Source organism: Rhodococcus sp. MPR-R1B (genome assembly GCF_058793255.1).
In genome coordinates, this window is sequence record NZ_JBXAFO010000002.1 from 395,994 (window position 1) to 509,608 (window position 113,615).

Sequence of the window (113,615 nt, forward strand, 5' to 3'; positions counted from 1 at the left end):
GACTTCCGTATTGCAGCGCTACTGGCCGGGGTCGTTCCTCTCGTGCTGTCGCTGGCGGTGGTGTCGGTCGACCTCTCGAGAACCGTCGGTTTGGTGTTCGCAGTCGCTGCGTCGACGCTCTGCCCACTGCTCGTATTGGGTATCTGGTGGCGCGGTCTGACTGCCGTCGGCGCGGGGGCGGGGATGGTTGTCGGTGGATGTGTTGCGGGCACTGCCGCTACTGTCGCCGTCCTGGGTGGTTTGTCGGAGGACGTCCTCGGTGGCTGGCCGGCAGCCATTTTCGCGTTCCCGGCCGCGGTGAGCGTGCCGCTGGCGTTCCTCACGATGATCGTCGTGAGCAAGGTGTCGTCGAAGCAGATACCGGCAGATATTGCGCGAATCTTCACGCGGATGCACGCCCCGGAACGGCTCGGAATGGGCTCCGATCGCGAAGACGATCTCCGCCAACCCTGACTTTCACCGCCCGAACCCTCTGCCGTTGGTCGCGCCTGCCTGACCGTTCGGCGCAGCGCGCGACTGCTCACCGTGTGACTGACGCCACAGCGTCTTCATGTGACTCCGATCTCACTAACGTCTGTGCGTAGTTCACTTCACACGCGAGGCGAGGAGCCGGCAGTGTCCACAGCAGAAATCAGTGAGGGGTCGCCGCAAGAGCGACGCACCCCGGATGCCCAGGCATTCATAGACATGCAAGCGAGTCCCGAATTCCAGGAACTCCGAACGCGTCTGCGCAAGTTCGTTTTCCCCATCACTGCATTCTTCCTGCTCTGGTATGCGGTGTACGTCGTCCTGGCTACCTATGCCCACGACTTCATGGCCACCAAGGTCCTCGGCAACATCAATCTCGGCATCATCCTCGGCCTCGGGCAATTCGTCACGACCTTCGCCATCACCGCGTGGTACGTGAAGTTCGCCGGTCGTGAGCTCGATCCCCGCTCCGCCGCCATCCGTGAAGAACTGGAAGGTCCCGCACAGTGATCACCACACTCGCCGCGTCCGGAACGGACGTAGGAAACCCAGCCTTCAACATCGCGATCTTCCTCGCTTTCGTCGTCGTGACCATGACGCTGGTGATCCGCGCCAGCCGGACCACCAAGAAGGCGTCCGACTTCTACACCGGCGGTGGGCAGTTCACCGGCCCGCAGAACGGGTTCGCCATCGCCGGTGACTACCTCTCGGCGGCATCGTTCCTCGGTATCGCAGGTGCGATCGCCGTGTACGGCTACGACGGATTCCTGTACTCCATCGGATTCCTTGTCGCCTGGTTGGTTGCACTGCTCCTGGTCGCCGAATTGCTCAGGAACACGGGCAGATTCACGATGGCCGACGTCCTGAGCTTCCGGCTCAAGCAGCGTCCGGTGCGCATGGCGGCGGCCCTGTCCACTCTGGCGGTTTCCCTCTTCTACCTTCTTGCCCAGATGGCCGGCGCCGGTGGACTTGTCGCCCTGTTGCTCAACATCGACGGCAAGGTGGGACAGTCGATCGTCGTCGCGATCGTGGGTGTGCTGATGATCGTGTACGTCTTGGTCGGCGGCATGAAGGGCACCACCTACGTACAGATGGTCAAGGCAGTTCTGCTGGTTGCCGGAGCCGGAATCATGTTCGTACTCGTTCTGTGGGCAGTGCGCGGCAACTTCTCTCAGTTGCTCGCCAATGCGCAGGACATGGTCAACAGTTCCACCACCAAGGGTGTGCAGGGACGCGACATCCTCGGCCCCGGTGCCAAGTACGGTCTTTCCGGAATGACGAAGCTCGACTTCATCTCTCTCGGAATCGCTTTGGTGCTCGGCACGGCGGGCCTGCCGCACGTGCTGATGCGCTTCTACACGGTGCCCACTGCCAAGGAAGCTCGCCGCTCGGTGACCTGGGCGATCGCGCTGATCGGTGCCTTCTACCTGTTCACACTGGTTCTCGGCTACGGCGCGGCCAGCATGGTCGGACCGGACAAGATCTTGGCAGCGCCTGGTAAGGAGAACGCGGCCGCTCCGCTTCTCGCCTTCGAGCTCGGTGGCACCATCTTCCTCGGCATCATCTCCGCGGTGGCGTTCGCGACCATCCTCGCCGTCGTTGCCGGTCTCGCGATCACTGCTTCGGCGTCGTTCGCTCACGACATCTACGCCAGTGTCATCAAGCGCGGCAACGCAACCGAGGAGCAGCAGGTTCGAGTTTCTCGAATCACCGTCGTGGTCATCGGACTCGTCTCCATCGTTCTCGGCATCATGGCGATGGGGCAGAACATCGCCTTCCTGGTGGCTCTCGCCTTCGCGGTGGCGGCCTCGGCGAACCTGCCCACCCTGCTCTACTCGTTGTTCTGGAAGAAGTTCAACACCACCGGTGCGCTCTTCAGCATCTACGGCGGTTTGATCAGCTGCTTGACGCTGATCGTGTTCTCCCCGGCGGTGTCGGGTAAGCCGTCGTCGATGTTCCCGAACTCCGACTTCGCCTGGTTCCCGCTCTCGAACCCCGGCATCGTCTCGATTCCGCTGGCATTCGTCCTCGGCATCGTCGGTACGTACATCGGACGTAACAAGATCGAAGATCCGGCAAAGCAGGCGGAGATGGAAGTTCGCTCCCTCACCGGCGTCGGCGTCGAAAAGGCTGTCAGCCACTAAGAGGGGCAAAGCCCCGTGCGTCTTTCTGGTACCTCTGGTTACGGAAAAGGCGCACGGGGCTTATTGTTCTGCCATGGCAAAGCTCACAGTGAAAATCGACGTTCCGCTTCCTCCTCAGGAAGTGTGGGACAAGGCGTCCGATCTCAGTGGATACGAAAACTGGCTCGTGGTTCACGACGGATGGCGCAGTGAACTTCCCGAACAACTGGGTGTCGGCACCGAGATCAGCTCGGTCGTGACCGTGAAGGGCCTGCGCAACCGCGTTCGGTGGACCATCAAGAAGTACGACGTCCCGAAGGCGATCTCGCTCAAGGGAGACGGCAAGGGCGGGGTCAAGCTCGGTCTCGAACTCGACGTCAAGGCAAAGGGCGACGGGTCGGAACTCGCGCTGACAGTCGAGTTGGGCGGCGCGCCGTTGTTCGGCCCGATCGGTTCGAGTGTGGCGCGGGCGCTCAAAGGCGATGTGGAGAAGTCGCTGGCCCAGTTTGTCCAGATCTACACCTAAGTTGTGGAGATTTCCACATCGAGCTACTTCACCGCTAACATGAGTTAGGATTCTTTTCGGCGGGATAAACCGGGCATCGGTTGGTTATTGATGCGGGTCCCGCCGGAAAGGATTCGATCAATGTCGTCTCGTCATGGGTACGGCGCACCACCTGCGTCCATGCCTCGATCCGTGCAGGTTCTGATCGGACTCTTGGCAGTAGTCGCAGTCGGTGGAACCGCAGCATTCGCCGTGACGTTCAAAAGCGTCAGCGACAAGGGAGAACTCGGTGCGAGTGCTGTCACAGCTGCGACGGCAACCAGCTGTGAGAACCCGGAAACCGTGACCGTGGCCGCCGATCCGTCGATCGCCACGGGACTCGAAGCTGTCGCCGCTGCCATCCCCGCTACGGAACTCGGGTGCAGCTCGCTCAGTGTGACGCCGCAAGATCCCGTGCTCACCGTCGCGGCGATCGCCGACGGTTCGGCACCCGCACTGTGGATCCCTGATTCGAGCGAATGGTTGGACAAGGTTTCGGCTAGCGGGCAGGAGATTCGCCGGATCAGCAACTCGGTCGCGTCCACCCCTGTTGTCACTGTCTCGGCGCCGGGTAGCGAGGCACCCGCCGCTTGGACGGATGTCCTCGGCGCTCCAGCACTGCACATCGGCGATCCCCTCACCAGTGCCGTCTCCAGCGCACCGATCGTGGCAGCCTTTGCCGAGGCCCAGTCGCGGGGCGGGGACCTCACGTCCATTTCGGCAGCCCTGGTCCCGGTGGCGCAAGCGCAGTACGGAAATCTGAAGGAAACCGGTTCGACCGGACGCATCCAAACCGTGGACGCGGACGGCGGGACCGCGGTGACGACCGAGCAGACCTTCGAGGCTTATCTCGCCGCACATGCGGACAGTCGACTCACCGCGTCGGTACCGTCTTCCGGTTCGGTCTTCATGGACTACCCGATGGCAGGTGTGGGTGCAGACTCGGCGGCGGCGGTCGACGCCGGCAAACTGCTGGCGGCAGCGCTGACATCGGACACCGGGCGCTCCGTACTTGCCGGCCTCGGGTTCCGCGGCGCGGATCAGGCCCCACCGGTAGCCGGTGGAGTGGGAAAGGTTGGCTCGCTGGTGCCGTCCGATCCGACTGTGGTCACCAAAGCGCTTGCGCGGTACGAGATTCTGTCCAGGCCTTCCCGTGCACTGGCAGTTGTCGACGTCTCGGGGTCCATGGACTACATGCAGGACGGGGTCACTCGAATGGCCGCGACTGCACAGGCCGGTGACATTGCGATCCGAATGTTTCCCGCCAACGCACAATTGGGTCTCTGGGCATTCTCCATAGACCTCGGCGAGGGCACGGACTACCGCGAACTCGAACCTGTCGCCCGTATGGATGCAACTGAAGGCGACACGGATCATCGGAGCAAACTGCTGTCTCGGATCGACAGCCTCTCTTCGATCGTCGGCGGCGGAACAGGTTTGTACGACAGCGTTCTCGCCGCGTATCGGTCCATGCAACAGACCTACGATCCGGCCTCGATCAATTCGGTGATTCTACTGACCGACGGTGCGAACGATGATCCGTCGAGTATCTCGCTGCAGGAACTTCTCGACACCCTGACTCGCGAGCAGGACCCGACGCGGCCGGTACCGATCATCACCATCGGTGTCACCGATGACGCCGATACCGATGTGCTCGAGCAGATTTCGGCTCTCACCGGCGGCAACAGCCACTTCGCTCCGACACCGGCAGACATCCCGAAGGTCTTCGTCGGCGCGATCAGTGGGCGCGCCGGCTGAACTACTCGAGGACTGGCGCGTCGGCGCTGTCCGTGATCCATTCGGTTGCGAGTCTCTCGAGGGTGCCGTCGGCGTAGAGCGCATCCACGGCGGCAGAGACGCACGCCGTCAGAGGACTGTTCTTCTCGAGCACGAACCCGAAGAATTCGGTGACCGCGTTGGGCCGCGGAAACTGACCCACGATGACCGACCCGGGCAGTTCGTTCTCGGTGATGTGAAATCCGGTCGGGATGTCGACGACCAGTGCGTCGATCTCGCCTGCGGCCAGCGCAGCTTTCGCATCGTCCGTGGTCGCGAACTCGCGTGGCGCAGTGGTCGGAACAATCGTGTCCGTGATCGCCGCGAGGCTGGTGGAACCGGTCTGAGCGCCCAGTCGGTAGCCGGCAAGATCCGCAAGATTCTTTGCCTCAGCGGCTTTGCTCCCGCGCGAGGCGATCACCGACTGCGCCACTGCGTAATACGGCGAGCTGAAGTCGACGTTCTCGCGGCGATCCCCGGAAACCGTGAACTGATTGACGTCGAAGTCGAAATCCTTGGGGCCTGGTTTCAGTGCGTCGTTGAAGGCGGCCGTGGTGAAGCGAACCTGATCGGCGTTGTACCCGAGTTTGCCGACGACGGCCCGGGCCACCGCCCCCTCGAAGCCCTTGCCGTTGGACGGAGTGTTGTCGACGAACCACGGCGCGTACGCCGGCGAATCGGTGGCGATGGTCAAGACACCGTCTTCGAGGGTGGTCCCGCTCTGTGGTCCGCACTTGTCCACGGCGGTGGTCGAGGGCAGTTTGGTGAATGCCTCGGGAACCGTGGTCGTGGTGTCCGCTGCCGCAGGTGCCTCCGGCTGCGACGAACACGAGCCCAACAAGATCGAGGAAGCGAAGATCGCGGTCACGGCAACAGCGCGTCGTGTCATAGGCACAAGGCCATCTTGCCTGTTTGTCCGGTACGAACGTGACGGGGGTCTCGTGTGAGCGGAGTTCACGCAGCTGAGCGTCGTAGTGCAAGGCGCTCCGACGGTGTCGTCCCACCCCATACTCCGTGTGGTTCAGCGGTGTCGAGTGCAAAGGTCAGGCAGTCCCGAATGACCGGGCAGCGGAAGCACACCTGCTTCGCGGAATTTTCCCGTGCAGCCCGATTGCGTCCGCGTTCTTCACCCGGCGAATAGAACACGGCGGGGTCCACCGTCTTACAGGTGGCGAACATCCGCCAGTTGTTGTCGACCAACGGCTCCACGGAACTGCGAACTGTCATCGTGGTCTCCTCTCCCATCGAGAATCCAGTCTTGCCCGTGGCCTGGCGCAGCGGCAGGTTTCCGATCCACCAGATTTCTACTGCCAGATGCAGCACTATCCAGCACAATGAGGAAATGGCAACGACGGATCGGGGTCAGATCACGCTCGACGGCACAACGGTGTCCGTGACCAATCTGGGCAAGATCCTCTACCCCGAGAGCGGCACCACGAAGGCCGAAGTCATCGACTACTACACCCGTATCGCCGCAGTCATGCTTCCGCATGTCGTCGGTAGACCGGGCACTCGTAAGCGTTGGCCCAATGGCGTGGACGGTCAGTCCTTCTTCGAGAAGAACCTTGCGTCGTCTGCCCCGCAGTGGCTCACGCGTGCGTCGCTGCAACATTCTGATCGTGTCGTCACTTACCCGGTCTTCGATTCCGTTGCATCCCTGGCGTGGCTGGGGCAGCAGGCCGCACTCGAATTGCACGTTCCCCAATGGCGATTCGACGGTTCCGAGCGTGGTCCGGCGACACGACTGGTATTCGATCTCGACCCGGGCGAAGGCGTCGGATTGACCGAGTGCGCCGAGGTGGCGAGGTCGATTCGAGATCTGGTCGCAACTCTGGGGTGGACTGCCTATCCGGTAACCAGTGGTAGCAAGGGAATTCACCTCTACGTTCCACTGGATCGAGCCTTGGACGGCAGCGGTGCGTCGACTGTCGCCAAGCAGATCGCCACCGGACTCGAGAAGCTTCACCCGGATCTCGTCACCGCGACGATGGCTCGAAATGTGCGGGCAGGCAAGATTTTCGTGGACTGGAGTCAGAACAACGCAGCCAAGACAACCATTGCGCCGTACTCGATGCGCGGTCGCGATCAACCCTATGTTGCCGCGCCGCGCAGTTGGGACGAACTCGACGATCCGAAACTACGACATCTGTTGTTCGACGAGGTTCTGGAGCGCGTCGAATCCGATGGTGATCTGCTGGGCGATCTGGATCCGCCGGTCTCGGCGGCTGTAGCCGACACGTTGACGCACTATCGCAACAAGCGGTCGGCCGACCGGACGCCGGAGCCGATCCCTGCTGCGGTGACCAAGGAGACAGCGGGCAATACCTTTGTGATTCAGGAACATCACGCCAGACGATTGCATTACGACGTTCGGCTGGAGCGGGATGGTGTGCTCGTGTCCTGGGCTGTTCCGAAGGGCGTGCCGACCAGTGCCGGAGAGAATCGGTTGGCCGTGCACACCGAGGATCACCCGCTCGAGTACGCCACGTTCTCGGGCACGATTCCGAAGGGGGAGTACGGCGGCGGTTCGATGACGATTTGGGATTCCGGGACGTACGAGACCGAGAAGTGGCGTGAAGACGAGGTGATCGTGCGCCTCAGTGGGAAACGGGTGCAGGGACGCTTCGCGCTGATCCGGACGAAGGGTGACCAGTGGTTGATGCATCTGATGAAGGATCAGAACGCGAGTTTCGGAACGGAGTTTCCCAAGAATCTCGAGCCGATGCTTGCCACCGCTGGAACGCTCGAAGGTCTCGACTCGCAGGAGTGGGCTTTCGAAGGTAAGTGGGACGGGATCCGAGTGATTCTCGAATATCATTCGGGCACAATGTCACTTCGCAGTCGCGCGGGTAACGACAAGACCGGGGACTATCCCGCCCTTGCCGGGTTGGCCGAGGTGCTGGACGGTCATGACGTGGTTCTCGACGGTGAAGTGGTGGCGTACAACGACGCGGGGGTCACCGATTTCGGTCTTCTCCAGCGAGGTGGGGAGCCGGTGTTCCTGGCCTTCGATCTTCTGTACCTCGACGGAGTGTCTTTGCTGCGGAAATCCTACTCGGACCGGCGCACCGTGTTGAATGCGTTGGCGGGCAAGGTCGGTGAGCTCGAGGTACCTCCACAGATCGAGGGCACGGCGGAGAACGCGTTGGAGGTGAGTACCGATGCCGGATGGGAAGGGATTGTCGCCAAACGTCGTGCATCGGTCTACCTTCCGGGGCGGCGTGGGTCGAGTTGGATCAAGGTGAAGAACTGGCGCACTCAAGAGGTGGTGATCGGAGGGTGGCGCACTGGGCAGGGCAATCGAGCACAGGGGATCGGGGCGCTGCTCATGGGAATTCCGGGTGAGGATGGATTGACCTACGTGGGGCGCGTCGGTACCGGCTTCAGTGATCGCGACTTGGAGTCTTTACTTGCGACACTGGAACCGCTGCGTCAGAAGGAAAGTCCGTTCGGGGAGGAACTTCCAGCAGATGACCGCAAGGGTGCGGTGTGGGTGAGGCCGGAACTCGTCGGTGAGGCGCGGTTCATGGATTGGACGGGGACCGGACGCCTTCGCCATCCGAGTTGGCGGGGTCTGCGGGAGGACAAGAAGCCGGGCGACGTGGTGCGGGAAACAAGGCAATAACGGCCAACGCGCCGAGGAACGCTGCTGCGGCACAGATCTGGATTCCCATGCACATCGCCGAAGTGTAAGCCTGATTCGCTGCTTCCGCCACAATGCTCACCGGGGGAGCGTCGGCGTGGATCTGCGCCAGATCGACTGTGGAAGTGCCGACTCCGGGTTCGAAGCGGGACCGGAAAACCGTTGCTACGACTGTCCCGACGACGGCGACGCCCAGAACTCCACCCAATTCCCTTACGACACTGTTGATCGAACTTGCCATCGCAGCCTGCTGGGGCGCAACCGACGACATCGACGCAGTTGTTGCCGGAGCCATGACCAGCCCCATCCCGGCGCCAACCAGTGCCATGATCGCAGCCAGGACCCCGAACGGTGCGTACCTACCCGCGGCGATCGACAAGACCAACAGTCCCACGGACATGACCGCGAGGCCGCCCGCGATCGAGCTGCGCACCCCGAGTCGGCCAACCACACGATCGCTGCTGGAGGCGACAGCCGCCATCACCAGTGCAAACGGAACTGCACCGACGCCGGCAACCAATGGACCGTAACCGCGAACGAATTGGAGGTATTGCGTGTACGTGAAGAGAACACCGAACAAGGCGAAGAACGTTGCGGCCAAGATGGCATTGGAGATGCTGAACACTCGGCTGGTGAAGATGCGCACGTCTGTCATCGGCGCCGGGGCCCGCAGCTCCCACCAGACGAACCCGGCGAGAAGTGCTGTTGCGCTGACGATCTCCAGCACCGTGATGGGCGACGACCATCCGCGAAGGCTTGCTTGGGTGAGGGCATCCACGATCAAAGCCAGTCCGCCGGCGGACAGCAGGAGTCCGGGGATGTCGAACGAACCCTTCGTGATCCCTCTTGCCGGGGGCACAAGAAAAACCGTCGCGGCGATCACACCGGCGACCAGTGGGACGTTTATCCAGAAGACGCTTCCCCAACTGAAATGTTCGAGAAGTACGCCACCGGCCACGGGGCCGATCGCGATTCCCAGTCCGGCGGTTGCAGACCAGATTCCTATCGCCCGGCCTCTCTCGTGCGGGGCGAACATCGAGACGACAAGTGACAGCGTCGCCGGCATGACCAGTGCGGCGGCTGCCCCCATCACTGTTCTCCATCCGATCAGCTGCATTGACGTGTGAGAGAGGGCAGCGAAGGCTGACCCGAGGGCGAACAAGGTGAGGCCGGTCAGAAGTATCCGACGGTGACCGAATCTCGCGCCGAGTCCACCTGCCGTGATGAGCAAGGCGGCGAACGCCAATGTGTATGCGTTGGTGATCCATTGCAGGTCGACGGTGGTCGCCCGCAGTTCGCGGGCAAGGGTCGGGATAGCGGTGTTGAGGATGGTGTTGTCGATCGTGACTACGACGAGGGATGTGCAGAGGGCGCCCAGTGCTGCCCATCGTCGCCGGTCAGTGGGTTCGAGGGAATTCATCATGTCCTTACGAATGTAACCTTACGAATGTTTAGTGATGAGAACGTACCCCCTCGCCTTACATGTGTAAAGTTTGTCGGGTGAGTGATGTTTCCGAAGATGCCGATGAAACTGGGACGAGTGGTTCTCGGAGTACTCGCGCCCGAAATCCGAGAGGAAGCGGCGCACGGCTCCGCGGAGAGATCGTCGCCGCAGCGGCGACGCTCATCGCCCGCACCGGATCGGATCAGGCGGTGACGCTCCGATCAGTCGCTCGCGAAGTCGGGATATCCGCACCATCTATCTACGGACACTTTTCCGATCGCGATGCCATTGTCGAAGCGGTGGTCTCCGAATCGCTGGAGCAGTTGCATCTCGCCGTGGCCGACGCCGTTTCCGCACACCCCGACCCGGTCGAGGGTCTGTATGCCGGGTGCTCGGCATACGTCGAGTTCGGCATTTCCGAGCCCGCTCGGTATCGGGTCTTGTTCGGGTGGTCCAGGCCGAAAGGTCAGTCACCACAATCGGATACGCGAGGACTGGCCGCCTTCAACACACTGGTGACCAACCTCGACGCGTGCGTCGCCGCTGGGAGGTCGGCCAGCACAGACACTTTTGTCGATGCGGTATCGATCTGGACTTCGCTGCACGGACAGGTGATGTTGCGGGCCGATCTCCCGGAATTCCCGTGGCCGTCGACCGACACCGTCGGTGAGATGGTGAGGAGCCTTGCGCGGCTTGTGAACTGACGCCTCAACCGTTTGCTGATCGGCAACCAGGCGAGGTCTGATCCAGCATCGTGAGATAGGCATCGAGCTGAGCTGCGCCGGCGAGAAGGTTGCGACTGCGTGTGGTCAGCCGGTCTTGCCAGGATTCGAGGAACGCTGACAATGCGTCTGCTCCGCCGGCCTCGCGCAGCGAATCGAGAAACTGAGCGACTTGCGACAGCCGATAGCCACCGCGCCGCAGCTGCCGTGCGATCTCGGCGTCGCGCACACACTCCGGACCGTATTCGCGATAACCCGTTGCTCGTTCGCGCTCGGGGCGCAGGATGCCGTGCTCTTCCCATGTGCGCAGTGTCGCCGGGTGAACGCCGAGACGGCGCGCCAGCTCACCCACCGTCAGCGCTGGACCGTGCACCAGTGCCGGTGCCATGGTGGACAGAGTCCCCAGCGCTGTGGCTACCTCGGTGCGAGTTCCTCGCTCGGCGAGCAGCGTCATGTGCGCACTGTCGATCAGGCGATAGGCGGACTCGGTGTCGCCCTGGTTGGTCGCCCGCATGATTTCCGTGGCCCGCTGGTGCCCGTGACCGCCGCGCAATGCGAGGAAAGTGCGCAGGGCTTGCGCGTGCACTGGGGTGTATCGCCGGTAGCCGTAAGTGCTGCGCTCGGTCGGAGGGAGGATGCCGGCATCGTCGTAGTTGCGGATCGCCTGTGCGGACAACCCGTGTTCACGGGCAAGGTCTATGGGCCGCACTGATCACCTCCGATTGAGGCTTTTCACGGTATACCCCAGGTAATTGCCGGTGAAAGTTTCACTCGAATCTTCAACGATACTGTCGAAGGCAGTCCACCTTCGAAAGGGATGATCATGTCCACTGCCCCAGCGCTGAGTGAGTTCGGCCGCCAACTCGAAGACGCGGCAAGTCTTGGTCGTGCGGTCGACGAACTGCTCGCCACGCTAACCGAGGTGCCGACTCTGCTCGCCCTCGGCGAGCCGACTCATGGGATCAAGGCTTTTCCGTTGCTGCGCAACGAACTTCTCGGCCAACTGGTCGAACGAGGATATCGGTCGATCGTGCTCGAAACAGATGTCTTTGCGGCTTTGCTCGTGAACGACTACGTGAACGGGGGAGAGGCGGACATCGAGAAGGTGCTCGACACAGGCTTCAGCCACGGATTCGGTGCGGTACCGGGTAACCGCGAACTCGTCGAATGGCTACGCGAGTACAACCACGGCCGCGCTCCGGCCGACCGAGTTCGCTTCTACGGCTTCGACGCTCCGGTGGAGTATTCCGGCGCACCGAGCCCACGTGGCGCGCTGTCTGCAGCAGGTGACTTCCTGCCCGCTGCGATGCGGCCGCACTCGTTCGACGACATCGACCTTCTGCTCGGGCAGGACACCGACTGGACCAACCCGGCGGCGATGTTCGAACCGGCTGCGTCCGTCGGCAACTCCGATCAGGCTCGTGCCCTGCGCATCATTGCGGACGACCTCGCCAGCGTCCTGCGGCGCGCCGCACCTGTGCTGCGGCCCGCCGACCCGGCCGGGTACGACCTGGCCCTTGCACATTCACGCACCGCTCTGGGGCTCTTGCGCTATCACTCCGCGATGGCGAGTTCCGCTCCTGATCGCATCGGCACTCTGCTCAGTCTGCGTGCCGAGATGATGGCCGAGAACCTGTTGGCGGTCGTCGTCCAGGAGCAGCGACGCGGGCCGATCCTGCTCTTCGCACACAATGCCCATCTCCTGCGAGTGCCGTCCGACATGCCCGTCAACGGCGACGTGGTCAGCTGGGGGAGCGCCGGCTCACTTGTCGGACTTGTCCTCGGGGAGCGCTACGTATTCGTGGCAACCGACGCCAACCCCGACAGTGATCCGGGCACTCTGCAGGGAGCGTTGGCCGATGCGACCAGTCGGCGTGCCCTGTTTCTGGCGCCCGCACTTCGCGCAGCACTTGACCCGTCCGTCACCGCGGGAGAGGCGATCCTGCCCGGCCACCTGCCGCTGAAACCTTCGGAGTTGGACGGCGCCGACGCGGTCATTTTCGTCGCGGACACTGATGGAAAACGTTATCAATACTGGTAACAGCGTCAGGGGCAGAGTGCGTGCGAGAGTATCGCGACGGTGTCCGGCTGGTCCTTCGGCGTCGACGTCAGCGTCACAGTGAACGCGCGGTCCGGCGTCGCGCCGGACAGTGTGTAGTACCCGTAGATCCCGCCACTGTGGCCGGTATAGGTGACGCCGCAGGGAAGTTCGGTGGCGCCGACGCCCATCCCGTACCCGAGTCCCTCGGCTTCGGTGGCGGCGACCTGAGGGGTGGTCATCTCGGCAAGCTGCTCGGCCGGCACCACCTGCCCGTCGAGTAGTGCACGCCAGAAGGTGTTCAGGTCTGTGCCCGTCGAGACCATCGCTCCGGCAGCCCAGGGGATCGACGGTTCCGTGCGGGAAACGTCGGTCAGGCCACCGTCGAGATCCTGATAGCCCGTCAGGTGATCGCCCCTGATGTCGAGCTCACCGGCCGGCGGGAGGTACGTGTCTTCCAAGTCCAGCGGATCGAGTATCCGAGACCGGAGTTCATCGGCGTAGCTGCGGCCGCTCACGGATTCGACGAGCATTCCGAGAACGATGTAGTTGGTGTTGGTGTAGACGAACGACGTTCCGGGGACGAATTGCGCCGGTTTGCCGAGGGCGATGGCGACCGCGGCGGACGGCGTCAGCGTTCGGTTCTCGTTAGCTGCAATCCATTCGTCGGCGCCGGGTTCTCCGGCGAACTCGGGAAGGCCGCTGCGATGTTGCAGCAGTTGCCGCACGGTGATCGCGCTACCGTCGATGCCACTGCCGTCCATGTCACTGCTGTGCAGTAGGCCCGGGAGATACCGCTCGATCGGTGCGTCGAGGTCGACCTTGCCCTCGGCGACCAACTGCAGAACGAGTGAAGCTGTGAATGTCTTTGTCACACTTCCGATCCGGACGCGATCATTCTTGCCGATCGAATCGCCGTTGGTCCGGTTGGGCACGCCGCTGGTCATGACAGCCGTCGTGGTGCCGTCGTCGAGTGTTGCGATCGACCCGACGACACCCGACCTGGTGAGTCCGTCGAGATCCGATTGAATCTCCACTGCGCGCTGGAGCGTCGAGCAACCGACGAGTGCCGTGGTGGCTCCGATGATGACCGCGGCGACGAGCAGGTATGGGCGCATGAGTCGAATCTATGGACCTTGTCGTGCCGCGGGATCCAGGAAATCCCCCATCATTCCCTGATCTTCTGCCAGCCCGGGACGTAAGGCCCGTTTGTTCAAAACCGACAAATCGGATCAATCATTCCTGTCCGAACACCACGTCCACGCCGTTAACATCCGAACGAAGTGTTTGTTTTCACGTGTCTTACCAGTTCACGGCTATCGAGGTGCGCTGCCGCGCGCCGAAACGACTCCCACGAAGGACGGATGCATGAAGAAGTCGACACTCCGCACGGGAACGGTCGCGGCTTTGCTGACCGGAAGTGTCCTGTTGCTTTCCGCTGCCCCTGCCTCAGCCGACCCGGGAAGCCTCGGTAGCGGTGGCAGTAGCGGGAGTTCCGGAAGCTTGGGAAGCACGGGCAGTATCAGCAGCGGATCAGCCGCCCTTCCGATTCCGAGCCCGGCAGGGCTGATCGCGCTGGCAGCGGCGAGCACTCAGACCGGAAAGCCCTACCAGTGGGGCGGCGTCGGGCCGAACTCGTGGGACTGCTCCGGGCTGGTGCAATGGGCGTTTCGGCAGGCCGGCGTGAATCTGCCACGGACCAGCCAACAGCAGGCCAACGTCGGACAGTCGGTTCCCCGGTGGGCCCTCGCCCCCGGCGACGTCATCACCTTCTACCCCGGTGCGACGCACGTCGGCATCTACGCTGGGTTCGGAATGGTGTTCAACGCCTACGGAGTTGGTGTTCCGACCGGACTGACGCCCCTGGCGGATCTGCCGATCAACAACATCCGCAGGTTCTAGAACCTGCACAGAACCTTCACAAGTCCTCCCAGGTTCATCCACGAGGGCCGAATACAGTCAGTTCCATGAGTCAGCGAAGAGTGCTCGTGGTCGACGACGAGGTCAGCATCTGCGAGTCCATCGCGGCGAGGCTGCGTGCCGAGGGCTACGACGTCGAGCTGGCATTCGACGGTCCCAGCGCGGTGGCCCGCTGCGAGCAGATGGACGCCGACCTGGTGGTACTCGACGTGATGATGCCGGGATTCGACGGACTCGAAGTCTGCCGCCGCATCCAGGCCGTGCGCCCGGTGCCTGTGCTGATGCTGACCGCTCGCGCCGATGAAACGGACATGCTGATCGGTCTCGGCGTCGGGGCCGACGATTATCTGAGCAAGCCGTTCAGCATGCGTGTGCTCGTCGCCCGGGTGCAGGCTCTGCTTCGGCGTGCGGATCGCGCGGAGCACGCTGCTCGCCCGGTGGCCGACCTCCTCGAGTTCGGTGACGTCGTGATCGACCTGACCGAACGTCGAGTGCGCCGTGATGCGCAAGAAGTTCACCTGACTCGCACCGAATTCGATCTCATCGCCTATCTGGCGGAGCGGCCGCGAGCCGCGATCCCGCGGGAGTCGCTGCTCGAGGAGATCTGGGGCTGGGGTGAGGGAGCGGGCAGTCGGACCGTCGACAGCCACGTCAAGGCGCTGCGACGCAAGCTCGGACCTTCCGTGATCCGGACCGTTCACGGGGTCGGGTACGCCTGGGACGTGCCGCGATGAGCGTCGTCGACCGTCTTTTTGCACGGTGGCCGCGGCCGCTGGACCCGATGCGGTCCTTCAAGGTGAAGGTCGGCCTCCTGGTTGTCGCAGCACTGGTGTTCGCCGCGGGTGGTTTCTGGCTGACGTCGCAACAACCGTTTCGTTTTGCTCTACTGACGGCGTTGGTTGTCGCTCTCGGCGTTACGCAGGTGCTCGCACACGGGATGACGTCACCGCTTCGCGAGATGACGGCCGCGGCGAAGGCGATGGCGCGCGGCGACTATTCGCGGCGAGTACGAGCGACTTCCAGAGACGAAGTAGGCGAACTCGCCCATGCGTTCAATCGGATGGCCGAGGACCTCGGGGCCGACGACCGGTACCGCCGCGAGTTGATCGGCAACGTCTCCCACGAACTGCGCACGCCCATCACCGCTTTGCAAGCCATGCTCGAGAACGTCGTCGACGGTGTCGAAGAACCGGATCCGGCGATGATGAAATCGGCGCTGCGGCAAACGGAACGACTGGGCGCGCTGGTAGCCGACCTTCTCGATCTCTCGAAACTCGAGGGTGGCGCTATGCCGTTGAAACGCCGCCGTTTCGAGGTCGAGCCGTTCCTACGCGAGCTGTCGAGTGTGAGTGCGGGCGACATCGAGATAGACGTCAAGCCTCCGCAATTGTCCGTGGTCGCCGATCCGGATCGCCTCCATCAGGTGGTGACCAACCTGGTGGACAACGCGGTTCAGCACGGGAACGTCGACACCAAAGTTGTGATCCGAGTACGTACCGGCAGCGCGGGGGAGTTGGTGCTCGACGTCCACGACGACGGCCCCGGCATCGAACCACAGGCCCGTGAGCGAGTGTTCGACCGCTTCATCCGCGGCGGCTCGACCGACGGGGGCACCGGACTCGGCCTCGCGATCGCGAAGTGGGCGGTCGAATTACATGACGGCAGGATTGCCGTCGTCGATGCCCCGTCGGGTTGTTGCATTCGAGTAGTGCTGCCGCAGAACTGAATCAAAGTCCCTGACGAGATCGAGAGATCTCGCGATGGCGCGTGTCTTCATCGGCATTCGTCTGTACTTCCGACCCTGAAAATTGAACCAGACACATAGGAGATCACATGAGCGCTCCGATAGTAATTCCACCGAAACCGCCGATGCCGGCCGTAAAACCCAAGCGTCCCAGCCGGTTCTGGCGTCCCGATCGCACGTCGATGGCCACCCGCTCGATGCTCCTCGGCGCGGCCGGAGTAGGGGTGCTTGCGGCGCTGATCCTCGACCCAGGGTTCGCGAGTATCGCGTACGTGATCGTGGGTGCCGGTGTGGTGATCGTCTTCGGGATTCTGACGCCGCCGCGGATGACCGTGACGCAGTGGGTCGCCGCCATCGGGATGCTCGCACTGCTGGGTGTTGCCGCCGTTCGCGGTGCGGAGTGGTTGGTGTTCCTCTGCGTCGTGGTTGCGTGGGTTCTGTTCACGTGGACTCTGATCGGCGGGCGGACGTGGACCGGGATACTTCTGGGAACGTTCGCTCCCTGGCGGGCACCGCACCGGACGGTCAACTTCGTTCGTCGTCGAAAGCTCGCTACCCGCTCTGCTCCGCGGGTGCCGGCGGCGCGAGTTGTCGTCGTGAGCGCAGTATCGATTCTTCTCCTGTTGATTTTCGGATCTTTGTTCGTGAGTGCGGATCCGGAGTTCGCGAAGATCTTCGACGGCTTCGCTCCTGCCATCTCGGTGTCGAACCCGGGAGCACGGATCTTTGCCGGCGTCGTGATGGCGTTCGGCACGCTGGTTGCGGTGTATCTGCGCCGCAGAACGCCGACGGTGGACGCGTTTGCACCTGCGCAGGCGACGCCGTTGCCGATGTGGGAGTGGGCGGTCCCGCTCGGAGTACTCAACGTGCTGTTCCTCGGTTTTGTTGCAGTACAGACGAAGACGCTGTTCGGGGGAGACGAGCACGTACAGGTGACCGATGGACTGACCTATGCGGACTATGCGCGTGAGGGTTTCTGGCAGCTCATGGCGGTTACCGTGCTGACGCTGCTCGTCATCGCCGTCGCAGTGCGGTACATCGACCGCCGCGACGCTGGATCGAGGCGTCTTGCCCGCGGACTGCTGGGTGCCCTGTGTGTTTTCAGCCTGGTGATCGTGGCGTCCGCTGTGCACCGGATGTGGTTGTACGAGAATCAGTACGGTTTCACGGTGCTCCGGGTCAGCGTCTTCGCGACCGAGCTGCTTCTTGGCTTCGTGTTCGTGTTGTTGCTCGTCGCAGGTATTCGGATGTCCGCGAAGTGGCTGCCCACAGCTGTTCTCGCCACTTCGGCCGTCGCGCTGCTGGCCTTCGCGGTGTTCAACCCCGACGCGTACATCGCGCAAAAGAACGTGGAACGGTTCGAGGGCGGCAAGAGCATCGACGTTTCCTACTTACGCGGGCTCTCCGTCGACGCGGTACCTGCCTTGGATCGTCTACCGGAACCGCAGCGTTCATGTGCCTTGAGCAGATATCGATTCGGAGTGCCGGGCACCACTGCGCCCTGGGAGTTCAACGCAGCGCGTGAGAAGGCCCGCGACATCCTGGAAGCTCGCCCGGTGGGGCCGTGCCTGCAGATGTACACGGTCGGATAGACGCAGGGCGATTGTGCAGCCGCACGGCAGATATCGCGCGCGGCTGCACAATCGGCGAGCGTCGCCTGGTCGATCAGTGCACGGCGAGTGAGATTTTCTCCCGTTCCTCTGCGGACACCACATCTCGGGTGGATCGTAAGTCGACGATCACGCTGTGGAGTTTGCCGCCGTAGCGGAACGTGCCCTTGTCCGCGAACTCTTCCGCGACCGGGCTTCCCCGGTTGATGCCGACGTCGAGCTGTTCGTTCATGCTGAAGATCGCCCGAGTGGTCTTCTCGATCCGGCCTTCGGAGACCACCTCGTCGTCGACGCTCAGGGTTGCGGTTCCACCCTTGCCGATTCCGCCGCCGTCGTACTCGAAGTGGACGGACACCTCGCGTGCATTGGGTGCCAGCGGGTTGCGCCCACGCAGGAAGGTCCGACCACCGCCGCTGAAGTTGTAGCAGTAGACGGGGACGGAATCGAGTATGTACAAAGCGAATCCGCCGAACCGGCCACCGAGGCTGACCAGCATGCCGTCGGCGACGCTACCCAGACTTGCGGTCAGCGTGTACGAGCGGTTGAAGAACGTCGGCGCGGCTTTCTCGACCAGACCGTTCATGTGTGGGTACAGCGTGAGGGTCTTGCGGCCCATCATCGGATGCGGGGGTCGTGATTCCGCGGTGGCGTGGCGACCGACCGTTCTGTCGTCCAGCGGCAGCACCTGATATTTGGCCGCCTCGACGAGGAACTTTTCCTTGAGCCGGGCGAGGATCTCGGGATGCTCGTCCGCGAGATCGCGGGCCTGCGACCAGTCGACCGAGGTGTCGTACAGCTCCCAACGGTCCTCGCTCATCGGTGTGAGCTCGAGGCCGTGAGTGGCCATCAGCCAGGGTGCGCGGTGGGCCGTGACTGCGGTCCAACCGTGATCGTAAATTCCGCGGTTGCCGAAGATCTCGAAATACTGTGTGGTGTGGCGCTCTTCGGCATCGGGCTCGGCGAAGGTGTAGTTCATCGCCACGCCTTCCATCGGTTTCTGGGTGACCCCGTCGACGCTGGTCGGTGCCTGAATACCGGCAGCTTCCAGGATTGTCGGCGTGATGTCGACGCAGTGATGCCACTGCTCCCTGATTCCTGGCTTGTCGATCCCCTTGGGCCAGTGGGTGATCAGACCGTTTCGGGTACCGCCGTAATGGGACGCAACCTGCTTGGCCCACTGGTAAGGGGTGTCGAGAGCCAGAGCCCACGACGCCGGATAGTGCGGGTAGCTGGTTTCGGTCCCCAATTCGTCGTAGCGCGCCAGTACGTCGGATGTCGCACTCTTGTAACCGTTGAGGCCGGCGAGGTAGTTGAACGAGCCCTCCATTCCGCCTTCCGCGGAAGCGCCGTTGTCACCCATCATGTAGAGCACCAGAGTGTTGTCGAGTACATCCATGTCCTGCAACCGGTCGACGAGCCTGCCTACCTCGTCGTCGGTGTGCTCGAGAAACGCCGCGTACAACTCCATCAAACGGGCCGAGACCTTCTTCTGGTCGTCGTCGAGTTCGTCCCAGTGTGGGAGCCCTGGAGCCCACGGGGCCAATTCGGTATCAGGAGCGACGACGCCCAGTTCCTTCTGCTTTTGGAGGGTGATCTCGCGTTGGCGATCCCACCCGTGATCGAATTCGCCGACGTACTTGTTCAGGTATCGGTCCGGAACCTGGAGTGGAGCGTGGCACGCGCCGAAGGGGAGATAGCAGAACCACGGCTTGTCGGGGTCCATCGTGTTGACGCCCTCGATCCATTCGATCGCGTGGTCGACGAGATCCTCTGACAGGTGGTAACCCTCCTGTGGTGTCTTGGGTAAGTCGACCATCGTGAAGTCCTCGTAGAGAACCGGGGTGAACTGGTCGGACTCGGCACCGAGGAAACCGTAGAACTTGTCGAAACCCTCACGGACCGGCCACCGATCGAACGGCCCGGCAGCGGTGGTCTCCCACGTCGGGGTCTGGTGCATCTTGCCGAAAGCACCTGTCGCATAGCCGTTTCCCTGTAGGACGCGTGCGACCGTGGCGGCAGAGGCGGGGCGGGTCCCGTTGTATCCCGGTGCCGCGTTGGCCATTTCGGAGATGACACCCATACCGACACTGTGGTGGTTGCGCCCGGTCAGTGTGGCGGCACGCGTCGGCGAGCACAGAGCCGTGGTGTGGAATCGGCTGTATTTCACGCCGGTTTCGGCCAAACGCTCGGCGGTGGGGGTGCGGCACGGGCCACCGAACGCGGAGGGTGCGCCGAATCCGACGTCGTCGATCATGATCAGCAGCACGTTCGGGGCCCCGGCCGGCGGGCGAAGCGGTTCCGGGCGGGTGTACGGGGGATTCTGATCGGGGTAGTACACGGCGGCCGCGACGTTCGGCGTCTCGGGAATGATCGGAATGGAATGGCGATTCACCAGCAGGCTCCTTGGCGTGTGCAAAACCGGGCGGATTAAGCAGTCGTCTTAATCTGGAGCGTATCGATCGGAATTCAGTTGGCGGCGTATGTCTCGTTGACTGGGACATCTACCCCCGTGAGTGGTTAAGGAGTCCCTGCACTCCCTAACCGCGCACAGGGGATGGGGCTTGCGGAATTAAGACAGTGACTTATATGGTCGGTGTATGCCCGCCTCGTTGGATGCCAAGAACGCCATGATCGCCGTCGCCGAGCGGATGTTCGCCGAGCAAGGTATTCACGAAGTGTCCATGCGGGACGTGGCGACTGCGGCCGGGCAGCGCAACAACTCTGCAGTTCAGTATCACTTCGGTGGGCGAGACGGTCTGGTGCTGGCCGTATTCCGGCATCGGATGGATCAGATCAACGCAGCGCGACTGACGTATCTCGACGACATCGACGCCAGTGGGCGGACCGACTTGGTCCGTGCTTTGGTCGAAGCCTTTCTGTACCCGCTGGCAGATTTTCTGGCGACGGTCGACGGTTCCAACTATGCGAGGTTCATTGCCCGAATCTCACCGTCGGTGGATACGCAGAGTGCTGAGTTCCGCGAGGTCAGCGAGGGGATCAACGAAGTTGTCGTCAGGTTGACGCGGGCGTTGCCGCATCTATCTCGCCGCGTCGCGGTCGAACGGATCGATCTGACGTTCAACATGAGCGTCTCCGCTCTGGCAATCTTCGAGCAGCGCCGCGAAGACGAAAACCCGGTTGTGCAGGCAGATTTCGATACGACAGTGGATCATCTGGTCGATCTCGCGGTAGGAGCACTGACCGCGCCCCAAAGCGCACACAAACGCACACGAGCAAAGCGGGTGCACGCGTCGACTGACGTGTGACCCCGCGACACGACACGACAGGACGGAGTCATTCGATGGCTACCCTTACATCCTCACGAACAGTCCAAATCGGCAATCACACAATCGAATTCGGACCACGCGGAATGAGGCGAAACCCGGAAGGCGTTGAATCGAGGCCGTACGAGCGGTTCACTCTGACACCCGTCACACCGTTCATCGGTGCCGAGATCAGCGACATCGACCTGCATGATCCGTCGGAGGAGCAGATCGAGGACGTGCGTCGGGCCCTCCTCGAATGGAAGGTCGTGTTCTTTCGGGACCAGCCGATTTCGAGCGTGAATCATCGTGACTTCGCGGCCCATTGGGGTGAACTCGAGGTTCATCCACTTCTCCCGCAGGGAGAGGTCCCGGCAGTCGTCAGATTCGAACGCGGAGAGGACAGTCCAGGAACGGAGAACATCTGGCACGTCGACGTCACCTGGACGAAGACGCCGCCGCTCGGTTCAGTACTTCGGGCGATCGACGTACCGCCTGCCGGTGGTGACACGCTCTGGGCTGATATGGGTAACGCCTTCGACTGCCTCCCCGACGAGATCAAGGAATTGATCGACGGCAAGGACGCCATCCACGATTTTGTGCCGTCCTTCGGACGCGGCATGAGCCCGGAGAAGTTGGAACAGATGAAGGAGCAGTACCCGCCGGTCCTGCACCCGATGGTGCGTAAGCATCCGGAGACCGGGCGTAAGACTCTGTTCGTCAACAGCCTTTTCACCACCCACATTCCGGACATGGATCCTGTCGAAGGCAACGATCTGCTCAACCTGCTGTTCGCGCAGGTCAAGGTCCCGGACTTTCAGTGCCGCTTCAAGTGGGCGCCGAATTCCATTGCCTTCTGGGACAACCGGGCTACCCAGCACTACGCAGCGAGTGATTACTTCCCTCATCGCCGCGTGATGGAGCGGGTGGCAATCCTCGGAGACGTGCCCTTCTGATTTACGTCTGCGGAATGCGGATGATGCACCGGAAGCCGACGTGGCAGGTCGAGGACTCCTCGGATTCGCCCTGCCGCGCGGCAGGGCGGTAGCGCAGGCAGTAGTTCGGTGCACACAGATGTGAGCCGCCCTTGATCACCCGTCGTGCGTAGGGTTCGCCCGCCAACGCCTCCGTGGCGAACTCCGCTCGGGGATTACGAGGAATGCAGCACGACGAGGCCGGCGCGACGTTCTTGGAACTGTGGGCGTGGTCGGACGTGTAGTGATCGGCCGTCCATTCCCACACGTTCCCGGCCATGTCGAACAGTCCGTAGCCGTTGGGCCGGAACTTTCTGACCGGAGCGGTGCGCTCGTAACCGTCCTCGAGCAGATTCTCCCAGGGGAACTGGCCCTGCCACACGTTGCCACCGGGCCGCCCGCCCGGAGAGTCGTGATCGCCCCACACGTACGCCTGGCGATCGAGTCCACCGCGGGCGGCAAACTCCCACTCGGCCTCGGTCGGGAGTTCCTTGCCGGCCCACGCGGCGTAGGCCTGGGCGTCGAAGTACGACACGTGGGTGACGGGGTGCCGTTCACGTCCCCCGATGTTGCTGTCGGCGCCCTCGGGATGGCGCCAATCGGCGCCGGGAGTGAACGACCACCACTGGGTGTAGTCGTCAAGTGAAACCGGGCCGGGTGGCGAATTGAAGACCAACGATCCCGGGACGAGGAGGGCTGGATCGGCGTCGGGATAGTCGGCGGCGTCCGGGGCGATTTCCGCAGTGGTGACGTGGCCGGTTGCCTTCACGAAGCGTCGGAACTCGGCGACCGTCACCGCCGTCGTGTCCATCCAGAATCCGTCGACTGTGACCTGGTGAACTGGGCGTTCTTCCGGATAGAAATCTTCGGAGCCCATCCAGTACGTCCCACCCGGGATCAAAGACATGTTCTTCGGGGGAGTAGCCGTGGAGTGAGGCATCGTCATGAAGTCAAGAATGGCACGTTGGTGGCGCCGATGTGGGGAGAGTCCCACCTGGTGCCCTCGGCAGGATTCGAACCTGCGACCCTTCCTTTAGGAGAGGAATGCTCTATCCCCTGAGCTACGAGGGCGGGGAGCGTACCGACAAGCGCTGAAAACCCTGTGCTGCCGGGGTTTTCGCTTCTCGATACTGCTGTTGCGTCCGCTCGACCTGTCGGCACGAAGCCTCGGGCGTCACAGCTGCGCTAGTCAGTGTAGCGGCCCGCCGACGAGGTCGCGAAGTCGACGGTATCGCCGGGTGCAAGCAGGAGCCGTACCGATCGCACTGATCGCAATGGTGTTCACCGCGGAGCAGGCACGGCATCGTGCGGGAAGGACCCGCAGAATCCGCTTCAACGCCTTTGCCATGAACTGCGTCGCCCACCAATCGCCAGGTCTGTGGCGCCACCCGGAGGACCAGTCGTCCAGGTACACGGATCTGAGGTACTGGACGGAGTTGGCGAAGCTCCTCGAGCGTGGACGATTCGACGGGCTGTTCCTGGCTGACGTGTTGGGAACGTACGACGTGTACGGCGGCAATCACGACGCAGCGCTGCGGCAGGGCGCGCAGGTACCGGTCTCGGACCCGCTACTGCTGGCGTCGGCGATGGCTGCCGTGACCGAGCACTTGGGCTTCGGGATCACCGCAGGTACAGCTTTCGAGCATCCCTACCCGTTCGCTCGGCGCTTGAGCACCCTCGACCACCTGACGAACGGGCGAATCGGGTGGAACGTGGTCACCGGATACCTCCCCTCGGCCGCGCGGAACATGGGCGAGGACGACCAACTCCAGCACGACGATCGCTACGACCACGCGGACGAGTACCTCGAAGTTCTCTACAAGTTGTGGGAAACGTCGTGGGAAGACGACGCGGTGGTGCGTGACAGAACCACCGGGGTCTACACGGACCCCGCCAAGGTTCATCCGATCGAGCACGAAGGCAAGCACTTCACGGTTCCGGGCATCCACATCTCCGAACCTTCTCCGCAGCGGACGCCGGTCATCTTCCAGGCCGGCGCGTCGCCTCGTGGGGTGCGGTTCGCCGCCGAGAATGCCGAGGCGATCTTTGTGGGTGCACCGACAAAGGCGATTCTCAAAGACACCGTTGCTCGAATCCGAAACGAACTGACGAAGGTCGGGCGAGATCCGTACTCGGCCCGCATCTACACACTGTTGACGATCATCACCGACCGAACCCCTGAGTTGGCCCAGGCGAAGCTCGAGGACTACCGCAGCTACGCGAGTAGTGAAGGCGCGCTCGTTTTCACCTCGGGGTGGATGGGAATCGACCTCTCCGGATACCGAGCGGACGAGCCGATCGGGAACGTCGAGAGCAATGCCATTCAATCCGCGGTCGCATCGTTTCGTCAGGCCGACGAGAAAGGCGGCGAATGGACGGTGGGGGACATCGCGGAGTGGGCGGGCATCGGCGGGCTCGGCCCGATCGTTGTCGGTTCCGGCGCGGAGGTCGCCGACGAGTTGCAGGAGTGGGTGTCCGAGACCGACGTCGACGGTTTCAATCTCGCGTACGCGGTGACTCCCGGAACCTTCGAAGACATTGTGGAGCATGTGATTCCGGAGCTGACCAAACGAGGTGCCTACCAGGACGACTACGATGAGGGAACGCTGCGCAACAAACTGTTCGGGCGAGGGGACAGGCTGCCGCTCGAACACCGAGGCCGGAGCTTCGACCGGATCCGCACTGCCGGCTGAGCGGGGACCTCAGGACCAACCGGACCCGGGTACGTGAACCGAGGTGGTGAGGTCGACGGCCTCGATGTCCGAAGACCTCAACTCTTCACCACACACACTGCAACCCAAGCGCGCTTCGAACCGTTTACCGCAGGCCTTGTGATGGAGAACGATGTCCGGGCCGTCCGCGGATCTGAACCAACGCTGACCCCAGGAGATCATGCACATCACCACGGGGAAATACGCCGTGCCCTTGGCGGTGAGTCGATACTCCGACCACTGTGGGCGACCCGGAAGCGGACGCGTTTCCATTACACCGATCTCGGTGAGGTGCTTCAAGCGATCCGCGACTATTGCCGGTGGTGCACCGGTGATCTCGGCGAACTCCCCGTAGCGGCGAGCGCCTCGGAAAGCTGCACCGATGATCGCCGCTGACCAGCGATTGCCGACAAGTTCCATCGTGTGAGCCAGAATTTCCGGACGGCGTTCGGACTTGGTGGAGCGTCGCCGCGATGTTGCTTCCGGGACACTGCGTGAGAAGTCCCCACTCGGACCCATTTGGGAGTCCAGGGATCGTACGTCCACGTCCTCGCCGCACTCCTTGCAGCGCAGGATCGGGGTGAAGTCGTTTCCGCAGGTGCTGTGCCGCAGTGGTGGAAGCGGCTGGGTTTCATTGGGCGCCCACTGCTTCTCCCACGACCACATGGTGATGAGGACGGGCCAGATCGACTGCCCTTTGCGGGTGACCGAGTATTCGTGCCTGGGCGGGTTCTGCTGATACTCACGACGCTCGAGCATTCCGCCGGCCGTCAGGACCGCCAACCGTGAGGACAATACGGAGTTGGAGATTCCCCCGAGGGCGAGCCAGTCGTTGTATCGCCGCGACCCCAACAGGGCGAATCGCAGAATCCAGAGGTTCCACTCGTCCCCCAACAACCCGAGCGTGACGGCCAGTGCGTTCGGACCGCCGGCAGGCAACTCGGTGACGCCCGCCGACGCGGTGGGTGTCGAAGATCCGGCTGCATTCACTCGTACCACCCCGAAATCATAGGCCGCGAACCCTGCGGCACCGCGAGACCGTACCGAATGGTCTGCAGAAAGAGTCGGGAATCACTCGGTGCGGGCAATGAGTAACGCTTCCTGAGTGATCTGGCAGATCTGGAGTCCGGATCGATCGAAGGCCGCCGCATTCACGACTGCTCTGCCGGCGTGAGCTGTGGGGGTCGCGTGCTCGAAGAGCAGCCACTCGTCCGCTCGCACAGGGCGTTGAAACCACATCGTGTGATCGAGGGACACACCAGTCCAGTCCGTGTCGAGCGAGTGCTCCTGCCCGATGTCGTAGCCGTGCGGAGTCAGTGCGGTTGCCATCAGCATCAGATCACTGGCATAAGCGAGAGCAGCCACGTGAATCAGTGGATCGTCGCTCAGCCGCTGAGCCGAACGCATCCAGATGTTGCGCGGAGGCGCCGCCGAATGCGCGGTGGGGGAGTGCGAATCAAGGGGGGAAACACGAATCTCGATGGCGGAGAACTCCTCCCACACCTCACCCAACCCACCGTCTGCCTCGGCCAACTCTTGCAACGTCACGCACTCAGTGGGCGGGAGTGCGGTAGGTACTGCGCGACTGTGAGTGATGCCCTCGTCGATCGAGGAGGCAGAGACCGTGGAACGGCAGACGAGTCGTCCGTCCTGGTGGACGTCGACGCCTCTGGTGGACAGGCGTTTTCCATCCCGAAGTCGATCTACCGAGAACTCGGTTGCATGCTCCGTCGATCCCGGGCGAAGGAAGTGGGTGTGGACGGAACTGATCGCTTTGCCGTCGGTAACCGTGTGCCCGGCTGCGAGAATCGACTGGGCTACCAGTTGGCCGCCGAACAATTGAGGTAGACGAACGCCGTCGTTCGACCCCTGCCACCGGTCCGGGCCGGTCGATTCCAGATCGAAGACGTCGGCGAGACCACTCGTGGGGGCGCTCACGACGCGTGGTTTCGTGTCGGACGGGGTGGACGAGGTAAGAATCCGCTGGTCCGGGCGACGTAGTCGTCGTAGGCCTGCCCCTTGCTCTTGCGCATGCCGCGTTCGAGAAGGGCCTTACCGCTGTAGCTCACCAGCAGTTTGATCATGACGATCGGAGAGACGATCGTGATCAGCGCCAATGGATCACCAAGCGCGAGGATGAACAGTCCGACCCAGACGCATGCATCACCGAAATAGTTGGGATGGCGGGTCCAGGCCCAGAGCCCACGGTCCATCACCTTCCCGGCATTGGCCGGATCAGCTTTGAAGCGGGAAAGTTGGTAGTCTCCAACCGATTCGAAGACGAAGCCGACGGTCCAGACCGCGATGCCGATCGCGCCGAGGACTCCGAGGGCGCGAAACTCGTACATCGCGAACTGGACGGGCAGCGACACCACGAGAATGAGGACGCCCTGGAGGCCGTAAATTTTGCGAATCAGGAACGGAACCAGCGGTCCCTGTTGATGTTTGAGCAGGGCAGTGTAGCGCTTGTCCTGCCCGTGCCCACGGTTTCGGAAGCCGATGTAGAGGCCGAGTCGCATTCCCCACACCACGGTCAGTGCCAGCACGACGAGGCGACGCAGATCGTTGCCGTCCGATCCGATGGACGTCAGGTACGAGACGGCGGCGACGACGGCAAAGCCAGGCCCCCAACAGATGTCGATGATCGAGTGATTGTTCATGCGGATGGCTACGGCCATCACGACTGCGATGAAGACGAGCACGGCGAGTGCGCTCACACCGAAGTTCAGTGCAAGATCGCCCAGTGGGATGTCGGTCATGCGCGCGCTTTCTGATTGTGGTGGTCGAGCAGTTCGGAAGCGAAGTCCGCGAAGGCTTCCTGTGCGCTCGGATAGGTGTGAGGAGTGCCGAGCCGGCTGGTCACGAGCAGTGCGTCGAGCGCTTTGGCATCGAGTTCTGTGGTGGTGGGCAAGAATTCGGTCGAGCCCTCGACGGCGTCGGCCGAACGCACTCCGTTACCTGCGGTGACGATCACCTGCCCGTTGGTCGTGGACTCGGGATCGACGAGGGCGGTGACCACCGGGGCTACCAGGTCGGCCCCCATGATGTCGATGAATCGTGGGTCCATTCCGGACTCGGTCATCTGCGTAGTGGCATAGGGCAGTACGACATTGGTGAACACATTGCGACTCGCGCCTTCGCCGGCCGCGGTGCGGCCCAGTGCGATGACGGCACCCTTACTGGCGGCGTAGGCGGACACGGTGGGTTCTCCGTGCAGTCCTGCGGTCGAGGCAATCATCACGATGCGCCCGAATCCGGCTTCGCGCATCACTCGGGAGGCTTCGGCGGCGACCAGTGCGGTTCCGACGACGTTTGTCGTGATGACGGTGCTGAGGTTCTCGGCGGTGGTGCGATGAAGCATCTGTGGACCGCTGACCGCGGCGCTGGTGATGCAGAAGTCGAGTCGTCCGAACCGAGTGAGAGCGTCGTCCACCAACTTTCGGCCGACCTCGGGGTCGGTGACGTCGTCGTGGTTGGCGACGGCCTGTCCACCGGTTTCGAGGATTTCGTCGACGACCTGATCTGCAGGGCCTCGGCCGCTCGAATCGAGTGTGCGATTCCGATTGTTGACGATCACCGTGACCCCTCGGCTCGCGAGATGCAGTGCGACGGCACGGCCGAGGCCCTTACCCCCTCCCGTGACGACGGCAACGCGGCCGGAGAGTGAACTGACGGTCATGAGGCGATCCGTTCGACGAGCACCGCGACTCCGACACCGGCGGCGCCGCTGACCGCGGCCACACCGTAGCGACCGTCGCTCCGTACCAGTTCGTCGACACATGCGCCGACGAGAATTGCTCCGGTGGCGCCGAATGCATGGCCCATCGCCATCGTGCCTCCGTTGGGGTTCATGCGGTCCGGCCCGGCGTCCAGGTCGCGGCGGAACCGTAGGCATAGCGCGGAGAAGGCCTCTGCGAACTCGAACACGTCGATGTCCTGTGGACGAAGCCCGGCTCGCGCGATGACTGCCTCCACGGCGCTCTGACCCGCAGTGAGCATGAGGACCGGATTCACCGAAGTCGAGGCGGATCCGATGATCCGTGCGCGAGGGGTCAGGCCGGCTCTCGCCGCGGCTTTCTCGGATCCGAGGAGTAGGAGCGCTGCGCCGTCGGCCATGGCGGGAGAGGATCCGACGGTGTGCAGGTGTTCGATCTTTCCTACCTCGGGATAGGCAGCGAGCGCGAGTGCATCCTGACCGGCGGCGCCGAGCCCTTCGAAGGCGGCAGGCAGCGCTGCGAGTCCCTCTGCCGTCGTGTCGGCCCTGACCAGTTCGTCGTGCGCGATTCCGGCTTCACCATTTCTGCCGGGAACTGGCACAACGGACCGCTCGAATGCGCCGTTGCGCCAGGCCTCGGCAGCCTTGTGTTGGGTTTCGACGCCGTATGCATCCAACTCGTCGCGGGAGTACCCCTCGATCGTGGCATTCAAGTCGGCGGCAACACCCATATGGATGGAGCCGATCTGCGCGATGGTTGCCGGGTCGGTCCACAGCGGTCCGCGATCACTGAACATCGGAGTCCGGGAGACGCTTTCGACGCCACCGGCCACGACGAGGGACACGTCGTCGCCGCGAATGCGGGCCGCGCTCTGGCCGACTGCGTCGACGCCGGATGCGCAGAATCGGTTGAGGGTTGCGCCGGGGACGGAGTCGCCCCAACCGGCAAGGAGTGCGGCAGTTCTAGCGATGTTCGCGCCCTGCTCGTCCACTTGCGATGCGCAACCGAGAACGACGTCGTCGATCTGTTCTGCGGCGAGGTTCGTTCGACCCTGCAAAGCCTTGGCCAGGTGGACGACAAGATCGACTGGGCTGTGTTCGTGGAGGGCACCTCGCGTCGATGCTCGGCCGCGCGGTGTGCGCACGTAGTCGAGGACAAAAGCATCAGTCATTTTCAACCCTTCAATTAGTAGAGTTACTCTGCTAGTTGTAGTACGGTTGCGGTGAAATTACAACCGCCGTTGCGCGGGTATCTCGGTGACGTCACCGAGGCCGGATCGGCAAGGGGAGAGGTCATGACTGTTTCGAACATTTGGATTCTCGGCGGGTACCAATCCGACTTCGCACGGAACTTCACCCGTGAGGAACTCGATTTCGCGAACCTTGCCGAAGAGGTGGTGAACCACACCCTGGACGCGGCGAAGGTTCCTGCCACCGACATCGAGGTGATCCACGTCGGTAATGCCTTCGGTCAATTGTTTGCCGGCCAAGGTCAGCTGGGCGCGATGCCCGCCACCGTGCATCCAGACCTGTGGGGTGTGCCCTCGTCTCGGCACGAGGCGGCGTGCGCATCGGGCAGTATCGCTGTACTTGCAGCGATGGCAGACCTGCGCGCCGGCAACTACGACGTGGCTCTGGTGATGGGTATCGAACTGGAGAAGACGGTTCCGGGTGATGACGCGGCCGGCCATCTGGGCGCTGCAGCCTGGGTCGGACACGAAGGTCAGGAAGCAAAATTCATGTGGCCGTACATGTTCGACCGTGTGTCGAAGGAGTACGGGCGGCGTTACGGGATCGACGAATCTCACCTTCGCGCGATCTCGCAGATCAACTTCGCAAACGCGAAAAACAACCCCAACGCGCAGACACGCGGTTGGGCGGTGCCCGATCTACTCGGGAATGCAGGCGGCGACGACGCCACCAATCCTGTTGTGGAAGGTGGTGTTCGACGATTCGATTGCAGTCAGGTGACCGACGGTGGCGCCGGGGTTGTGCTGGTGACGGACAAGTACCTCCGAGAGCATCCTGATGCCGCGGCGACTCCGCTGGCCCAGATCGCGGGCTGGGGTCACCGGACAGTTGGTTTAGGTCTCGAGCAGAAGCTGGCCCGCGACGCCGATAATCCCTACGTGATGCCACACGTTCGGGATGCGGTGATGGGTGCCTTCTCCCGGGCCGGAGTCGACCTGGCCGGGATAGACGGGATCGAAACACATGATTGTTTCACGGCGAGTGAGTATCTCGCGATCGACCACATCGGTCTGACCGCGCCCGGCGAGTCGTGGAAAGCCATCGAGAGTGGTGACATCGCCATGGGCGGCAAGCTACCGATCAACCCCAGCGGCGGTCTGATCGGCGGTGGTCATCCGGTGGGTGCCAGTGGTGTTCGAATGCTTCTCGACGCGGCCCATCAGGTGACGGGAACGGCCGGCGGTTTCCAAGTCGAGGGTGCGAGCCGCTTTGCGACGCTCAACTTCGGTGGAAGTACGGCCACCACCGTCAGTTTTGTCGTCGACGCAGTTTCCTGAAAGTGCAGCCCAACCCAGCCTTTCCCAATCAGTCGAAAAGAGAATTCCATGGACGTCGAAATCGTAGGCAAGTTGTTGTCCACCCTTCCCGCCGATGACGATCACCCGTATCGCACCGGCCCGTGGCAACCCCAGACCACCGAGTTCAAAGCGGACAACCTCGAAGTCGTATTCGGTGAGGTTCCGAAAGACCTCGACGGTGTCTACCTGCGTAACACCGAGAATCCGCTCCATCCCTCGATGAAGGCGTATCACCCCTTCGACGGTGACGGCATGATTCACATCGTGGGCTTTCGCGACGGAGAGTCGTTCTACCGCAACCGATTCGTACGTACCGACGGCTTGGCGGCCGAGCAGGATGCCGGCGCTGCGTTGTGGGCCGGGCTTGCCGAGTCTCCCAAACTCAGTCGCCCCGAGGGCGGCAAGGGTGCGCGCACCCGGATGAAGGACGCGTCCAGCACCGACGTCGTCGTTCACCGGGGGACTGCTCTCACCAGCTTCTACCAGTGCGGAGATCTGTATCGTCTCGATCCGATGTCGGCGGAGACACTCGGCAAGGAAAGCTGGAACGGCAAGTTCCCCTTCGAATGGGGTGTGTCCGCGCATCCGAAGGTGGACGACAAGACCGGAGAAATGCTGTTCTTCAACTACAGCAAGGAAGCGCCGTACATGCACTACGGCGTCGTGGACTCGGCCAACGAGTTGGTCCACTACGTCGACGTCCCACTTCCCGGTCCGCGCTTGCCGCACGACATGGCCTTCACGGAGAACTACGCGATCCTCAACGACTGCCCCTTGTTCTGGGATCCGGTTCTGCTGGAGAAGGGCGCGCACGTCGCGAATTTCCATCCCGATATCCCGCTGCGTCTCGGAGTCATCCCACGCCGCGGAAGTACCTCTGACATCAAGTGGTTCGAAGCCGATCCGACCTATGTCCTGCACTTCGTGAACGCCTACGAAGAGGGCGACGAGATTGTTCTGGACGGTTTCTACCAGGGCGATCCGGAACCGTCGGACAACGGTATGGGCAATCAGTGGGAGCGCGCCTTCCGTTTCCTCGCTCTCGATCGTATGCAGACCCGGCTTCACCGCTGGCGTTTGAACCTGGTCACCGGAGCCACGCGTGAGGAGCAACTCAGTGACTCGATCACCGAATTCGGCATGATGAACGGCAATTTCGCGGGTGAGAAGTACCGATACGCCTATGCGGCTTCTGGTAAACCGTCGTGGTTCCTGTTCGACGGCTTGGTCAAACACGACCTGCTGACGGGCAACGAGGAACGATTCTCCTTCGGTGACGGTGTGTACGGCAGCGAGACTTCGATGGCGCCGCGCGTGGGTGGTACCGCCGAAGACGACGGCTATCTCATCACGTTGACCACTGACATGAACGAGGATGCGTCCTTCTGCTTGATCTTCGACGCTGCCCGCGTCGGAGACGGACCGTTGTGTAAACTTCGCCTTCCCGAACGAATTTCGAGTGGTACGCACTCGACGTGGGCTCCGGGCGCCGAGCTCCGACGCTGGCAGAGTGCCGACACCGCCGCCGAAGCGGTCGGACTGTGACGGGCACGCACGACGCGGGCACGTGGGAGATCCTGCGACAGGTGGTGATCGGTGCACGAGACGTGGACAAGACCGGTCACCAATTGCGCGAAGCATTGAATCTGGCACCAGGATTCGCGGATCCACTGCTCGAAGACATCGGTTTGGCCGACGAGACCTTGGCCGTCGGGCCGCAGGCATTTCTCGAGATCGTCGCGCCGCTCGACGAGAAGGTCTCGCTGGCGAGATGGATCCGCAAGGGCGGAGGGGAGGGCGGCTATGCACTCTCGATCCAGGTTTCGAACATCGAGCCCTATCTGGAACGTGCAGCTGCGGCGGATGTTCGGACGGTGGCAGATCTCGAGGCCTACGGTCACCGGATCGTCCAACTTCATCCCGGTGATCTCGGACTGCTCGTAGAACTCGACGAGATTCCCGACGCCGACGAGTGGTTCTGGGATGAGACGGAGAAGGAGGTTTCCCTCGATCCCTGGGTCGACGACATCCTCGGCGTCGACGTGTCCTCGCCCGATCCGGCCAGGACGGCGACGCTGTGGGCCGAAGTGTTCGGAAAGAAACCGGTCTCGGCGCAACCACTCTCGATCAGGCTGGGATCACGCGTCGTGTCGTTCGTTCCGGGGGAGCGGTCGATGCTCACTGCAATCGATCTGGCGGCGTCGAGCGGCGCGTCTGCCGTCGAGCCCGGGCTGAGTGTCGGCGGCGTGGAGTTCCGGATTCACCCACGCTGAGCGTGCTTCACATCGAACGACAGAATTCGGGGCCGATCGCTCGAAGCGACCGGCCCCGAATTCGTGTCATGGACTCAAGCGAAGTCCTGTCGCAAACGAGTCTTGAGCAGCTTCCCGCTAGCGTTGCGTGGCAGCTCCTCGATGAACCGAACTGCACTGGGGCACTTGAAGTGAGCCAGTCGCTCGCGTGACCACTCGATGATCTCCGCTTCGGTTGCATCCGAATCAGCAGCTCGAACGACCACGGCAAGGGGAGTCTCACCCCACCGATCGGAGTGAACGCCGACTACCGCGACCTCGCGGATGCCGGGGTGCCCGGAGAGAACACTCTCCACCTCGGCCGGATAGACGTTCTCACCGCCGGAGACGATCATGTCCTTGAGGCGGTCGTGGAGGTAGAGATAGCCGTCCTCGTCGAACGATCCGCCGTCTCCGGTGCGAAGCCAGTCACCGTCCAACATGGTGGCCGCAGTGGCTGCCTCATTACGCCAGTAACGCTTCATGACGTGAGCGCCGCCGATGACGACCTCGCCGCGGGTACCGACCGGGACGTCTTCGAGCGTCACGGGATCGACGATGCGGATGGGCACTCCGAACATCGGCTGCCCGACGGACTTCAACCGATGCGCGGTCGACTCGTCGGTCGCCCGATGATCTTCCGGGGTCAGCATGGTGACGCCGCCGGTCGACTCGGTGAGTCCGTATGCCTGCAGGAAACTACACCCGAAGACCTCGGTCGCGTCTTGCAACAGGGGCAGTGGCATCGGCGCGGCTCCGTAGACCAGGAACTGCAGGGCACTCCAATCTGCCTCGCGCACAGCCGGAAGGGAGGTCAGGACGCTGATCACCGCGGGAACGGCGACCGCATGCGTGACTTTGTACTCCTGCATCAGCGCGACGAGTTCGAGAGGTCCGGCGATGGTCTCGAGCAGTAGAGCGCCACCGCCGAGCGTCGTGACCAGGGCGAGACCCAGTCCGGCCACATGGAAGAACGGAACCGGGCACATAGCCACGGAGTCGGTGTCGAGATCGAGCAGGTGATACATGGTGGCGAGGGCGCGGCCGAGGTTGGCGCCGGTGAGTTCGATTCCCTTGGGGTGACCGGTGGTTCCCGACGAGTAGAAGATCAGCGCTGTGCCGTCGGGGCGGCGCGACGACCCCGGATCGTCGTCGCCGACACCGGAAAGCCAGTCGTTCCACGAGATCGAGTTTCCGGAACCGTCCACCGTGACGACGGTACGGACGCTACCGACCGCCGCGGCGACGTCGGAGAGGCCCTCATCGCCTGCTCCGAGTACGACGACGGTCGGCTCGCTGTTGCTCAGGATGTAGTCGACCTCGCCCGGTGCCAGCCGATTGTTGACGGCCGTCAGAATCGAGCCCATCTTCGAAGATCCGTACAGGACGGAGAGGAAAGACGGTGCATTGGCCCCGATGTACGCCACCCGGTCGCCGGGTCGAACACCATCGCGCAGAAGTGCATTCGCGACACGATTTGTTTCGATGTCGAGTTCACGGAAACTGGTACGCCCGTCATCGGAGATGACGGCGGTGCTCTCCGGACTGGCAATCGCCCGGCTGCGCAGCAAGTCTTCCAGATTCTGCACGGGGCGACCGTCGGGCAGGAGCGCGTTCACGGAAGGTTCACGGACGGCAGGTTCACGGGTGGCAGGTTCACGGGCGGCAGTCGAACCTACGGCCGTCGGCTGAGTTGTCATGCTGAATGCTCCAATCTGAAGGGGGCAAAGACAGGGGGTTCGAAAATGCCGGCGGGAGCAGCGAGTACATGCTCGACGGCGCGTAGTGCCGGGCCTGCAGTGATGAACTGACCGGCTGTCGTGCGACTGTTCGGATCTTGTGGTTCGACCAGGTTGACGGTCATCACGATCTCGGGTTTGCCGAAGAGGTGGACTTCCCATTGGTCCCGTCCCGCGTATTCGTCGCGATCAGGTTCCATGGTCCAGATGATGGCGAGGGTGAGGAACTGCTTTCCGTCGACCATTGCGTGCCAGCGCCATTCGGTGGTTCCGACGGTTCCCGCGGCGATGCGTCCGGCGGCGACGTCGAGATCCGTACGTGCCGGAACGACCCTGTGATCGGACACGACCTCGTCGTAGGTGACGCCCAGGCGCTCGCACATGAACGCGATGGTCTCGAGGTACAGCGACGCGTACAGCGAGGGCAACGGCCCGGTTCCGTCCAGTTCCTCCGGGGGCGAACCCATTCCCATGACGGTGAACGCGAAGTCGGGGTCAGGCATGCCGCGAGCGTCGAGCACCTCGTCGATCGTAATTCGGTCGAGTTCGATCGATGTTCCCGTCAGCGCCAACGCCAATCGCTCGCCGATGACACCTGGGCTCACGCCGACCCCGAAGAGCGTCGAATCGCCTTCCTTGCATGCTTGGGCGAACATGTGCTCGCGTTCGGTGCCGTGTGCGCGGGGGAAGTGCTGCCCGGCCGTCGTGATCACGTTGATCCCGGCGCGAAGCAGACGGCACAGATCGTCGTCGTGGCGTTCGTACGGAATCTGCAACCGCGGACTGTGGATGAGAACCTGTGGGCGCGAGCGGATGATCTCGTCCACGTCGCGTGTAGCGATCACCCCCGTCGGTGCTCGTCTGGCGATGTCACCGGCGTCTCGACCCGCCTTGGCGTCGCTGTACACGTACAGGCCGACCAACTCCAGGTCGGGACGATCGATGATTCCGCGTAGCGCTGTCTTGCCGATGGCACCGGTCGCCCACTGGGCAACACGAATCGGATCGCTCATGATCGAGTGGTCAGTTCGCCGGCGAAGAGGAGCTTGCCCAGACCGCGTTCGTACCGAATCGGGTCGCGTGCCAGACGCGCACGGGCATCGATTGCCATGAAATCTGTGTCGCACGTCCACTCACCGCGTTGCGTGGCGGCGAGTCCGGTTGCCGCGATGTCGAGAGGGTTTTCCTTGTGGCCCTGCACATGTGACGCCATGCGGGTGTCGACGCTGCCGACGATCAACGACGTGACGGTGATGCCGTGCGGTTCGAGTTCGGCGCGAGCGATGCCGCCGAGCGACAGAGCAGCCGCCTTGGCCGGTGAATAGCCACCCATGAAGGCGGTCGGAGCGATTGCGGCCACCGACAGGACGTTGACTATCGATCCTCCGCCGCGGGCGGCGAGTACCGGCGCGAAGGCGCGGATCATCGTCAGAGGCCCGAAGTAGTTGACCTCCATCTCGGCTCGCGCAGCCGCTTGGTCGTAGGCCTCGATCAACCGATTCCCGGTGAACAGTCCGGCATTGTTGACGACCACTGTGGTGTCACCGCACTCCCTGACCGCTGCATCGACGAGTCCTGGATCGGTCACGTCGAGTTCGACGATGTGTGCTCCGGTGGAACGCAGCTCGGCGGGCGCCTCGTCGGGATTTCTCACCCCTGCATAAATTTTGGCGGCACCCATCGACTTCGCCTGTTGGACGAAGGCCAAGCCGAGCCCTCGATTGGCGCCGGTGACGAGGACAGTCGCGCCCTCTATCGGCGTTCCGCGAAACCTTGTCATGAGTGCTCCTGTGTCTGCCGGGTGTAGATGAGGTCGTCGGGAAATTTCTTGCTCTTCTTCAAGGACGTTTCAGGCGCGAGCATCCCGAAGATCCAGCCTTCGGCTGTGGCCATGTCGTGGTTCCAGTCCCACCGCAGGGCGCGGTGGCGGATTCCCCACCTGCCGTCCTCGTAGCCGAAGCGGTCGATCAGGCGCGCCGAGGTGAGTGTGTCGGCTATGCCGTCCGAGTGCTTGATTCGTGCGAAGGCAAGCACGTAGGACTCGACGTGTGCTGTGTCCCCGTCGAGTTCGATCAGGACGTTGGTCATTGCGTGGGTGGTCAGTGACCGTGGGTGAGTGATGGCCCCGGCGATGTGGTCGATGTAGTCGTCGGCGGTGCCGGTGAAGACACCCCCGTGGTCTTCGGTTGCGCCGGGTAGATAACACCGCCTGGCGTCCTCGACGTCTCCGCGATCGGCAGCTCGGAGGAAACGAGCCAGAACCTCGTAGATTTCCTGCTTGGCGACGAGAGCGTCGACCGGGCTGTAGTCCCTGACGTCTGGGCCCCCGCCGCTGTCGACTGCGTGAATGTTGTTGGACCTCACGATGATGTCCCTTCTCGGCTCCGGATCGGGGGCCGCACGTTGACGGAGTGCCTCTGTTTACTGTAGTAATCTCTATCACACTGTTAATTGAAGTGTCACGAGGAGGTGAAACCAATGCTTGGAAACACACCACCCGCACAACCCGCGAATGACCCGGTCGTACTCACGCTCTCCGATGTATCGATCGAATTCGGCGGAGTCACGGCTCTCGACGACGTCGGCTTCGACGTCCACGCCGGCCAGATCTGCGGACTCATCGGGCCGAACGGCGCTGGTAAGACCACGCTGTTCAACTGCATCACAAGGATTTACGAACCGAGTCGCGGTGTCATCACCTGGCAAGGAACCGACCTCTTGGGATTGCGGCCCTATGCATTGGCATCTGCAGGGATCGCTCGGACCTTCCAGAATCTCGCACTGTTCAGCGGCATGAGCGTCTTCGACAACACCATGGTCGGCGGATCGTCTCGGGGCCGCTTCGGACTGGCGAGCGGGGTTCTCGGCTGGCCTCCAGCGCGCGCCCGAGTCCGAGAACTGCGAGAGAAGGCCTGGTACCTGCTCGAACGCCTCGAACTCGTCGACGTCGCGAACGCGCCGGCAGCAGGCCTTCCGTTCGGAACACTCAAGCGCGTCGAACTGGCACGAGCATTGATGTCCGAGCCTTCGCTGCTTCTGCTCGACGAGCCCGCCGGCGGGCTCACACACAGCGAAGTCAAGGAGCTGGGAGAACTGATCGTCTCGCTCCGCGACGACTTCGGCTTCGGAGCGCTTCTGGTCGAACACCACATGGGATTGGTGCTGGGTATCTCCGATCACGTTGTCGCACTGAACTTCGGCCACAAGATCGCTGAAGGTACTCCGGCGGAGATCCAGCAGAACGACGCCGTGATCAATGCTTATCTGGGGCGAGCGGCATGAGCCTGCTGAGCGTCGATGATCTGCATGCCGGTTACGGGCGAGGCAATGTACTGCACGGGGTTTCGCTCGACGTGGAACCCGGCGGGGTCGCTGTCGTTCTCGGCGCGAACGGTGCCGGCAAGACCACCATGATGCGTGCGCTTGCCGGATTGATTCCGCACCAGGGAACGATCACCTTCAACGGTTCGCCGCACGGATCCAAACCTGAACGCGCCGTGGCCGCCGGCGTCAGCCTTGTCCCACAGGGCCGTGGAACTCTCGGTCAACTGTCGGTACGTGACAACCTGCTCGTCGGCGCTGCGCTTCGCAACGACAAGGCGGAGATCGAGGCCGACATCGAGCGGTGGTGTGAGACATTTCCGGTGCTCGCGAGGAGGTCCACACAGTTGGCAGGTTCGCTGTCAGGCGGTGAACAGCAGATGCTCGCGGTCGCGCGGGCATTGATGAGCCGTCCCACCCTGCTTTTGTGCGACGAACCGAGCCTGGGTCTGGCGCCCATCGTCATCGCCGAATTGTTCGACACGCTCGGTGCGATCAACCGGAGCGACGGAACTGCACTGCTGATCGTGGAACAGAATGCCGATCTCGCGATGAAACTCGCGTCGAGTGTCTTCCTGCTCGACGTAGGCACCATCGTCGCTGCCGGCACGCCCGAGGAATTTCGTTCGGACGACGTCGTGCGCAGCGCCTATCTCGGGTACCAGGAGTAAACGGTGACACTCTTTCTCGAACGACTCATCTCCGGATTGACCAACGGCTCGATCTACGCAATTCTCGCGCTGGCACTCGTGGTGGTGTTCCGTGCCACCGGCACGATCAACTTCGCTCAGGGCGAGTTGGCCCTGTTCACAACCTTCGTGGCGTGGTGGCTCACAACGATGTCCTGGCCGATCTGGGCCGCGATCGGAGCGGCTCTCGCTCTCGGCTTCCTGCTCGGGGCGTTGATGGAGCGTCTGCTCATCCGGCCGGTTCAACGTAGAAGTGACATGGCAGTGCTGATAGTGGCACTGGGATTGTTCACCGGGCTCAACTCGTTGGCCGGAATGCTGTGGGGGAGCGAAACGAAGATCATGCCGAGCCCGTTTCCCAACGGTCCCACCGACTACATCTCAGTGGGCGGCGCGCGCGTGTACGGCGACGCACTGGGCGTACTGGTTGCGCTCGTTGTCCTACTTGTGTTGATGTCCTTGCTCTTTCGCAAGACGAGAGTCGGTCTGCACATGCGTGCCGTCGCGGACAATGCCGAATCTGCCACTCTCGCCGGAGTTCCGACCAGCCGGATACTCGCAATCGGCTGGGGTGTTGCGGCAGCGATCGGCGCACTGGCCGGTGTCCTGGTCACTCCGCTCTCGCCGCAACAACTCGGCCTCACGACCATGTTCCCGATCTTCATCGCAGCATCTGCGGCAGCGCTGTTCGGCGGTCTGGACAGTCTTGTCGGCGCAGTTGTGGGTGGGTTGACGATCGGTGTTCTGGAATCGATGCTCAGCGGCTACATTTCGGTCATCGGCGGTTCGCTGCAGCAGACATCCGCGCTACTGATCATCGTGGTGATCCTCTTCGTCAGACCCAATGGACTGTTCGGTACCAAGAAACTGGAGCGGGTATGACGACGCTTGCCGAGAGAAATGAACCCGCGGTCGCCGAAAAGGCAGTCAGGCAGCCGCGCGTGGTGGTTGCCGGATCGACGTCGTACCGGATACTCCAACTGGTTCTGCTGGTGGCTGCCGTCTGTGCCCTGCTCCTCGTGTCGCAGAGCGCGCCGTTTCGCGTAGGGCAGTTCACGAGTGTCTTCATCATCGCGATTGCCATCGCCGGACTGAATATCGTCAGCGGGTACACCGGACTTCTGTCGATCGGCCATTCTGCCTTCTTCGGCCTCGGCGCGTACACGACCGGCGTTCTGATCGTCGATCGCGGATACTCGCCGTTGACCACAATCCCGATGGCAGTCGTATTGTGTTTCGTACTAGGACTTCTCGTCGGGCTTCCCTCCTTGCGGATCAAAGGGCTGTATCTGGCTCTCGTTACCCTCGCCGTCGCTGTGGCGTTTCCCGAAGTGATCCGCAAGACCGGGGATCTCACCGGTGGCGCGGCCGGCATGGTCGTTCGTGCGAATCTTCTGGTCCCGCCGAAATGGACGGGTTTGACCCGCGCGGACACCTATCTCTGGATCTTCTGGGTTTCGGTAGTGACGCTGGCAGTGGTCATGCTCCTGATCCGCAATCTCGTCAAGAGTCGATTCGGTTTGGCAATGGTTGCGGTGCGCGACAACGAGATTGCGGCGAGTGCAAACGGCATCAACGTCGCGCGGGTCAAGATTCTCGCTTTCGGACTTTCCGGCGCGATCACCGGTCTGGCAGGTTCGCTGTTCACGATGTACATCGGCGCGCTCTCACCCGAGTCCTTTTCGTTGATGAAGTCGATCGAGTTCATCACCGGACTGGTGTTGGGCGGAATCGCAACGCAATTCGGCCCGATCGTCGGGGCTACGGCAGTGGTGTTCCTGCCGTACTACACCGGAAGCGTCACCGACGGCCCCGTGTCGGGAGTGGTGTTCGGCGCGGTGCTGATCGCGATCGTGTTCTTGATGCCGGACGGAATCGTCGGCCGGATCAACAGCGTTCTCCGACGGTTTGTCCTCGTGGTTCCCGCAGATCATCCCAAGTATCGCGAAGGTGAACCCCGCACCTGAGCGCCGTCTCCCTCGCCCACTCTCGTTTCTCTCAACTCACAGCAAGGAACTGGACGATATGAAAAGGCAGACCACGATTCCCGCAGTCATCGCCGCTGCGGCACTACTCCTTTCGGCCTGCGGAGGTAACTCCGACGCAGAGAGCAACACGTCGACCTCGGCCGGAGCAGTATCGGTCGACGACTGCAGCGATCCCAGTGGTGCCGCGGCGCCGATCACCGACAAACTCACGGTGGGGTGGAGTGGGCCGACGTCCGGCCCGCTCGCCGACGCGGTCGGCAACGTGATCGAAGGAATGCGAGCACGGTTCGAGGTCGAGAACGCGGCCGGCGGCGTCGGCGGCGTCAAGCTCGACGTCGTGGTCAAGGACGATGCCTTCTCGCCGGAGCGCGCCAAAGCCAATGTCGGAGAGTTCATTCAGAAGGACAAGGTCGACGTTCTGGGCACGTTCGGAGCAGGCCAGTTGAACGCCATCGCGGACGACCAGACCACTGCCTGTGTTCCACTGCTCTTCGCGCAGGCAGGCATGCCCGAGTTCCGGGTGATCGAAGACTTTCCGTGGACCACGGAGTATCTACCGGATCCGGGCGTCGAGATGGAGGTAGTGGTCGAAAGCCTGAAGAAGAAGTATCCGAGCGGCGCCAAGGTTGCCTTGGCCACGAACCAGACCGAGTCCGGACAAGGGATCGCCAACGGCTTCAAGTCCGCGATCGAAGGAACGAACTTCGAGATCGCAGCCGAAGAGGCGCTGACCGACCCCAAGACGGCGGCATCGACCCTCAAAGCCAGTGGCGCCGAGGTATTGGTGGTGGCCGGTGTCACCACCGATTGCCTCGCGATCACCCAGGCGATCGGACGTGTCGGATGGAAGCCCGACACCGTGATTCAACCGTCGAACTGCGTCGACGGTGCGACGCTGTATGCGCCCGCCGGTGATGCTGCCGACGGGCAGCAGGTGATGGTGTGGCTCAAGGATCCCAACAACGCCCTCTACAAGGACGACGCGGCGGTACGTGACTACCTGGCCGGTGCGGCTGCTCACGGTGCCGATTCCCCGACCAACAGCTACACCGTGAATGGCTGGGCCATCGGTGACCTGTTGGTGGACAACTTCACTCGGGCCTCTGAGTCATCCGACGGACTCTCACGCGCCAGCATCATGAGTGCCGCACGAACGCAGGACTACCACCCGCCGATGTTCATCGACGGAATCAAATTCACGATGACCGCGGACCATGCATTGGGAATCCTGGCATTCCAGCCGTTCGAGTGGAACGCCGCTACCCAGGCGTTCGAGAAGCAAGGCGACGTGATCGACATTTCCGGCCGTTACGAGAACTGAAACGAGTACGCGAATGAACAAGGCACACAGGGGATTGCATCCTCGCGTCAAGGTGGACGAATACACCTCGAAAGGGTGGTGGTCCGACGAGACGATCGATCAGGTGTTCCGGGCGCAGGTGCGGGTACGCGGTGACGAACTTGCCGTGGTTGATCCGGCGAACCGGAGCGAGTTGTCCGGCGGAGATCCGCGACGCCTCAGTTGGAACCAACTGGAGAGCGAAGTCATCGCGCTCGCTGCCGGCTTCTCCGAGGTGGGTTTGGGCCGGGGAGATGTTCTGGGCGTGCAGATGCCCAATACCGTCGAATTGGTCGAGGTCTACCTTGCAGCGTGGTCTCTGGGGATCGTGGTCTCGCCGTTGCCCATGCAGTACCGCGAACGTGAAGTGGAAGGAATGGCAAACCAGGCGGCGTTTGCAGCATTTGTCACCGTACCCAGTTTTGGTGACAGACTCCCTGCTACGGAGATCGCTGCAATCAGATCCCGGATTCCTTCTCTGAGATCGGTGTTCGCCTACGCTCCCGAATCAGAGCTTCCGGCTGAGCTTCCTACCGGCGTCGTGGGGCTGAGTCCTCGGGCGGCCACCGAAACACAGCGCAGTGAATTGGATGTACGAATCACCGAAGATCCCAACGACCCCAACGATGCGATGACGATCTGTTGGACCTCCGGGACCGAAAGCGAACCGAAGGGGGTCCCACGTTCGCACTACGAGTGGCTGGCCATCTGCTGGGCCACGATCGACGCTCCCGACATCGTCGTCGGCGACGTCTTGTTGAACCCGTTCCCGATGGTCAACATGGCCGGAATCAACGGAATGTTCCTGCCGTGGATCCGCACGGGATGTGTACTGGTACAGCACCACCCGTTCGATCTTCGAGTATTCCTCGGGCAGATCGAGGCCGAGCGCGTGACGTACACGGTAGCGCCGCCTGCGCTGTTGTGGATGCTGCTCGCCGACGAGTCGATGCTCGCGGCGGTCGACCTGTCGAGCTTGACTCGGATCGGTTCGGGTTCGGTGCCACTGCAACCTCCGATGGTCCGGGGATGGCAGGAGCGATACGGAATCGGAGTCATCAACTTCTTCGGATCCAACGAAGGCATCAGTCTGCTCTCCTCGCCTGCGGACATGCCGGATCCGGACGACCGCGCACGGTACTTCCCCCGCTTCGGTGTCGAGAACTTTCGCTGGAGCACCAGAATCTCCGACTGGATGGACGTGCGCTTGGTCGACGTGGTCACCGGCGAGGACATCACCGAAGTCGGGCACCCGGGTGAGTTGCGAATCAGCGGACCGACGGTCTTTGCCGGCTATCTCGGCGATCGGCCGTCTCCGTTCGACGAGCGCGGATTCCTCTGCACCGGAGACATCTTCGAGATTGCCGGTGATCACGGACAATTCCTACGCTACCTGGATCGAGGCAAGGACCTGGTGATCCGCGGTGGAATGAACATCGCCCCAGCCGAACTGGAGGGATTGATCGCCGAGCATCCGGCCGTTGCGGATGTGGCCGTCATCGGCGACCCCGACGAAGTACTCGGTGAGCGCGTCGCAGCAGTGGTGACACTTCGACCCGAGACGGAACTCGAACTCGATGCTCTGGTTGCGTTCCTGAAGGACAAGCGCATCGCGTCGTACAAACTTCCCGAGCGGCTGGAGATTCGGAAAGAACTGCCGCGCAATTCGACCGGAAAGATCCTCAAGCGTGAGCTTCGACAGAAGAGTGTGGCATGAGTGTGATGAACGACAGTGACAAGCTTGCGTTGGCGCGTGAGATGTTCCAGGCGTGGGACGTCATGGACTGGACACGCGTCGTCGACTTGTTCGCCGAGGACGGTGTGCTCCACAGCGTCATGCAGGAACCTCTTGTCGGCAAGGAGGCCGTTGCGGGCCGAATTGCGTTACTGGCAAGCAAGTGTGAACGGATCACACTGAAGATCGAGTCTCTCGGCGTGATCGACGGAAGGGTATTTGTGCAGCGAGTGGACGACTTCCACTTCGATGGTACCCATGGCGTCGTTCCTGTTGTCGGAATCCTCAGCATGGCAGACGGACGGATCACCGAGTGGCTCGAGTACTACGACCGTCCGACACTGTTGGAGGGAATGGGTCTTGTCTCCGACTTCGAGTAGAGGTTTGCCGACCATCGACATCTCCCTGGGGTTGTGGCAGGACCGTCCGCCGCAGGAGGTGACCGCTACTGCACGCCTCGCCGACAGACTCGGGTTCGGCCGAGTGTGGGTGGGGGAGATGGCGACGTACGACGCCTTTGCTCTGGCGACGTCAGTCGGCACCGGATTCGAGCACTCCGAACTAGTGGTCGGCCCGCTCGCGGTGACGGTTCGTGATCCGGCGATGATCGCGATCGGGGCGGCGTCGGTATCCGACCTGACCGGGCGTGACGTATCGATCGCGTTGGGTACTTCCAGCACTGTCGTGGTCGAGAAATGGCATGGGCGAAGCAGATCCGGGGCGGCACGTGCACTTGCGGAGTCCGCCCGCGGTGTGCGAGCGCTGATGAACGGTGAGCGGGGCGAAGTCGCCGGAACGGTGATGCGGACCAGCGGATATCGGCTGCGACTTCAGCCGCCAGGTGGGCGGCTGATCGTTGCGGCATTCGGAGACAAGGCTCTTCGGGCCGCCGTGGAGTTGGGTGACGAACTGGTGCTCAATCTGGTGAGTGCGGAGCAGGCCGGTCGTCTGATCACACGGTGCAAGGAGATCGCGGCTGAGACGGAAACGGTGATGCCCCAGGTGTCGGTGTGGGCGCCGGCGGCCGTGGCAACCGAAGGCCCAACTCAGATGTCGATCGATCAACTCAGACGTGGACTCGTGCCGTATCTCGCTGCCCCCGGATACTCGGACATGTTCGTCCGCGCAGGCTTCGCGGACGTGATCGAGGCAGCCAGGGCCGGGGCCGCGCCGCGCGAGCTCTTGAGCCAGGTCTCGGACGCGATGGTGGCAACGGTGGGAATCGTCGGGACTCCGGCCGATGCTCGCGCGCAACTCGAGGCGTACCGAGCGGCGGGTGTGGACACCGTCGTGGCCGTACCGTCATCCACTGATTCGGACCCGGCCGGGCAAGAGACCATGGAACTTCTTGCCGAGATGGCATGACGAATCCCCGGGGAACTTACTCTCAGGTAAGTTCGTCGGGGATATGTCGAATCGGAGGAGTTGCCGTGAGTGATCGTGTTCGTGTCGAGGTAGTGCAGTCGGTGGCGTACGTGACGCTGAACCGACCGGAGAAACTCAACGGTCTCGATCTGGACATGCTCGACGCGCTGGTGAATGCCGCTCGAACGATCGAAACCGATCGTTCGATTCGGGGCGTGGTTCTGCAAGGCGCGGGTGACGCATTCTCTGCCGGGTTGGACTTCGCTTCTGCGGGCAAGCAGCCGAGGCGGATGGCAAAGGCCTTCGCGAAGTTTCCCGGTCAGAAGACCAACCTCTTCCAACGCGCGTGCTGGGTGTGGCGCGAATTGCCCGTGCCGGTCATCGCGGTCGTTCACGGGCACTGCTTCGGTGGGGGACTGCAATTGGCGCTCGCCGCAGACTTTCGATTCACCACCCCCGATTGCACGTTCTCGGTGATGGAGGCGAAGTGGGGATTGATCCCCGACATGACCGGAACGGTCACGATGCGCGAACTCGCGGCAATGGACGTCGTGAAACGCCTCGCCATGACTGCTGAACTGTTCGACGGAAATCAGGCTCTTGAGTGGGGGTTCGTGAGCGGAGTGAGCGACAATCCGATCAAGCCGGCACAGGAACTGCTGTCGCAGATCGCGGTTCGCTCGCCGGACGCCGTCGCAGCGACGAAGACGTTGCTGCACAAGACCTGGAACCGCTCGCCTCGCGGCGCGTTCTGGATCGAATCGCGGATCCAACTGGCGCTGATGCGAGGCAAGAACCACAAGATCGTACGCACCGCCAATGCCGCGAAGAAGTTGCCGGAGTTCGCCATTCGAAAGTTCGGCTGACAAACTCCGGCATCGCGACGCCGTTGGGCGTCCACATTCAGGTCGATCACACCATCAGGTCTCGTCCTGATCGATCCTTGATGAGCATCGTGGCGACGAACGAGACCGCGGCCAGCAGGGCGAGGTAGATCGAGATGGCAAGGGTGCCACCGGTCTTGCCGAGGAGCCACTGTGCGACGGTGGGAGCAAAGGCGCCGCCGAAGATGGTGCCTACCGCGTAGGAGATCGACGCACCGCTGTAACGGATCGAAGCCGGGAACAGTTCGGCGAACAACGCGGGTTGAGGTCCGTACGACAGCCCGAGTCCGACCGAGAACAGGATCATCGCCACGTAGATCCAGCCGAGATTCCCGGTGTCGATGAGGAGGAAGAACGGCACCGCGAAGAGGACCATTGCGAGGTTGCCCACGTTCATCACCGTGGTGCGGCCGCGTCGATCCGACCAGTAGGCGCCGATCATGGTGAAAACGCCCCACGTGACGGCACTTGCGAGCGTGGCAATCAGTAGTTCGGTCTTACCCAGGCCATAGGTCTTGGTTGCGTACGCGACGATGAATCCGCCGATCACCATGTAGCCGTTGCCGTTTGTGCCGATGAAGGACAGCGCCGCGAGTACGACCTGCTTCGGGTGTTTCTTGAACAGAGTTCGGATAGGCGTGTTGCTCTCGGTGCGGCGTTCCTTGAGTTCGGCGAATACGGGTGACTCGCTGACCTTGCTTCGAATGTAGAAGCCGACGCCGATCAACACGACGCTGAGCAGGAACGGCACTCGCCATCCCCAGGTGGTGAACTGTTCGTCCGTGAGGGTGAATGTGCACAGTGCCAAAACGCCGGTGGCGAGCAACATTCCGAGCGGTACTCCCATCTGTACGAACGCTCCGAAGAACCCTCGACGCTTGGTGGGTGCGTGTTCGACGGCAAGAAGAGCGGCCCCGCCCCATTCGCCGCCCGTCGAGAATCCTTGGACGACGCGAAGCAGGATCAACAGGATCGGTGCCCAGATTCCGATCGAGGCATACGTCGGCAGCACGCCGATGAGAACCGTCGCGGCACCCATCATCGCCAACGTCGCGACCAGGACACGTTTGCGGCCGAGCCTGTCGCCGAGATAGCCGGCCACGATGGCACCGAGAGGACGGAAGACAAAGCTGATGCCGACCGTGACGTAGGAGACGATCTGGCCGGCCGAGCCCATCGGCTTGAAGAACAGGTCGGCAAAGATCAGGGCTGCGGCTTGGGCGTAGATGAAGAAGTCGTACCACTCGACGGTGGTGCCGACCATCGACGCCATCGCGGCGCGGTCGTATTCCTTCGCGGCGGGCTTGGTGCCAGTTCTGGTTGTGGTCATCGAGCTACTTTCTGCCAGTCACGTGGTTCACCGACACGGTGAAACTGCGAAGTCGGAACAGGGGAGAAACGCTGTTCGATCTGCGACGTTGCCGGTGTGCTCGGTGCATGCTTTTGGCTGACTCGGAGCGTTCCTGCGCGATCTCATCGTCGATATCGGCAACCGAATGATCGGTAGGTAATGAATTATGCAGAAGTGTGAGCGTCAACACAAGCGATGCCGGAAAAGTCTGATTGTTTGATGCGGAGCGTGCGAGAAGTCAGCGACTCACGTGTGGAGTGACGCCGCGATCCGCAGATCGATTTCCCTGGCGCTGAGCAGATGGTCGAGGACGAGAACCGCACAACCGAGGATGCCGGATTGGGCGCCGTGGCTGACCGAAGCGATCTGAAGCTTTCGGGTGGCAAGCGCCGTTGCGTTGCCGTAGACGGACTCCCGAAGCCCGGCGAGGAAGAGTTCGTCCGCCTCGGCCATGTCGCCGCCGATGATCAGGACCTCGGGATTGAGGAGATTGACCGCTCCGGAAATGACGTCGCCGATCAGTCGGCCGCTGCTTCTGATGAGCCGGCGGGCTTCGCTGTCGCCGTCCAGGGCGAGGCGGACGACATCACGCACGTGACCGACGCTTCGGCCCTGATCTCGGAGGGCGTGCACGAGAGCCCAACCGCTGGCGACAGTTTCGACGCAGCCGACGTCGCCGCAGCGACACTTCATGCCCCGCGCTGCAGCGGTTTTGGTATGCCCGATCTCGCCGGACGCTCCGAGTGAACCGCGTTGGAGGACTCCGCCCATGACGATTCCTGCGCCGAGGCCGGTTGACGCCTTGATCATCAGGAGGTTGGGCGCACTCTCGCGTCGCTCGCTCAATTCGGCCAGAGCCATCACGTTGGCATCGTTGTCCGCGAACAGCGGAGCCGTGGTCACCGATGCCAGATAGGGGGCAAGCGCGACTCCGTCCCACCCCGCCATCATCGGAGAGTCGAGGCTTGCTCCCGCGGCGACGTCGACCGTTCCGGGAATGCTCAGTCCGATTCCGATGACCTCGGTAGACGCGCGGTGGACCTGGGCCAGTAGTGACGAAAGATGCTCGGCAATTTCGGGCATCAGTTCGTCGGGGCCGACCCCGACCGACTTGTCGATGTCTTCTGCCGCGAGGATCGTGCCCGCCAGGTCGGTGACGGCAAGTTGTGCCCGCGATCGACCGATTGCCACGACGAGAACCACGCCGGACGAGTTCGCGAACGTGAGAGTGGACGGCGGCCGACCGCCTGTCGACGGGCCCTCGTCGTCATCGGCAATCAAACCAAGCGATTGAAGTGCTGCAACCCTGGCCGATACCGCCGTCCTGGACAGGCCGGTGAGCTTCCCGATCTCGCTGCGCGTGGTTGCGGAACCGCTGCGTATCAGCGTGAATACCTCTCCCGCAGTAGCCGGAGTCGTGGACGGTCGGGTCATTGTCCTATTCAAGCATTCCTCGTCGGTAACTTCAGCGTGCGAAAGTTGGCATACTTTGTTCACAAAAAGACGTAAGTAGGTCTTGTGAAAAAGCAGAAGTAGGCATAGTCTGTGTCTTGACTCACTGCCACGGGCGTCCGAGGAGACGAGTCGCAGTTTCTGTGAAGCAGGGCGCACAAACAGGGGAGAACCTGATGAGCCGCACCGATACACAAGAGATCGTCGAGTTCGCACGTAAGTGGCAGCAGTTCGACGGTGGACCTGACGAAGAGATCTTTGTAACCTTCGGCCTCGCCCCGGACGAGTATTTCCGCAGGCTGCAGGCAATTCTCGACGACGGCGTCGTAGCGCTGACTCCGCCGGTCACCGGCGAACTCGCAACGGTCTGTGCACATCGACTCGGCCAATCGGCCAGGCGTCGATAAGTCCGACCCGGCGTCAGCCCAGAGTCACCCGAATCCGTGTCACCCGAGTAAGGAATTGAGGTCGCCATCATGCACAAGCACCTTCCGATGCCGTACCCGACCGCCGAAGTGTGGGACTGGCAGCTGCAGGGAGCGTGCCGCGGGCACGATTCCGCGGTGTACTTCCATCCGGACGGCGAGCGTGGACACGCCCGCGAGAACCGTGAACGCAACGCCAAGAAGGTCTGCGCGACGTGCCCTGTACTCCAGCAGTGCCGCGAACACGCACTCTCCGTCCACGAGCCGTACGGCATCTGGGGTGGAATGACGGAGACCGAGCGCGCAGAATATGTGCGATCGCTGCGTAAGCGCAGCAACCGGATGCCCGCGGTCGCCAACGCGAGCTGACGGTCCTTCGGAAAGGACGCCAGTGTGACCCTCGTAGCCGGTATCGATTCGTCTACCCAGTCGTGCAAAGTCATTGTCCGTGATGCCGATTCGGGAGAGCTGGTACGAGAAGGGCGGGCGGCGCACCCCGTCGGTACCGAGATAGATCCGGCATGCTGGCTCGAGGCGATGGACAGTGCAATCGCCGCGGCGGGTGGGCTCGGCGACGTCGCAGCCGTATCGGTCGGAGCTCAACAGCACGGCATGGTGTGTCTGGACAGTGGCGGCGAGGTTGTCAGACCGGCGTTGCTGTGGAACGACACTCGCTCGGCGAAGGCTGCGACCGATCTGGTCGAAGAGCTCGGCGGACCCAAGGCGTGGGCCGACGCAGTTGGTGTAGTTCCGGTTGCCGCGGTCACGGCAAGCAAGCTTCGATGGCTCGCAGATCACGAACCCGGCAACGCCGATCGCACTGCCGCGGTGTGTCTTCCGCATGACTGGTTGTCCTGGAAGTTGGGTGGGTCCGGCTCAATCGAGGAGCTTGCCACCGACGCGGGCGACGCCAGTGGAACCGGCTATTATGCTGCCTCGACGCGCGAATATCGTAAAGATTTGCTGGCGTTGGCATTTCGCGGTCGAACCCCGCATGTTCCCCGAGTTGCATCGCCGAACGAAAAGATCGGAAGTACACGTTCCGGAGGTATTGTCGGGCCTGGCACCGGTGACAATGCCGCAGCCGCACTGGGTTTGGGGGCAGTTCCCGGTGACGTGATCATCTCGATCGGAACATCCGGCGTCGTCTCGGCTGTATCGGCCACCCCCACGCACGATCCCGGCGGGAACGTGGCAGGATTCGCGGACGCAACCGGCCTGCACTTGCCGCTGGTGTGCACTCTCAACGGCGCGCGCATTCTTGATGCGACGGCGTCCATTCTCGGTGTCGATCACGCCGAACTGTCGCGGTTGGCGTCGACGGCGCCCCTCGGAAACGACGGGCTGGTCATGATTCCGTACTTCGAGGGTGAACGGACGCCCAACCGCCCTGACGCCACGGGGGCCATGCACGGATTCCGGCTGCAGAACTCGACGCCTGCGCACTTTGCACGAGCCGCAATCGAAGGGCTCCTGTGCGGCTTGGCCGACGGCGTCGACGACCTGGTTCGTCAAGGCGTCGAGGTGAAGCGAGTTCTCCTCGTGGGAGGCGGAGCGAAGTCGCGCGCTCTCTGTGAGATCGCGCCGGCAATTCTCGGAGTGCCGGTCGTGATCCCTGCTCCGGGTGAGTACGTCGCCGAAGGGGCATGCAGGCAAGCAGCATGGGCACTGTCCGGGGACACGCAGCCGCCGGTGTGGCCGAAACCGGAAGAGCGACGATTCGACGCCGAACCAGCTCCCCACGTGCGCGAGCGCTACGCGTCGTTGCGCGAACTCACCGAAGGTGTCTGAGCGCTCCCTACAGAAGCCCGAACTTCCGCATTGCGTCGAGTAGCGCGTGCGGGCGTTCGGTCGTCGGCAGGGGATCGACGAGTGCGAACTGGCAACCGACGTCTCGGGCAGCGCCGTCGGCGATGTCGCTGTCACCGACCATCAGAGCCTGCGCCGCATCCACATCGAGTTGTGCGAGGGCGTACTCGAAGATCGCCGGTTCGGGCTTGACTGCACCCACCTCGAACGAGAGAACGAACTCGTCGACCCAGACGTCCCAGCCGCGGTCGGCGAACGCCGGACGGATGTCGAAGGCGATGTTGCTCAAGACGGCAGTGCGTATGCCCTTCTCCGACAGTGACTTCAGGACCTCGCCGGTATCCGGGTACGGCGACCACTGATCCGGATCGACCAGCAGGGCGTAGAAAGCTTCGGCCCGAACCGGATCGGGCACCCCGGACTTACTCAACACGTCGAGGTAAGCCTGACGATGCAACTTCGGATCCCGGTCGCGGTTCTCCCACGCGTAGATCCCCGCTTCGTCCATCTCCACGGTTCTGCCCACCGGCGCGGTCATCCGACGCATCAGCTCGGCTTGAGCGTGCACGTCGAGCGGATCGCCTTGGTGATCGACGAGGTGCTCGGTCCAATCGTCGCTCTCCTCCAAACGGAAGAGGGTTCCGGAGAAATCGAACAGCGTCGCGGCGATATGTCCGTCTTGATGGGCCGTGCTGTCAGTGTTCACCTCGACAGGTTATCGGCGTCCGCTTTCCGATGCGTGATGTGAGCCAGTGCACGCGTACTTTGAGAGAGCACATTTTCCGAGGTTCCCCCGACGGGCACGATTTCGATGCCCCGGATGAACCGTATGACGAGGGGGATCCTCCGTGTCCGACCACGCGAATACACCAGACCTGACGAAGCCGTCCGGCGAAGACCCCCACCTCTCACGTCAGCTGTCCAACCGGCATATCCAGCTGATCGCCATCGGTGGTGCCATCGGCACCGGACTGTTCATGGGATCGGGCAAGACGATCTCGCTCGCCGGGCCCTCCGTGATCTTCGTGTACATGATCATCGGATTCATGCTCTTCTTCGTCATGCGGGCGATGGGGGAGCTGCTGCTCTCGAACATGGCGTACAAGTCGTTCTCCGACTTCGCCGCGGATCTGCTGGGCCCCTGGGCGGGATTCTTCACCGGCTGGACCTACTGGTTCTGCTGGATCGTCACCGGCATCGCGGACGTCATCGCGATTTCCGGGTACTTCAAGTACTGGTGGCCAGGGCTCGCGGCGTGGATTCCTGCTTTGCTGACGATCGCGGCGCTGTTGCTCCTCAATCTCCCGACCGTTCGCGCCTTCGGTGAAACCGAGTTCTGGTTCGCGCTGATCAAGATCATCGCCATCGTCAGCCTGATCGTCGTCGGCATCGTCATGGTCGTCTCCGGGTTCACGGCGCCGAACGGTGCCACCTCCGGTATCGACAACCTCTGGAACGACGGCGGGATGTTCCCGACCGGATTCATGGGCTTCGTCGCCGGCTTCCAGATCGCCGTGTTCGCCTTCGTGGGTATCGAGCTCGTCGGTACGACGGCAGCCGAGGCGAAGGACCCGGAGAAGAACCTGCCGAAGGCCATCAACTCCATCCCCATTCGTGTCCTGCTGTTCTACGTCGTTGCACTGACCGTGATCATCGCGGTGACTCCGTGGCGTGAAATCAGCGCAGACAAGAGTCCGTTCGTCGCCATGTTCACACTCGCCGGCCTCGGCATCGCTGCTTCTGTCATCAACTTCGTCGTGCTGACCTCCGCTGCATCTTCGGCCAACTCGGGTATCTACTCCACCTCGCGCATGGTGTTCGGCCTTGCGCAGGAAGGCGACGCACCGAGGGCCCTCGGCAAGCTGAACTCACGCAAGGTCCCCGCGAACGCCCTGATGTTCTCGTGCATCTTCCTGCTGGCGTCGTTGATCCTGCTGTTCTCGGGCGATTCCGTGATCGAGGCCTTCACCGTCGTCACGACCATTTCGGCGCTGCTGTTCATGTTCGTGTGGACGATCATCCTGGCGAGCTACATGGTGTACCGGAAGCGTCGTCCGCACCTGCACGAGGCGTCGAAGTTCAAGATGCCCGGCGGCATCGTGATGTGCTGGGTCGTGCTCGCGTTCTTCGTCTTCATTCTCTGGGCACTGACAACCAAGGACGACACCCTGCAGGCACTTCTCGTCACGCCGATCTGGTTCGTGGTTCTGGGCATCGCGTGGGCGATCATCCGGCGTCGACCCGCTCACCGGGCACGATACGACGCATTCAAGTCAGAACTGGACGCCAGCCGACAGAACGGCGAGAAATAGTTTTGGTCAAGATCGGGTAACGGTGGCGGCCGCCTTGATCAAACTGTTACATTCTTCGGCAGACAGAGGAGCGGGCTTCATCAGAAGGACGCTGCACGCCGACGACTGACGGAGTACACACTGTGGGAAACCACCACCGCACGGGCAATGACGATGTTGTCTTCGAGATCGATCCCGAGGCAGCAAGCGGCCGCCACCGCACCCCGTCGGCTGGCCCTGGTGCCGGTGTCAAGGCAGGTGTCGTAGCTGCGGCTACCGGTGCACTCCTCGTCGGTGCAGGCCAGATGGGCGCAGGAACCGCTGCTGCGGCGCCGGCAACACAGACCATCGCCGGCATCGAAATCCCGCAGGGTCTGCTCCCCGAGGGCGTTGTCGTTCCGGCTGAATTGGCGGCACTTCCGGCTCTCGACATCCCCGAGCTTCCCGATTTTGCTGCCGACCTCAACACGCAGGCACAGCAGTTCCTCGCTGGGATCAACCCCGGCACCTCAGCTCGTACCGTGCAGCCGGTGTCCGGAACGCTGACCTCCACCTTCGGTTCGCGCTGGGGAGCACACCACGGTGGCCTCGACATCGCGGCTCCGATCGGTACGCCGATTCTGGCTGCAGCCGACGGCCAGGTCATCGACGCCGGCCCGGCGTCAGGTTTCGGCCTCTGGGTCCGCGTCCAGCACGACGACGGCACGGTCACCACGTACGGCCACGTCAACGACTACCAGGTCAACGTCGGCCAGCGCGTCAACGCCGGCCAGCAGATCGCCACCGTGGGTAACCGTGGCCAGTCCACCGGCCCGCACCTGCACTTCGAGGTTGCCGAGAACGGCGCAAAGGTCGATCCCGCAGCGTGGCTGCAGGCTCGCGGCGTAGCTGTCACCTGGGTCGACAACTCGTAGAAGAAACTTTCGGAGAACTGCGGTGGCGTCGGGAAATTCTTCCCGGTGCCACCGCAGTTCTCGTTTGTCGGTGACACCGGACGGATAGCCTTCAGTGACGTTGATCGTCGAAGGGGGAATGCGCAATGGGTGCAGAGGTCACGGCGCGAGAATTCACCAGAGCCGACCGTAGGCTCTTTCGTAAGAAGGTGCGCTCGTGCGTCGACGCCATGAAGCAGATGCTCGACGGTGGTGACTTCCGAGACGCCGTCGACAAGCCCGCTCCGCTGTTGGGCATGGAGATCGAGTTCAACCTCGTGACCGGCGACATGACGCCCGCGATGTCCAACCGTGAAGTGCTCGAATCCATCGACGACTCTGCGGTTTTCCAAACCGAGCTCGGACAGTTCAACGTCGAGATGAACGTCGAGCCCGGCCCACTCACCGGTGATGCGACTTTCGAATTGGAGAAGAAACTGCGGGCGTCCCTCGACGTCGCAGACGCGCGAATCCACGCGCACGACGCCGAGATGGTGATGATCGGGATGCTGCCGACACTGCAGCTCGAGCATCTCGATCGTGAGTGGATCACCGCCAACCCGCGCTACGAATTGCTCAACGAGCAAATTTTTGCCGCGCGAGGAGAGGACATCGAACTCGACGTCGAAGGTGTCGCGCTACCCGGTGGCGACGTGGAAATCCTTCGGGCCGACACCAATTCGGTGGTGCCGGAGGCGGCTTGTACGTCCATGCAGTTGCACCTGCGCGTCGCGCCGGAAGAATTCGCAGCGCACTGGAATGCCGCGCAGTGTCTGGCCGGAGTACAGGTGGCGCTTGCGGCCAATTCTCCTTTCCTGGCAGGGAAGGCGCTTTGGCACGAATCACGCATTCCGATCTTCGAACAGGCAACGGACACCCGAACTTTCGAGCTCAAGAACCAAGGTGTGCGACCGCGAGTGTGGTTCGGTGAGCGGTGGATCCATTCGGTTCTCGACCTGTTCGAGGAGAATTCACGGTACTTCCCGGCGCTGCTCCCTGATGTCTCGGACACCGATCCGCTGGAAGTGCTCGCGGCGGGCGGGGTTCCGGAGTTGAGCGAGCTTCAGATGCACAACGGCACGGTCTATCGCTGGAATCGGCCCGTCTACGACTGCTCGGATGGCAAGCCGCACTTGCGTATCGAGAATCGGGTGCTGCCGGCCGGGCCGACCGTCGTCGACATCATGGCCAATGCGGCCTTCTACTACGGAACCGTTCGCGCATTGGTGAACGCGGAGCGGCCACTGTGGTCGCACATGTCGTTCCATGCGGCAGAAGAGAACCTGCACATCGGCGCCAAGTACGGACTCGACGCCACCCTGTACTGGCCGGAGATCGGTTGGGTCGGTGCCGACGAGTTGGTCCTGCGAAGGCTGCTGCCGTTGGCGGACGAGGGTTTGGCCGATTTCGGATTGTCCGTCGCGGCCCGCGATCGGTACCTCGGCGTGATCGAAGGGCGGTGCATGAATCGGCAGACCGGTGCCGCCTGGCAACGCGAGCAAGTGGCGCACGCGGAGGCCTCGGGCGCGGACCGCTCGACTGCGCTCACCGGAATGCTCCGCGGTTACGTGGAGAACATGCGGACGGGAGATCCTGTTCACACCTGGTCCTGATTGCTCTGCTAATTCTCCTATCCGTCAACAGTTTCGGGGACCTAAGTCCCCGAAATGAAGAGGGGGCGACCCCAAAAAAGCCGGACAAGTGGGATGGTTAGAGTGAAAGTGGCTCGGTTACTTCTTCAGGAAGGTGGGCACATGAGTTCACGCGAACATAACAGTGTTGTTGTCGGAGTCGAGGGTTCGGACACTGCGTCCACAGCGCTCCGCGAGGCCGCGAAAATCGCCGCCCAGCGCGAATTGCGACTCGACATCATCCACGCTCTCGACTTCGCGCCTTACGGTTTCGGCGGACCGTACGTCGACGCGGGTGGGGTGTACGAATGGGTCGAAGAGGCCGGAAAAGCGATCTTGGCGGAGGCGGAACAGTTCGCCCGTGAGATCGATCCGAAACTCGAAGTTCACACCGAAATCGCCATCGGCAGCGCAACTCAGTGGCTGATCGAGAGTTCGGCACAAGCCAGGCGGGTAGTCGTCGGAGCGTCGGCGTCAGGCAAGGCGGCGACAGCAGTCCTCGGCAATACCGCGGTCGGTGTGGCCAGTCACGGCAAGTGTCCGGTCATCGTCGTTCGGGACCGCGATGGTGCGGTGCCCTCGGAAGGACCCGTAGTGGTCGGCGTCGACGGCAGCGCGTTGAGCGCCCAGGCCGTCGGTGCGGCTTTCGAGGAAGCGTCGTTCCGCGGAGTCGAGTTGGTGGCGTTGCACGTGTGGAGTGACCTCGGCAGTGCGGCATTCGAAGACCCGAGGGCCGCTGCGCTTGCCCCGCAGTCTCTCGAAGAGGAAGAGCACGCGGTACTCAGCGAGAGCTTGGCCGGATGGTCCGAGCAATACCCGGACGTGAAGGTCCGGCGCGAGGTATACCTCGACAACCCACGCGGACGGCTGTTGGACTGGTCGGCAAAAGCGCAGCTCGTCGTAGTCGGAAGCCGTGGTCGCGGTGGATTCCGCGGCATGTTGCTCGGCTCGACCAGCAACACCCTGATCGCTTCGGCCAAGTGCCCCGTCATGGTGGTTCGCCCCGAAGAATCCTGACCCTCGACAGGCTCTCCCACTACCCCGTTCATTTCGGTCATCGAATATGAACGGGGTAGTCACATGAATGCGGACTCAGGTTCCGTAGTGTTCGATGTGAGTAAGTGTTCGATGGGAGTACCACTGCTCGTGTGCGCGTCGCACACGGCAGCAATCGTCAGGATTGGGGTTACAACGTGCGTATCGGTATGGGTTTGAACTACAGCGGCGGGTTCGCCGAAACCGTCGAAGAGGTCGGTGACCTGGAGAAGGCGGGCCTCGACATCGCCTTCGTCCCGGAGGCGTATTCCTTCGACGCCGTCAGCCAGCTCGGTTACCTGGCGGCCAAGACGTCGACCATCGAACTCGCTTCGGGAATCTTTCAGATCTACACCCGTACGCCCTCGTTGACCGCCATGACGGCGGCGGGCCTGGACTTCGTCTCCAACGGTCGCTTCGTGATGGGACTGGGCGCTTCCGGACCGCAGGTGATCGAGGGGTTCCACGGCGTCAAGTACGACGCTCCGCTGGGACGCACACGTGAGGTCGTCGAGATCTGCCGTCAGGTTTGGCGCCGCGAGAAGGTCGAGTACCAGGGCAAGTACTACCAGGTTCCCCTCCCCGCCGAGAAGGGCACCGGACTCGGAAAGCCGCTCAAGCTGATCAATCATCCTGTGCGTGAGCGCATCCCGATCCTGATCGCTTCGCTCGGACCCAAGAACGTCGAGCTGACGGCGGAGATCGCCGAAGGCTGGGAACCTATCTTCTTCCATCCGGAGAAGGCAGCAAGCGTGTGGGGTGAGCCGATTGCGAAGGGCAAGGCCAAGCGCGATCCGAGCCTCGGCGAGCTTCAGGTGTACGCGTCGCCGGCCCTGGCCATCGGTGACGACGTCGACCACATGCTCGACTGGGTACGCCCGAGCCTCGCGCTGTACATCGGTGGCATGGGCGCCAAGGGCAAGAACTTCTACAACGATCTCGCGGTGCGCTACGGTTACGAGGAAGCCGCTGCGAAGATCCAGGATCTCTACCTCGCGGGCAAGAAGGACGAAGCCGCAGCAGCGGTCCCGGACGAACTGGTTCGCGCAGTGTCGTTGATCGGTCCCGAGAGCTACGTCAAGGAACGCGTCGCAGCCTTCGCCGAAGCCGGTGTCACGACGCTCAACGTCACGCCGTTGGCGGCCGACCGCAACGGCCGAGTGCAGCTGATCGAGAAGTTCCGCAAGATTTGTGACTGACCCTGCTGTGCGCCTTTATTAACCGCCGGCGGTTAACAAAGGCGCACAGCAGAGCAGGTGGTTCGGGATCTCCTGCGTACGAAACCCGATTTTGGGCGCTTGTTGACAGGACTTTTTTCACTTCTGACCGGTCGGGTTCTTCACCTAACGTGGATCGAGTAGCCAGGGTTTGCGTGCGAATCCGGCACCGGTGGCCTCGTTGACGCCCGAAAGGGATGTTGGCGGGGCCGTTGCCGCAGTCCACCCGAACACCCAATGTCCGATTCGGGACTCGCGTCGGCTGATGAATCCTTTTTGAGGTCATTGGGCAATAGTGTGAGGGCGAAGAGATTCTGTGGTCGATTGTGGAGGGACGAACATGAGTGCAACCAAACCCGTCGTCGTAGCGGTAGACGGTTCGGAATCGGCGTCGTCGGCTGTCGTCTGGGCGGCGAGGACCGCGGTGGCGCTCGGTCGACCGCTCCACATCGCGACGGTGGTGCACATCCCAGCCTTCTACTACTCCGAGCCTTACCTCGCCGAGAGCTTCAAGGACGAACTGCGGCGCACTGCCACCGCTCGTCTGGACAGCGCACAGATTCTCGCGCGGCAAAGCATCGACGACGACCTCGAGATCGTCACCGAACTACTCGACGGCAGCGTCTCCGATCGCCTGATCGAATTGTCCAAGGGCGCGTACATCATTGCGCTCGGCCCTCGCGGGCACGGCGAATTCACCGGATTGGTCGTCGGTTCTGCGACGGTCTCGGTTGTCTCGCACGGCGAATCTCCGGTTGCAGTTGTCCGAGGACGGACGCTCGACGGTCGACCGCCGACCGAGGGCCCCGTCGTCGTCGGTGTCGATGGATCCGAAAGCAGCATCGAGGCAGTCGAGCACGCTTTCGAGCAGGCCTCCGCGCGGGGCGCCACCTTGATCGCCGTCAACGTGTGGAGCGACGTGAGTGTGCAGCCCTCGTTGGGCGCCACCCCCGACGACCCACTGTGGAGCAGCATCCAGACGGGTGAGGAAGTTGTCCTCGCGGAGCAATTGGCCGGATTCACCGAGCGTTACCCGGACGTCGTCGTCGAAAGAGTCGTCGCGCGTGACCGTCCGGTCCGAGTCCTGAGCGAATATGCGGAGACGGCGCAGTTGATAGTCGTCGGCAGTCGCGGGCGCGGCGGATTCGCAGGAATGCTCCTCGGATCGACCAGTCGAGCGCTCCTGCACACCGCGGATTGCCCGGTTCTCATCGTCCGGCACGTCAACAAGTGAAGAGAATGCATTCCATGAGTTCTGAGTCCACCGTCTCCGGTACCGTTCGACGTGAGATGTCTTTTGGAGGGGTTCGATGACAACGCGGATATTCCTGGTGGACGATCACGAGATCGTCAGACGCGGATTGTTCGACCTACTCGGTGGGGTCGAGGACTTCGTGGTGGTGGGCGAGGCGGCGTCCGTGGGGGAAGCGCTGGCCGCGGTACCGCAGAGCAACGCCGACGTCGCTGTTCTGGACGTACGCCTGCCTGACGGCAACGGCGTCGAACTGTGCCGAGAACTCCGCTCGATGCTTCCCGACCTCCGCTGCCTGATGCTCACGTCGTACGCCGACGACGAGGCGTTGCTCGACGCGATCATGGCGGGCGCCTCGGGATTCGTCCTCAAGCAGATTCTCGGAACCGATCTGGTCGCTGCAGTCCGCACAGTCGGGCGCGGCGGTTCACTGCTCGACAGTCGTGCAACCGAGGCGCTGATGCAGCGGATCCGCAGCGACCGTACAGCTGATCCGTTGGCCGAACTTTCCGATCAGGAGCGAGCAGTCTTCGACCTCATCGGAGAGGGGCTCACCAACCGGGAGATCGGCGCGCGATTGTTCCTCGCGGAGAAGACGGTCAAGAACTACGTGACGCGTCTGCTCTCGAAGCTGGGCATGCAGCGTCGTACTCAGGCTGCGGTGCTGGCGACCGAAATCCGTAGCGGCAGTCGCTAGGATCTAACGACCGGATTTCGGTCGATTCGAGTTGGTGCGACCGAGCGGTACTCGCCAGAGCAGGCGTGCACCGCTCGGATCGTGATTGACGATCGTGCACGTACCGCCGCAATGTTCGGCGCGGCGCTCCAGATTGTGCAGTCCACTCTTGTGGAAGTCGGAGGGGAGTCCGACGCCGTCGTCCTCGATCGTGATCGCAAATTCGACGTCCGCGGTGACAGCGATGGTGATGTGGCGTGCGTGTGCATGCCGAAGGACGTTGCTCAACCCCTCACGCAGCACGGCTTCGGCGTGCTGGTGGATCCCGGGATTCACCAGAGTGTCGATGGCGCCGGAGAATTGGACGCTCGGGGTCACCGCGGACTGTGCGGTGGCGTCGCCGATGACATCGAGGAGGCGTCGGCGCAGGCTCGACGAATCGGTGGCCGTCGGAGTCTGCAGATCGAAGATGGTTGTCCGGATCTCGCGGACTGTCTTGTCGAGCTGTTCGAGAGATCGTTTGACAATCGCGCGCGCCGACTCCGGGAGGGTCTCGTCCGGAAGCGTGCTCTGCAGGCTCATTCCGCTCGCGAACAGTCGCTGGATGACGTTGTCGTGCAGGTCTCGTGCGATGCGGTCGCGGTCGGCGAGAACGGACAACAGGCGTTGCGCCTTTTGTTTCTCGTCGAACTCGATTGCAACGGAGCCGAGTTCGGCCATCGACTCGATCCGGGTCAGTTCGTCGTGATCCCAGTGTGTGTTGGTGGAATTCGACGCCACGATGACCGCGCCGACTACACCCGAGGCGACGCACATCGGTGCCACGACCGCACTCCCAGCCGACGGCACCAGTTCGGTGAGTGCGCCTAAAGTGGTGAGTACCTGTAGCTTTCGAGTGCTCCGCACCACGTCGAACGGATAAGTGGTCGCCGGGATTCTGACTCCACGTGACGTGGTCCGAGCGCTGGCCGCGGCGTGAACCTGTGCGTAGCCGTTCTCGCAGATCACCACGATCACGTCGTCGACGCCGGTCAGGTCCCGAACGCGACTGGCAAGAAGTTGCAGGCCGTCCTCGAGCGAGTCACCGGCCAGCAACCGCGAGCGGATGGCAGATGTTGCGGTGAGCCATCTTTCACGAGTTCGTGACTGCTCGAACAGTCGGGCGTTTTCCACAGCGATGCCGGCTGCGATGGCGAGGGCTTCGAGAATGACCTCGTCTTCCTGGGTGAACTCGGCCTGTCCCCGTTTCTCGGTCAGGTAGATGCTTCCGAACACCTTTCCCCGCATCATGATCGGCGCTCCGAGGAAGCTCTCCATCGGTGGATGATTTGCGGGGAATCCCACCGATTCGGGATGGTCGCCGAGATGGGCCACACGCAAAGTCTGCGGGTGATTCATCAGAACACCCAGCACGCCATGACCTTCGGGGAAATGTCCCATGGTCGCGCGTTGGGACCCGGAGATTCCCTCGTACACGAATTCCGAGAGCCCGCCCCCCGGCGCCGCGACCCCCAGGGCGCCGTAGCGGCAATCCAGAACCGTTGTCGCAGAGGTGATGATCCGTTGAAGCGTCAGGTCGAGGTCCAGGCCGGAGCCGACCACCAGGACCGCCTCGAGCAGGCGGTGGAGTGTCGGTATGTCGGCATTGGAATCGCCCAGGCGGTCGAGCAACTCGCCGAACGTACGTGCCGGACTGTGACCCGAAGCTTCGACCATGGTCGAAGCATATCGCCTCACCGAACGTCAGCTCTCCTGGCGGCGACCTTCCCACCACGACGACCAGTGATGCTTGATCTCGTCGAACTCGTCATCGCTCAGGTCGTAGGTGGTCAGCAGGATGGACATGCCTCCGTCGGGCCGCTGCGCCGTCACCGACTGGGTGGCGACAGACAGCAGGCCAGGGCCGAGATCCTCGACTGTCAGCCCGAATTGGTGGTCGGTGACGTAGTCGACGACGCCTTCGAAATAGTCGCCGGGAGCGATTGTCACCGCGTACCGACTTCCCGCTTCCAATTCGATTTCGGTGAGCCCGAGGACGCTTGCCACGTTCTCACCGGGGAGCAGAAGGCCGTCGAGATAAATGGTTTTACGCTCGGCCAGTCCGTGGTGCTCCACTGCGAATCTGAGCAGCTGGAGGAATGTCGTCCAGCCCTCGGTGATGTCGTCGTACCAGTCGTCGTCGGCAGATTTGGCCGGCCGATCGATGCGGACGACCGTCTTGCCGTCCTGTTCGCGAAGTGAGAAACGGTCGCCGTTTCCGAGTTTCAGCGTCAACGCTTCGGGGTCGGCCTCAGCGGTGGAGTAGATCTGGGTGATTTCGTCGTCGAGTCCGTCGTACTCCCAGCCGAACCAACGTCGAATCAGCGACGGGTCGCGCAGCGCGGGCCAGAGTACGGACGGGGCTGCGACGACGGACACTTCGATCACGGTTTCGCTCACGCGGAAGACGCTACCGATTTCAGCCCTTCATGGCGACGGTCAGTAGAAATGCAACGTCTTCGAGCGCTTCGACGCTGTGCCGGTCGGCCGGGACGGTCAGGAAATCACCCGTGGATCCTTTCCACTGGTCGCTCCCACACACAAGATTCAGCTTCCCGCTCAGGACCAACAATGTGGCTTCGCCCGGACTGTCGTGTTCGGCGAGGCTCTTGCCGGCGCTCAGCGCGATCACCGTCTGTCGCAGGCTGCGCTGGTGGCCACCGTAGACGGTTTGTGAACTGCGACCGCTGGTCGCCGAGCCCGCCAGTTTCAACTGTTGGCGAGCGAGAGCGGTCAGTGACTTCTTGTCCATCGAAGACCTCTCGGAAGCGGTGAATGTCCTTCTTGGAGTATGACCGACTCACTCGCGAGGTGCCTCGTTATCGGCGGAAGTCGGTCAGCGCGTGTACTCCAACCAGCGGAAGCGCAGGCCGCTCTTCTCCGAGGTCTGCCAGGGCTCGTCGGATTTCAGGTTCCATTCGGGGCCGATCTCGGGAGCAAAAGCATCACCGGCGACGTCGAGGTCGATCTCGGTCACCAGTAGATGCGTTGCGAATGGCAGTGCAGCCGAATAAATTTGCCCGCCACCGACGACGAAGACGTCACCGTCCGGCAACGCCAGGGCGTCGTCCAGCCTGTGGACTACCTCGGCGCCTTCGGCGTGCCATTGCGGATCGCGTGTGACGACGATGTTCCGACGCCCGCTGAACGGACGGAACTTCGATGGAATGGAGTCCCAGGTGCGCCGCCCCATGATTACCGGATGGCCCATGGTGACGCGTTTGAAGTAAGCCATGTCCTCGGACACGCGCCACGGGATCGAGTTGTCGGCGCCGATGACGCCGCCGTGGGCCTGCGCCCAGATGAGGGTGACTGTGCGATCGGTCATCGTCAGACCGCTACCGGGGCTTTGATCGCGGGGTGGTGCTGATAGTCGACGATCTCCACGTCCTCGAAGGTGTAGTCGAAGATGGAGTCGCGCTTGTTCAGCTTCAGGGTCGGCAACGGCAGCGGTTCGCGGCCGAGCTGCTCGGTCACCTGGTCGACGTGATTGTCGTAGATGTGGCAGTCGCCGCCGGTCCAGACGAACTCGCCGACGTCGAGTCCGGCCTGCTGGGCCATCATGTGGGTGAGCAGCGCGTAGCTGGCGATGTTGAACGGAACGCCGAGGAACATGTCGGCGCTGCGCTGGTACAGCTGGCAGGAGAGCTTGCCGTCGGCGACGTAGAACTGGAAGAAAGCGTGGCACGGCGCCAGGGCCATCTGCGGAATGTCGGCGACGTTCCACGCCGAAACGATGATCCGCCGCGAATCGGGGTTGGAGCGCAGAGTCTCGACGGTCTGCGTGATCTGGTCGATGTGCTCGCCCGAAGGGGTGGGCCAGCTACGCCACTGGACGCCGTAGACGGGGCCGAGTTCACCGTTCTCGTCGGCCCACTCGTCCCAGATGGAGACGCCGTGCTCGTGCAGCCACGCCACGTTGGAGTCGCCGCGCAGGAACCACAGGAGTTCGTTGACTATCGACTTGAGGTGGACCTTCTTGGTGGTGACGAGCGGAAAGCCGTCGGCAAGATCGAAACGCATCTGGTGACCGAAGATGCTGCGGGTGCCGGTTCCGGTTCGATCGGATTTGGCGGTACCCGTCTCCATGACGAGCCGGAGGAGGTCTTCGTAAGCAGTGGAGACAGTCACGGGAATCAGTCTAGGGCCTGCCTTGCCGTGCGCCTTTATTAACCTCCCGCGGTTAATAAAGGCGCACGGCAATATAGCCTCGGCACATGCGCGAACTCTTGGTGATCGGTATCGGTGCTGGTGATCCCGACCAGGTGACGGTTCAGGCGATCAAGGCCATGAACAGGGCCGATACCTTCTTCATCATCGGAAAGGGTGACGAGAAGCAGGCCCTGGTCGACTTGCGCACCGGCATTCTCGACGAGCACGTTCACCTCGACTACAAGGTGGTCGAGATCACGGACCCGCCGCGGGACCGAACCCCGACCGACTACGAGGGCGTCGTCGAGGACTGGCACGAGCGTCGGGCCGCGAAATTCGAAGCGGAATTCGCGGCCGAACCTGGCGTCGGCGCGATTCTCGTCTGGGGTGACCCTTCCCTCTACGACAGCACTCTGCGGATCGTCGAGCGCGTGCTCGCTCGCGGGAGAGTTTCGTTCGACTACTCCGTCATCCCGGGAATCACCAGCGTGCAGTCGCTGGCTGCACAACACCGGATCGTCCTGAACCGAATCGGCGAACCCATCCACATCACGACCGGCCGCAAACTGGCCGAGGGATTGCCCGACGGCGTGGACAATGCCGTCGTGATGCTCGACGCGCATTGCACCTTCACTCAGGTAAGCGAAAACGACGCCGAGATCTGGTGGGGCGCGTACCTCGGGACCCCGGACGAGGAGTTGATTTCCGGCAAACTGCGTGACGTCGAAGATCAGATCGTCGCTCGCCGGGCGGAGTTGCGTGAGAAGCACGGTTGGATCATGGATACGTACCTCGTTCGGCGCTGACAACCGACCCTGGATTTGCCGCCTCGATCCTGCACTCTTGATCCCGAACGACGGTCTGCGCACCTATGATCTGCGCATGACATCGTTCGGGCAGGACCGACTGCAGTCGATTCTGCCCGCGCCGCGTGGCCGTGAAAAATCAGCTGTGAAGTCGGCTTTCGACCTTCTGGTTCAGTGGTATCGGCGTCCTGATCAATTCGACAGTTTCAATCGATACCTCGCCACGAAGGGCCTGGAGCTAGCTGTCCGATTGCTGGTCATCGGCTCACTGACGACGGTCATCATTGCGATGACTCTGCTGCGCTTCAGCGACGCTGGCGTGCACAACCACGTCACCAGCGTCGTCAACGCCGTCATCATCGCCGTCACGATTGCGGTGATCGTGCTCTTCTGCCTTCTGCCCGAAATCACGCGTCGGTGGTCGTACTTCTTTGTCGCCTACTGCGAGGTCGGCGTATTCGTCGGTGTGTTCTTGAACAACGACCCTTTCATCGGGTTGATCCAGTGTGTGCTCTTCGTACTGATCGGTGGTTACATCGCGTACTTTCACAACGCGAGACTCCAGGCGGTTCACATCGCGCTGTCCATCGTGGTTCTGGCAGTGGTCGGCCGAAAGGTTGCGGTCTACGCGGATCCTGCGTTGGCCACCGCACTGTGTCTGATCATCGCCACCGGGATCGTGGTCATCCCGTTCGCCTGCCAGTTCGTCCTCTCACTTCTCGGCTCCGACGCGGACAGTTCGGATGTGGATCCGTTGACAGGGCTTCTGAATCGGCGCGGGCTGCAGCGAGCTGTTGTCGAAATGGGGGCGACGGGGCATGCGTCGAGCAAGTCGTCGTATGTCGTCGCGATTGTCGATGTCGATTCGTTCAAGAGCGTCAACGACTCACAGGGGCACGAGGAAGGCGATCTCGTACTTCGCCAGATTGCTGATCGACTGCGGTGGTGCGGCGGCGAGAAGGCGCTCTTCGCCAGATTCGGTGGGGACGAGTTCGTGTTGGTAGACACGATAGACGTCGGCGCAGCGCCTGCGTTCGAAGACAATCTGCGAAGGCACTTGCGAATCGACGATCGTGATCCGGTAGTGACCACCAGCGTCGGAGTCGCGATCACCTCTGCCGAATGGTCGTCGATTATTTCCGACGAGGAGTTGACGGAACTGTTTCGAGTAGCCGATGCCTCGATGTACCGCGCGAAGGCCGCCGGCGGCGATCAGGTTGTGATGTGGGACGGCAAACAGTGAAAATTGTCTGATTGCGGGGAGTTGACTGGATTACCCTGACACTATGGAATCTGCCGAGAGTGTTGAGCGTTCGGACGCCGTGGCGTCTCGACGACCGCTCTCGGGCCCCGCGTTCCGGCTGATCTCTTCTCAACTTGTCGATTGGTATCGGCGTCCGGACCAATTCGACACCTTCAATCGCTATCTCGCGGACAAAGGGTTGACCGTCGCCTCGCGGTTTCTCGTCGTCTGCTCGTTGGTGCTGGTCACCGTGATCATGTTCCTCACTCGCTTCAGTCCACAGGGACCGACCACTTCGCACGCGCGCACCGCGAACGCAGTCATCATGGTCATAACCGTGATGATGGCCGTCGCCCTCTCGACGAGGCGCAATCTCTCCCGTTCCTGGTCTTACGCCTTTGTGCTCTACTCGGAAGTGGGAATAGCGGCCGCAATGCTGCTGTACTCCAATCCACTTGCAGCACTGGCACACGCCGTGATGTTCTCGGTGATCGGCGGATACATCGCGTTCTTCCACAATGCTCGAATACAGAGCCTTCACATGTTGTGGGTATTCGTCGTGGTCATCGGCATCGTGACACGTACGGCCGTGGTCGAAAACGATGTGGATGTTCCGGTTCTGGTCGCGTTGGTAGTACTGGTCGGCGCGGCAATCTACGTGATTCCCTTTGCCTGTCAGTTCATTTTCTCGATCCTCGGCACCGACGCGTTGAACTCGCAATTGGACCCACTGACGGGACTGCTCAACAGGAGGGGACTGGCCGACGAAGTACGACTGTTGCTGGAGCGGTCGTACACGCACTCGGCGCTCTTGGTAGTCGCCGCCGTCGACATCAATCGATTCAAGGCCATCAACGACGAGTACGGACATACCGTCGGTGACGCTGTGATCGAAAAAGTCGGATCGAGGCTGGTCGAATGCGCCGGCCCGGCGGCCTTGATCGCACGGATAGGCGGCGACGAGTTCGTCATCGTCGATTCGGTCGATCAACGCTCGTTCCATCGACTCGAACATGAGCTACTCCGTTCGACGATCACCTCGCCCGATCATCCCGAGGTGGCGATGAGCGTCGGAATCGCGAAGATTGCAGGGCCTTTCGAATCAGCGGATGATGCGCTGGTCGCATACCCGACTCTGCTGCGGCGAGCGGATCGGGCGATGTACTCCGCGAAGGCACGCGGTGGGCATTCGGTGGTGCTGCAGACGGAAACGGACTGAGCGCGCTGTGAGTGTCCGTGGTCGGCGTTAGTCTGTTGCCATGCCTGAACTACCCGAGGTGGAAGCGCTGGCAGGGTTCCTTCGTCAGCACGCGGTCGGCGCAGTGGTGGGACGCGTCGACATCGCTGCATTGAGTGTGCTCAAGACCTTCGATCCGCCGATCACTGCTCTGCAGGGGCGTGACGTCACGGGCGCCGCCCGCTTCGGGAAGCATCTGGCTCTGGATTGCGACGGGTTGTGGTTGGTCACGCATCTCTCCCGTGCCGGCTGGATGCGCTGGCTGGACAATCCATCGGCGACGCCGCCGAAGCCGGGGAAGGGGCCGTTGGCGCTGCGCGTTCATTTCTTCACACCCGAAGGTCTGACGCCGGCATTCGATCTCACCGAAGCCGGCACCAAGAAACGCCTCGCCGTCTGGGTCGTGAACGATCCGCAGGAGGTTCCGGGCATCGCCCGGTTGGGGCCGGACGCGATGGCTGTGACCGAAGCCGAGTTCGCACAGATTCTGGGCGGAACGTCGGCGCGGATCAAGAACTCGATAGTCGAGCAGTCGTTGATCGCCGGTATCGGGAACGCCTACTCGGACGAGATCCTCCACACCGCGAAACTCTCGCCTTTCGCGACCTCGTCGCGGCTGACGCCGGATCAGATTTCGACGCTGTATGCCGTGATGCGATCCACGCTGGCCGACGCGATCGAGCGTTCGGAAGGTCAGGACGCGGCCCGGCTCAAGGGTGAGAAACGCTCGGGGATGCGAGTGCATGCTCGTACCGGACTTCCGTGCCCGGTGTGCGGTGACGTCGTACGCGAAGTGTCGTTCGCGGAGCGCTCTTTTCAATACTGCGCGACGTGCCAGACCGGCGGTAAACCGTTGGCGGACAGGCGAATGTCGAAACTGCTCAAGTAGCGAACTGCGCTGCGAGTAGTTCGACGAACTCGCGGGCGAGCGCCGACGAATGGGTGGGTTCGGTGATTGCGTGGACGATCCGATGCGGCGCATCGGTGATCGGAATACAGACCAATTCGGGGTGCAGGGCGCTCATGGACTGGGGGAGCAAACCTACGCCCAGGCCGTTGGCGGTCAGTGAACAGATCAGGTCTACCGAGTTGGCTTCAAGTGTTTTTCCCCGAGGGACCTGTGATTCGGCGAAGGCTTGGTCGGTTTGGACACGGGCCTCGCTGCCGGAGGCGAAGTCCACGAGAGTGTGATCGCGTAGGTCTTCGAGCCTGATCGACGAAGCCTGGGCAAAGGGATGGTCGGGAGCAACGAACGCTGCGGTGGGTTCACTCCACAGCGGTGCGGCGGCAAAGCTCTTGGGTAGGCGACCTGCGGCCAATCCGACAATGCCGACGTCGATTGCACCGGACCGGACTCCCTCGATAACTACTTCACTGCCGTACGGTCGCGCGGTGATGTTGATTGCAGGGTGGCGCCGTGTCAGATCTGCCAGGGCGCGTCCGACGTCGACGCGCCCCGCCGAGGTGATGGTGCCGACCGTCAACCGCACTTGCTCGTTGCTCCGTGCGGAGACATCACTGACGAGTCTCGACACGGCGCCGAGTACCTCGCGGGAGCGGGCGACAAAAACCTCGCCTGCAGCAGTCAGGCCGACGTTTCGGCTGTTCCGGTTGAACAATTCGACTCCCAGTTCCTTTTCGAGGTCTCTGATCTGGGCACTCAAGGCGGACTGGGAAACGTGCAACCGCGACGCTGCTCGGCTGAAGTGTCTGTCTTCCGCGACTGCCAGGGCGTAGCGGATGTGACGTAGTTCCATCGCACCAATCTATCGTTTCTGGAGATAGATCATGCATATCTATCTATTGGACGCGCGTCGGTGTAGGCGGTCATGCTTGACGACATGATTTCAAGCGACGCGCGTCCGAGGCTCGGACTACCGATAGTGCTGCTGATGGCTGCGGCGACGGGCCTGTGCGCGGGCGGTAACTATTTCAACCAGCCACTCCTCGATTCCATCGCAGATCACCTGAATGTGTCGGCCTCCGCAGCGGCCGCGACGGTGACCATCGCGCAGGTCGCGTATGCACTCGGATTGATACTTCTGGTTCCGGTGGGCGACATGGTGGACCGACGCAAGCTGACGGTAGGGCTCATGCTGCTGGCGGCGACCGGTCAAGCGGTCAGCGGATTTGCGCCCAACTTTGCCACGCTGGCAGTGGGAATCGCTGTCGCTGGAGTCTTTTCGGTCGCCGCCCAGGTGCTCATTCCGTTTGCCGCCTCACTGGCCGAACCTGAGAGGTCCGGTCAGGTGGTCGGCACGATCATGAGCGGACTGCTGATCGGAATCCTGCTGGCGCGCAGCGTTGCCGGCGTCCTCTCCGGACTGGGAGGTTGGTCGACGGTATACAAGGTTGCGGCGGTGCTGATGGTGGTGATGGCCGTGGCATTGTGGCGATCTCTGCCTTCCGATTCCGCAGATCGCCCGAAGGCAAGCTACCGCGCAACGCTCGCTTCGGTAGGGAAGTTGGCTGCGACCTTGCCGCGCCTGAGAACCCGATCGGCCATGGGCGGACTGGCTTTTGCTGCTGTCAGCACCGTCTTCACGACGATGGCCTTTCTTCTGTCCGGCGAATTCGGCTACAGCGACACTCAAATCGGCTTGGTCGGACTACTCGGTGTGGCGGGAGCTTTGATGGCGACGGTGGCGGGCAGACTGGCCGATCGGGGATTGGGTCAGCTGGCGACCGGCGGCGCCATCGCGATTCTCTTGGTGTCGTGGCTTCCCTTTGTCGCCGGTGCCACCCACGTGGTGTGGTTTCTCGTTGCCATCGTCCTTGCCGACCTCGCGCTGCAGGGAGTGCACGTCAGCAACCAGAACGTGATCTACGCCCTTGTCCCCGAAGCGCGTTCGCGTGTGAATTCCGTGTACATGACCACCTACTTCGTCGGTGCTGCCGTGGGCTCGGCGGTGGGGTCAGTGGTGTGGAAGTCGTACGGCTGGAACGGAGTATGCATCGCCGGGTTGGTCTTCTCCGTTGCAACGGCGATGGTGTGGGTGCATGATCGCCGACTGGAGACGGCTGAACTGCGAATCCCGGAATCCCCTGTTGCAGTGGGGTAGGCACCCACACCTTCTCGGCTCCAGCACCTTTCAGATTTCGGCACCGTCCACCAGGATCTTGCCGACGCGTTCGGGATAGAACGACACGTGGTCGTCTATCCCGGACGCTTCGGCGGTAGTGAACGGATAGAACCACGCCAGATCCTCGATCGGAGCGAGTTCGGTTGTGCCGGTGAACGACAGATACGACGCAGTGCCCTTGTAGGGGCAGGCCGTGGTGGTCGGGGACGGCGCAAAGTACTCGCTGTGAACGTCGATTCTCGGAATGTAGTACCGCGTGGGCAGTCCGGTTTCGAAGAGCAGTCTGGGTCGTCTCGTCTCGGCGACCAGTACGTCGCCGACAAAAACCCGGACGTGGCGGGACGAGGGGAGTGCGTCGATACGTACGTATGGATCGCGGGCGTGGACAAAGACCTGTTGATCCTCCTCGTACCAGGCGTCCATGCGATCCCAATAGAATGCGACGTACTCACTCAGATCCAGGGAACCGTCGAACTGTTCAGGGTAGGTCCAGACGGCGTCCTCGGCCCGGCGATCCCCGATCTCGATCGTCCAGTAGGTGGCGTCACCTTTCCATGGGCAATGGGCGGTCGTCGACGTCGGGACGAGGAATTCGGTACGAACGTCCGCGAGGGGGATGTAGTACATCGGCAGGCGGCCGCGTTCGAAAAGGTATACCGAACGAGTGGTGTCTGCGACGGCGTGACCAGCGAAGAAGGCTCGAATTCGGCGGGGGTTCGGCTCCAGTGCGATCCGCCCGTTGGAAGCTGTGATCTGTGTGTCTTCTGCGTGAGTCAGTGCTGTGGACATTCGCGAATGCTCCTGAGATCGGCAGGGTGGTCCTTCCCATCCTGCGCCCGGCAGCAGTTATTTGACAGGTTGGAGTCGAAATACGCGGATCTGGCGCCCGAATGCTCGATCGGCGTAGGTTTCGTACGGCGGCCACGTGGTGGTCGCGAGCTCCCACAGCTTCTTACGCGTGGCGCCCTCCGCCAGACTCGCACCGACCGGTATTTCGACGCCCTTCACTGTCACGATTGCGGTGGGGTTTGCCATCAAATTGAGTGTCCATGCTGGATGCGTATCCTGCCCCCAGTTCGAACCGACGACGACAAACGCATCGCCGTCGGGTGCGTACAGGAGTGGCGTGGTTCGAGAACGGCCGGTCTTACGGCCCGTCGTGGTGAGCAGTAGCTGAGTCACGGTGTTCTCTCCGACCAGCGAGAGCTTGCCTCCCGACACTCTCTGCACTGCTCGATCGAGCGGAACCAGATCCTTGCCGAGATCCGAGAACCATTGTGTATGGCCGACATTGCGCATCAATGACCGGTAGATATTGCGCATCGGACCCCTCGCATTCTCGGCACTGTTTCGAGGCTGGTGCACCTCGACTCGAAAGAGTCTGCCACGTCTGGTCACAGATACCTGAGTCCCAAGGTCCCGAAAGGAATGAAGCGGTCAGCCGAATTCGGTTTTGGTGGAGTAGAATTGGGGCATACCGCCGAAACCGTTCGTTTGTGCGCGTTGGACGGTCGTTGGAAGATCAACCCTCCGAGGTCAAGACATCAGGCTCTAGCCACTCGACGCCGAGCAGTTCGGACAGCGACCGCAGACCGGATCGATCACCACCTTTCAGACCTGTGACCGAATTGAGATTGCGCAACATGACCGTGGCGACGTCCTCTTCCTTGGTGCCCACGCCGAAGGGTATGACCCACGGGCACGTCTGGTAGTCGCGATGCGACCGACCGAACGTCTGTTCTGCCGCGATCCCTGAGTATCGCGGTTGATGAAAGATTCCCGTCCGTGGCAACGGGGACGCGTGAGTGCCGTCCGGGAGTGCTTCGTTGGCATGGAGCGAGATCGAGGTCGTGACATTGAAGACGATGACCGGTGCGTCCCCGCGTTGAAACCGCAGACGTTGACCCTCCTTGTCCGGCACCGCGCCGAACAGTTTTGCCACCGAGATCCCGGCGTCTTCGATCATCTCGACCAGTGGATCACCTGCCGTGGAGACGAATTCGACGGCCACCAACACCTGCTTGCCTGCCTTGACCTGCGCCTGCGCCCACTGGGCCGTCGACTCGGCGCGGATCATGCCCGCTTTCTGTCGGTAGCGCAGAACCAGCGCACGGCCGCGCGCGATGTTGCGACTCTTGCGGGCCAATCCCATTTCGTAGGCGTACTCGGCCCACTCCGTCTCGTACTCGGCGCGCTGGGCATGGGTGAGGTCGATCGGCATACCGTCGAGCGGAACAGGTCCCCACGGAGTCGGTCGATGAATCATCAAGGGCGGTTTGCTGTTCGACATCCACCCACGCACGGTCTCGAGCGCTCGAGATTGCAGCGTAGGTGATTCCTTCGCCTCTGCGCTCCACGTCCACTTCCCGTAGGACTTGTCCAGCGGAAGGCCGGACTCGACCAGCCTGGCGCCCAGGTCGGACCAGTACTCCGAAGGTTCTGAATGCAGCTGCGCGAAAAGCGGTGCCAGGTAACGCTGGTCGGCCGGCGTGTGTCCCGGTGTTGCCGTCACGGACAGGACGAACGGCGCTTGCTCGTGAGCATTCGAAAAGCGCGCGACCTTCTCGAATGCCGCCGTGCGCTGTGTGTCGTTGCTGTACAGTTGGGCCTCGTCGGCAATCACCACACCGAACGTGTACTTGGGGCGGCCGTTTCGCGCGATCAGCTTCTTCAATTGGTCAGGCGACATGATCAACCAGCGGAATCCACCGTCGCCCACCGAGGCGATGGAATAGCGCCAATGCGGAATGGTGATCTGTGCGGGTCGATCGACGAGGACGAGGATGTTGGTTTCGCCGCGCTCCTCGGCAATCGTCTTGGCAGACATCACTGCGATCAGCGTCTTACCCAGGCCTGCATTGTCTGCCAACAGAAATCCGCGTTTGCCGGCGCGAGCGGCATCGACGACGGCTGCAGCCCCCGAAACCTGCTCGGGCCGAGGAATTTTGGGTGCAGCAACGGGACGTTCACCGGTGCTGTCATTGATGTCGTCCTCTACCCACTGCTGATAAGAGAAGGGGAGTGCCTTGAATGGAGCGAGTTCTACGGGCAACTCCGTACCGACCCACGCGTAGCTCTTCCATTTCTTGACGAACTGCGCACCAGGCGCCGGCGTCCGGAAGGGAACGTCGAGGAGCCAGACTCTCTCACCAGGGCCGGCAGTCGGCACATCCGGCATCGTCGCGCGTGAGCTCTTCTTTGCGACAGTCTTCTTCGGGGCGGTCTTTCTGGTCGTGTTCCTCTTGGGTGCAGCCTTCTTCGGTGCAGCCTTCTTTGCGGCAGCCTTGCGTGCCGTGGTTGCTTTGCGTGGTGGCATCAGGCGGTTTCTGCTGTGAGGAATTCACGCAGCGTGAGCGCAGGCCGGCCGACAAGGTCCTCCACGGTGCCCGTGATCAGCGCCAATTCACCCTGCGCGATTGCGGTGTACGTCGACACCCATGCGTCGAGTTCCCAAGCGGGTGCGTTGTACGACGCCCGCGATTCGTAAGCTTCCTCGAGCGTTTCCTCGACGTACGTGGTTCGCTTGCCGGTGACTTCGGTGATGATGCTCGCGGCCTCGGAGAGCGTCAGTGCCTCCCGTCCGGTCAGGCTGTACGTCTGTCCGACATGAGAATCCAGATCCTGCAGAACCGACACAGCGACGGCAGCAATGTCGGAGCGCGCTACCGCGCCGACGAGACCGTCCCCTGCGGGTCCGCGGATCACACCGTCTTCACCGGCGAGAGCGGGTAGGAAATCGAGGTAGAAGCTGTCGCGCAGGAAGGTGAATGCGAGCCCGGAAGCGCGGATATGTTCTTCGGTGACCCAGTGATCGCGAGCGAGCGTGAACGTCGCGTCCGGAGCAGCGCCGAGGAAAGACGTGTACACGATGTGCCTGACCCCGGCCTCCGCTGCGGCGTCGATGAAGGTGCGGTGCTGATCCAGACGATCTGCGCTTTCGGCCGCCGAGACCATGAAGAGGGTGTCGATTCCGGCCAGAGCCGCGAGAGCGCGCTTCTGATCCCCGTACGTGGTCTCGGCCGAATCGGCACCGGGGAGCTGCGGTAATCGGTTGACCGACCGTGCGATCAGCCGCTGTGGGACACCGGCGTCGGCCAACGACCGGGCCACCAGTCCGCCGATATGACCGGTCGCGCCGGTGACGGCGATCCTCGCAGACCGTGAATCTACGGACATGGTGCCCCTCCTTCGGTCGGTGTGCATCCCATCTTGCCGGAACCCACTCCCACGTCAGGTCACGACGCGACGATTACACCGCGAGCCACCGACAGAGCGTCGGACAAAGCTGTCCTGGTGTTGTCGTCGAGGGACAGCAGGGGCCGGCGGGGAAGGCCGGCGTCGATGCCGAGAGATTCCAACCCGGCTTTGACCGTCGACGGCAGTCCGCGACTGACGAGGACCTTCAGTAGCGGCTCGATCTGTTCGAACACAGCGGCGGCACCCGACCGATCACCGGATTCGAGTAGACGCCAGAAGTGCACCACCTGTTCGGGGGCCAGACACGGGGCTGCCGTGCACCATCCGCTTGCACCGGCAGAGAAAGATTGCAGTGCAAGAGGATTGCTGCCGTTGAAGAAGGGGATCGTGCCACCGCTCAGTTCGTTGATGCGGTTCATCCGGGTGATGTCGCCGGTGGATTCCTTGATCATCGTGATGCCGTCGACGGTGGAGACGAGATCGACGAGAAACTCCGGCGACATGTCGATCCCGGTGGTGGCCGGATTGTTGTAGATCATCGTGGGAATGTCGACGGAATCGGCCACCGCGGTGACGTGTTCACGAATCTCCTGCTCACCCAGATGCCAGTACGACGTGGGGAGGATCATCATTGCGTCGGCTCCGGCGTCTGCCGCGATCGATGCTCGGCGGAGTGCTCCCGCCGTCGTCAGATCCGACACTCCGACGACGGTGGGGACTCGGCGGTCGACGTAGTCGACAGTCTCCCGAGCGACCGTCTCCCACTCTGCATCGTCGAGATAGGCGCTCTCGCCGGTACTGCCGAGTGGGGCTATCGCGTCGACACCACTGCTGATCATGCTGTCGAGGAGCGTGTGTAGCGGCTTGGGGTCGAATGCTCCGGTGTCCCGGTCGAACGGGGTGATGGGATAGGCAACGATTCCCTTGATGGTGCTGCTCATGAGGCTCTCAGTTCTGTTGGTGGGAAACAAAAGTCAGTTGGTCAGTGTGTCGGGATGATTGCGGAGAGCGCGACGGGCGTAGTAAGCGAAGTTCGCCTCGCTGCGCCGAGGAGTCAGTGTCCAATCGTGTGCCTCCTTCGCCAGGCGAGGCGGTAGCGGCTTGATGTCTCCGGCAGCCATCGCCAGCAACTGCAGTCTGGCCGCTCGCTCGATCAGATGCCCGAGAGAGCATGCCTCTTCGACCGTGTTGCCGACGACGAGTTGGCCGTGGTGGGCGAGCAGAATTGCCCGCTTGTCGCCGAGTGCAGCCGAAATGATCTCGCCCTCCTCGTTTCCCACGGGAACCCCGGGCCAGTCGGCGAGAAATGCGCAGTCGTCGTAGAGCGGCGCGATGTCCATTTGGGAGACGACGAGGGGAATCTCGAGCATCGACAGCGCCGTCGCATGTAGTGGGTGTGTGTGGACGATGCAGTTGACGTCGGGTCGTGCGCGGTAGATCCAACTGTGGAACCTGTTGGCGGGGTTCGGCATGCCCTCCCCGTCGAGGACTTCGAGATCCTCGTTGACGAGCAGGAGGTTGTCCTCGGTGATCTCGTCGAACCCGAGGCCGAGTCGCTGTGTGACAAACGTTCCTGGCTGCCCACCGCGGGCGGAGATCTGTCCGGCAAGGCCGGAGTCGTGGCCGGCGTCCGACAGTGCCCGGCAGGTCAGTGCGATCTTCTGTCGAAGAGTCCAACTACCTGTCGTTACTTCGGTGAGCATCTTCGTCTCGGCGGTGGCCATGAGTTCCTGCTTGCTCGCATGCATCGTGTCGGTCATGGGGTGTGCCTTTCTCGGGACCCGGAAATCAATGACATTCAGTCACCTATAAGACACAAAGTGTCATATAGGACGGAAATGTGCAACCCTCGATTCCTGCATCGCTGATCGCCGCAGGTCAATGTATTGGTAGGGTGATGACACAAAGTCTCGTGAGGGGAACCGAATGGCAGCGTTTTTGCGAACACATCGGCGTCGCGCCGGTCTGACGCTCGAGGGCCTGGCCGAGCAGACCGGTCTGACGAAGAGCTATCTCTCCAAGGTCGAGCGGGGTATCAGTACCCCGTCGATCGCGGTGGCACTCAAGATTGCGCGTGTGCTCGACGCCGATGTGGGGCAACTGTTCTCGGACAGTATGGAGGGAAATGCCATGACGATCGTGCGCGCGAAGGACCGCGTGATCGACCCGGCCAACTCCGTGCAGTCTTCCGTCTACGATCCGATCGCGCCCTCACTGGTCGGAAAGGCCATGCAGCCGTTCGTGGTTCATCCGGCCTCGGTGATGGGTCCCAAGTTCATGGACCACACGGGAGAGGAGTTCGTGTTCGTACATTCCGGATCCGTAGAATTCGAAATCCCCGGGCAGACGATGCACCTCGACGCCGGCGACAGCTTGTACTTCGACGCGAATACGCCGCACCGGATGCGGTCGGTGTCGGCGGATCGTGCGGTGGTGCTGGTTGTCGTCTACGACAAGCCTTCGGCTGGATCACCCAGCGGTGACTCGCTGGAAACGCACTGCGGGGTGGGCAGATGACGCTGGGGATCGACACGACACTGACGCTTCTCGCGGCCGGTCTGATCTTCCTTCTCTCCCTGTGCCTGGGAATCTGGAAATACCGACAGATGGCCACTTCGGACAATCACCTCGCCCATCCGTATGTCGACATCGCACACCGCGCTGCCCTGATGTACTCGTTTGCGACGCTGCTGATCGCGGTGTTCGTCGAACTCAGTGCGTGGCCGACGTGGATCAACCTGACCAGTGCCGCAGTGGTCGTGTTCTTCTTTCTCGCAGCGATATTCAGCTACATCGCTCACGGTGCGATGAAGGACACCGACAATCAGTTCGAGTCCGCCGGTCCGCCCCTGCACCTCGGGATGTTTCTGCTGATCCTCGGTGAGGTGGGCGGATTTGCCGTCCTACTCGCAGGTTTCGTGAAAGGTCAGTTCTTCTGATCGGGCTTCAGCGCCTGTGCTCGTAGCCGATCCAAGCCCGTCGACGCTCACCCATCGGGTCGTTCTCCACTCGGGACGTCTCGTCGAAGATCATTGTTTGCCGCTCCGGTACGGAGTAGGCGGGCCAATCCCGGTCCGGCACTCCGTGGCGGGCGAAATGGATCCAGTGGCGCTGCATGGTGGAGGTCACCGCAGTCAGTCCGCGGCGCCCACCGACCGCGGTCAAGGCCGCGGTGAGTGCATCCGAACGCCCGAAGACCGCAAGCAATTCGGTGGCGTGGGTAGCGCCCATGCCGACGAGTCTGAGCAGGCGAGGCGCAAAATCGTAGCGGTAACTGTAGGTAGGAGCTACCTGGCAATGACCCTGTGCGCAGAGTATCGCGGGCTCCCAGAACGTGATGTCGCCGCCGAGATCTGCGGCAGCAAACCGGTGCGGATACGTGGGATACGCCGCGAGCGCACGTGCTTTCACTTCAGGGGTGGTGTGGGAGAACATCTTCTCGATCCGAACCGGGTCGGTAGGCAAGATGTCGAGAACGCGCGGGAAGATTCTTCCCTCGTGGAGATTCGAACCGACGAGCAGCGGAACGGGGTGGGCGCGTCCGGCGGCGAACACGTCGAGCGGGTGTTCGGGAAGGACGTCGTCACCCACCACGGGGGCAAATGCCCGCGTTCCGGGTTCTTCGTCCGCGCCGCGGCGTGCAAGTTCTTCGCCGGCAGCGACCAGGTCCTTCACCGAAGCGGAGCGCAGCCACGATCCCGGATCGGTATCCGGAGCCTGTGCGATCTCGAGGAACTCGCGTGCCCAACGGTGCGCTCGCTCTTTTCCGTATGCCGAAGCAGCCGGCGGACTTTGAGCGATGGCCCGGGCGAACAGCCCTCGTGCCGCCGGCGTTGCCATCAGAGTGGTGACCGCGTTGGCGCCGGACGATTCACCGAAGACGGTGACGGCGTTCGGGTCGCCGCCGAAAGCGGCGATGTTGCGTTGGACCCACGTCATCGCGGCGATCTGATCGCGCAATCCGAGGTTCGTCTCGAATGATCTTTCCGCAGTGGAATATTCACTGAAATCGAGGTAGCCCAACGCGCCGAGACGATATTGGATCGAGACGTAGACGATGTCGCCACGTTCGACCAGGCTCGTTCCGCGGTACATGGGCGTCGACGGATTCCCGCCGTTGTACGCGCCGCCGTGAATGAAAACCATGACCGGTCGCAACGAATCCGACGGTACCTGCGGGGCCACGACATTGACGAAGAGTGAGTTCTCGTCGAAATTGCTCTTGCGCTGCGGAGACGGAGAGCCGAATGCTTCCGCCGGGCGGACACCATTCCAAGCCTCGACCGGCTGCGGTGCGCGAAATCTCCGAGGACCGGTCGGGGCCGCCGCGTAGGGGATTGCTCGCCAGGTGCGCAGTCCTCGATCGAGGCGCCCGCGTACGACCCCGGAATCGAGAGTGATCTCGAGGGGGCTCGTCACGGTAGGGAGATGTCGGTGCCGTGGCTACGGTAACCGCTGTATCCCGCCCAGGCCAAGCGTTGTTCACGTCTGGGATCGTTCTCGACGCGGACGATCTCGTCGAAGATCATGGTCCGACGCTCCTGCCCCTCGTAGCGCGGCCACGATCCGCGCGGCGAGCCGTGCTCGGCGAAGTGAAGCCAGTGTCCCTGAACAGATTCGGTGACTGCGCGCAGTCCGCGTCGACCGCCGGGAAGGGTGAGGCCGCGCCCGACAAGGGTGTCACCGATGCCGAAGACTGCAAACATCTCGAATCCGTGTGTGGCGTCGAGGCCGAGCCAGCGCATCATCGTCGGCGCGAAGTCGAATCGGTAGGCGTACGTCGGCGCCGATTGTGCGTGCGCTTGCATCAACTCCACGGACGGGTGCCAGAACGTGACGTCTCCGCCGACGTCGATCGCGGACTGCTCGTCCGGGTAGCCGGGATAGGTCACGAGGATGCGCTTCCCGGCCTCGGGATCGGTGAGGGCAAACATGGTGTCGATGCGCGACGGGTTGGTCGGAAGTGCGTCGAGCACCTTCGGGAACAGCGTCCCCTCCCGTCTGTTGGTGCCGATGATCATCGGCACCTGGTGTGCCGATCCTTCTTTGAATGCGTCCAAGGGGGAGCGGGGGAGGAAGTCGCCGTCGACGACCGGTCCGAAGGGATGTAGTCCAGGTGTGTTCGCGAGTACCTCGGCGCCCAGTCTGCTTCCGGCTCTGCCCAATTCGACGGCTGTCGCCGAGGTCAGGGCCTTCGCGGGTGGTAGGCCGGAATTGAGGATCTCGACGAAACGCGCGCCCCAGGCATGCGATCGCTGCGTGCTCGAGACCAGATCCGGAGCCGAACTCTCGGCGATAGCGCCGGCGAAGAGTCCCTTGGCGGCCGGAGTCGCCATCAGGGTGGTGACGGCGGTGGCTCCGGCGGATTCACCGAAAATCGTGACTTTTTCAGGATCCCCACCGAAGGCGGCGATGTTGCGTTGCACCCACTGCAGGGCCGCAACCTGATCGCGCAGTCCGAGGTTGGAGTCGAATACGCGCTCGGATGTTGAGAACGGGGTGAAATCGAGGTAGCCCAGAGCGCCGAGTCGGTAGTTGATCGAGACGTAGACGACGTCGCCGCGTTCGACGAGGGACACGCCCGAGTACAAGCCGGTGGCCGAGGTGCCGATGGTGTTTGCCCCACCGTGGATGAAAACCATGACGGGACGCGGAGTATTGCCGGTGTTCGCGGGGGCGAGCACGTTGAGCGTCAGGCAGTCCTCGCTGCTCGGCTGGTACTTCCCGGGCGCGAGCAACAGCCCCTTCTTGTGTTGGACAGACGCGTCGCCGAACCTGATCGCGTCGCGTTCTCCGGTCCACGGCGTGACCGGCTGTGGTCGCGTCAGACGCAGTGTTCCGACCGGCGGCCGGGCGTAGGGAATTCCGCGCCAGGCACGAAGTTTTCCCACCCGGCGGCCGCGCAGGGTGCCGTCGGCCGTGGTCACAAGTATGTCGGACGCCATGTCGCGACTATACGTACTTCGGGAGCGCGTCAGCGGCGAGCCTCCAGCAATCGAAGCCAGACTTCACTGACCGTCGGATACGAGGGCACCGCATGCCAGAGAGTTTCCAGTGGTACGGCGCCGACGACCGCGATTGTCGCCGCATGCACCAGCTCGGATACTTCGGGCCCGGCGAAGGTAGCGCCGAGGATCACGTCGGTGGCCTTGTCGATCACCAACTTCGCGCGCCCCGAGTAGTCGTCGCGCAGCAGCGAAGATCCCGCGACTGCGAGTTCGATCTCCACGACTTCGACGTCGTAGCCGTCGTCGCGAGCTTTCTTCTCGGTGCGTCCCACCCAGGCGATTTCGGGTGAGGTGAACACCACCTGGGGGACCTGTCCATTGTCCGCCGACGCCGTGTACCGAGGTCCCCTGAGTCCGCGGCTCTCGGCCCGCGCGGCGATGACGTCTCCGCAGACTCTCGCCTGATACTTGCCCATGTGGGTGAGGGGAGAACGACCGTTGATGTCGCCGACGGCGTAGAGCCACTCACCTTGGGCACAGAGGTGATCGTCAGTGGTGACGTACTTGCCGTCCTCGAGGCCGATGACGGACAAGCCGAGATCGGCAGATGTCGGCCCGCGGCCCGCCGCGACGATGACCTCGTCGACTTCGATCACGCCGGACGATGTCTCGATGCTGACGGGTCCACCGTGGATGTGACCTTCGCCGGTGTCCTTGGCATCGGGGCGTGAGACCGAGTTGACGGCAGTGCTCAGTCGAACGTCCACACCGCGGGCGCCGAGTGCTTCGGCCACCATCGTTCCGGCAAACGGTTCTGCTGATTTCAACAGAGCATCGCCCCTCACGAGCAACGTCACGTGAGCGCCGAACGACGACAACCACGTTGCGCACTCAGTTGCGACCACTCCGCCGCCGATGACCGCCACTCGCGACGGAACCTCGTGCAGGTTGGTGGCGTCGCGCGAGGTCCACGGGAGTGCCTCGCGCAATCCCGGTGTCTTCGGGACGGTGGCGGTCGTTCCCGTGGCGAGTACGACGGCCTGGCGGGCACGGAGCTTACGGGTCCCGTCGACGGTCACTGCTCGCTCGCCGTCGATGACCCCGTGGCCTTTGATCACGGTGATGCCCGCGGAGGTTGCCCAGTCGACCTGGGACGAGTCGTCGTGGTTGTGGGTGAACGAGTCGCGCCGTTTCAGAATGGCATCGACGTCCAGCGGTCCGGCCGGGATCCCGGGCAAGGCGTCGGCCGCCTCGAGGACCTGCCCCGGGCGCAGTAGTGCCTTGCTGGGCATACAGGCCCAATACGAGCATTCACCGCCGACCAGTTCGTGTTCCACGATTGCGGCGGTGCGATTACTTCCGGCGATGGCGTATGCGGCGGCGTTCTCGCCGGCGGGTCCACCGCCGATCACGATGACATCGAATTCGTCGGTCATTGCTCCACGGTATGTCGGATCGGTCCGAGTTCGCTCGGTTACCGCCGGGTACGAGAACTCGATGATGGTTACAGTTGCACCCATGACGCGGCAGAAGATTTTGATCACCGGTGCCAGTTCGGGTCTGGGTGAGGAGATGGCCAGGAGATTCGCCGCGGCCGGTCGCGACCTCGCGTTGTGTGCCCGGCGGACGGATCGTCTCGACACGCTGCGTGGGGAGCTGGTGGCGCAGTACCCGTCGATCAGCGTCGCAGTGCGCGAACTCGATGTGACCGAACACGATTCCGTCGTCCGGGTTTTCGGTGAGCTGCGCGACGAGTTGGGTGGCCTGGACCGGGTGATCGTGAACGCCGGGCTCGGCAAGGGCGCCAAGATCGGAACCGGAAAAGCGCACGCGAATCTTGCAACAGCGCAGACGAATTTTGTCGGCGCGCTGTCGCAGTGTGAAGCTGCGCTCGAGATCTTCCGCGCGCAGGACTCCGGACACCTGGTTCTCGTGTCCTCGATAAGCGCGGATCGGGGGCTACCCGGGCCAAAAGCGGCCTATTCGGCGAGCAAGGCGGGAGTAGCGGCGCTGGGTGAGGCGCTCAGTATCGAGTTGGCGCGCACACCTATTCGGGTCACCACGCTGCTGCCGGGCTTCATCAAGACCGACATGTCCGCCGGCGCCGGCGACGACGCTGCGCTCATGGCCAGTCTGGACGAAGGCGTCAGTGCCATGGTCGACGCTATCGAGAAGGAAACCACCCGAGCGGCGCTACCCGGCCTCAAGTGGCAAGGGATAGATGCGGCCCTACGATTCCTGCCCAACTCCGTGACAGCGAGGTTTGTCTGATGAGCATCCACATCTCGAACGGTAAGCCCCGGGTAGTGATCGTCGGTGGCGGCTTCGGTGGACTGTATGCAGCGAGACGACTCAAGAAGGCTGACGTCGAGGTGGTTCTGATCGACCGAGGGACCAGCCACGTCTTCCAGCCCCTGCTCTACCAGTGCGCCACGGGTCTGCTCTCCGAAGGGCAGATCGCAAGTCCGCTGCGACATCTGCTCGAGGACAACAAGAACACGAACGTCGTTCTGGGCGAGGCCAAGTCGGTGGACGCCGACGCCGGGATACTGACTGCCAGTCGCTTCGACGGGTCGACCTTCGAATTGCCGTACGACTACCTGATCGTGGCGGCTGGAATGCGCCAGTCCTACCACGGCCAGGACGAGTTCATCAAATGGGCGCCCGGCATGAAAACCCTCGACGACGCTTTGGCGATCAGGCGCAGTCTCATTGCTGCGTTCGAGATGGCCGAATCGCTCCCGACTGCGGAAGAACGTCGACCGTGGCTGACATTCGCCGTGGCGGGCGGCGGACCCACCGGCGTCGAATTAGCCGGACAGATCCGCGAATTGGCGATGCACGCGCTCACCAACGAGTTCCGGTCCATCGACCCGGACGAGGCAAGGGTACTGCTCTTCCACGGCGACGATCGGGTGCTCCCTTCGTTCAGTCGCAAGCTCTCGGCCGCCGCCAAACGTACTCTCGACGGGATCGGCGTCGAGACTCACCTCGGCGTGCACGTCACCGACGTGTGCGAGACCAGCATCGAGACGACGGACAAGAAGACAAAAGAGAAGCGGCAGTACGAGACCCGCACGATTCTGTGGACCGCGGGCGTCGAAGCAGTGCCGTTCGCCGAGGCACTGGCCACGGCGCTGGGTGTGAAGCAGGTCGGCGGTGGCCGCATCGAGGTGGAAGCCGATCTGACCGTTCCCGGCCACCCGAACGTCTACGTGGTGGGCGACCTCATGTCGCGGGACAAACTTGCCGGGGTGGCCGAGGTCGCGATGCAGGGTGGTCGGCACGCCGGTGCCCGGATCGCTGCAACCGTGGAAAACGGAGTGCCCAGCCGAAAACCGTTCAAGTACCGCGATCTTGGAACCGCGGCCTACATTTCGCGACGCCACGCGTTGCTTCAGGCAGGGCCGGTCCAGTTGTCCGGGTTCATCGGATGGGTGTCATGGGGAATCATCCACATCGCGTTCCTCGCGGGGTTCCGCAATCGCGCCAGCACGGTGCTGAACTGGGGCGCAACCCTGGCGTCGAAGACGCGTCGGGAACGGGCAATCACGTACGGCGACCCCGAAACCGCTCGGCAGCCGTACAACTGAGGGTTACTCGGTCTTGAACACGGGGTTTCCGGCGGTGTCGATCATCCACCACAGGCTGCCGACGCTCTGTCCGAGCATGTCGCCGGGAACCTTGTCGTCGAGGTACCGATAGACGGGCTTGCCGTTGACGGTGATCTGGAAAGATCCTTCCGGCCCGTCGATGGTACCGATGACAGCGTCGATTCCTTCGACGATCGGCGAATCCGTGACCGAGGTGACCGCCGGCCAGTAACGCAGGCACGCTTCGTCGCACGACCCGGCTTGTGAGTTCTCCTCGTCCGGGTTGTAGACGTAGACGGTCATGCCTTCGCCGTCGACGGCGATCGTCCCGAGTGGGGAGTCGGCGGTCTTCAGCAGGGGTGCATCAGCGGCGGCGGGTGGCGACAGCGACGTCGAAATGGCAGTGACGTTGTCTGCGCTGTCCCCGGAATCGAGGGCGTCGGGCGAGCAACCGGTGAGGATCAGGGCGGTACTCGCAACTGTCGCGAACAACCACTGTCTGCGCATGACGTCTCCGTTCTGGGCGGGAGTGCTCGGGACAAGCAATCGGGGATACCCGTTGCGGACGAGCTGAAAACGCCGGGCGTCCGGATTCCTCGACAATAGCTCTGTTGCAGAGCTATTGTGAGGTTGTGGATGGAAGCGGAGCAAATCTTGCGGATGACGTCCTGGAGACGCTCGGACAATTGCGCCGGGGCACGAGGAAGGCGTCGGGGCGGCCGTTTGCGGAACGACCGCTCGCCGGCGCCCAGATCGAACTCGTCAGGCTGCTACGACGCAACCCGGGTCTGTCGGTGGCCGAGGCTGCCGGGCGATTGGGTGTCGCGGCAAACACGGTGTCCACCTTGGTGCGGCAGCTCGTCGACGAGGGAGTGATCGAACGCGTTGCCGACGAGGCCGACCGCCGCGTCGCGCGATTGGTGCTCGCGGACGAGGCGCGCGCCCGCGTCGAGGTGTGGCGTGATCGCCGGAGTGTGATTGTCGGTCAGGCATTGTCGACTCTGACCGCAGAGGACAGGGCAAGTATCGAGGCTGCTCTACCGGCCCTGTCTCGATTGGCGAGCGCTCTGGCAGCAGCCGGATCGGAAGGCGGGGGGCAGTGAGATGCTGACACAGTGGTGGAAGAGCCGAGCGGCAGGTTCACCCGACCCCGGCGCACACGCGGTCGAGATCGACTCGGTTACATACAAGTTCGGCGACCACCGCGCGGTGGACAACCTGAGTCTGGTCATCAATGCGGGGGAGTGTTTCGGCCTGCTCGGTCCCAACGGCGCAGGAAAGACTACGACGATCAGGTTGCTCAACACGTTACTTCCTCTGCAAGACGGTGACATTCGGATTCTCGGTCGCTCAGTTCGTACCGAGGCGATGACCATTCGGCGCTACCTCGGGTACGTGCCACAACAGCTCTCGATCGAAAGCGCATTGACCGCACGCGAGAACGTGACCTGGTTCGCGCGACTGTACGACGTTCCGCGGTCCGAACGACGCGAGCGCGTCGACCAGGCGCTCGAGATGGTGGACCTACTCGATTCAGGTGATCGTCTGGCGTCGGGTTTCTCCGGCGGTATGGTGCGACGTCTCGAACTTGCGCAGGCGCTGGTGAACCGACCGTCGTTGCTGGTGCTCGACGAACCGACGGTGGGGCTGGATCCCATTGCCCGCGAATCCGTCTGGCAGCGAGTGGCGGAGATGCAGAAGCAGTACGGCATGACTGTGCTGCTCACGACGCACTACATGGAAGAAGCGGAGGAGTTGTGTGATCGTGTTGCGTTGATGCATCACGGTGAACTTCGTGCGGTGGGCGAGCCGAGCGCGTTGGCCGCCGAACTGGGGCCGGAGGTCACTCTCGAAGACGTGTTCCGTCACTACACCGGCGACGATCTCACCGGCGACAAGTCAGGAGGTCTCCACGATGTCCGCAGTGCCCGTCGCACAGCGCGCCGCTTGGGCTGATCCCACTACCAACAGTCTTGCTCGATTGCTCTCGAGAATTTACACATTCTGCCTCGTGGAAGTTCAGAAGTTGCGGCACGACCGATCTGAATTGGTCACGCGCGCAATCCAGCCGATCCTCTGGTTGGTGATCTTCGGTCAGACGTTCAGTCATATCCGAGCGATCCCGACTGGCGACGTACCGTATCTCGACTTTCTCGCGCCGGGCATCATTGCGCAGTCCGCGCTTTTTGTTGCGATCTTCTACGGAATCCAGATCATCTGGGAGCGTGACGCGGGAGTCCTCACCAAACTCATGGTGACGCCGACGCCACGAGCCGCGCTGGTCACCGGAAAGGCATTTGCGGCCGGTATCCGTGCGGTCGCCCAGGCCGTGGTCGTAGTCGTTGTAGCGGCGCTGCTGGGCGTGAGCATGACGTGGAACCCGATCAAGTTGCTCGGCGTCGTGGCTGTCGTTGTCCTCGGCTCGGCGTTCTTCGCCTGTCTGTCGGTTGCGATCGCGGGGATCGTGCTCAAACGAGATCGATTGATGGGCATCGGCCAGGCGATCACCATGCCGTTGTTCTTCGCGTCCAACGCTCTGTACCCGGTCGAACTCATGCCGACGTGGGTTCAGTGGCTCAGTCGCATCAATCCGCTGAGTTACGAGGTGTCAGCGCTGCGCGGTCTGCTGATCGGAATGCCGACCGACTACCTCGTCGACTTCGGCGTGCTGATCGGGGCCGCGCTGCTCGGAATCATCACAGCTTCGGCACTATTGGGCCGCTTGACTCGCTGATCTGACTCGCTGAACTTCGCTCCGGACTAGTCGCGAGTGAACGGTGGGGTGTAGGTGCTGCAATCCGGAGGGACGGCCGGGAGTCCTTCGGACGAGCGAAGTTTCTCCGCAATCGATGAGAGCAAGTCCTGCGATTCAGGGGAGAGATCGACCGCTTTTATGGCCAGAGAACGTAATTCGCTGTCGTGGAACTCCTCGACAACCGAACGGTCTTCTTCCGGAATCAGTTCGGGATCTTGGCGAGGTGTCGGGCCGAAGAAGTACTCTGCTGCCACGCCGAAGTAATCGGCCAATGCCAAAACGACTTGCTCCGATGGATTCGTGCGCACACCGCTCCGGAGTTGCGAGAGGTACGGTGTCGAAATCTTGCATCCACGTTGCGAAAGGGCTTCCACAACTTGTGCGTTGGTGAGTCTCGGTGCTGTGGCCGGGTACAAGGCGTTCAAACGGTCCTTGAATGAATCGGTCACAATTCCTCCCTCGAGCGTGACCCAGCGTCACAGCTACTTCGCAGTTTTCACATAGTAGACGACACGGTTATTCTGGACTCTGGTCGAAAGTCCTTTCACCTGCGGATATTTGGCGCAGAAAAATTCCAAAGACTTTGTAAAGTATGTGATTTTCGCCGCGTACTGACCGTTCGTTTTGCCAAGGTGTACGGCGGTAGCGTATAAGCCGAACGGTGGTGGTTACGCCATTGTGCTGCAGGTTCTTTCAGCCGGTCCTATCCATTTTGTGTCGATGCATTCCTGCTCGGTCTGTAACGTGCGAAGCGCTGCCGCCGGGCACCGGGCGTCGTCGTGCCGGCGGTTGGCGCGCCGCGTGTTCGGGACTTCTTCTCGGTGCTCTGCTCGACGCTCGCGCGCAGTGGTGGGCCCGTATTTTGCTGCACTCGAGAGTGAGCGCTCAGGTGTGTCCACCTGCGAAAGTGACGCGCATTGAAAGCGGCCGATTGGTATGTCATCGACGTTGGAACACAGTGCTTCTCGTCGGTCCCCATTTTTCATGCGGTGACATAAGGTTCATGCGGTGACATAAGGTTCATGCGGTGACATCAGCGCCGCCCGGGCGTGTTGCTGCGGCGGACCGGGCTCGAAGCGCAGCCGGCCGGCCGGACATGTCGAGCGTCGACTCTGCGTCTTTCGGATCGGAATTGCCCGCTGCGCCAGTAGTAGTCGACGTCGTCGCAGTCAGGTGCATGTCAGAACCATGTGGAGGATTACACGTCTTGCACACGGAGGGCGACAGTCCGGGCGGCAATTCTGTCGCACAGATCTACCATCCAGTCCCCGCCGTGCGCTGCTCAACCTGCGGCATGTGTGCCTCGGCCTCGGAAGCGCTTTATGGCACGGGGGTTGCTGACCGGCGCATACTGGTTACAACACAGTGTGTTAGAAGGGCAGGACTGACATGGTCAGTGTCGAGAAGTGGGCGATGTGGGATTCCGCCGTGGAGGTGGACGTCACCGAGGGCGCTGCGCTGCCTACTGCGCACGCGTTGATCGCAGCTGCCATCGACGAAACCGAAGCGGTCTGCGACCTTCGCCGGGGAGACGCCGAGATTCACGCCGTCAACCTCGCTCAGGGAACTCCGGTCAAAGTGACACGACGTATGTCGGCTCTGCTGCGGTCGGCGCTGTGGGCTGCCCGTATGACCGGCGGTGCAGTCAATCCGCTTGCCGACAACTACTCCGAGGACGAATCCATCCCTCCGGTGCACCCGACCCCGACGTTCGAGGACGTACAGCTCGACGGAGACGTGGTGTACGCGCCCTGGGGTGCGTCGTTCGACATCACCGGAGTTGCCAAGGCCGACACCGTCGATCGCGCCGCGCAGATCGTCGCTGCCGAATTACAATGCGGCGTTGCTGTGCGGATCGGCGACGTGATCGCCACGGCCGGCCATGCACCGGCTGGTGGCTGGCAGATTCCGGTGCCGGACAGCGAAGAAGTCGAACTGATCAACGGAACCGCGATGGCGACGGCGCGGGCGCTGGAGCTGCCCTCCTGGGAGCCGAACCAGGAGCGGCCCTCCACGGAATGGGCACAGGTCTCGGTGATTGCTGACGACGCGGTGTGGGCGTACGCCGCGAGCGAAGCTGCGTTGATCCGGGGGATAAGCGCCATCAAATGGGTTGAACAGCAAGAGCTTCGGGCTCGGCTCGTCGACCGATCCGGACGCGTGTACACAACGGAAAGTTGGTTCGGCCCGGCGGCCGCGTGAGTCAGGCCCGTCCGCGCTCTCTGCGGTACCACTGCACCAGAGCATCTGTGGATGTGTCGCCGAGGTCGCCGGGTGCTGCTTCGGAAGAGAGCGCAGGCCCCAGTTCCATGGCTTGTGTCTTGCCGAGTTCGACGCCCCACTGATCGAACGGATTGACACCCCAGACAGCACCTTCGACAAATACCTGGTGCTCGTAAAGTGCGATCAGCTGACCGACGACCGAGGGGGTCAGCTCCTTCGCCAAGATAGTGCTCGACGGTCGGTTGCCTGGCATCACCTTGTGTGGCACCAGCTCCGGAGCAGTGCCCTCTGACGCGATTTCTTCGGCAGTCTTCCCGAACGCGAGAACCTTTGTCTGAGCGAAGAAGTTACTCATGAGCAGATCGTGCATTGATCCCGTGCCGTCCGCAGTAGGCAGATCGTCGGTGGATTCCGCGAACCCGATGAAATCGGCAGGCACCAGCCAGGTGCCCTGATGCAGGAGTTGGTAGAAGGCGTGTTGGCCGTTGGTTCCGGGCTCGCCCCAGAAGATCTCACCGGTGGACGTGGTCACCGGTGAGCCGTCGGCGCGAACCGATTTGCCGTTGGACTCCATGGTCAGCTGCTGCAGGTAGGCGGGAAAGCGCAGCAAGTCGTTGGAGTAGGGCAGAACTGCGCGGGACTGTGCGCCGAAGAAGTTGGAGTACCAGAGCCCGATGAGGCCGAGGAGGACCGGCGCGTTCTGCTCGAGCGGTTGGTTTCGGAAGTGCGTGTCGATCTGGTGGAAACCGTCGAGGAACTCCGCAAAGCGAACGGGTCCGACGGCACACATGACCGACAAGCCGATCGCCGAGTCGACGGAGTAGCGCCCGCCGACCCAATCCCAGAACCCGAACATGTTCGCGGTGTCGATGCCGAACTCCGCCACGCGGTCACCGTGGGTGGAGACTGCGACGAAATGCTTGGCTACGGCCGAGACGTCTTCGCTGCCCAGACCGGCGAACAGCCAACGCTTTGCCGCTGTCGCGTTGGTGAGGGTCTCGAGGGTGGAGAACGTCTTGGATGCGACGATGAAGAGCGTCGTCTCCGGATCGAGGTCGTCGAGCTGTCCGACCAGATCGACAGGGTCGATGTTGGAGACGAACCGGACGCTGATTCCGGCGTCGGCGTAATGCCGTAATGCGCGGTAGACCATCACCGGCCCGAGGTCGGAACCGCCGATGCCGATGTTGACGATGGTGCGGATGCGCTTGCCGGTAGCTCCGGTCCACTCGCCGCTGCGCACACGATCGGCAAAAGCGCCCATCGCGTCCAGAACTTCGTGAACGTCGGCGACGACGTCTTGACCGTCGACGGTCAGCGCAGAATCCTTGGGCAGACGCAGCGCTGTGTGTAGTACGGCGCGGTCTTCGGAAGTGTTGATGTGATCGCCCGCGAACATCGCGTCGCGTCGTGCCTCGACGCCGGCCTCGCGGGCCAGGTCGACGAGCAGCGCGAGAGTCTCGCGGCTGACGCGATGCTTGCTGTAGTCGATGTGAAGATCACCGGCGTCGATCGTCAGCTCTCGCCCGCGGGCTGGATCGTCCTGGAAGAGTTCTCGCAGGTGAACGCCTTCGATGTCGGCGTAATGAGCGCGCAGTTTCTGCCAGGCTGAGGTTCCGGTGATGTCAGTGCTCACGATCATCGACTTTAGTGGCACAAGCTGGAAACTTCCGCGTGAGTCTCGCTCGCGGGCAGACGGACGCGGCTCCGACGAGCATCATGGAACCCATGGACACATTCGAATTCATTCGATCAGTTCCCACCCAGTTGTTCGTCGGCGGTCGGTTCGTGCCCGCGGAGAACAACGCGACCTTCCCGGTGGCGGATCCGGCGACCGGGAAATCGTTGACCGATGTCGCCGATGCGAGCCCCGCGGACGCGCTGCGCGCTCTCGACGAAGCCGTCGCCGTCTCGTCGAAGTGGGCGAGCACACCTGCGCGCGAGCGTGGTGAAATCCTGCGAGCCGTTTTCGAGAAGATCACCGAGCGAGCCGAGGACGTGGCGCTGCTGATGACCCTCGAAATGGGCAAGGCACTCGCCGAAAGTCGCGCCGAGGTGAAGTACGGGGCGGAGTTCTTCCGGTGGTTCAGCGAGGAGGCCGTTCGCATCGGCGGGCGCTACACGCCGGCGCCGGCGGGCAACGGCCGGATCCTTGTCACCAAGGCGCCGGTCGGACCGTGTCTGGCCATCACTCCCTGGAATTTCCCGTTGGCGATGGGTACCCGCAAGATCGGCCCGGCGTTGGCCGCCGGCTGCACGATCATCGTCAAGCCCGCCTCGGAGACCCCGTTGACGATGTTGTTGCTTGCTCAGCTCATGGCCGAAGCCGGGTTGCCCGACGGAGTCCTCTCGGTGTTGCCGACATCGAAATCCGGTGAAGTGACCGGTCCTCTCATCGACGACCCTCGACTGCGCAAGCTCACCTTCACCGGGTCCACCGGCGTCGGCAAGATGCTGGTGGAGAAGTCCGCGAAGCGATTGCTCCGCACGTCGATGGAATTGGGTGGCAACGCACCCTTCGTGGTGTTCGACGACGCGGACGTCGACAAGGCAGTCGAGGGCGCGGTACTGGCGAAGCTTCGCAACGGAGGCGAAGCATGCACCGCCGCCAACCGGTTCCACGTCGCCAACGCCGTGCGTGAAGAGTTCACGACCAAGCTGACCGAGAAGATGGCGACTTTCACGATGGGACCCGGTACCGACCCGGAGACGAAGCTCGGCCCGCTGATCAACCAGAACCAACTCGACACGGTCGCGGAGTTGGTTGCAGATGCGGTGGATGCCGGGGCGAAGGTGCGACTGGGCGGCGAAGCGCCGGGTGGTGAAGGGTACTTCTATCCAGCCACGGTGTTGGCAGACGTTCCGGCCAGCGCGCGGATTCTGAAAGAAGAGGTGTTCGGACCCGTCGCCGCGATCACCGGCTTCGACACCGAAGCCGAGGGAATCGCAGCCGCCAACGACACCGAGTTCGGACTGGCCGCGTACATCTTCACAAGGGATCTCGACCGTGCGCTTCGGGTTTCCGATGCACTGGAATCAGGAATGATCGGCGTCAACCGCGGAGTGATCTCGGACGCGGCAGCGCCGTTCGGTGGCGTGAAGGAATCCGGATTCGGCCGCGAGGGCGGGACCGAGGGGATCGAGGAATACCTGAACACGAAGTACATCGCGCTCGAGAGCTGATACACACGCGAACGGCCACATCGGGACTGCCAGAGGCATCCGATGTGGCCGTTCGCAAGTGAACAGGTCGTGCGCTAGTGGCCCAGGCGTCCGCGGCCCAGGCGCAGGAGCAGCATCGCGAGGGTGTGGCCTTCCTGGCCCAGCTCGTTGAATCGTTCGAGGACCTTCATCTCGCGGCTGTGCACCAGACGCGGACCACCCGATGCCATCCGGGTACGGCCGATGATCTGGGAGACCTCGGAGCGACGTTTGATGGCCGCGAGGATCTCGGCGTCGAGACGGTCGATTTCTTTCCGTAGTTCGTCGATCTCCGCCTCACTCTGGGGGATCTCGACGTCTGTCGGAGCAGTATTTACAGTATCGACAGTATTTCCATGGGGGGCTGCAGCCTGGGTGCTCATTGCTATTCGTCTCCTCTTCCTACTGCGTGGATCGTGGTCTCGGCTCGGGTCGTTACCGATCCAGGCACACTGACGAAAATGCCCCGGATCCGATTCGGACCAGGGGCGGGTGAGCTGTTCAGATCACGTGCACCGAGGTCCGGGGCACGTAAAGTAACGCCACAGCGGGCCGACGGGGTCGGCCGTGTTGTCGCGAACGGAAATGCTGAACATAGCGTCCAGTTTGCCATGCTCGACACAGGTAATCCAAGTGCCTCTACCAGCAGGTGGACGCACTGACGACCGTGTCGGTGGACGCCGGTAGCGTGGACAGGCGATGAACACGTACCCAGCACTCGGTGAGCACGACGGACATTCCCAGCACGACGGGGGCGGCGCGCGGGGACACGACGCGGGTTCGGACGCCCTCCTCGAGGGTCTCAACCCGCAACAGCGCGAGGCCGTGGTCCATGCCGGTTCGCCGTTGCTGATAGTCGCGGGAGCCGGCTCGGGCAAGACTGCAGTGCTGACGCGTCGCATCGCCTATCTGTTGGCCGAACGGGGTGTCACCCCCGGTCAGATCCTGGCCATCACGTTCACCAACAAGGCTGCGGCCGAGATGCGCGAGCGTGTGGCAGCTCTTGTCGGACCGCGTGCCAACGCCATGTGGGTATCGACGTTCCACTCCAGTTGCGTGCGGATCCTGCGAGCACAGGCGGCGCTCCTGCCCGGTTTGAACTCGAATTTCTCGATCTACGATTCCGACGATTCGCGTCGACTGCTGACGATGATCTCGAAGGACCTCGAGCTCGACACCAAACGATTCTCCGCGCGGCTTCTCGCCACTCACATCTCCAACCTGAAGAACGAACTCGTCGGACCGGAAGAGGCGGTTGTCGCAGCCGATCAGGATCCGGCCGAACTTCCGCGACTGATCGCCAAGGTCTACGGCCACTACCAACAGCGGCTGCGTGCGGCGAACGCACTCGACTTCGACGATCTCATCGGTGAGACCGTCGCGCTTCTTCAGGCGTTTCCACAGATCGCCGAGTACTACCGCCGCCGCTTCCGTCACGTGCTCGTCGACGAGTACCAGGACACCAACCACGCGCAATACATGCTTGTGCGTGAACTGGTCGGTGGAGCCGGCGAGTCCGACCACGCCGTTGCCCCGGCCGAACTGTGCGTCGTCGGTGACGCCGATCAGTCGATCTACGCGTTCCGCGGAGCCACTATCCGCAACATCGAAGAGTTCGAACGCGACTACCCGGATGCTCGGACCATCCTTCTCGAACAGAACTACCGTTCGACGCAGAACATTCTGTCTGCGGCCAACTCCGTGATTTCCAAGAACACCGGCCGACGAGAAAAGCGTCTGTGGACCGATTCGGGTGAAGGCGAACTGATCGTCGGCTACGTTGCAGACAACGAGCACGACGAAGCATCGTTTGTCGCCTCGGAGATCGATCGGCTGGTGGACCAGGGCGAGACCAAGTTCGCCGACATCGCGGTGTTCTACCGGACCAACAACTCCTCGCGCGCGCTCGAGGAGATCTTCATTCGACTCGGAGTGCCGTACAAGGTGGTCGGCGGCGTTCGCTTCTACGAGCGCAAGGAAGTTCGGGACATCGTCGCGTATCTGCGCGTCCTCGCCAACGAGGACGACACCGTGAGCCTGCGACGCATTCTCAACACGCCCCGACGCGGTATCGGTGATCGAGCCGAAGCCTGCGTCGCCGTGCACTCCGAGCATCGCAACATCAGCTTCGCCGCCGCTCTCCGTGACGGCGCGGAAGGCAAAGTGGCGCTGCTCAATACGCGGTCACAGAAGGCCATCGCGTCGTTCCTCGAGATGATGGACGGGCTGCGGGCCCTGCTACCGACAGCGGCCGCCGACGAGGACGAACCGTTCGAGCTCGGTGACATCGGTGAGGTTGCCGAGGCGGTGCTCGAGCGCACCGGCTACCGCGCCGAGCTTGCGGCGAGCAGCGATCCGCAGGATGGCGCGCGACTCGACAACTTGAACGAACTCGTCAGCGTGGCAAGGGAATTCAGTTCCGACGCGCGAAACGCGGCCGGGCTGATCGATCCGGACGACGAGGAAACCGCAGCAATGCGTGAAGGTGAACCCGATCCGGGTTCGCTTGCCGCCTTCCTCGAACGGGTATCGCTTGTCGCCGACGCCGATCAACTGCCGGACTCCGACGACGGCGTCGTGACCATGATGACGCTTCACACCGCCAAGGGCCTCGAGTTCCCGGTCGTCTTCGTCACCGGTTGGGAGGACGGGCAGTTCCCGCACATGCGCGCCCTCGGCGATCCGGCGGAGCTGTCCGAAGAGCGTCGACTTGCTTACGTCGGCATCACCCGTGCCAGGCAGCGCCTGTACCTGACGCGCGCGATCATGCGTTCGGCGTGGGGGCAACCGATCCAGAACCCGGCGTCGCGGTTCATCCAGGAGATCCCGGAGGACCTGATCAACTGGCGCCGTGAGGATCCGGGCACCGGTGGCGGATTCGGAAGCGGCAGGCCGGGTTACGGCAGCGGAAGCCGCTACGGCAGCCAGGGCGGCCAGGGATACGGCGGCGGGCAGAACTACGGGGGAGGGTCCGGCAAGGCCGCGTCGACTCCCAGTTTCGGTGCCGCGCGTGGCCGCAACAACGTTCTGGTCCTCGCCACGGGTGACCGCGTCAGTCACGACAAGTACGGTCTGGGCACCGTGTTGGAAACCAAGGGCACTGGCCCCACCGCGACGGTCACCATCGACTTCGGTAGCGCGGGCAAGGTGCGGTTGATGCTCATCGGCGGTGTGCCGATGGTCAAGCTGTAGAAGACAGGCAAAAACTTCCGGCCCGTACCTGGAAAGGTACGGGCCGGAAGTTTTTCATCAGAAGCGTTGGGCTTGCGATCAGTCCTGCTCGACGCCGAGGCTGATGCCGCGTGAGGCGAGCCAGGGGAGGGGATCGATCTTGTTCTCGCCGGCGAGATGAACCTCGAAGTGAAGGTGCGGGCCGGTGGAGAAGCCGCGGTTGCCGACAGTGGCGATCTGGTCGCCGGCCATGACCTGCTGACCGACCGTGACGGTGGACGTGTCGATGTGGCCGTAGACGGTGATCGTTCCGTCTGCGTGCTGTAGGCGTACCCACATGCCGAACCCGGAAGCCGGACCTGAATCGATGACCTTGCCGTCGGCGACGGCGACGATGGGCGTCCCGATCGGGGCGGCGATGTCGACGCCGGCGTGCAGGGTGCCCCAGCGGGTGCCGAAGTTGGACGTGAACGTGCCCACTGCCGGCAGGACGAACAGCGGGCGACGGGCAGCGGCTTCGCGTGCTGCGCGCTCGTCACTGAAACGCTGGCCCTTGGCAAGCAGGTTGCTGAACTGGGAGAGGTCGGTCGGCGCTGCGACGTTGAGGACCTGCGGAGCGTCGGCCTCGGTGGTGGCTGCCGTGGAGGTGGCCGGGGCGAACTGAGCGGCCTGCGGTTCTGCGGTGGTACCGATCGCGGAGGACTCGTTGGCGAGTGCAACTTCCGAGTGGTCGGCGGCAGAAGAGGAACCGTCGTTGACAACTGCCTGGCCCGCGGCGACAACCGCGCCGGCTGCAACTGCCAGAACGGCGGCGCGGCCCTTGAGAGCGGAGGGAGGGGTGGGGAGTCGGTGAGCACCGCTGCGGCGAACCGGAGATTCGACATCGACTGTCGGTGCGGAGGAGGCGTAAGTGGGGGTGCTGATCACGTCGGACTCGACGAACTCGTGAGAGTCGGAATCTGACGACGTGGAGGATGAATTTCGAGTGAACATATCGGTAGAGATCTCAGAACTTTTGGTCTCGGTGTAACGCCTGGCCGAGTGCGTTGGATAAGTGGTCGTGACCTCGTCTGGAGCTGAGTTCGAGAACCTACTAGCGGTGAACTGGCTGCGGTGATGCATATGCCGGTTCTCTCCTCGAGTTCGTGATCAGCCCGTGACTTAGACCGACTGACGGTAACGAAATGATTGCGATGGGCGCAAGCCGTAGCGGAAACCTGTCCGATTATGTGACGTGCCTCACAGCTTGACCTGGGAATATGTCGATCCGGGCAAAACGGACGAATCATCTCGTTTCGTGATCGCGCGTGTCACAACCGGATCACCGGTCCATTCAGGCACTACCGTCGATCGAGTGTCCACAACACCTGGAACTACGTCGCAGGCGCGTATCGACGACCCCGGAGTGAAGTCCGGGGCGCCACTCGCGGCGGTAATCGGACTGTTCGGTGCCGTCGGAGTGGCAGCCAGTCCCGTCGTCGGAGTCGGGAGTGGCCGCGGGGTCGACACGACGGGGGCTCTTGCTTCCGCCGCTCTCTTCGCTGCCGTCTGCACGATCGTCGTGCCGCTGGTTGCGGTGCTCACCTCGGGGCGCAGGCCCGCCTTCGCAGGTGGACTCCTGGCAGGTATCGGCGCGGTGTCCCTCGGCGCGGCGATCCTCGACGTTCAGTTGTTCGTCGACGCAATCGATGCAAACCGCTTGGACCTTTTCCGTCCGATTTCGGCGGGTTCGATCGATGCGGGTCCGGGCGCTTATCTCGCGCTCGCGGGCCACGGACTTCTTGTGGTGTCCGGTGTCCTCGGCTTGATGGTCGTCCATCGTGAATCAGAGCGGGACGGATACGGCAGCGCTCGCGCCGCGGAATTCGACGGGCGATCGGTTGGCGGGCGGATCGGCGGATGGCCGACTGCGCTGCTGATTCTGGCCGCGGTGGTGTTCGTGCTCTCCCTGTTCGGTCCTTCCTTCAGTTCGCAGGATCCGATCTTTCTGGTCAAACCGCTCGTCGACTCGGCGGCGGCCACCGCTGTCGGTACGGGATTGGTCGGCGTCGCGGTACTCGTTGCGGTCGCGGCGGCATTGACGTCCATCTCGCTACCGGTGGGCTGCGGCGCCCTGATCGGTGTCGGTCTCGGCGCACTCGCAGTCAGTGGAACCAGGGTGATGGCTGGGTTCGCGGCCGGCGATCGGATCGGCGTCGGTTCGGGATCGGTGGTCGGGGCACTGGCCGCTGTGGTCATCGCCGTGATCGGAGTTTCAGCTCCCTACCTCGCTTCCAGGCGTGAAACAGATGCGATTCCCGCTGAAAGTGTGGTTCGCGCACCCGCGAAGACGACAAAGGGTGCGCTGAAAGCGGCGATGGTGGCTCAGTCCCGGGCGGCGCAAGCGCGGGTGAACAGACTTCACCGCGTTGCCGGTATCGGCGCAGTTGTCACCGCAGCAGTGGCAGCCCTGGGGGTGGCACTTCCGGTCCTGTCGTTGCCGGAGAACATCCCCGAACCGTCCATGCTTTCGTCTCGAGTTGTCCTGCTCGCGGCTGCTGTACTGCTGGTCGCCGGTCTGGGCCTGTTCGCCCCGGGCCGCGCCGCGGTGGTGCGGCCGGCCGTCGGCGTGTTGTGGACCACGGTCGTGATGGGAGTCGCCGCTGTCATGCAGTCGGCTGTCATCGCCACGGACGTACCGGGCGTCGGGTTGGGGGCCGGTGCCTTCGTGCTCTGCGGCGCGGCTTTCCTCGCTGCGGCGACGGGACTGCTCGTCTGGCTGGCGGGAAGCGCCGAGCGTGAGGATGTCGACACGTCGGTAGGTGGCGGTTCGAGAGGGCTGGTGCTTCTCGTCGGTGGGATCGGCGCCGTCGCTGTCCTGATCGGAACCGCGCTTCCCCTCTATCAGGGCGACGCCTATACGGCGGCCTCAGTTCTGGAGTGGCCGTGGGGAATTGACGTCTGGGGTCAACTGCTCGTCGGCGTCACCGTCGTGATCGCCGCTGTGATCGCAGCGTCCGCGCGGCCGTCGCGGGGCGCGGCATTGCTGATCGGATCTGCCGTGGCAGCTCTGGTGTACGTCGGTGAGTGGCCACTCACGTCATCGCGCATATCGGACGCAACCGTGGGGGTGGGTGCGATCACAGCGGCCACGGGCATAGTGTTGCTTCTCGTTGCAGCGTTCTCGAGCGCAAGAATCAGTGAGACTGATGCTTGACAAATTCGGTGTGGCCACCTTGCCGAATCGGTGAGGCGTGCCTCATCGGGCAATTGCGCGTGACTTGGGCCACATAGCATCAATGCGGGCGCAAACCGAACGCGGCAACTGGTTAAAGTCCAGAACAGACCCGCTCCTACCCCTCGAGCGGGTGACAACGCAGACGAGACGGTGAGCAGATGGATCTCTTCGAATACCAGGCGAAGGAACTCTTCGCCAAGCACGGAGTGCCGACTTCGGCTGGACGTGTTACAGACACAGTCGCCGGCGCACGCGAGATTGCCGAAGAAATCGGTAAGCCCGTGATGGTGAAGGCACAGGTCAAGGTAGGCGGCCGCGGCAAGGCCGGTGGCGTCAAGTACTCGCCCGACGTGGATGCCGCAGTGGCAAACGCCGAGGCAATCCTGGGCCTGGACATCAAGGGCCATGTCGTCAAGAAGCTGCTGGTCGCAGAGGCAAGTGACATTGCCGAGGAGTACTACATCTCCTTCCTGCTCGACCGCACCAACCGCACCTACCTGGCCATGTGCTCGGTAGAGGGTGGCGTCGAGATCGAGGTCACCGCCGAGGAGAACCCCGACGCTCTCGCCAAGATCCCCGTCGACGCAGTCAAGGGCGTCGACCTCGCGTTCGCGCGCAGCATCGCCGAGGCAGGAAAGCTGCCCGCAGAGGTGCTCGACGCAGCGGCCGTGACGATCCAGAAGCTGTGGGAGGTCTTCATCGGCGAAGACGCACTCCTCGTCGAGGTCAACCCCCTCGTTCGTACGCCTGACGATCAGATCCTCGCCCTCGACGGCAAGGTCACCCTCGACGAGAACGCAGCGTTCCGTCAGCCCGGCCACGAGGCATTCGAGGATCGCGACGCTACCGATCCCCTCGAGCTCAAGGCCAAGGAAAACGACCTCAACTACGTCAAGCTCGACGGTGAGGTCGGAATCATCGGCAACGGCGCAGGCCTGGTCATGTCCACGCTGGACGTCGTCGCATACGCCGGCGAGAACCACGGTGGCGTCAAGCCCGCCAACTTCCTCGACATCGGCGGCGGAGCTTCCGCTGCAGTCATGGCTGCCGGCCTGGATGTCATCCTCAACGATGCACAGGTCAAGAGCGTGTTCGTCAACGTCTTCGGCGGCATCACCGCGTGTGACGCAGTTGCCAACGGCATCGTCGGCGCACTGAAGACCCTGGGTGACGAGGCCAACAAGCCGCTCGTCGTTCGCCTGGACGGAAACAACGTCGAAGAGGGTCGTCGCATCCTCGCCGAGGCCAACCACCCGCTGGTCACGGTCGTCGCAACCATGGACGAGGCCGCCGACAAGGCCGCCGAACTCGCTCACGCAGCGAAGTAAGGGACTCACAGAACAATGGCAATCTTCCTCACCAAGGATTCAAAGGTCATCGTCCAGGGCATCACCGGCGGCGAGGGCACCAAGCACACCGCTCTGATGCTCAAGGCCGGCACCCAGGTCGTCGGCGGCGTCAACGCTCGCAAGGCCGGCACCACGGTCTCGCACGTTGCAGCTGACGGTTCCCCTGTCGAGCTCCCCGTCTTCGCGACGGTCGAAGAGGCAATCAAGGAGACCGGCGCAGACGTCTCCATCGCATTCGTTCCCCCGGCCTTCTCGAAGGACGCCATCGTCGAGGCCATCGACGCGGAGATCCCGCTCCTCGTGGTCATCACCGAGGGCATCCCGGTTCAGGACTCCGCTTACGCTTGGGCGTACAACGAGTCCAAGGGCAAGAAGACCCGCATCATCGGACCGAACTGCCCCGGCATCATCACCCCGGGTGAGGCCCTCGTCGGCATCACGCCCGCCAACATTGCAGGCACCGGCCCCATCGGCCTGGTCTCCAAGTCGGGCACCCTGACCTACCAGATGATGTACGAACTCCGTGACTTCGGCTTCTCCACCGCCATCGGCATCGGCGGCGACCCGGTCATCGGAACCACCCACATCGACGCCATCGAGGCGTTCGAGAAGGATCCCGAGACCAAGGTCATCGTGATGATCGGTGAAATCGGTGGCGACGCGGAAGAGCGTGCAGCCGATTACATCAAGGCCAACGTCACCAAGCCGGTCGTCGGCTACGTGGCAGGCTTCACCGCTCCCGAAGGCAAGACCATGGGCCACGCCGGTGCCATCGTCTCCGGTTCCTCGGGAACTGCTCAGGCAAAGCAGGAAGCTCTCGAAGCTGCAGGCGTGAAGGTCGGCAAGACGCCGTCCGCTACCGCTGCTCTCGCTCGCGAGATTCTTCAGTCCCTGTAAGGGGCTTCGCCCCCGTGCGTGGTTAGGGAGTCTCCGGACTCCTTAACCACGCACAGTGGTATCGACCCACATCGACCCGGCAGGTTCCAACTGCCCGGCACCGGATGTGATGGATGCGACGATCGAATCGAGATCGTCGGCGTCACCGGCGGCGAGCGTCATCACCGCCTTCGATCCATACGTAGTTCCGAGCACCGAGACGCCCCGCGCTCTCAGCTCCGCTTCCACCCGACCGGCCTCTGAGTGCCGGATCGCCAAAGTGCGCAGGACCTTTCTCTCCCTGGCCACAAGCTCGGCCGAATCGAGAGCCACCGAGACCGCTCCCGAATACGCGCGGACCAATCCACCGGCGCCGAGCTTGATTCCGCCGAAATAGCGCGTGACGACAACAATCACATCGACCAGATCTCGAGACTTGAGAACCTGAAGCATCGGCACCCCGGCAGTGCCGCCCGGTTCACCGTCGTCGTGTGCACGTTCGACGCGTGAGTTCGCCTCGTATCCGATCACGAAAGCCGAACAATGATGGCGCGCATCGGGATACAGCGATTTCTGCTCCGCGACGAACTCCGTGGCGGCTTCGGCGTCGTCTACCCGGTGAAGCGCGGCGATGAATCGTGAGTGCTTCACCTCGGTTTCGACGACGTGGTCGGCGCCGGGCGCGAGGGTGAAGGGCATCTGCCCATTGTCTCCTGTCGGTGTTAGCGTGCGAAGTCGAGACACATACGCTGGTAACCATCGAAGACCGTCTACGAGGAGAAGTCATGACGTTCACGCCGCAAGGGCCCAGCTTCGGGCCACCGAATCAGCCGGCAGCGGGCGGTGGAACCAAGAATCTCGGATTCATCCTGCTCATCGCCGTCGCGGCACTCGGCCTGATCAATTTCCTGCTCGGTTTTGCGCCCTTCACGTCGATCAGTGGAAGCAGCAGCGGCATCGGTAGCGGCCTGGATACCAGTTCGAGTTTCTTCGAATCGAGCATCTACGGCCTCGGATTCGTTTTCGCCGGCGGTGTGGTTGCGGGCGTATCGCTCCTCCCGAAGCAGTCGTATGCAGGCATTGCCGCAGCGCTCACCCTCACGGGTTTCTTCGCTTTGGTGTTCGCCGCGTTCTCCGTCGGTACCAGCGACTACGTCGACATCAGCCTCGGTTGGGGCCTGATCATCGTGCTGATCCTCTCGTTCGTGCAGACCGTCGTCGCAGTCGCCGCGTTGTTGTTCGAGATCGGAATTCTGAAGGCGCCCGCGCCCCGACCGGTAGCTCAGCAGTACGGTCAGCAGCAGCCTTACGGCCAGCCCCAGGGCCAGGCGCCGGGGCAGGCGCCAGGTCAGCCACAGGGATACGGACAGGCTCAGTACGGCCAGCCTCAGCAGGCTCAGCAGCCGGGCCAGTACCAGCAGAATCCGCAGTACGGGCAGGCGCAGCAGCAGGGATACGGGGGAGCGCACGCCGCCCCCGTCGACCCGACCGCTTCGCAGCCGCCTTACGGCCAGACTGCGTCTCCCTACGGGCAGAACCCGGTGCAAAATCCCGGACAGACCGACTCGTCGGCCGCGACGACGTCGTCTTACTATCCGCTGACCTCTCAGCCCGGTGGCCAGCCGAACCCGAGTTACTCGTCGGATCAGTTCACCGCTCCACGCGGTTACGGCCAGCCGTACAACCAGCAGCAGACTGGCTCGACCGAGCAGCCGACGGGCTTCGAGCCGCCTACCTTCGAAGCGCCGACGCCGTCTGCGGAACCTGACCAGGGCAGCAGCGATTCCGCGGCCGAGACCAAGGTCTTCGGCTCGCAGAACCCCGACGAGCGTCAGCAGTAGTATTTCTTCGTTTCACGAACATGAATGTGGCCTCCGACCCGCTGCGGGTGGAGGCCACATTCCGTGAGCCCGACGGCGCGCCTGAGTGCGCGGCGCACTGTCGAGTGAAACCCTCGAGGGGATGAGTTCTTTGATTGATGGCACCCGGTCCCGTCCCACGTCCTCACGACCCGGACGTGGTCGTACTGGCAGCGGCCGCGTCGGCGGCGGTCGCCCGGGACCGAACCCGGACCTGGCGCGCAAGCTGCTGACCGTCGCCTTCCGACCGTCGGGCCTGACGATGCTGCTGATCGCGGCTGTCGTCGTGGTCACTTTGGTATCGGCGAGCAGCGATCTGACCGGAACCTTCGGCGCCATTGCCACTACATGGTTGGCCATCCACCAGGTGCCGGCGACTATCAGCGGCGTCCAACTCGGTGTACTGCCACTGCTTCCAACGGCGGTCATGATGTGGGTGGTCGCACGCCGATGCGCGTCGACTGCGGTGCACACCGACTCCCGTGACGACACCCTCCGCCTGGTGGGGGCGGCGGTAGCCGGACCGTTGACTATCACGGCAATCGCTCTCGCCGTTGTCGCCGACGCCTCCGCGGCAATTCCGCTGTCGAGCCCCAACACGTTGGCCGCTTTCGGCTGGGTCGCCGGGATTCACCTGATCGCCGCGTCCGTCGGTGTTGCTGCTGCGCACTGGGATCGCGTCGTCGCCGAGATTCCGCCGTGGGCATCTGCCGCTGTTCGTCCGGCCGCGGCTGCGTCGGCAGCGCTGCTGGCTGCGGGCGCCGTGGCCGTCGTGGTGTCGCTACTCGTGTCGTGGTCGACGGTCGGTGACCTACTCGCACGCGGCAACGGGTTTGTCGGCGTACTGGGATTGACGGTGTTGTCGCTGCTCTACCTGCCGAACCTCGTGGTCGGTGCAGCCGCGGTGATGACGGGATCGACGGCCGATTTCGGAAACGTCTCCATCAGCGTGTTCGGCAACATCGGTGGAGATCTGCCACCCTTGCCCCTTCTCGGAGCGGTTCCGGAAGGCGTCGCCGGCGGAATCTGGCCGGTGCTGTTGGTCGTTCCGGCTGCGGTGGGTGTGATGCTCGGCCGTGATTGCGCTCGACGCATCGCCGGGCAGGACAGTGTGCTCGCAGTGCTGACGGCAGCTGCCGGTGCCGGCGTCGTCATGGCTCTGCTTGCCCTTGCTGCGGGGGGAGACCTCGGGCAGTTCGGCACCGTCGAGGTCCTGTGGTGGGGCTTCGGTCTTCTGACTTTCGCGTGGCTGGGATTGTTCGGAACCGTCTCGGCGCTGTTCGCGATGTGGTTCTCACACCGCGGACACATGAAGGACGAGGTTGCGCCGCCGACGGCTGAACCGGCTCGAGAATCCGAGCCCGAACTTGCGATCACGGCCGCGGCCACAACGGATGGCGAGGACGACGAAAACGCCGACGAAGTGCTCGCCCAGGAATCTGCGGTGGTAGTGACCAAGGTCGTCGAAGCCGAAATTGTCGAAGAATCAGGCGAACCCGTGCAGGTAGTGACAGAGGAAACCGTCGAGATCGAAGTAGTCGACGCGGAGGTTGTCGCGGCACCCGAGGCGGACCCCACAGCCGGGGCCGAGCCGGAGACCGACCTGCCCTCGAAGCCGCAGGAGTCCAGCGACTAGGCTGTCATGCGGCCGATACTCCGGCCGCATCATCTTCCAGTTCTCAGGAGTAGTGCGCTGACTGCCTCGGCCGACAATCCGCAGCCGACAATGCCCGACAGGGTCCAATTTCGCGACTCTGTCGCGCGGGTAGTCGTACTCGCTTCCGGCGCGGGAACCCTGCTGACTTCGCTGATCGACGCTTCGCATGCCGAGGGATACCCCGCCGAGATCGTTGCCGTCGGTGTAGATCGTGACTGCCTCGCCGCCGAGCACGCTGCGGATTCGAAGATCCCGTCCTTCAAGGTCTCGATCAAGACCTACGAAAATCGTGCCGCCTGGGACGAGGCGCTGACAGCAGCAGTGGCCGAGTACGAACCCGATCTCGTGGTCAGTGCAGGCTTCATGAAAATCCTCGGCCCCAGCTTTCTCGAGCGTTTCGGCGGCCGAATCATCAACACTCATCCCGCGTTGCTGCCTGCCTTTCCCGGCGCGCACGCGGTTCCCGACGCTCTGGCGTACGGCGTGAAGGTCACCGGTTCCACGGTGCATCTCGTCGACGGCGGAGTTGATACCGGGCCGATCTTGGCGCAGGAAGCTGTGCCGGTGCATGACGACGACACCGAGTCTTCGTTGCATGAACGCATCAAAATTGTGGAGCGACGGTTGTTGGCGGACGTCATCGCCGCTGTTGCTACGCGCGGAGTGGTTTCCGATGGACGAAAGGCCGTGATCCCCAGTGAGTGAACGCAAGGCTGTGCGCCGTGCACTTGTCAGCGTCTACGACAAGAGTGGTCTGATCGAGCTGGCCACGGGCCTGCACGAGGCCGGTGTCGAGTTGGTCTCGACCGGTTCGACCGCGTCGAAGATCGCCGACGCCGGAATCCCCGTGACCCCGGTCGAGGCTCTGACCGGATTCCCGGAATGCCTCGAAGGCCGTGTGAAGACGCTGCATCCGCGCGTCCACGCCGGCGTTCTCGCCGATACCCGCAAGCCGGATCACCTCGCTCAGCTCGAGGAACTCGGCATCGCGACCTTCGAATTGGTTGTCGTGAACCTGTACCCCTTCACCGAGACGGTTGCCTCGGGCGCTAGCCCGGACGAGTGCGTCGAGCAGATCGACATCGGCGGCCCGTCGATGGTGCGTGCTGCAGCCAAGAACCATCCGTCGGTTGCCGTCGTGGTCGATCCGGCTCGGTACGCCGACGTCCTGACTGCCGTTGCCGGTGGCGGATTCACCTTGCGTGAGCGCACTGTGCTTGCAGCGCAGGCGTTCCAGCACACTGCGTCGTACGACGTCGCGGTTGCGAGCTGGATGACGAGCACGATCGCCGCTGACGAGGACGGTTCGCTGTTCCCGGCCTGGGTCGGTGCGACCTGGAACCGCAGCGCTGTTCTTCGCTACGGCGAGAACCCGCACCAGGACGCTGCGCTGTACGAAAACCCGGCTGCGCCTGCAGGTTTGGCTCAGGCGGAGCAGTTGCACGGCAAGGAGATGTCGTACAACAACTACACGGACTCCGACGCAGCGTGGCGCGCAGCGTACGACTTCACTGATCCGGCCGTCGCAATCATCAAGCACGCCAACCCGTGTGGCATCGCCATCGGCACCGACATCGCCGACGCCCACCGCAAGGCGCATGCATGCGATCCGGTCAGTGCTTTCGGTGGTGTGATCGCTGCCAACCGCGAGGTCACCGTCGAACTGGCCGAGCAGATCGCCGACATCTTCACCGAGGTCGTCATCGCGCCCTCGTACGAAGACGGAGCTGTCGAGGTTCTGCAGCGTAAGAAGAACATTCGTGTTCTGAAGGCAGCCGCTCCGACCGCTACCGGAATCGAACTGCGTCCGATCTCCGGCGGTACCTTGCTCCAGCAGCGCGACGTCCTGGACGCCGACGGCGACAACCCGGCCAACTGGACCCTCGCCAACGGTGAGGCCGCCGATGCCGAGACTCTCGCTGACCTCGAATTTGCTTGGCGCGCCAGCCGTTCGGTGAAGTCCAACGCGATCCTGCTGGCCTCCGGCGGTGCCTCTGTCGGCGTCGGCATGGGCCAGGTCAACCGCGTCGACGCAGCGCATCTGGCTGTTCAGCGAGCCGGTGACCGCGTCGTAGGTTCGGTTGCAGCTTCGGACGCGTTCTTCCCGTTCCCTGACGGTCTGCAGGTGCTGCTCAACGCCGGCGTCAAGGCTGTTGTGCAGCCGGGTGGTTCGGTTCGCGACAACGAAGTGATTGCCGCAGCCAAGGAAGCCGGTGTCACTCTCTATCTGACCGGTGCGCGCCACTTCGCGCACTGACTCCTACGTCGGTAGCGGGCCTCGACTCCTCAACGGGAGTTCGGGGCCCGTTCTGCATTCAGGCCGCCCGGGTCTTTCAGGCGGCGCTGCTGTGGGTGCCCTGGAGTTCGCGCGGTGAGCCGGTGATGACGACGCGTGAGGCTCCGCGACTGCGGATCTCGCTGATCAATGCGCCGAGGGTAGCTTCGTGGGCCGCATCGGAGTGTGAAAGATCCAGGGTGACGGCGTATCCGGTGAGGTCACCGGGCAGATCGACATACGGCGGCGCGATGGACAGTTGGTTGACTCGAAGTTTCATGTGGTGCTCCTGCGTGTGAAAGGTAAAAGAAAAGGCACCCGAGGCGTTTGCCCTGGGTGCCCGAGAACGAATCCGGTGAAACTGGGGATCATTCTCGGGGTACACCGCGCTTGTTGCCCATGTGCTTGGCCGACATTGCGACCGAAAAAATGTGCTTGTCTGCGGTGCAGCTGCGCCACGAAGGTACGGATACGACGTGCGGGTGTAGCGACATGATGTCCGTTCCTTTCTGTGTGGCGTTGCTGGTTAATGGATGACCGTACAGCACGGATCGAGGGTTCGCACCAATAAAAAGCGCCGCGAACTTAAACTCCGGGTGACTTCTGTCCCCAGGTTCGCCGGATTGAAAGAGTCTCCATTGCAGGTCAGGCGTAGAAAGCAGAATTCCCTCCGCGATGGTTCGCGGAGGGAACTTTCTACCTGAAAAAGAGGACGTTCGGTCTGTACGTGATCAGGAGAACGAACGGACCCACGCTGTGAAGGGCTCCGAGAACTCTGCCGAGTACGGAAGCGGCGCGACGTAGTCGGCACCGGTGGACTGTTCGTCGCCGATGTCCTTGAGTACGAAGTTGGCGTTGCGCATCCGCACGGAAGTCAGCGCTGTATGTGAGAGCGCGGCGTCGAGTGCCGCGACATCGGCGGGAATGACTTGGATGTCCTTGTCCGAGCAGCTCGTGAGAACGGGCATGCCCGCCGGTAGCGCCGCCACGAGCGCAACCGGGTCCAATGCGTCTTCCTCGGCGAGTGCCTTGGCGTTGGCGTGTACGAGTCCCGCATTCTGCAGCGGCTCGGGCAGGTCATCCGGAACAGTGCCCTCGGATCGCAGCGACTCGACGGCATCGGCGAGCGCGACGCGCAGTTCGTCAGCCAGTTCGACCGGCAACTGACCGGCGCCGACGACCGCATCGAGCTGGCGGTGAATCTGCGTCGTGAGTAGATCGAGAAGTCTGACGCTCAGTGGCTCGAGCAGTGCGAGGGCACTGACTCTGGCGCCCTCCTTCGCGGTGGCGAGAGCCAGTGCGACTACGGCGCCGTCGCTGTGTCCGACCACGAACAAGCGCTCGGGATCGACACCGGGTTGCCCGGCGAGGTAGTCCAGTCCGTCGGAGGCGGCGTCGACAAAAGTGTTGAAGCCGAGATCGGCGATGTCCTCGATGTCGTAGTCGCCGAGGGCGGTTTCGCCACTGCCGAGCTTGTCGTAACGCAGGCTTGAAATCCCTTGTTTTTCAAGAAGATCCGCGATGAACCGCAGAGTTCCGATGTCGCCTTCGAGGAGGGCGCTGTCGCCGTTGCGATCGGTGGGGCCGCTGCCGGCCAGAATCAGCGCGGCCGGGGCAGGGGCGTCGGGTGAGGCGGCCAGGCGAAGACTCCCGTACAGGGTGACGTCGCCGGATTGGAACGAGATCTCGGTGTCGGACATGACGACTTGTCTACCAGGTCGGTGCGGTCAGGCGGTGCGCAGACTCCGGACACGACGCCAGCCACGCCAGCTGAACCACAAGAGCGCGGCGAGCAGGGGAATGATCAGGAGCGGCAAGATCATCGCGATCAAGGAAGTGAAGAAAGTCAGCACATCCTCGATGACGGAAACGACGGGATTTGCCAGCCCACCGGTAGTGGCCGTACTGACCGCGCGAGTGCCGGTCTGCGCGGCGCTGAACGTCAACGCCGTCGGCGCTCCGACGATGATGCCCGCCAACGCGGCCATCGCAGGGTCGAGATGACTGAATGCCGCCCAGGCGGCGATCACTCCGGCGATCGGCCCCGTGACGTTCCCGATCACCGAGAGTGCGTTGTCCACGAACGGAATGAGGTCGGCACCCAGTTCGACCACCGCGGCGATTGCCAATGCCACCAGCGCGCCGGTCGATCCGATCCACCGCATCGACTCGCCGACGGTGATCCCGAACAGTTCGAAGTGGACGGCAGCGCTGAGCATCAGCAGGGGCAGGAAGGTTCGCATTCCGGACGCTGCGGCGAGTCCGAGGCCGAGCATGGCCGGCAACACCCAGGTATCCATGGGTGGAGTTTAGGTCTACTGTGCGCCTTTATTAACCGCCGGCGGTTAATAAAGGCGCACAGCAAAGTCTCGGAAAGGACCTTTCATGGCGACAAACCCGCAGCCGATGTTCTTCCTCAACCTGCCCGTCAAGGACCTCGGCAAGGCCACCACCTTCTACGAGGGCCTCGGATACTCCAAGAACACGCAGTTCTCCGACGAGAATGCGTCGTCGATGGTCATCAGTGACACCATCGTTGTGATGCTGTTGGCCGAGCCCTTCTTCAAGACCTTCACCACCAAGGGCATCGCCGACACCTCGACGTCGACGGAAGCGCTGCTCGGTCTCTCGGCCGAGACCCGTGAGGCCGTCGACGCCCTCGTCGACAAGGCGCTCGAGACCGGCGGTTCCGAAGGTAACGCGACGCAGGATCACGGCTTCATGTACAGCCGCAGCTTCCAGGATCCCGACGGCCACATCTGGGAAATCATCTGGATGAATCCCGAGAACATCGAGGGCTGAGCGACCGAACTTCCTCGGCGAGAGGCGAAACCCCGCAAACACTCGTAGCGTGGAGTGGTGACTGTCGCAAAAACCCTCGGAGAGCTACGCGCCTCCGGACACGTACAGCGAAGTGTCAAGGAAGAACTACGAGAGAATCTTCTCGCCGCGTTGCGGGACGGCCGTGACCCCTGGCCCGGGATAGTCGGGTTCGAGGACACGGTCGCCCCGCAACTCGAGCGGGCGCTGATCGCCGGCCACGACGTGGTTCTGCTCGGCGAACGAGGTCAGGGAAAGACGAGGTTGCTTCGCACTCTCGGGCTCCTGCTCGACGAGTGGACGCCCGTCATCGAAGGCTCGGAACTGGGGGAGCACCCGTACGAGCCGATCACCCCGGCTTCGATACGTCGAGCCAAGGAACTGGGCGACGACCTCCCGATCGCCTGGCGCCACCGCAGCGAGCGGTACTCCGAGAAGTTGGCGACGCCGGATACCTCGGTCGCCGACCTGATCGGCGACGTCGATCCGGTCAAGGTTGCCGAAGGCCGGAGCCTCGGCGATCCGGAGACCATTCACTTCGGCCTCGTGCCTCGCGCGCATCGCGGAATCGTGGCCATCAACGAGCTCCCCGACCTCGCCGAACGCATCCAGGTCTCTTTGCTCAACGTGATGGAAGAGCGGGACATCCAGGTCCGCGGGTACACGCTTCGGCTTCCGTTGGACGTTCTTCTGGTCGCGAGCGCCAACCCCGAGGACTACACCAACCGCGGGCGCATCATCACACCACTCAAGGACCGCTTTGGCGCCGAGATCCGCACTCACTACCCCGTCGAGCTGGCGGGCGAGATCGCGGTGATCGAGCAGGAGGCGCACCTGGCCGCGGAGGTGCCCGACTACCTTCTCGAAATTCTTGCCAGATTCACGCGCTTGCTACGCGAATCCACCTCGGTGGACCAGCGATCGGGTGTGTCGGCACGCTTTGCCGTCGCCGGCGCGGAAACCGTCAGTGCCGCCGCGGTACGACGGGCAGCGGTGCTCGGCGAAGCCGATCCTGTTGCACGGCCCGTCGATCTCGAGTCCGTGGTCGAGGTTCTTCGCGGCAAGGTCGAGTTCGAATCCGGTGAAGAGGGACGGGAACTGGAGGTGCTCGAGCACCTGCTGCGTCGCGCGACCGCCGATACGGTTCGGGTACGTCTCGGCGGGATCGACCTGGGGATGCTGGTTGCTGCGGTGGAGATGGGCAACACGATCGTCACCGGTGAATCTGTCACGGCCAAGGCATTTCTCGACGAGCTTCCGGACCTCGAGGTCCTGGACGAAGTAGCCGAACGTCTCGGTGCGCAATCCGACGGCGAGCGTGCCGCCGGTGCCGAACTTGCCCTCGAAGGGCTTTACCTCGCGCGCCGGATCTCCAAAGATCAAGGCCCGGGCGGCCGCTCGGTATATTCGTAAGGGGCAGTGATGATCCACAATCCGCGGTACGGGCCTTACGACGGTGGTCCCGATCCGCTCGCGCCTCCCGTGGATCTGCGCGAGGCCCTGGCAGCAATCGGCGACGACGTGTTGTCGGGCACGTCGCCGCGCCATGCCCTCCGAGAGCTCCTGCGCCGAGGCAACCGGGACATGCGCGGGCTCGACGACCTTGCTGCCCAGGCGAACCGGCGCCGACGTGAGTTGCTACGCCGCAACAATCTCGACGGAACGCTCGACGAGGTTCGTAAGCTTCTCGACAAGGCGGTGCTCGAAGAGCGCAAAAAACTGGCACGTGCTCTCGACGACGACGCACGATTCAACGAAATGCGGATCGAGGAGTTACCGCCGTCGACAGCTCAGGCCGTGCAAGATCTGGCCGACTACAACTGGCGCAGCGAACAGGCTCGCGCGGATTACGAGAAGATTCGTGATCTGCTCGGACGTGAGGTTCTCGATCAACGCTTCTCGGGAATGAAGCAGGCACTCGAGGGCGCCACCGACGAGGATCGTGAGCAGATACGCCAGATGCTGGCTGATCTGAATCAACTGCTCGACGCGCACTCTCGCGGGGTCGACACTGCGGAGCAGTTCGCGGAGTTCATGGACAAGCACGGGCAGTATTTCCCGGACAACCCGCGCAACGTCGAGGAACTTCTGGATTCTTTGGCGCAGCGCGCGGCGGCTGCACAACGATTGCGGAACTCGCTCTCGCAGGAGCAGCGTGACGAGTTGGATGCGTTGGCGCAGCAGGCATTCGGTGATCCGAGCCTGATGAGTGAGCTGAGTCAACTCGACCAGTTCCTTCAGGCGGCTCGGCCGGGTGAGGACTGGGAAGGTTCGCAACAGTTCCGCGGCGAGAACGGTATGGGTTTGGGTGAGGGGACCGGTGCCCTGCAGGACATCGCCGAGCTGGAATCCTTGGCGGATCAACTGTCGCAGCAATACGCGGGCGCGGCGCTCGACGACATCGACCCCGAGCTACTCGCGCGGCAACTCGGCGACGAAGCCGCCGCTGATGCTCGCACCCTGGCTGATCTCGAAAAGGCTTTGCAGGAACAGGGTTTCTTCGATCGTGCACCGGATGGTCAATGGCGCTTGTCGCCCAAAGCCATGCGACAGCTCGGGCAGACTGCTCTGCGCGATGTCGCCGGGCAACTGTCGTCGCGAACCGGTCAACGCGATACGCGTCGGGCCGGTGCGATGGGTGAACCGACCGGAGCGTCCCGCGAATGGGAATTCGGGGACACGGAACCGTGGGACGTCACGAGAACCATCACCAACGCCGTCCTGCGTGACCCGGGCCGAATGCCGGTGCGGCTGAGCGTCGTCGACGTCGAGGTGGCCGAAACCGAACAGCGCAGTCAGGCTGCGGTTGCTCTCCTGGTGGACACGTCGTTCTCGATGGTGATGGAAGATCGCTGGGTGCCGATGAAGCGCACCGCTCTGGCACTCAATCATCTGGTGAGTACGCGATTTCGCAGCGACGAACTCCAGTTGATCGCCTTCGGACGCCACGCGCACGTGCTGAGCCCGTCGGAGCTCGCTGGTTTGGACGGCGCGTGGGACCAGGGAACCAACCTGCACCACGCACTGTTGTTGGCGGCCAGGCATCTTCGACGCCACTCCAACGCACAGCCGGTGGTACTGATCGTCACCGACGGTGAGCCGACGGCTCATCTCGAAGCGGACGGAGAAGCCAGGTTCGACTACCCGCCGAGTGCGCGAACCCTCGGTTTGACGGTTCGAGCACTCGACGCGGTGGCCAGGCTGGGCGCCAAGGTCACGTTCTTCCGCCTCGGTGAGGATCCAGGTCT

The 113,615-nt window shown here is 62.8% G+C and carries 106 protein-coding genes and 1 tRNA gene (2 of these 107 cut by a window edge); 62 read left to right on the forward strand and 45 right to left on the reverse strand.

What is annotated here, in order from left to right:
- The 5 genes from AC1Q61_RS04600 to AC1Q61_RS04620 all read left to right on the forward strand — a co-directional run.
- A protein-coding gene (locus AC1Q61_RS04600) for a sodium/solute symporter (protein WP_030534942.1) crosses the window boundary here: on the forward strand, positions 1 to 453 show its 3' end. The gene continues 1,299 nt to the left of window position 1, outside the view; 453 of the gene's 1,752 nt are visible here — the last part of the coding sequence; its start codon lies beyond the left edge, outside the window; its stop codon occupies positions 451 to 453.
- Positions 454 to 615: 162 nt separating this feature from the next.
- The gene (locus tag AC1Q61_RS04605; protein WP_003939976.1) at positions 616 to 978 is read left to right on the forward strand and encodes a DUF485 domain-containing protein; all 363 of its coding nucleotides are present in this window, start codon (positions 616 to 618) and stop codon (positions 976 to 978) included.
- On the forward strand, positions 975 to 2,612 hold the full coding sequence (locus AC1Q61_RS04610; RefSeq protein WP_007727752.1) for a monocarboxylic acid transporter: 1,638 nt from the start codon (positions 975 to 977) through the stop codon (positions 2,610 to 2,612). Before AC1Q61_RS04605 ends, AC1Q61_RS04610 begins: the two co-directional genes overlap by 4 nt.
- A 73-nt stretch (positions 2,613 to 2,685) precedes the next feature.
- The gene (locus AC1Q61_RS04615) at positions 2,686 to 3,117 is read left to right on the forward strand and encodes a type II toxin-antitoxin system Rv0910 family toxin (RefSeq protein ID WP_003939735.1); all 432 of its coding nucleotides are present in this window, start codon (positions 2,686 to 2,688) and stop codon (positions 3,115 to 3,117) included.
- A gap of 120 nt (positions 3,118 to 3,237) precedes the next feature.
- Positions 3,238 to 4,893 carry a substrate-binding domain-containing protein gene (locus tag AC1Q61_RS04620; RefSeq protein WP_003940495.1) on the forward strand — a complete coding sequence of 552 codons (1,656 nt, stop codon included), beginning with the start codon at positions 3,238 to 3,240 and terminating at the stop codon, positions 4,891 to 4,893.
- 1 nt (position 4,894) lies between these two features.
- Here AC1Q61_RS04620 and AC1Q61_RS04625 read toward each other — a convergent pair whose 3' ends face one another.
- Together AC1Q61_RS04625 and AC1Q61_RS04630 are read right to left on the reverse strand one after the other, a co-directional pair.
- Positions 4,895 to 5,800, reverse strand: a complete 906-nt coding sequence (locus AC1Q61_RS04625) for an ABC transporter substrate-binding protein (protein WP_003940429.1) — start codon at positions 5,798 to 5,800, stop codon at positions 4,895 to 4,897.
- A 65-nt stretch (positions 5,801 to 5,865) separates the two neighbouring features.
- Positions 5,866 to 6,138, reverse strand: coding sequence for a WhiB family transcriptional regulator (locus tag AC1Q61_RS04630; protein ID WP_037128762.1), 273 nt, complete (start codon positions 6,136 to 6,138; stop codon positions 5,866 to 5,868).
- 115 nt (positions 6,139 to 6,253) lie between these two features.
- Between AC1Q61_RS04630 and AC1Q61_RS04635 the strand changes: the two genes are divergently transcribed.
- Positions 6,254 to 8,536, forward strand: a complete 2,283-nt coding sequence (locus AC1Q61_RS04635; RefSeq protein WP_215516039.1) for an ATP-dependent DNA ligase — start codon at positions 6,254 to 6,256, stop codon at positions 8,534 to 8,536.
- Here the strand turns inward: AC1Q61_RS04635 and AC1Q61_RS04640 are convergent.
- Positions 8,436 to 9,977 (reverse strand): MFS transporter, encoded by a 1,542-nt coding sequence (locus AC1Q61_RS04640; RefSeq protein WP_042921389.1) that lies wholly within the window; start codon positions 9,975 to 9,977, stop codon positions 8,436 to 8,438. The genes AC1Q61_RS04635 and AC1Q61_RS04640 overlap by 101 nt on opposite strands.
- Positions 9,978 to 10,054: 77 nt before the next feature.
- On the opposite strand from AC1Q61_RS04640, the gene AC1Q61_RS04645 reads away from it, so the two are divergent.
- Positions 10,055 to 10,702 (forward strand): TetR/AcrR family transcriptional regulator, encoded by a 648-nt coding sequence (locus tag AC1Q61_RS04645; protein ID WP_003940096.1) that lies wholly within the window; start codon positions 10,055 to 10,057, stop codon positions 10,700 to 10,702.
- Between the two features lie 4 nt (positions 10,703 to 10,706).
- On the opposite strand, the gene AC1Q61_RS04650 is transcribed toward AC1Q61_RS04645, so the two are convergent.
- Positions 10,707 to 11,429: a TioE family transcriptional regulator gene (locus AC1Q61_RS04650; RefSeq protein ID WP_042921385.1), complete on the reverse strand. Its 723-nt coding sequence runs from the start codon at positions 11,427 to 11,429 to the stop codon at positions 10,707 to 10,709.
- A gap of 108 nt (positions 11,430 to 11,537) precedes the next feature.
- Between AC1Q61_RS04650 and AC1Q61_RS04655 the strand changes: the two genes are divergently transcribed.
- Positions 11,538 to 12,761, forward strand: a complete 1,224-nt coding sequence (locus AC1Q61_RS04655) for an erythromycin esterase family protein (protein WP_215516038.1) — start codon at positions 11,538 to 11,540, stop codon at positions 12,759 to 12,761.
- A 5-nt stretch (positions 12,762 to 12,766) separates the two neighbouring features.
- On the opposite strand, the gene AC1Q61_RS04660 is transcribed toward AC1Q61_RS04655, so the two are convergent.
- Entirely contained in the window at positions 12,767 to 13,876 is a 1,110-nt protein-coding gene (locus AC1Q61_RS04660; protein ID WP_058037853.1) for a serine hydrolase domain-containing protein, read from the reverse strand.
- A 250-nt stretch (positions 13,877 to 14,126) separates the two neighbouring features.
- Here AC1Q61_RS04660 and AC1Q61_RS04665 point away from each other — a divergent pair, with 250 nt between their 5' ends.
- The 4 genes from AC1Q61_RS04665 (at position 14,127) to AC1Q61_RS04680 (ending at position 18,014) form a co-directional block, all read left to right on the forward strand.
- Entirely contained in the window at positions 14,127 to 14,660 is a 534-nt protein-coding gene (locus tag AC1Q61_RS04665) for an NlpC/P60 family protein (RefSeq protein ID WP_052417006.1), read from the forward strand.
- Positions 14,661 to 14,725: 65 nt separating this feature from the next.
- On the forward strand, positions 14,726 to 15,412 hold the full coding sequence (locus tag AC1Q61_RS04670) for a response regulator transcription factor (RefSeq protein WP_003940586.1): 687 nt from the start codon (positions 14,726 to 14,728) through the stop codon (positions 15,410 to 15,412).
- Entirely contained in the window at positions 15,409 to 16,404 is a 996-nt protein-coding gene (locus tag AC1Q61_RS04675; protein WP_007727705.1) for a HAMP domain-containing sensor histidine kinase, read from the forward strand. The genes AC1Q61_RS04670 and AC1Q61_RS04675 overlap by 4 nt, the downstream gene beginning before the upstream one ends.
- 107 nt (positions 16,405 to 16,511) lie before the next feature.
- The gene (locus AC1Q61_RS04680) at positions 16,512 to 18,014 is read left to right on the forward strand and encodes a DUF4153 domain-containing protein (protein WP_492650985.1); all 1,503 of its coding nucleotides are present in this window, start codon (positions 16,512 to 16,514) and stop codon (positions 18,012 to 18,014) included.
- Between the two features lie 73 nt (positions 18,015 to 18,087).
- Here the strand turns inward: AC1Q61_RS04680 and AC1Q61_RS04685 are convergent, their stop codons facing one another.
- On the reverse strand, positions 18,088 to 20,424 hold the full coding sequence (locus AC1Q61_RS04685; RefSeq protein ID WP_042921378.1) for an arylsulfatase: 2,337 nt from the start codon (positions 20,422 to 20,424) through the stop codon (positions 18,088 to 18,090).
- Between the two features lie 205 nt (positions 20,425 to 20,629).
- Between AC1Q61_RS04685 and AC1Q61_RS04690 the strand changes: the two genes are divergently transcribed.
- Positions 20,630 to 21,298, forward strand: coding sequence for a TetR family transcriptional regulator (locus AC1Q61_RS04690; RefSeq protein WP_030534932.1), 669 nt, complete (start codon positions 20,630 to 20,632; stop codon positions 21,296 to 21,298).
- A 35-nt stretch (positions 21,299 to 21,333) separates the two neighbouring features.
- Entirely contained in the window at positions 21,334 to 22,251 is a 918-nt protein-coding gene (locus AC1Q61_RS04695; protein WP_136470739.1) for a TauD/TfdA dioxygenase family protein, read from the forward strand.
- A 1-nt stretch (position 22,252) separates the two neighbouring features.
- On the opposite strand, the gene AC1Q61_RS04700 is transcribed toward AC1Q61_RS04695, so the two are convergent.
- Together AC1Q61_RS04700 and AC1Q61_RS04705 are read right to left on the reverse strand one after the other, a co-directional pair.
- A complete protein-coding gene (locus AC1Q61_RS04700) occupies positions 22,253 to 23,215 on the reverse strand; it encodes a formylglycine-generating enzyme family protein (protein ID WP_051649539.1) in 963 nt (320 codons plus the stop codon).
- Positions 23,216 to 23,264: 49 nt separating this feature from the next.
- Positions 23,265 to 23,340, reverse strand: a tRNA-Arg gene (locus AC1Q61_RS04705).
- A gap of 203 nt (positions 23,341 to 23,543) precedes the next feature.
- Here AC1Q61_RS04705 and AC1Q61_RS04710 point away from each other — a divergent pair.
- On the forward strand, positions 23,544 to 24,962 hold the full coding sequence (locus AC1Q61_RS04710; protein ID WP_215516114.1) for an LLM class flavin-dependent oxidoreductase: 1,419 nt from the start codon (positions 23,544 to 23,546) through the stop codon (positions 24,960 to 24,962).
- 9 nt (positions 24,963 to 24,971) lie between these two features.
- Here the strand turns inward: AC1Q61_RS04710 and AC1Q61_RS04715 are convergent, their stop codons facing one another.
- The 5 genes from AC1Q61_RS04715 to AC1Q61_RS04735 all read right to left on the reverse strand — a co-directional run bounded on the left by AC1Q61_RS04715 (position 24,972) and on the right by AC1Q61_RS04735 (position 29,867).
- Positions 24,972 to 25,970 carry a winged helix-turn-helix transcriptional regulator gene (locus AC1Q61_RS04715; RefSeq protein WP_030534921.1) on the reverse strand — a complete coding sequence of 333 codons (999 nt, stop codon included), beginning with the start codon at positions 25,968 to 25,970 and terminating at the stop codon, positions 24,972 to 24,974.
- Positions 25,971 to 26,051: 81 nt separating this feature from the next.
- Positions 26,052 to 26,918, reverse strand: a complete 867-nt coding sequence (locus AC1Q61_RS04720; RefSeq protein WP_030534920.1) for an acyl-CoA thioesterase — start codon at positions 26,916 to 26,918, stop codon at positions 26,052 to 26,054.
- Entirely contained in the window at positions 26,915 to 27,739 is an 825-nt protein-coding gene (locus AC1Q61_RS04725; RefSeq protein ID WP_064074009.1) for a DUF1295 domain-containing protein, read from the reverse strand. The genes AC1Q61_RS04720 and AC1Q61_RS04725 overlap by 4 nt, the downstream gene beginning before the upstream one ends.
- The gene (locus tag AC1Q61_RS04730; protein WP_063315937.1) at positions 27,736 to 28,659 is read right to left on the reverse strand and encodes an SDR family NAD(P)-dependent oxidoreductase; all 924 of its coding nucleotides are present in this window, start codon (positions 28,657 to 28,659) and stop codon (positions 27,736 to 27,738) included. Before AC1Q61_RS04730 ends, AC1Q61_RS04725 begins: the two co-directional genes overlap by 4 nt.
- A complete protein-coding gene (locus AC1Q61_RS04735) occupies positions 28,656 to 29,867 on the reverse strand; it encodes an acetyl-CoA C-acyltransferase (RefSeq protein ID WP_042921373.1) in 1,212 nt (403 codons plus the stop codon). Before AC1Q61_RS04735 ends, AC1Q61_RS04730 begins: the two co-directional genes overlap by 4 nt.
- A gap of 123 nt (positions 29,868 to 29,990) precedes the next feature.
- Here AC1Q61_RS04735 and AC1Q61_RS04740 point away from each other — a divergent pair, with 123 nt between their 5' ends.
- Genes AC1Q61_RS04740 through AC1Q61_RS04750 form a run of 3 tightly spaced genes read left to right on the forward strand, consistent with a single transcriptional unit; the run spans position 29,991 to position 33,517 of the window.
- On the forward strand, positions 29,991 to 31,223 hold the full coding sequence (locus tag AC1Q61_RS04740) for an acetyl-CoA acetyltransferase (RefSeq protein WP_158170067.1): 1,233 nt from the start codon (positions 29,991 to 29,993) through the stop codon (positions 31,221 to 31,223).
- A 48-nt stretch (positions 31,224 to 31,271) separates the two neighbouring features.
- Positions 31,272 to 32,789, forward strand: a complete 1,518-nt coding sequence (locus tag AC1Q61_RS04745; protein WP_215516035.1) for a carotenoid oxygenase family protein — start codon at positions 31,272 to 31,274, stop codon at positions 32,787 to 32,789.
- Positions 32,786 to 33,517, forward strand: a complete 732-nt coding sequence (locus tag AC1Q61_RS04750) for a VOC family protein (protein WP_021345221.1) — start codon at positions 32,786 to 32,788, stop codon at positions 33,515 to 33,517. Before AC1Q61_RS04745 ends, AC1Q61_RS04750 begins: the two co-directional genes overlap by 4 nt.
- Before the next feature lie 74 nt (positions 33,518 to 33,591).
- Here the strand turns inward: AC1Q61_RS04750 and AC1Q61_RS04755 are convergent, their stop codons facing one another.
- From AC1Q61_RS04755 to AC1Q61_RS04770, 4 genes are read right to left on the reverse strand one after another with little or no spacing between them, the layout of a single operon-like run.
- Entirely contained in the window at positions 33,592 to 35,235 is a 1,644-nt protein-coding gene (locus AC1Q61_RS04755) for a long-chain-fatty-acid--CoA ligase (protein WP_051649538.1), read from the reverse strand.
- Complete coding sequence (locus AC1Q61_RS04760) at positions 35,232 to 36,287, reverse strand: NAD(P)H-dependent amine dehydrogenase family protein (RefSeq protein ID WP_050654671.1); 1,056 nt, start codon at positions 36,285 to 36,287, stop codon at positions 35,232 to 35,234. Before AC1Q61_RS04760 ends, AC1Q61_RS04755 begins: the two co-directional genes overlap by 4 nt.
- Complete coding sequence (locus AC1Q61_RS04765) at positions 36,284 to 37,054, reverse strand: SDR family oxidoreductase (RefSeq protein WP_215516034.1); 771 nt, start codon at positions 37,052 to 37,054, stop codon at positions 36,284 to 36,286. Before AC1Q61_RS04765 ends, AC1Q61_RS04760 begins: the two co-directional genes overlap by 4 nt.
- Positions 37,051 to 37,638, reverse strand: a complete 588-nt coding sequence (locus tag AC1Q61_RS04770; RefSeq protein WP_042921371.1) for a nuclear transport factor 2 family protein — start codon at positions 37,636 to 37,638, stop codon at positions 37,051 to 37,053. Before AC1Q61_RS04770 ends, AC1Q61_RS04765 begins: the two co-directional genes overlap by 4 nt.
- A gap of 114 nt (positions 37,639 to 37,752) precedes the next feature.
- Here AC1Q61_RS04770 and AC1Q61_RS04775 point away from each other — a divergent pair, with 114 nt between their 5' ends.
- From AC1Q61_RS04775 to AC1Q61_RS04815, 9 genes are all read left to right on the forward strand, one after another.
- Positions 37,753 to 38,556 (forward strand): ABC transporter ATP-binding protein, encoded by an 804-nt coding sequence (locus tag AC1Q61_RS04775; protein ID WP_021345217.1) that lies wholly within the window; start codon positions 37,753 to 37,755, stop codon positions 38,554 to 38,556.
- Complete coding sequence (locus AC1Q61_RS04780; protein ID WP_042921365.1) at positions 38,553 to 39,266, forward strand: ABC transporter ATP-binding protein; 714 nt, start codon at positions 38,553 to 38,555, stop codon at positions 39,264 to 39,266. The genes AC1Q61_RS04775 and AC1Q61_RS04780 overlap by 4 nt, the downstream gene beginning before the upstream one ends.
- Positions 39,267 to 39,269: 3 nt before the next feature.
- Entirely contained in the window at positions 39,270 to 40,166 is an 897-nt protein-coding gene (locus AC1Q61_RS04785; protein ID WP_003940241.1) for a branched-chain amino acid ABC transporter permease, read from the forward strand.
- The gene (locus tag AC1Q61_RS04790) at positions 40,163 to 41,251 is read left to right on the forward strand and encodes a branched-chain amino acid ABC transporter permease (RefSeq protein ID WP_030534909.1); all 1,089 of its coding nucleotides are present in this window, start codon (positions 40,163 to 40,165) and stop codon (positions 41,249 to 41,251) included. Before AC1Q61_RS04785 ends, AC1Q61_RS04790 begins: the two co-directional genes overlap by 4 nt.
- A gap of 58 nt (positions 41,252 to 41,309) precedes the next feature.
- The gene (locus tag AC1Q61_RS04795; RefSeq protein WP_003939841.1) at positions 41,310 to 42,593 is read left to right on the forward strand and encodes an ABC transporter substrate-binding protein; all 1,284 of its coding nucleotides are present in this window, start codon (positions 41,310 to 41,312) and stop codon (positions 42,591 to 42,593) included.
- A gap of 13 nt (positions 42,594 to 42,606) precedes the next feature.
- Positions 42,607 to 44,328: a class I adenylate-forming enzyme family protein gene (locus AC1Q61_RS04800; protein ID WP_042921362.1), complete on the forward strand. Its 1,722-nt coding sequence runs from the start codon at positions 42,607 to 42,609 to the stop codon at positions 44,326 to 44,328.
- Positions 44,325 to 44,726, forward strand: coding sequence for a nuclear transport factor 2 family protein (locus tag AC1Q61_RS04805; RefSeq protein WP_021345212.1), 402 nt, complete (start codon positions 44,325 to 44,327; stop codon positions 44,724 to 44,726). The genes AC1Q61_RS04800 and AC1Q61_RS04805 overlap by 4 nt, the downstream gene beginning before the upstream one ends.
- The gene (locus tag AC1Q61_RS04810) at positions 44,707 to 45,711 is read left to right on the forward strand and encodes an LLM class F420-dependent oxidoreductase (protein ID WP_238704713.1); all 1,005 of its coding nucleotides are present in this window, start codon (positions 44,707 to 44,709) and stop codon (positions 45,709 to 45,711) included. Before AC1Q61_RS04805 ends, AC1Q61_RS04810 begins: the two co-directional genes overlap by 20 nt.
- 65 nt (positions 45,712 to 45,776) lie before the next feature.
- Positions 45,777 to 46,577: a crotonase/enoyl-CoA hydratase family protein gene (locus AC1Q61_RS04815; protein WP_042921358.1), complete on the forward strand. Its 801-nt coding sequence runs from the start codon at positions 45,777 to 45,779 to the stop codon at positions 46,575 to 46,577.
- Between the two features lie 46 nt (positions 46,578 to 46,623).
- Here the strand turns inward: AC1Q61_RS04815 and AC1Q61_RS04820 are convergent, their stop codons facing one another.
- Both AC1Q61_RS04820 and AC1Q61_RS04825 read right to left on the reverse strand, forming a co-directional pair.
- The gene (locus tag AC1Q61_RS04820; protein WP_007727683.1) at positions 46,624 to 47,925 is read right to left on the reverse strand and encodes an MFS transporter; all 1,302 of its coding nucleotides are present in this window, start codon (positions 47,923 to 47,925) and stop codon (positions 46,624 to 46,626) included.
- 267 nt (positions 47,926 to 48,192) lie between these two features.
- Positions 48,193 to 49,380 carry an ROK family transcriptional regulator gene (locus AC1Q61_RS04825; protein WP_003946405.1) on the reverse strand — a complete coding sequence of 396 codons (1,188 nt, stop codon included), beginning with the start codon at positions 49,378 to 49,380 and terminating at the stop codon, positions 48,193 to 48,195.
- 194 nt (positions 49,381 to 49,574) lie between these two features.
- Here AC1Q61_RS04825 and AC1Q61_RS04830 point away from each other — a divergent pair, with 194 nt between their 5' ends.
- From AC1Q61_RS04830 to xylB, 3 genes are all read left to right on the forward strand, one after another.
- Positions 49,575 to 49,805: a DUF3263 domain-containing protein gene (locus AC1Q61_RS04830; RefSeq protein ID WP_020970382.1), complete on the forward strand. Its 231-nt coding sequence runs from the start codon at positions 49,575 to 49,577 to the stop codon at positions 49,803 to 49,805.
- Between the two features lie 69 nt (positions 49,806 to 49,874).
- Complete coding sequence (locus tag AC1Q61_RS04835; RefSeq protein WP_003946343.1) at positions 49,875 to 50,192, forward strand: WhiB family transcriptional regulator; 318 nt, start codon at positions 49,875 to 49,877, stop codon at positions 50,190 to 50,192.
- A 24-nt stretch (positions 50,193 to 50,216) separates the two neighbouring features.
- Positions 50,217 to 51,614: a xylulokinase gene (gene xylB, locus AC1Q61_RS04840; RefSeq protein ID WP_042921353.1), complete on the forward strand. Its 1,398-nt coding sequence runs from the start codon at positions 50,217 to 50,219 to the stop codon at positions 51,612 to 51,614.
- Between the two features lie 7 nt (positions 51,615 to 51,621).
- Here xylB and AC1Q61_RS04845 read toward each other — a convergent pair whose 3' ends face one another.
- Entirely contained in the window at positions 51,622 to 52,338 is a 717-nt protein-coding gene (locus AC1Q61_RS04845; protein WP_051649537.1) for an HAD family hydrolase, read from the reverse strand.
- A gap of 142 nt (positions 52,339 to 52,480) precedes the next feature.
- Here AC1Q61_RS04845 and cycA point away from each other — a divergent pair, with 142 nt between their 5' ends.
- From cycA to AC1Q61_RS04880, 7 genes are all read left to right on the forward strand, one after another.
- Positions 52,481 to 53,944, forward strand: coding sequence for a D-serine/D-alanine/glycine transporter (gene cycA / locus AC1Q61_RS04850; RefSeq protein WP_030534902.1), 1,464 nt, complete (start codon positions 52,481 to 52,483; stop codon positions 53,942 to 53,944).
- A 122-nt stretch (positions 53,945 to 54,066) separates the two neighbouring features.
- A complete protein-coding gene (locus AC1Q61_RS04855; protein ID WP_003946431.1) occupies positions 54,067 to 54,837 on the forward strand; it encodes a M23 family metallopeptidase in 771 nt (256 codons plus the stop codon).
- A 125-nt stretch (positions 54,838 to 54,962) separates the two neighbouring features.
- Positions 54,963 to 56,468: a glutamate-cysteine ligase family protein gene (locus tag AC1Q61_RS04860; RefSeq protein ID WP_042921350.1), complete on the forward strand. Its 1,506-nt coding sequence runs from the start codon at positions 54,963 to 54,965 to the stop codon at positions 56,466 to 56,468.
- A gap of 141 nt (positions 56,469 to 56,609) precedes the next feature.
- Complete coding sequence (locus AC1Q61_RS04865) at positions 56,610 to 57,503, forward strand: universal stress protein (protein WP_007727672.1); 894 nt, start codon at positions 56,610 to 56,612, stop codon at positions 57,501 to 57,503.
- Positions 57,504 to 57,679: 176 nt separating this feature from the next.
- Positions 57,680 to 58,720, forward strand: a complete 1,041-nt coding sequence (locus AC1Q61_RS04870; RefSeq protein WP_042921425.1) for an LLM class F420-dependent oxidoreductase — start codon at positions 57,680 to 57,682, stop codon at positions 58,718 to 58,720.
- A gap of 358 nt (positions 58,721 to 59,078) precedes the next feature.
- On the forward strand, positions 59,079 to 59,972 hold the full coding sequence (locus AC1Q61_RS04875) for a universal stress protein (RefSeq protein WP_003946389.1): 894 nt from the start codon (positions 59,079 to 59,081) through the stop codon (positions 59,970 to 59,972).
- Between the two features lie 76 nt (positions 59,973 to 60,048).
- Positions 60,049 to 60,687, forward strand: coding sequence for a response regulator (locus AC1Q61_RS04880; protein WP_003946380.1), 639 nt, complete (start codon positions 60,049 to 60,051; stop codon positions 60,685 to 60,687).
- 3 nt (positions 60,688 to 60,690) lie between these two features.
- Here the strand turns inward: AC1Q61_RS04880 and AC1Q61_RS04885 are convergent, their stop codons facing one another.
- The 5 genes from AC1Q61_RS04885 to AC1Q61_RS04905 all read right to left on the reverse strand — a co-directional run bounded on the left by AC1Q61_RS04885 (position 60,691) and on the right by AC1Q61_RS04905 (position 64,836).
- Positions 60,691 to 62,382, reverse strand: a complete 1,692-nt coding sequence (locus AC1Q61_RS04885) for a sensor histidine kinase (protein WP_042921348.1) — start codon at positions 62,380 to 62,382, stop codon at positions 60,691 to 60,693.
- 27 nt (positions 62,383 to 62,409) lie between these two features.
- Positions 62,410 to 63,105 (reverse strand): hypothetical protein, encoded by a 696-nt coding sequence (locus tag AC1Q61_RS04890; protein WP_042921344.1) that lies wholly within the window; start codon positions 63,103 to 63,105, stop codon positions 62,410 to 62,412.
- 19 nt (positions 63,106 to 63,124) lie between these two features.
- The gene (locus AC1Q61_RS04895; protein ID WP_003946336.1) at positions 63,125 to 63,457 is read right to left on the reverse strand and encodes a cupin domain-containing protein; all 333 of its coding nucleotides are present in this window, start codon (positions 63,455 to 63,457) and stop codon (positions 63,125 to 63,127) included.
- Between the two features lie 84 nt (positions 63,458 to 63,541).
- Positions 63,542 to 64,033, reverse strand: a complete 492-nt coding sequence (locus tag AC1Q61_RS04900; protein ID WP_065351257.1) for a dihydrofolate reductase — start codon at positions 64,031 to 64,033, stop codon at positions 63,542 to 63,544.
- 2 nt (positions 64,034 to 64,035) lie between these two features.
- Positions 64,036 to 64,836, reverse strand: coding sequence for a thymidylate synthase (locus AC1Q61_RS04905; RefSeq protein WP_003946427.1), 801 nt, complete (start codon positions 64,834 to 64,836; stop codon positions 64,036 to 64,038).
- A gap of 86 nt (positions 64,837 to 64,922) precedes the next feature.
- Between AC1Q61_RS04905 and cobF the strand changes: the two genes are divergently transcribed.
- From cobF to AC1Q61_RS04925, 4 genes are all read left to right on the forward strand, one after another.
- Positions 64,923 to 65,663 carry a precorrin-6A synthase (deacetylating) gene (gene cobF / locus AC1Q61_RS04910; RefSeq protein WP_042921340.1) on the forward strand — a complete coding sequence of 247 codons (741 nt, stop codon included), beginning with the start codon at positions 64,923 to 64,925 and terminating at the stop codon, positions 65,661 to 65,663.
- Positions 65,664 to 65,739: 76 nt separating this feature from the next.
- The gene (locus AC1Q61_RS04915) at positions 65,740 to 66,906 is read left to right on the forward strand and encodes a GGDEF domain-containing protein (RefSeq protein WP_223304416.1); all 1,167 of its coding nucleotides are present in this window, start codon (positions 65,740 to 65,742) and stop codon (positions 66,904 to 66,906) included.
- A 43-nt stretch (positions 66,907 to 66,949) separates the two neighbouring features.
- A complete protein-coding gene (locus AC1Q61_RS04920) occupies positions 66,950 to 68,125 on the forward strand; it encodes a GGDEF domain-containing protein (protein WP_042921337.1) in 1,176 nt (391 codons plus the stop codon).
- Between the two features lie 40 nt (positions 68,126 to 68,165).
- The gene (locus tag AC1Q61_RS04925; RefSeq protein WP_007727653.1) at positions 68,166 to 69,032 is read left to right on the forward strand and encodes an Fpg/Nei family DNA glycosylase; all 867 of its coding nucleotides are present in this window, start codon (positions 68,166 to 68,168) and stop codon (positions 69,030 to 69,032) included.
- On the opposite strand, the gene AC1Q61_RS04930 is transcribed toward AC1Q61_RS04925, so the two are convergent.
- Positions 69,025 to 69,900, reverse strand: coding sequence for a LysR family transcriptional regulator (locus AC1Q61_RS04930; protein WP_007727651.1), 876 nt, complete (start codon positions 69,898 to 69,900; stop codon positions 69,025 to 69,027). The two genes, AC1Q61_RS04925 and AC1Q61_RS04930, sit on opposite strands and share 8 nt — an antisense overlap.
- 72 nt (positions 69,901 to 69,972) lie before the next feature.
- Here AC1Q61_RS04930 and AC1Q61_RS04935 point away from each other — a divergent pair, with 72 nt between their 5' ends.
- A complete protein-coding gene (locus AC1Q61_RS04935; protein WP_042921334.1) occupies positions 69,973 to 71,205 on the forward strand; it encodes an MFS transporter in 1,233 nt (410 codons plus the stop codon).
- Between the two features lie 30 nt (positions 71,206 to 71,235).
- On the opposite strand, the gene AC1Q61_RS04940 is transcribed toward AC1Q61_RS04935, so the two are convergent.
- From AC1Q61_RS04940 to AC1Q61_RS04965, 6 genes are all read right to left on the reverse strand, one after another.
- Complete coding sequence (locus AC1Q61_RS04940) at positions 71,236 to 72,015, reverse strand: DUF427 domain-containing protein (RefSeq protein WP_215516033.1); 780 nt, start codon at positions 72,013 to 72,015, stop codon at positions 71,236 to 71,238.
- A 57-nt stretch (positions 72,016 to 72,072) separates the two neighbouring features.
- Entirely contained in the window at positions 72,073 to 72,549 is a 477-nt protein-coding gene (locus AC1Q61_RS04945; protein WP_003946395.1) for a nitroreductase/quinone reductase family protein, read from the reverse strand.
- 199 nt (positions 72,550 to 72,748) lie between these two features.
- The gene (locus AC1Q61_RS04950) at positions 72,749 to 74,542 is read right to left on the reverse strand and encodes a DEAD/DEAH box helicase family protein (protein WP_050655573.1); all 1,794 of its coding nucleotides are present in this window, start codon (positions 74,540 to 74,542) and stop codon (positions 72,749 to 72,751) included.
- On the reverse strand, positions 74,542 to 75,402 hold the full coding sequence (locus tag AC1Q61_RS04955) for an SDR family oxidoreductase (RefSeq protein ID WP_007727644.1): 861 nt from the start codon (positions 75,400 to 75,402) through the stop codon (positions 74,542 to 74,544). The genes AC1Q61_RS04950 and AC1Q61_RS04955 overlap by 1 nt, the downstream gene beginning before the upstream one ends.
- A 59-nt stretch (positions 75,403 to 75,461) precedes the next feature.
- Positions 75,462 to 76,364: a dihydrodipicolinate synthase family protein gene (locus tag AC1Q61_RS04960; protein ID WP_042921333.1), complete on the reverse strand. Its 903-nt coding sequence runs from the start codon at positions 76,362 to 76,364 to the stop codon at positions 75,462 to 75,464.
- A gap of 33 nt (positions 76,365 to 76,397) precedes the next feature.
- Positions 76,398 to 77,183: an aldolase gene (locus AC1Q61_RS04965; protein WP_030534888.1), complete on the reverse strand. Its 786-nt coding sequence runs from the start codon at positions 77,181 to 77,183 to the stop codon at positions 76,398 to 76,400.
- 166 nt (positions 77,184 to 77,349) lie between these two features.
- Here AC1Q61_RS04965 and AC1Q61_RS04970 point away from each other — a divergent pair, with 166 nt between their 5' ends.
- Both AC1Q61_RS04970 and AC1Q61_RS04975 read left to right on the forward strand, forming a co-directional pair.
- Complete coding sequence (locus tag AC1Q61_RS04970) at positions 77,350 to 77,940, forward strand: helix-turn-helix domain-containing protein (protein ID WP_003946400.1); 591 nt, start codon at positions 77,350 to 77,352, stop codon at positions 77,938 to 77,940.
- Complete coding sequence (locus AC1Q61_RS04975; RefSeq protein ID WP_003946354.1) at positions 77,937 to 78,362, forward strand: hypothetical protein; 426 nt, start codon at positions 77,937 to 77,939, stop codon at positions 78,360 to 78,362. Before AC1Q61_RS04970 ends, AC1Q61_RS04975 begins: the two co-directional genes overlap by 4 nt.
- 7 nt (positions 78,363 to 78,369) lie before the next feature.
- Here the strand turns inward: AC1Q61_RS04975 and AC1Q61_RS04980 are convergent, their stop codons facing one another.
- From AC1Q61_RS04980 to AC1Q61_RS04990, 3 genes are read right to left on the reverse strand one after another with little or no spacing between them, the layout of a single operon-like run.
- The gene (locus AC1Q61_RS04980) at positions 78,370 to 79,842 is read right to left on the reverse strand and encodes a carboxylesterase/lipase family protein (protein ID WP_007727639.1); all 1,473 of its coding nucleotides are present in this window, start codon (positions 79,840 to 79,842) and stop codon (positions 78,370 to 78,372) included.
- Positions 79,839 to 81,368: a carboxylesterase/lipase family protein gene (locus AC1Q61_RS04985; RefSeq protein ID WP_215516030.1), complete on the reverse strand. Its 1,530-nt coding sequence runs from the start codon at positions 81,366 to 81,368 to the stop codon at positions 79,839 to 79,841. Before AC1Q61_RS04985 ends, AC1Q61_RS04980 begins: the two co-directional genes overlap by 4 nt.
- A 29-nt stretch (positions 81,369 to 81,397) precedes the next feature.
- Complete coding sequence (locus AC1Q61_RS04990) at positions 81,398 to 82,807, reverse strand: dihydrolipoyl dehydrogenase family protein (protein ID WP_042449247.1); 1,410 nt, start codon at positions 82,805 to 82,807, stop codon at positions 81,398 to 81,400.
- Positions 82,808 to 82,889: 82 nt separating this feature from the next.
- Here AC1Q61_RS04990 and AC1Q61_RS04995 point away from each other — a divergent pair, with 82 nt between their 5' ends.
- On the forward strand, positions 82,890 to 83,642 hold the full coding sequence (locus tag AC1Q61_RS04995; RefSeq protein WP_007727631.1) for an SDR family oxidoreductase: 753 nt from the start codon (positions 82,890 to 82,892) through the stop codon (positions 83,640 to 83,642).
- The gene (locus tag AC1Q61_RS05000; RefSeq protein ID WP_003946361.1) at positions 83,642 to 84,964 is read left to right on the forward strand and encodes an NAD(P)/FAD-dependent oxidoreductase; all 1,323 of its coding nucleotides are present in this window, start codon (positions 83,642 to 83,644) and stop codon (positions 84,962 to 84,964) included. Before AC1Q61_RS04995 ends, AC1Q61_RS05000 begins: the two co-directional genes overlap by 1 nt.
- Before the next feature lie 3 nt (positions 84,965 to 84,967).
- Here AC1Q61_RS05000 and AC1Q61_RS05005 read toward each other — a convergent pair whose 3' ends face one another.
- Positions 84,968 to 85,471: a COG4315 family predicted lipoprotein gene (locus AC1Q61_RS05005; RefSeq protein WP_007727629.1), complete on the reverse strand. Its 504-nt coding sequence runs from the start codon at positions 85,469 to 85,471 to the stop codon at positions 84,968 to 84,970.
- 125 nt (positions 85,472 to 85,596) lie between these two features.
- Between AC1Q61_RS05005 and AC1Q61_RS05010 the strand changes: the two genes are divergently transcribed.
- The 3 genes from AC1Q61_RS05010 to AC1Q61_RS05020 are packed head-to-tail and all read left to right on the forward strand — an operon-like array spanning position 85,597 to position 87,698.
- Positions 85,597 to 86,067: a MarR family winged helix-turn-helix transcriptional regulator gene (locus AC1Q61_RS05010; protein ID WP_007727626.1), complete on the forward strand. Its 471-nt coding sequence runs from the start codon at positions 85,597 to 85,599 to the stop codon at positions 86,065 to 86,067.
- A gap of 1 nt (position 86,068) precedes the next feature.
- Positions 86,069 to 86,920: an ABC transporter ATP-binding protein gene (locus AC1Q61_RS05015; RefSeq protein ID WP_042921332.1), complete on the forward strand. Its 852-nt coding sequence runs from the start codon at positions 86,069 to 86,071 to the stop codon at positions 86,918 to 86,920.
- Entirely contained in the window at positions 86,880 to 87,698 is an 819-nt protein-coding gene (locus AC1Q61_RS05020) for an ABC transporter permease (protein WP_007727621.1), read from the forward strand. Before AC1Q61_RS05015 ends, AC1Q61_RS05020 begins: the two co-directional genes overlap by 41 nt.
- A gap of 26 nt (positions 87,699 to 87,724) precedes the next feature.
- Here AC1Q61_RS05020 and AC1Q61_RS05025 read toward each other — a convergent pair whose 3' ends face one another.
- Complete coding sequence (locus AC1Q61_RS05025) at positions 87,725 to 88,168, reverse strand: helix-turn-helix domain-containing protein (protein ID WP_003946341.1); 444 nt, start codon at positions 88,166 to 88,168, stop codon at positions 87,725 to 87,727.
- A gap of 571 nt (positions 88,169 to 88,739) precedes the next feature.
- Positions 88,740 to 88,898 carry a hypothetical protein gene (locus tag AC1Q61_RS05030; RefSeq protein WP_155277906.1) on the reverse strand — a complete coding sequence of 53 codons (159 nt, stop codon included), beginning with the start codon at positions 88,896 to 88,898 and terminating at the stop codon, positions 88,740 to 88,742.
- 210 nt (positions 88,899 to 89,108) lie between these two features.
- On the opposite strand from AC1Q61_RS05030, the gene AC1Q61_RS05035 reads away from it, so the two are divergent.
- Positions 89,109 to 89,921 carry an FAD:protein FMN transferase gene (locus tag AC1Q61_RS05035; RefSeq protein ID WP_007727618.1) on the forward strand — a complete coding sequence of 271 codons (813 nt, stop codon included), beginning with the start codon at positions 89,109 to 89,111 and terminating at the stop codon, positions 89,919 to 89,921.
- Position 89,922: 1 nt separating this feature from the next.
- Here the strand turns inward: AC1Q61_RS05035 and pgi are convergent, their stop codons facing one another.
- Positions 89,923 to 91,578 (reverse strand): glucose-6-phosphate isomerase, encoded by a 1,656-nt coding sequence (gene pgi / locus AC1Q61_RS05040; protein ID WP_007727615.1) that lies wholly within the window; start codon positions 91,576 to 91,578, stop codon positions 89,923 to 89,925.
- A gap of 92 nt (positions 91,579 to 91,670) precedes the next feature.
- On the opposite strand from pgi, the gene AC1Q61_RS05045 reads away from it, so the two are divergent.
- Positions 91,671 to 93,125, forward strand: a complete 1,455-nt coding sequence (locus AC1Q61_RS05045; protein WP_007727613.1) for an NAD-dependent succinate-semialdehyde dehydrogenase — start codon at positions 91,671 to 91,673, stop codon at positions 93,123 to 93,125.
- Between the two features lie 74 nt (positions 93,126 to 93,199).
- Here AC1Q61_RS05045 and AC1Q61_RS05050 read toward each other — a convergent pair whose 3' ends face one another.
- A complete protein-coding gene (locus tag AC1Q61_RS05050) occupies positions 93,200 to 93,526 on the reverse strand; it encodes a chorismate mutase (RefSeq protein WP_042921331.1) in 327 nt (108 codons plus the stop codon).
- Positions 93,527 to 93,842: 316 nt separating this feature from the next.
- Here AC1Q61_RS05050 and pcrA point away from each other — a divergent pair, with 316 nt between their 5' ends.
- Positions 93,843 to 96,335, forward strand: a complete 2,493-nt coding sequence (pcrA, locus tag AC1Q61_RS05055) for a DNA helicase PcrA (RefSeq protein ID WP_003946394.1) — start codon at positions 93,843 to 93,845, stop codon at positions 96,333 to 96,335.
- Positions 96,336 to 96,413: 78 nt separating this feature from the next.
- On the opposite strand, the gene AC1Q61_RS05060 is transcribed toward pcrA, so the two are convergent.
- On the reverse strand, positions 96,414 to 97,436 hold the full coding sequence (locus tag AC1Q61_RS05060; RefSeq protein ID WP_030534879.1) for a M23 family metallopeptidase: 1,023 nt from the start codon (positions 97,434 to 97,436) through the stop codon (positions 96,414 to 96,416).
- A gap of 232 nt (positions 97,437 to 97,668) precedes the next feature.
- Between AC1Q61_RS05060 and AC1Q61_RS05065 the strand changes: the two genes are divergently transcribed.
- The 3 genes from AC1Q61_RS05065 (at position 97,669) to sucD (ending at position 101,777) form a co-directional block, all read left to right on the forward strand.
- A complete protein-coding gene (locus AC1Q61_RS05065; RefSeq protein ID WP_257216769.1) occupies positions 97,669 to 99,510 on the forward strand; it encodes a hypothetical protein in 1,842 nt (613 codons plus the stop codon).
- 179 nt (positions 99,511 to 99,689) lie between these two features.
- Positions 99,690 to 100,859, forward strand: coding sequence for an ADP-forming succinate--CoA ligase subunit beta (sucC, locus tag AC1Q61_RS05070; protein WP_003946426.1), 1,170 nt, complete (start codon positions 99,690 to 99,692; stop codon positions 100,857 to 100,859).
- Positions 100,860 to 100,874: 15 nt separating this feature from the next.
- On the forward strand, positions 100,875 to 101,777 hold the full coding sequence (sucD, locus tag AC1Q61_RS05075; protein ID WP_003946432.1) for a succinate--CoA ligase subunit alpha: 903 nt from the start codon (positions 100,875 to 100,877) through the stop codon (positions 101,775 to 101,777).
- Between the two features lie 42 nt (positions 101,778 to 101,819).
- On the opposite strand, the gene AC1Q61_RS05080 is transcribed toward sucD, so the two are convergent.
- Positions 101,820 to 102,455 carry an IMPACT family protein gene (locus AC1Q61_RS05080; RefSeq protein WP_003946418.1) on the reverse strand — a complete coding sequence of 212 codons (636 nt, stop codon included), beginning with the start codon at positions 102,453 to 102,455 and terminating at the stop codon, positions 101,820 to 101,822.
- Between the two features lie 86 nt (positions 102,456 to 102,541).
- On the opposite strand from AC1Q61_RS05080, the gene AC1Q61_RS05085 reads away from it, so the two are divergent.
- The 4 genes from AC1Q61_RS05085 (at position 102,542) to purH (ending at position 107,529) form a co-directional block, all read left to right on the forward strand.
- A complete protein-coding gene (locus AC1Q61_RS05085) occupies positions 102,542 to 103,597 on the forward strand; it encodes a DUF5336 domain-containing protein (protein ID WP_042921326.1) in 1,056 nt (351 codons plus the stop codon).
- 121 nt (positions 103,598 to 103,718) lie between these two features.
- On the forward strand, positions 103,719 to 105,251 hold the full coding sequence (locus AC1Q61_RS05090) for a cell division protein PerM (protein ID WP_192712295.1): 1,533 nt from the start codon (positions 103,719 to 103,721) through the stop codon (positions 105,249 to 105,251).
- A 6-nt stretch (positions 105,252 to 105,257) separates the two neighbouring features.
- Positions 105,258 to 105,977: a phosphoribosylglycinamide formyltransferase gene (purN, locus tag AC1Q61_RS05095; protein ID WP_030534875.1), complete on the forward strand. Its 720-nt coding sequence runs from the start codon at positions 105,258 to 105,260 to the stop codon at positions 105,975 to 105,977.
- Positions 105,970 to 107,529: a bifunctional phosphoribosylaminoimidazolecarboxamide formyltransferase/IMP cyclohydrolase gene (gene purH / locus AC1Q61_RS05100; RefSeq protein ID WP_003946407.1), complete on the forward strand. Its 1,560-nt coding sequence runs from the start codon at positions 105,970 to 105,972 to the stop codon at positions 107,527 to 107,529. The genes purN and purH overlap by 8 nt, the downstream gene beginning before the upstream one ends.
- 76 nt (positions 107,530 to 107,605) lie before the next feature.
- On the opposite strand, the gene AC1Q61_RS05105 is transcribed toward purH, so the two are convergent.
- The 3 genes from AC1Q61_RS05105 to AC1Q61_RS05115 all read right to left on the reverse strand — a co-directional run bounded on the left by AC1Q61_RS05105 (position 107,606) and on the right by AC1Q61_RS05115 (position 109,847).
- Positions 107,606 to 107,827 carry a hypothetical protein gene (locus tag AC1Q61_RS05105; protein ID WP_003946391.1) on the reverse strand — a complete coding sequence of 74 codons (222 nt, stop codon included), beginning with the start codon at positions 107,825 to 107,827 and terminating at the stop codon, positions 107,606 to 107,608.
- 451 nt (positions 107,828 to 108,278) lie between these two features.
- Entirely contained in the window at positions 108,279 to 109,247 is a 969-nt protein-coding gene (locus tag AC1Q61_RS05110) for an alpha/beta hydrolase family protein (RefSeq protein WP_003946348.1), read from the reverse strand.
- A 27-nt stretch (positions 109,248 to 109,274) separates the two neighbouring features.
- The gene (locus AC1Q61_RS05115) at positions 109,275 to 109,847 is read right to left on the reverse strand and encodes a DUF4126 domain-containing protein (RefSeq protein WP_007727593.1); all 573 of its coding nucleotides are present in this window, start codon (positions 109,845 to 109,847) and stop codon (positions 109,275 to 109,277) included.
- Between the two features lie 85 nt (positions 109,848 to 109,932).
- On the opposite strand from AC1Q61_RS05115, the gene AC1Q61_RS05120 reads away from it, so the two are divergent.
- The 3 genes in view from AC1Q61_RS05120 to AC1Q61_RS05130 are tightly spaced (at most 54 nt apart) and all read left to right on the forward strand, a layout consistent with a single transcriptional unit that may run on beyond the window.
- The gene (locus tag AC1Q61_RS05120) at positions 109,933 to 110,349 is read left to right on the forward strand and encodes a VOC family protein (RefSeq protein ID WP_003946398.1); all 417 of its coding nucleotides are present in this window, start codon (positions 109,933 to 109,935) and stop codon (positions 110,347 to 110,349) included.
- A gap of 54 nt (positions 110,350 to 110,403) precedes the next feature.
- Positions 110,404 to 111,780 carry an ATP-binding protein gene (locus AC1Q61_RS05125; RefSeq protein ID WP_102999408.1) on the forward strand — a complete coding sequence of 459 codons (1,377 nt, stop codon included), beginning with the start codon at positions 110,404 to 110,406 and terminating at the stop codon, positions 111,778 to 111,780.
- A 9-nt stretch (positions 111,781 to 111,789) separates the two neighbouring features.
- Positions 111,790 to 113,615: the 5' portion of a VWA domain-containing protein gene (locus AC1Q61_RS05130; protein ID WP_492650986.1), read on the forward strand. It continues 112 nt past the right edge of the window; only the first 1,826 of its 1,938 coding nucleotides appear in the window; its start codon is at positions 111,790 to 111,792; its stop codon lies beyond the right edge, outside the window.

Coding starts and splice junctions, on each gene's coding strand:
- AC1Q61_RS04615 (WP_003939735.1), top strand. CDS start 2,686: ATGGCAAAGCTCACAGTGAAAATCGACGTTCCGCTTCCTCCTCAGGAA.
- AC1Q61_RS04620 (WP_003940495.1), top strand. CDS start 3,238: ATGTCGTCTCGTCATGGGTACGGCGCACCACCTGCGTCCATGCCTCGA.
- AC1Q61_RS04625 (WP_003940429.1), bottom strand. CDS start 5,800: ATGACACGACGCGCTGTTGCCGTGACCGCGATCTTCGCTTCCTCGATC.
- AC1Q61_RS04630 (WP_037128762.1), bottom strand. CDS start 6,138: ATGACAGTTCGCAGTTCCGTGGAGCCGTTGGTCGACAACAACTGGCGG.
- AC1Q61_RS04635 (WP_215516039.1), top strand. CDS start 6,254: ATGGCAACGACGGATCGGGGTCAGATCACGCTCGACGGCACAACGGTG.
- AC1Q61_RS04640 (WP_042921389.1), bottom strand. CDS start 9,977: ATGATGAATTCCCTCGAACCCACTGACCGGCGACGATGGGCAGCACTG.
- AC1Q61_RS04655 (WP_215516038.1), top strand. CDS start 11,538: ATGATCATGTCCACTGCCCCAGCGCTGAGTGAGTTCGGCCGCCAACTC.
- AC1Q61_RS04660 (WP_058037853.1), bottom strand. CDS start 13,876: ATGCGCCCATACCTGCTCGTCGCCGCGGTCATCATCGGAGCCACCACG.
- AC1Q61_RS04665 (WP_052417006.1), top strand. CDS start 14,127: ATGAAGAAGTCGACACTCCGCACGGGAACGGTCGCGGCTTTGCTGACC.
- AC1Q61_RS04670 (WP_003940586.1), top strand. CDS start 14,726: ATGAGTCAGCGAAGAGTGCTCGTGGTCGACGACGAGGTCAGCATCTGC.
- AC1Q61_RS04675 (WP_007727705.1), top strand. CDS start 15,409: ATGAGCGTCGTCGACCGTCTTTTTGCACGGTGGCCGCGGCCGCTGGAC.
- AC1Q61_RS04680 (WP_492650985.1), top strand. CDS start 16,512: ATGAGCGCTCCGATAGTAATTCCACCGAAACCGCCGATGCCGGCCGTA.
- AC1Q61_RS04690 (WP_030534932.1), top strand. CDS start 20,630: ATGCCCGCCTCGTTGGATGCCAAGAACGCCATGATCGCCGTCGCCGAG.
- AC1Q61_RS04695 (WP_136470739.1), top strand. CDS start 21,334: ATGGCTACCCTTACATCCTCACGAACAGTCCAAATCGGCAATCACACA.
- AC1Q61_RS04700 (WP_051649539.1), bottom strand. CDS start 23,215: ATGACGATGCCTCACTCCACGGCTACTCCCCCGAAGAACATGTCTTTG.
- AC1Q61_RS04710 (WP_215516114.1), top strand. CDS start 23,544: ATGGTGTTCACCGCGGAGCAGGCACGGCATCGTGCGGGAAGGACCCGC.
- AC1Q61_RS04725 (WP_064074009.1), bottom strand. CDS start 27,739: ATGACCGACATCCCACTGGGCGATCTTGCACTGAACTTCGGTGTGAGC.
- AC1Q61_RS04730 (WP_063315937.1), bottom strand. CDS start 28,659: ATGACCGTCAGTTCACTCTCCGGCCGCGTTGCCGTCGTCACGGGAGGG.
- AC1Q61_RS04735 (WP_042921373.1), bottom strand. CDS start 29,867: ATGACTGATGCTTTTGTCCTCGACTACGTGCGCACACCGCGCGGCCGA.
- AC1Q61_RS04740 (WP_158170067.1), top strand. CDS start 29,991: ATGACTGTTTCGAACATTTGGATTCTCGGCGGGTACCAATCCGACTTC.
- AC1Q61_RS04745 (WP_215516035.1), top strand. CDS start 31,272: ATGGACGTCGAAATCGTAGGCAAGTTGTTGTCCACCCTTCCCGCCGAT.
- AC1Q61_RS04755 (WP_051649538.1), bottom strand. CDS start 35,235: ATGACAACTCAGCCGACGGCCGTAGGTTCGACTGCCGCCCGTGAACCT.
- AC1Q61_RS04760 (WP_050654671.1), bottom strand. CDS start 36,287: ATGAGCGATCCGATTCGTGTTGCCCAGTGGGCGACCGGTGCCATCGGC.
- AC1Q61_RS04765 (WP_215516034.1), bottom strand. CDS start 37,054: ATGACAAGGTTTCGCGGAACGCCGATAGAGGGCGCGACTGTCCTCGTC.
- AC1Q61_RS04775 (WP_021345217.1), top strand. CDS start 37,753: ATGCTTGGAAACACACCACCCGCACAACCCGCGAATGACCCGGTCGTA.
- AC1Q61_RS04780 (WP_042921365.1), top strand. CDS start 38,553: ATGAGCCTGCTGAGCGTCGATGATCTGCATGCCGGTTACGGGCGAGGC.
- AC1Q61_RS04790 (WP_030534909.1), top strand. CDS start 40,163: ATGACGACGCTTGCCGAGAGAAATGAACCCGCGGTCGCCGAAAAGGCA.
- AC1Q61_RS04795 (WP_003939841.1), top strand. CDS start 41,310: ATGAAAAGGCAGACCACGATTCCCGCAGTCATCGCCGCTGCGGCACTA.
- AC1Q61_RS04800 (WP_042921362.1), top strand. CDS start 42,607: ATGAACAAGGCACACAGGGGATTGCATCCTCGCGTCAAGGTGGACGAA.
- AC1Q61_RS04805 (WP_021345212.1), top strand. CDS start 44,325: ATGAGTGTGATGAACGACAGTGACAAGCTTGCGTTGGCGCGTGAGATG.
- AC1Q61_RS04820 (WP_007727683.1), bottom strand. CDS start 47,925: ATGACCACAACCAGAACTGGCACCAAGCCCGCCGCGAAGGAATACGAC.
- AC1Q61_RS04825 (WP_003946405.1), bottom strand. CDS start 49,380: ATGACCCGACCGTCCACGACTCCGGCTACTGCGGGAGAGGTATTCACG.
- AC1Q61_RS04830 (WP_020970382.1), top strand. CDS start 49,575: ATGAGCCGCACCGATACACAAGAGATCGTCGAGTTCGCACGTAAGTGG.
- AC1Q61_RS04835 (WP_003946343.1), top strand. CDS start 49,875: ATGCACAAGCACCTTCCGATGCCGTACCCGACCGCCGAAGTGTGGGAC.
- AC1Q61_RS04860 (WP_042921350.1), top strand. CDS start 54,963: ATGGGTGCAGAGGTCACGGCGCGAGAATTCACCAGAGCCGACCGTAGG.
- AC1Q61_RS04865 (WP_007727672.1), top strand. CDS start 56,610: ATGAGTTCACGCGAACATAACAGTGTTGTTGTCGGAGTCGAGGGTTCG.
- AC1Q61_RS04875 (WP_003946389.1), top strand. CDS start 59,079: ATGAGTGCAACCAAACCCGTCGTCGTAGCGGTAGACGGTTCGGAATCG.
- AC1Q61_RS04880 (WP_003946380.1), top strand. CDS start 60,049: ATGACAACGCGGATATTCCTGGTGGACGATCACGAGATCGTCAGACGC.
- AC1Q61_RS04885 (WP_042921348.1), bottom strand. CDS start 62,382: ATGGTCGAAGCTTCGGGTCACAGTCCGGCACGTACGTTCGGCGAGTTG.
- AC1Q61_RS04895 (WP_003946336.1), bottom strand. CDS start 63,457: ATGGACAAGAAGTCACTGACCGCTCTCGCTCGCCAACAGTTGAAACTG.
- AC1Q61_RS04900 (WP_065351257.1), bottom strand. CDS start 64,033: ATGACCGATCGCACAGTCACCCTCATCTGGGCGCAGGCCCACGGCGGC.
- cobF (WP_042921340.1), top strand. CDS start 64,923: ATGCGCGAACTCTTGGTGATCGGTATCGGTGCTGGTGATCCCGACCAG.
- AC1Q61_RS04915 (WP_223304416.1), top strand. CDS start 65,740: ATGACATCGTTCGGGCAGGACCGACTGCAGTCGATTCTGCCCGCGCCG.
- AC1Q61_RS04920 (WP_042921337.1), top strand. CDS start 66,950: ATGGAATCTGCCGAGAGTGTTGAGCGTTCGGACGCCGTGGCGTCTCGA.
- AC1Q61_RS04925 (WP_007727653.1), top strand. CDS start 68,166: ATGCCTGAACTACCCGAGGTGGAAGCGCTGGCAGGGTTCCTTCGTCAG.
- AC1Q61_RS04930 (WP_007727651.1), bottom strand. CDS start 69,900: ATGGAACTACGTCACATCCGCTACGCCCTGGCAGTCGCGGAAGACAGA.
- AC1Q61_RS04935 (WP_042921334.1), top strand. CDS start 69,973: ATGCTTGACGACATGATTTCAAGCGACGCGCGTCCGAGGCTCGGACTA.
- AC1Q61_RS04940 (WP_215516033.1), bottom strand. CDS start 72,015: ATGTCCACAGCACTGACTCACGCAGAAGACACACAGATCACAGCTTCC.
- AC1Q61_RS04945 (WP_003946395.1), bottom strand. CDS start 72,549: ATGCGCAATATCTACCGGTCATTGATGCGCAATGTCGGCCATACACAA.
- AC1Q61_RS04950 (WP_050655573.1), bottom strand. CDS start 74,542: ATGCCACCACGCAAAGCAACCACGGCACGCAAGGCTGCCGCAAAGAAG.
- AC1Q61_RS04955 (WP_007727644.1), bottom strand. CDS start 75,402: ATGTCCGTAGATTCACGGTCTGCGAGGATCGCCGTCACCGGCGCGACC.
- AC1Q61_RS04960 (WP_042921333.1), bottom strand. CDS start 76,364: ATGAGCAGCACCATCAAGGGAATCGTTGCCTATCCCATCACCCCGTTC.
- AC1Q61_RS04965 (WP_030534888.1), bottom strand. CDS start 77,183: ATGACCGACACGATGCATGCGAGCAAGCAGGAACTCATGGCCACCGCC.
- AC1Q61_RS04970 (WP_003946400.1), top strand. CDS start 77,350: ATGGCAGCGTTTTTGCGAACACATCGGCGTCGCGCCGGTCTGACGCTC.
- AC1Q61_RS04975 (WP_003946354.1), top strand. CDS start 77,937: ATGACGCTGGGGATCGACACGACACTGACGCTTCTCGCGGCCGGTCTG.
- AC1Q61_RS04985 (WP_215516030.1), bottom strand. CDS start 81,368: ATGGCGTCCGACATACTTGTGACCACGGCCGACGGCACCCTGCGCGGC.
- AC1Q61_RS04990 (WP_042449247.1), bottom strand. CDS start 82,807: ATGACCGACGAATTCGATGTCATCGTGATCGGCGGTGGACCCGCCGGC.
- AC1Q61_RS04995 (WP_007727631.1), top strand. CDS start 82,890: ATGACGCGGCAGAAGATTTTGATCACCGGTGCCAGTTCGGGTCTGGGT.
- AC1Q61_RS05000 (WP_003946361.1), top strand. CDS start 83,642: ATGAGCATCCACATCTCGAACGGTAAGCCCCGGGTAGTGATCGTCGGT.
- AC1Q61_RS05005 (WP_007727629.1), bottom strand. CDS start 85,471: ATGCGCAGACAGTGGTTGTTCGCGACAGTTGCGAGTACCGCCCTGATC.
- AC1Q61_RS05015 (WP_042921332.1), top strand. CDS start 86,069: ATGCTGACACAGTGGTGGAAGAGCCGAGCGGCAGGTTCACCCGACCCC.
- AC1Q61_RS05020 (WP_007727621.1), top strand. CDS start 86,880: ATGTCCGCAGTGCCCGTCGCACAGCGCGCCGCTTGGGCTGATCCCACT.
- AC1Q61_RS05030 (WP_155277906.1), bottom strand. CDS start 88,898: ATGCACCTGACTGCGACGACGTCGACTACTACTGGCGCAGCGGGCAAT.
- AC1Q61_RS05035 (WP_007727618.1), top strand. CDS start 89,109: ATGGTCAGTGTCGAGAAGTGGGCGATGTGGGATTCCGCCGTGGAGGTG.
- AC1Q61_RS05045 (WP_007727613.1), top strand. CDS start 91,671: ATGGACACATTCGAATTCATTCGATCAGTTCCCACCCAGTTGTTCGTC.
- AC1Q61_RS05050 (WP_042921331.1), bottom strand. CDS start 93,526: ATGAGCACCCAGGCTGCAGCCCCCCATGGAAATACTGTCGATACTGTA.
- pcrA (WP_003946394.1), top strand. CDS start 93,843: ATGAACACGTACCCAGCACTCGGTGAGCACGACGGACATTCCCAGCAC.
- AC1Q61_RS05060 (WP_030534879.1), bottom strand. CDS start 97,436: ATGCATCACCGCAGCCAGTTCACCGCTAGTAGGTTCTCGAACTCAGCT.
- sucC (WP_003946426.1), top strand. CDS start 99,690: ATGGATCTCTTCGAATACCAGGCGAAGGAACTCTTCGCCAAGCACGGA.
- sucD (WP_003946432.1), top strand. CDS start 100,875: ATGGCAATCTTCCTCACCAAGGATTCAAAGGTCATCGTCCAGGGCATC.
- AC1Q61_RS05080 (WP_003946418.1), bottom strand. CDS start 102,455: ATGCCCTTCACCCTCGCGCCCGGCGCCGACCACGTCGTCGAAACCGAG.
- AC1Q61_RS05085 (WP_042921326.1), top strand. CDS start 102,542: ATGACGTTCACGCCGCAAGGGCCCAGCTTCGGGCCACCGAATCAGCCG.
- AC1Q61_RS05090 (WP_192712295.1), top strand. CDS start 103,719: ATGAGTTCTTTGATTGATGGCACCCGGTCCCGTCCCACGTCCTCACGA.
- purN (WP_030534875.1), top strand. CDS start 105,258: ATGCGGCCGATACTCCGGCCGCATCATCTTCCAGTTCTCAGGAGTAGT.
- AC1Q61_RS05105 (WP_003946391.1), bottom strand. CDS start 107,827: ATGAAACTTCGAGTCAACCAACTGTCCATCGCGCCGCCGTATGTCGAT.
- AC1Q61_RS05110 (WP_003946348.1), bottom strand. CDS start 109,247: ATGTCCGACACCGAGATCTCGTTCCAATCCGGCGACGTCACCCTGTAC.
- AC1Q61_RS05115 (WP_007727593.1), bottom strand. CDS start 109,847: ATGGATACCTGGGTGTTGCCGGCCATGCTCGGCCTCGGACTCGCCGCA.
- AC1Q61_RS05120 (WP_003946398.1), top strand. CDS start 109,933: ATGGCGACAAACCCGCAGCCGATGTTCTTCCTCAACCTGCCCGTCAAG.